Source organism: Streptomyces sp. NPDC059009 (assembly GCF_042740175.1).
Classification (GTDB): Bacteria; Actinomycetota; Actinomycetes; order Streptomycetales; family Streptomycetaceae; genus Streptomyces.
In genome coordinates, this window is record NZ_JBHYJB010000039.1 from 1 (window position 1) to 113,132 (window position 113,132).

70 protein-coding genes are annotated in these 113,132 nt (G+C 70.4%); 45 read left to right on the plus strand and 25 right to left on the minus strand.

Annotated features, from left to right (window positions below; translation table 11 throughout):
- Nucleotides 1–528: 528 nt before the first annotated feature.
- The 4 genes from ACFWYM_RS32635 to ACFWYM_RS32650 form a co-directional block, all read right to left on the minus strand.
- On the minus strand, nt 529–1,437 hold the full coding sequence (locus ACFWYM_RS32635; protein WP_384845583.1) for an NAD(P)H-binding protein: 909 nt from the start codon (nt 1,435–1,437) through the stop codon (nt 529–531).
- Nucleotides 1,434–3,008 (minus strand): FAD-dependent monooxygenase, encoded by a 1,575-nt coding sequence (locus ACFWYM_RS32640; RefSeq protein WP_384845716.1) that lies wholly within the window; start codon nt 3,006–3,008, stop codon nt 1,434–1,436. Before ACFWYM_RS32640 ends, ACFWYM_RS32635 begins: the two co-directional genes overlap by 4 nt.
- Nucleotides 3,009–3,682: 674 nt before the next feature.
- Nucleotides 3,683–4,819, minus strand: coding sequence for a ParB/RepB/Spo0J family partition protein (locus tag ACFWYM_RS32645; protein WP_384845585.1), 1,137 nt, complete (start codon nt 4,817–4,819; stop codon nt 3,683–3,685).
- The gene (locus tag ACFWYM_RS32650) at nt 4,816–6,069 is read right to left on the minus strand and encodes an AAA family ATPase (RefSeq protein ID WP_384845587.1); all 1,254 of its coding nucleotides are present in this window, start codon (nt 6,067–6,069) and stop codon (nt 4,816–4,818) included. The genes ACFWYM_RS32645 and ACFWYM_RS32650 overlap by 4 nt, the downstream gene beginning before the upstream one ends.
- A gap of 942 nt (nt 6,070–7,011) precedes the next feature.
- Between ACFWYM_RS32650 and ACFWYM_RS32655 the strand changes: the two genes are divergently transcribed.
- The 3 genes from ACFWYM_RS32655 to ACFWYM_RS32665 all read left to right on the plus strand — a co-directional run bounded on the left by ACFWYM_RS32655 (nt 7,012) and on the right by ACFWYM_RS32665 (nt 9,752).
- Complete coding sequence (locus tag ACFWYM_RS32655) at nt 7,012–7,899, plus strand: ParA family protein (protein WP_384845589.1); 888 nt, start codon at nt 7,012–7,014, stop codon at nt 7,897–7,899.
- On the plus strand, nt 7,892–8,872 hold the full coding sequence (locus ACFWYM_RS32660; protein ID WP_384845591.1) for a hypothetical protein: 981 nt from the start codon (nt 7,892–7,894) through the stop codon (nt 8,870–8,872). The genes ACFWYM_RS32655 and ACFWYM_RS32660 overlap by 8 nt, the downstream gene beginning before the upstream one ends.
- A 394-nt stretch (nt 8,873–9,266) precedes the next feature.
- On the plus strand, nt 9,267–9,752 hold the full coding sequence (locus ACFWYM_RS32665; protein WP_384845593.1) for a hypothetical protein: 486 nt from the start codon (nt 9,267–9,269) through the stop codon (nt 9,750–9,752).
- 2,984 nt (nt 9,753–12,736) lie between these two features.
- Here the strand turns inward: ACFWYM_RS32665 and ACFWYM_RS32670 are convergent.
- Nucleotides 12,737–13,936: an iron-containing alcohol dehydrogenase gene (locus ACFWYM_RS32670; RefSeq protein ID WP_384845595.1), complete on the minus strand. Its 1,200-nt coding sequence runs from the start codon at nt 13,934–13,936 to the stop codon at nt 12,737–12,739.
- Between the two features lie 449 nt (nt 13,937–14,385).
- On the opposite strand from ACFWYM_RS32670, the gene ACFWYM_RS32675 reads away from it, so the two are divergent.
- The gene (locus tag ACFWYM_RS32675) at nt 14,386–15,225 is read left to right on the plus strand and encodes an AfsA-related hotdog domain-containing protein (protein ID WP_384845597.1); all 840 of its coding nucleotides are present in this window, start codon (nt 14,386–14,388) and stop codon (nt 15,223–15,225) included.
- Between the two features lie 260 nt (nt 15,226–15,485).
- On the opposite strand, the gene ACFWYM_RS32680 is transcribed toward ACFWYM_RS32675, so the two are convergent.
- On the minus strand, nt 15,486–16,478 hold the full coding sequence (locus ACFWYM_RS32680; RefSeq protein WP_384845599.1) for a ScbA/BarX family gamma-butyrolactone biosynthesis protein: 993 nt from the start codon (nt 16,476–16,478) through the stop codon (nt 15,486–15,488).
- Between the two features lie 261 nt (nt 16,479–16,739).
- Between ACFWYM_RS32680 and ACFWYM_RS32685 the strand changes: the two genes are divergently transcribed.
- The 3 genes from ACFWYM_RS32685 (at nt 16,740) to ACFWYM_RS32695 (ending at nt 19,156) form a co-directional block, all read left to right on the plus strand.
- A complete protein-coding gene (locus ACFWYM_RS32685; RefSeq protein WP_384845601.1) occupies nt 16,740–17,312 on the plus strand; it encodes a hypothetical protein in 573 nt (190 codons plus the stop codon).
- 12 nt (nt 17,313–17,324) lie between these two features.
- The gene (locus tag ACFWYM_RS32690; RefSeq protein WP_384845603.1) at nt 17,325–17,987 is read left to right on the plus strand and encodes a ScbR family autoregulator-binding transcription factor; all 663 of its coding nucleotides are present in this window, start codon (nt 17,325–17,327) and stop codon (nt 17,985–17,987) included.
- Between the two features lie 545 nt (nt 17,988–18,532).
- A complete protein-coding gene (locus tag ACFWYM_RS32695; protein WP_384845605.1) occupies nt 18,533–19,156 on the plus strand; it encodes a ScbR family autoregulator-binding transcription factor in 624 nt (207 codons plus the stop codon).
- Between the two features lie 127 nt (nt 19,157–19,283).
- On the opposite strand, the gene ACFWYM_RS32700 is transcribed toward ACFWYM_RS32695, so the two are convergent.
- A complete protein-coding gene (locus tag ACFWYM_RS32700) occupies nt 19,284–19,940 on the minus strand; it encodes a ScbR family autoregulator-binding transcription factor (RefSeq protein WP_384845607.1) in 657 nt (218 codons plus the stop codon).
- An 823-nt stretch (nt 19,941–20,763) separates the two neighbouring features.
- On the opposite strand from ACFWYM_RS32700, the gene ACFWYM_RS32705 reads away from it, so the two are divergent.
- The 14 genes from ACFWYM_RS32705 (at nt 20,764) to ACFWYM_RS32770 (ending at nt 42,387) form a co-directional block, all read left to right on the plus strand.
- A complete protein-coding gene (locus ACFWYM_RS32705) occupies nt 20,764–21,789 on the plus strand; it encodes a ParB/RepB/Spo0J family partition protein (protein WP_384845609.1) in 1,026 nt (341 codons plus the stop codon).
- Nucleotides 21,790–21,912: 123 nt separating this feature from the next.
- Nucleotides 21,913–23,862, plus strand: a complete 1,950-nt coding sequence (locus ACFWYM_RS32710; protein ID WP_384845611.1) for an AMP-binding protein — start codon at nt 21,913–21,915, stop codon at nt 23,860–23,862.
- A 228-nt stretch (nt 23,863–24,090) separates the two neighbouring features.
- Nucleotides 24,091–25,608: a condensation domain-containing protein gene (locus ACFWYM_RS32715; protein ID WP_384845613.1), complete on the plus strand. Its 1,518-nt coding sequence runs from the start codon at nt 24,091–24,093 to the stop codon at nt 25,606–25,608.
- Nucleotides 25,609–26,141: 533 nt separating this feature from the next.
- Complete coding sequence (locus ACFWYM_RS32720; protein WP_384845615.1) at nt 26,142–26,831, plus strand: FMN-binding negative transcriptional regulator; 690 nt, start codon at nt 26,142–26,144, stop codon at nt 26,829–26,831.
- A 54-nt stretch (nt 26,832–26,885) separates the two neighbouring features.
- Nucleotides 26,886–28,202, plus strand: a complete 1,317-nt coding sequence (locus tag ACFWYM_RS32725) for a lysine N(6)-hydroxylase/L-ornithine N(5)-oxygenase family protein (protein ID WP_384845617.1) — start codon at nt 26,886–26,888, stop codon at nt 28,200–28,202.
- Nucleotides 28,203–28,273: 71 nt separating this feature from the next.
- Nucleotides 28,274–28,471, plus strand: a complete 198-nt coding sequence (locus ACFWYM_RS32730; RefSeq protein WP_384845619.1) for a hypothetical protein — start codon at nt 28,274–28,276, stop codon at nt 28,469–28,471.
- A 106-nt stretch (nt 28,472–28,577) separates the two neighbouring features.
- Nucleotides 28,578–29,495: a dimethylargininase gene (gene ddaH, locus ACFWYM_RS32735; RefSeq protein ID WP_384845621.1), complete on the plus strand. Its 918-nt coding sequence runs from the start codon at nt 28,578–28,580 to the stop codon at nt 29,493–29,495.
- A gap of 14 nt (nt 29,496–29,509) precedes the next feature.
- Complete coding sequence (locus ACFWYM_RS32740; RefSeq protein ID WP_384845623.1) at nt 29,510–30,820, plus strand: cytochrome P450; 1,311 nt, start codon at nt 29,510–29,512, stop codon at nt 30,818–30,820.
- A gap of 176 nt (nt 30,821–30,996) precedes the next feature.
- A complete protein-coding gene (locus ACFWYM_RS32745) occupies nt 30,997–31,491 on the plus strand; it encodes an AAA family ATPase (RefSeq protein WP_384845625.1) in 495 nt (164 codons plus the stop codon).
- 354 nt (nt 31,492–31,845) lie between these two features.
- Nucleotides 31,846–32,823, plus strand: coding sequence for an acetylglutamate kinase (gene argB / locus ACFWYM_RS32750; RefSeq protein WP_384845627.1), 978 nt, complete (start codon nt 31,846–31,848; stop codon nt 32,821–32,823).
- Complete coding sequence (locus ACFWYM_RS32755) at nt 32,820–34,025, plus strand: acetylornithine transaminase (protein ID WP_384845629.1); 1,206 nt, start codon at nt 32,820–32,822, stop codon at nt 34,023–34,025. Before argB (ACFWYM_RS32750) ends, ACFWYM_RS32755 begins: the two co-directional genes overlap by 4 nt.
- 784 nt (nt 34,026–34,809) lie before the next feature.
- Complete coding sequence (locus tag ACFWYM_RS32760) at nt 34,810–35,322, plus strand: winged helix-turn-helix domain-containing protein (RefSeq protein ID WP_384845631.1); 513 nt, start codon at nt 34,810–34,812, stop codon at nt 35,320–35,322.
- Between the two features lie 136 nt (nt 35,323–35,458).
- A complete protein-coding gene (gene glyA, locus ACFWYM_RS32765) occupies nt 35,459–36,850 on the plus strand; it encodes a serine hydroxymethyltransferase (protein WP_384845633.1) in 1,392 nt (463 codons plus the stop codon).
- The gene (locus tag ACFWYM_RS32770) at nt 36,847–42,387 is read left to right on the plus strand and encodes an amino acid adenylation domain-containing protein (RefSeq protein WP_384845635.1); all 5,541 of its coding nucleotides are present in this window, start codon (nt 36,847–36,849) and stop codon (nt 42,385–42,387) included. Before glyA ends, ACFWYM_RS32770 begins: the two co-directional genes overlap by 4 nt.
- 110 nt (nt 42,388–42,497) lie before the next feature.
- Here the strand turns inward: ACFWYM_RS32770 and ACFWYM_RS32775 are convergent, their stop codons facing one another.
- Nucleotides 42,498–43,181 carry a ScbR family autoregulator-binding transcription factor gene (locus ACFWYM_RS32775; protein WP_384845637.1) on the minus strand — a complete coding sequence of 228 codons (684 nt, stop codon included), beginning with the start codon at nt 43,179–43,181 and terminating at the stop codon, nt 42,498–42,500.
- A 459-nt stretch (nt 43,182–43,640) separates the two neighbouring features.
- Between ACFWYM_RS32775 and ACFWYM_RS32780 the strand changes: the two genes are divergently transcribed.
- From ACFWYM_RS32780 to ACFWYM_RS32835, 12 genes are all read left to right on the plus strand, one after another.
- On the plus strand, nt 43,641–44,651 hold the full coding sequence (locus ACFWYM_RS32780; RefSeq protein WP_384845639.1) for a streptomycin biosynthesis protein: 1,011 nt from the start codon (nt 43,641–43,643) through the stop codon (nt 44,649–44,651).
- Nucleotides 44,652–44,846: 195 nt separating this feature from the next.
- Nucleotides 44,847–45,629, plus strand: coding sequence for a thioesterase II family protein (locus tag ACFWYM_RS32785; protein ID WP_384845641.1), 783 nt, complete (start codon nt 44,847–44,849; stop codon nt 45,627–45,629).
- On the plus strand, nt 45,629–49,573 hold the full coding sequence (locus ACFWYM_RS32790) for an SDR family NAD(P)-dependent oxidoreductase (protein ID WP_384845643.1): 3,945 nt from the start codon (nt 45,629–45,631) through the stop codon (nt 49,571–49,573). Before ACFWYM_RS32785 ends, ACFWYM_RS32790 begins: the two co-directional genes overlap by 1 nt.
- A gap of 317 nt (nt 49,574–49,890) precedes the next feature.
- On the plus strand, nt 49,891–55,392 hold the full coding sequence (locus ACFWYM_RS32795) for an amino acid adenylation domain-containing protein (protein ID WP_384845645.1): 5,502 nt from the start codon (nt 49,891–49,893) through the stop codon (nt 55,390–55,392).
- Nucleotides 55,393–55,398: 6 nt separating this feature from the next.
- Nucleotides 55,399–71,736 (plus strand): amino acid adenylation domain-containing protein, encoded by a 16,338-nt coding sequence (locus ACFWYM_RS32800; RefSeq protein ID WP_384845646.1) that lies wholly within the window; start codon nt 55,399–55,401, stop codon nt 71,734–71,736.
- A gap of 82 nt (nt 71,737–71,818) precedes the next feature.
- Entirely contained in the window at nt 71,819–72,034 is a 216-nt protein-coding gene (locus tag ACFWYM_RS32805) for an MbtH family protein (protein WP_384845648.1), read from the plus strand.
- A 219-nt stretch (nt 72,035–72,253) separates the two neighbouring features.
- Nucleotides 72,254–72,472, plus strand: coding sequence for a hypothetical protein (locus tag ACFWYM_RS32810; protein WP_384845650.1), 219 nt, complete (start codon nt 72,254–72,256; stop codon nt 72,470–72,472).
- Between the two features lie 29 nt (nt 72,473–72,501).
- Entirely contained in the window at nt 72,502–73,728 is a 1,227-nt protein-coding gene (locus ACFWYM_RS32815; protein ID WP_384845652.1) for a cytochrome P450, read from the plus strand.
- A gap of 151 nt (nt 73,729–73,879) precedes the next feature.
- Nucleotides 73,880–74,908: an N-acetyl-gamma-glutamyl-phosphate reductase gene (gene argC, locus ACFWYM_RS32820; protein ID WP_384845654.1), complete on the plus strand. Its 1,029-nt coding sequence runs from the start codon at nt 73,880–73,882 to the stop codon at nt 74,906–74,908.
- Complete coding sequence (gene argJ, locus ACFWYM_RS32825; protein ID WP_384845656.1) at nt 74,905–76,056, plus strand: bifunctional glutamate N-acetyltransferase/amino-acid acetyltransferase ArgJ; 1,152 nt, start codon at nt 74,905–74,907, stop codon at nt 76,054–76,056. Before argC ends, argJ begins: the two co-directional genes overlap by 4 nt.
- Nucleotides 76,057–76,133: 77 nt before the next feature.
- The gene (gene argB, locus ACFWYM_RS32830; protein WP_384845718.1) at nt 76,134–77,063 is read left to right on the plus strand and encodes an acetylglutamate kinase; all 930 of its coding nucleotides are present in this window, start codon (nt 76,134–76,136) and stop codon (nt 77,061–77,063) included.
- A complete protein-coding gene (locus ACFWYM_RS32835) occupies nt 77,060–78,262 on the plus strand; it encodes an acetylornithine transaminase (protein ID WP_384845658.1) in 1,203 nt (400 codons plus the stop codon). The genes argB (ACFWYM_RS32830) and ACFWYM_RS32835 overlap by 4 nt, the downstream gene beginning before the upstream one ends.
- Nucleotides 78,263–78,526: 264 nt before the next feature.
- Here ACFWYM_RS32835 and ACFWYM_RS32840 read toward each other — a convergent pair whose 3' ends face one another.
- Nucleotides 78,527–80,101 carry an MFS transporter gene (locus ACFWYM_RS32840; protein WP_384845660.1) on the minus strand — a complete coding sequence of 525 codons (1,575 nt, stop codon included), beginning with the start codon at nt 80,099–80,101 and terminating at the stop codon, nt 78,527–78,529.
- A 322-nt stretch (nt 80,102–80,423) separates the two neighbouring features.
- Between ACFWYM_RS32840 and ACFWYM_RS32845 the strand changes: the two genes are divergently transcribed.
- The 4 genes from ACFWYM_RS32845 to ACFWYM_RS32860 all read left to right on the plus strand — a co-directional run bounded on the left by ACFWYM_RS32845 (nt 80,424) and on the right by ACFWYM_RS32860 (nt 85,127).
- Nucleotides 80,424–81,155 (plus strand): TetR/AcrR family transcriptional regulator, encoded by a 732-nt coding sequence (locus ACFWYM_RS32845; protein WP_384845662.1) that lies wholly within the window; start codon nt 80,424–80,426, stop codon nt 81,153–81,155.
- A gap of 47 nt (nt 81,156–81,202) precedes the next feature.
- Nucleotides 81,203–82,870: a helix-turn-helix domain-containing protein gene (locus ACFWYM_RS32850; RefSeq protein WP_384845664.1), complete on the plus strand. Its 1,668-nt coding sequence runs from the start codon at nt 81,203–81,205 to the stop codon at nt 82,868–82,870.
- 23 nt (nt 82,871–82,893) lie between these two features.
- The gene (locus tag ACFWYM_RS32855; protein ID WP_384845665.1) at nt 82,894–83,463 is read left to right on the plus strand and encodes a transcriptional regulator; all 570 of its coding nucleotides are present in this window, start codon (nt 82,894–82,896) and stop codon (nt 83,461–83,463) included.
- Between the two features lie 209 nt (nt 83,464–83,672).
- Nucleotides 83,673–85,127 carry a serine hydrolase domain-containing protein gene (locus tag ACFWYM_RS32860; RefSeq protein ID WP_384845667.1) on the plus strand — a complete coding sequence of 485 codons (1,455 nt, stop codon included), beginning with the start codon at nt 83,673–83,675 and terminating at the stop codon, nt 85,125–85,127.
- A 112-nt stretch (nt 85,128–85,239) separates the two neighbouring features.
- Here the strand turns inward: ACFWYM_RS32860 and ACFWYM_RS32865 are convergent, their stop codons facing one another.
- Both ACFWYM_RS32865 and ACFWYM_RS32870 read right to left on the minus strand, forming a co-directional pair.
- Nucleotides 85,240–85,974 (minus strand): SDR family NAD(P)-dependent oxidoreductase, encoded by a 735-nt coding sequence (locus ACFWYM_RS32865; protein WP_384845669.1) that lies wholly within the window; start codon nt 85,972–85,974, stop codon nt 85,240–85,242.
- Between the two features lie 52 nt (nt 85,975–86,026).
- On the minus strand, nt 86,027–86,653 hold the full coding sequence (locus tag ACFWYM_RS32870) for a ScbR family autoregulator-binding transcription factor (protein WP_384845671.1): 627 nt from the start codon (nt 86,651–86,653) through the stop codon (nt 86,027–86,029).
- 520 nt (nt 86,654–87,173) lie between these two features.
- Between ACFWYM_RS32870 and ACFWYM_RS32875 the strand changes: the two genes are divergently transcribed.
- Nucleotides 87,174–88,169, plus strand: a complete 996-nt coding sequence (locus ACFWYM_RS32875; protein WP_384845673.1) for a ScbA/BarX family gamma-butyrolactone biosynthesis protein — start codon at nt 87,174–87,176, stop codon at nt 88,167–88,169.
- 51 nt (nt 88,170–88,220) lie between these two features.
- Here the strand turns inward: ACFWYM_RS32875 and ACFWYM_RS32880 are convergent, their stop codons facing one another.
- Together ACFWYM_RS32880 and ACFWYM_RS32885 are read right to left on the minus strand one after the other, a co-directional pair.
- Nucleotides 88,221–89,411, minus strand: a complete 1,191-nt coding sequence (locus ACFWYM_RS32880; RefSeq protein ID WP_384845675.1) for an IS701 family transposase — start codon at nt 89,409–89,411, stop codon at nt 88,221–88,223.
- A gap of 246 nt (nt 89,412–89,657) precedes the next feature.
- Nucleotides 89,658–90,563, minus strand: a complete 906-nt coding sequence (locus ACFWYM_RS32885) for a LysR family transcriptional regulator (protein WP_384845677.1) — start codon at nt 90,561–90,563, stop codon at nt 89,658–89,660.
- A gap of 143 nt (nt 90,564–90,706) precedes the next feature.
- Here ACFWYM_RS32885 and ACFWYM_RS32890 point away from each other — a divergent pair, with 143 nt between their 5' ends.
- A complete protein-coding gene (locus ACFWYM_RS32890) occupies nt 90,707–91,039 on the plus strand; it encodes an STAS domain-containing protein (RefSeq protein WP_384845679.1) in 333 nt (110 codons plus the stop codon).
- A 61-nt stretch (nt 91,040–91,100) separates the two neighbouring features.
- Here ACFWYM_RS32890 and ACFWYM_RS32895 read toward each other — a convergent pair whose 3' ends face one another.
- The 6 genes from ACFWYM_RS32895 to ACFWYM_RS32920 all read right to left on the minus strand — a co-directional run bounded on the left by ACFWYM_RS32895 (nt 91,101) and on the right by ACFWYM_RS32920 (nt 98,747).
- A complete protein-coding gene (locus tag ACFWYM_RS32895; RefSeq protein ID WP_384845681.1) occupies nt 91,101–93,182 on the minus strand; it encodes a glycogen debranching protein in 2,082 nt (693 codons plus the stop codon).
- 6 nt (nt 93,183–93,188) lie between these two features.
- Nucleotides 93,189–95,000, minus strand: coding sequence for an AGE family epimerase/isomerase (locus ACFWYM_RS32900; RefSeq protein WP_384845683.1), 1,812 nt, complete (start codon nt 94,998–95,000; stop codon nt 93,189–93,191).
- Between the two features lie 66 nt (nt 95,001–95,066).
- Nucleotides 95,067–95,678: a DJ-1/PfpI family protein gene (locus ACFWYM_RS32905; RefSeq protein ID WP_384845685.1), complete on the minus strand. Its 612-nt coding sequence runs from the start codon at nt 95,676–95,678 to the stop codon at nt 95,067–95,069.
- 90 nt (nt 95,679–95,768) lie between these two features.
- Nucleotides 95,769–96,203, minus strand: a complete 435-nt coding sequence (locus ACFWYM_RS32910) for a hypothetical protein (RefSeq protein ID WP_384845687.1) — start codon at nt 96,201–96,203, stop codon at nt 95,769–95,771.
- 62 nt (nt 96,204–96,265) lie between these two features.
- The gene (locus ACFWYM_RS32915; RefSeq protein ID WP_384845689.1) at nt 96,266–97,861 is read right to left on the minus strand and encodes a thiamine pyrophosphate-binding protein; all 1,596 of its coding nucleotides are present in this window, start codon (nt 97,859–97,861) and stop codon (nt 96,266–96,268) included.
- 58 nt (nt 97,862–97,919) lie between these two features.
- Nucleotides 97,920–98,747 (minus strand): type 1 glutamine amidotransferase domain-containing protein, encoded by an 828-nt coding sequence (locus ACFWYM_RS32920; protein WP_384845691.1) that lies wholly within the window; start codon nt 98,745–98,747, stop codon nt 97,920–97,922.
- 270 nt (nt 98,748–99,017) lie between these two features.
- Here ACFWYM_RS32920 and ACFWYM_RS32925 point away from each other — a divergent pair, with 270 nt between their 5' ends.
- From ACFWYM_RS32925 to ACFWYM_RS32935, 3 genes are read left to right on the plus strand one after another with little or no spacing between them, the layout of a single operon-like run.
- The gene (locus ACFWYM_RS32925; protein WP_384845693.1) at nt 99,018–100,982 is read left to right on the plus strand and encodes an alpha-1,4-glucan--maltose-1-phosphate maltosyltransferase; all 1,965 of its coding nucleotides are present in this window, start codon (nt 99,018–99,020) and stop codon (nt 100,980–100,982) included.
- Nucleotides 100,975–102,687: a maltose alpha-D-glucosyltransferase gene (gene treS, locus ACFWYM_RS32930; RefSeq protein ID WP_384845695.1), complete on the plus strand. Its 1,713-nt coding sequence runs from the start codon at nt 100,975–100,977 to the stop codon at nt 102,685–102,687. Before ACFWYM_RS32925 ends, treS begins: the two co-directional genes overlap by 8 nt.
- Nucleotides 102,684–104,117 carry an aminoglycoside phosphotransferase gene (locus tag ACFWYM_RS32935; RefSeq protein ID WP_384845697.1) on the plus strand — a complete coding sequence of 478 codons (1,434 nt, stop codon included), beginning with the start codon at nt 102,684–102,686 and terminating at the stop codon, nt 104,115–104,117. Before treS ends, ACFWYM_RS32935 begins: the two co-directional genes overlap by 4 nt.
- 31 nt (nt 104,118–104,148) lie before the next feature.
- On the opposite strand, the gene ACFWYM_RS32940 is transcribed toward ACFWYM_RS32935, so the two are convergent.
- Entirely contained in the window at nt 104,149–104,790 is a 642-nt protein-coding gene (locus ACFWYM_RS32940) for a sigma-70 family RNA polymerase sigma factor (RefSeq protein ID WP_384845699.1), read from the minus strand.
- Nucleotides 104,791–105,134: 344 nt separating this feature from the next.
- On the opposite strand from ACFWYM_RS32940, the gene ACFWYM_RS32945 reads away from it, so the two are divergent.
- Nucleotides 105,135–105,827: an EthD family reductase gene (locus tag ACFWYM_RS32945; protein ID WP_384845701.1), complete on the plus strand. Its 693-nt coding sequence runs from the start codon at nt 105,135–105,137 to the stop codon at nt 105,825–105,827.
- A gap of 145 nt (nt 105,828–105,972) precedes the next feature.
- Complete coding sequence (locus ACFWYM_RS32950; RefSeq protein WP_384845703.1) at nt 105,973–108,474, plus strand: sugar phosphate nucleotidyltransferase; 2,502 nt, start codon at nt 105,973–105,975, stop codon at nt 108,472–108,474.
- 61 nt (nt 108,475–108,535) lie between these two features.
- On the opposite strand, the gene ACFWYM_RS32955 is transcribed toward ACFWYM_RS32950, so the two are convergent.
- Both ACFWYM_RS32955 and ACFWYM_RS32960 read right to left on the minus strand, forming a co-directional pair.
- Nucleotides 108,536–109,000 (minus strand): nuclear transport factor 2 family protein, encoded by a 465-nt coding sequence (locus ACFWYM_RS32955; protein WP_384845705.1) that lies wholly within the window; start codon nt 108,998–109,000, stop codon nt 108,536–108,538.
- Nucleotides 109,001–109,117: 117 nt separating this feature from the next.
- A complete protein-coding gene (locus tag ACFWYM_RS32960; protein ID WP_384845707.1) occupies nt 109,118–110,338 on the minus strand; it encodes an IS701 family transposase in 1,221 nt (406 codons plus the stop codon).
- A gap of 410 nt (nt 110,339–110,748) precedes the next feature.
- On the opposite strand from ACFWYM_RS32960, the gene ACFWYM_RS32965 reads away from it, so the two are divergent.
- Nucleotides 110,749–111,351, plus strand: a complete 603-nt coding sequence (locus ACFWYM_RS32965; protein ID WP_384845708.1) for a TetR family transcriptional regulator — start codon at nt 110,749–110,751, stop codon at nt 111,349–111,351.
- Here the strand turns inward: ACFWYM_RS32965 and ACFWYM_RS32970 are convergent.
- From ACFWYM_RS32970 to ACFWYM_RS32980, 3 genes are all read right to left on the minus strand, one after another.
- Nucleotides 111,341–112,138 (minus strand): SDR family oxidoreductase, encoded by a 798-nt coding sequence (locus tag ACFWYM_RS32970; RefSeq protein ID WP_384845710.1) that lies wholly within the window; start codon nt 112,136–112,138, stop codon nt 111,341–111,343. The two genes, ACFWYM_RS32965 and ACFWYM_RS32970, sit on opposite strands and share 11 nt — an antisense overlap.
- 83 nt (nt 112,139–112,221) lie before the next feature.
- Entirely contained in the window at nt 112,222–112,668 is a 447-nt protein-coding gene (locus tag ACFWYM_RS32975) for a nuclear transport factor 2 family protein (protein WP_384845712.1), read from the minus strand.
- 38 nt (nt 112,669–112,706) lie between these two features.
- Nucleotides 112,707–113,015 (minus strand): muconolactone Delta-isomerase family protein, encoded by a 309-nt coding sequence (locus tag ACFWYM_RS32980; RefSeq protein WP_384845714.1) that lies wholly within the window; start codon nt 113,013–113,015, stop codon nt 112,707–112,709.
- Nucleotides 113,016–113,132: the final 117 nt, after the last annotated feature.

Sequence of the window (113,132 nt, forward strand, 5' to 3'; positions counted from 1 at the left end):
CTTCGCTCCGCGAAGACGACGCGCCGCCGCTACGCGGCGGAACACCTGCCGCACTCCGTGCGGCCAATTCCATTGCTCCGCAACGGAATTGATGCTGCGTCACTCCGTGACGCAGGGCTCGAATCGCTCCGCGATTCGGCCAAGCACCAGCAAGGAACCCCCAGGGGGGCCCACGAAATCGCTACAGCGAGGGAATCGGGTGGCAAGAAGCCATCGGTAAGAACCCATCCTGACAAGAGCTGCGGACACGCCGCCCCTTATCACCCAGGGCTCTCAGGCCCTATCGCAGCTTCCCCTGCCCCGAACAGGCCGACATCACGCCCCGTAAAACCCAAACCATTGCCCAACTCCGTTTTCTGAGCGAGCAGTTGAGTGAGGAAGTGAGAAATGCCCCGCATCTCACCGAAAGCAGGGAGCCACGCCTACACGTCCCAATCGACAGCGTCCACGTATGACAGGCACTAGGTAGTGGTCCAACCCAAGCATTAGGTACTCACGTCGATCGCAAGCATCACGGTGCTGCGGAAGCTACCGGCCTCCAGCGCGATCTGCTGTTTGAGCTGGCATACCGCCGCCTAGCCCCCGCCCGTCGAATGCGCCAACATGATCGCGCGCCCAGTCCCGGTAAGTGCGGGCAGGGCGATTGAGGAGTCGGGCCACGGTGTCGTCTGTGTGGGCCTTTTCGCCCCGTCGCCGTCGGTCGGCGCTCTCGATGAGAGCTTCGGCTATCGGCAGCAGATAGCGGGAAACATGGGCGTGGCGAGCCTGTTCGGGGGTGAGTTCCTCGAAGTTCAGCGGCCGGTCGAGGATTTCACTCAGGATGCGGGTCTGTTCGACTGCGCTGACCACTTCGGGGCCGGTGAGCGCGTATGCCTGGCCGATGTGCCTTGGATCGGTCAGGGATTGCACGGCGACATCGGCGATGTCGCGTGGGTCGATGGTGGCGTTGCCTGCGGTTCCGTACAAGTCTCGGACTACTCCTTCCTCTTGGATGGAACGTGCCCAACCGAGGGTGTTGGACATGAATGAGCGCGGCCTCAGTAGTGTCCAGGTCATGCCTGATCCGCGGATGAGCTCTTCATTGACTCGTTGCCACCGAGTGATCAGGTCATTCGCTCTGGGTTCGGTGACCGCGAGCGCCGACAGTTTGACAAGGTGCTGTACGCCTGCGGAGCGGGCCGCTTCCACGAGCCGGATGTCGTGGTCCGGGCAGGTGGGGGCGGCAGTGATGATGAGAGCGGCGTGTACTCCTGTCATGGCAGTGGCCAGACTTGTCGGATCCTCGAAGTTTCCCACCGCGAGTTGAACGGCGGTCGAGGCCGCGAGGGCTGCCACGGCAGCGGGGTCACGGACCAGGATGCGCACGGGGAAGCGGTGCGCAAGCCTCTCAAGTACCAGTCGGCCGACGGTGCCTGTGGCACCGGTGAGCAGGATCATGCGGTGCTGCTGCCTTTGTCCCGGGGGATGGTGTGTCGTAGCGGCTGTGTCTGTGCGTCGACGGAGCGGCGGTTGAGGGCGGCGACGACTCCATCGGGGCGTACCAGGACGGATCGTGACCGGCCTGCTCGCAGGGTCCGCCGTAGTGCTGGCTCCAGGGGAAGGACTACCGAGTGGTCCGGGTGCAGCAGGTCGTGGAGGCTTCCGCCGCCGGGGCGCGGCAGGTTGGGTACGTAACTGCCGAGGGTCAGGCCGGAGCGGTGGCGGGTTGCCGGGTCAGTGGGGTAGACGAGGTCGAGCTGAGCCATGCGTGGTGCCATCAGGCGGTCCAGGAGGCCGTAGCGTTCAGCCACCCGCGCGGTCACGTCGCGGGCTGCTCGTCGCCAGCCGGTGGCTGTCCACAGTCGGGTCTGGCGGTCGGTGTCGGAGACGACCTGGGTGGCTACGTGTCGTCGTTCGCGTGCCCACTGGTCAAGGGTGTCTTGCGGCAGCGTGCCCTTCAGGATGCCGGCGAGGCGCCAGGCTGCCTCGTCGGCGTCCAGGATGCCGGTGTTGATGCCTTGGCCACCGGCAGGGCTGTGCACGTGGGCTGCGTCTCCGGCGAGCAGTACTCGCCCGGTGCGGAATGTGCGGGCGATGCGCCGTTGTATGCCGAAGAAGCCCTGCCCTATGGGCTTTTCGAGGCGTATGGGTACGGGGCAGCGTTCGGCGGCGAGTTCGGCGACCAGGTTGGTGATGTCTTCGTCTGGATTCGGCTGGGCGGGCAGTGTCACGAACGCGCGGAACTGGCTGTTGGGGAGTCCTACTACGACGAGCACGCCGTGTGGGGACATGAAGTAGTGCGCATGGTTCTGTGTCAGTGGGGTGTCCCAGTGGCCGTCGACCAGTCCGAATACTTGGGAGTACGGAGCGCCTTCGAAGGGGGTGCCGATTGCTTCGCGTACGGGGCTGCGGAATCCGTCGCAGCCGAGTGCCCACTGGGCTCGGTGCTGTCCTGTGCTCAGTTCGGCTTCTATGCAGTCCTTTTGCTGGGTGAGGCCGGTGAGTTCGGTGTCGTACTCGACTTCTGCCCCGGCTTCGTGCAGGGCTGTGCGAAGGACGTGTTCCGTATCGCTTTGTGGCAGTGAAATCGGGCCGATGAACCGGCCTTGGTCTGCGGGGAAGTTGATGGTCGCGATCTTGCGCCCATTTGCGTGGTAGGTGAGCGCGACGAGGGGTAGTGCGAGCTCGCGTAGGTGGTCTCCCGCGCCGAGGCGTGTAAGTGCGTCGACGGCGCGTGGCCACAGGGTGATGGCTTTGGCGTGTGGATCGTGCCGGGTGCGTCGCTCGACCAGACGGACGTCTACCCCGCGGCGTGCGAGTGCGGTTGCGGCGACGAGTCCGGTCGGTCCGGCACCGACGACAAGTACCTGGCTTTCGCTGTTCATTGGGCGCACCCCGTCTCGCGTATGAAGGACAGCGGTGTGACGTTCCTGCTGGTGGCTTTTCGGCGGGCAGAGTTGTGTGCGTGGAGTGCTGCGTGCATCGGTGGGCCGGTCATTGGTGTTCCGGCTGCCAACAGGGTGCGGCAGGGCTTGCCGTTGATGCTTTTCGCGGTGTCGGTGTCGAGCTCAAGGCTGGCGTTCATATGAGTCCTTCATCCGTCGTGCGCCGTCTGGGAGGTGGTACGCCGAGCGATGCGGTGGGGACAGGTCAAGTTGAACGGGGGTATCGGCCGGTGTGGTTTCTACGGGTCCTTGAGTGCTGCCGGTTGCCGGATGAGCTGACACGGCCAGGCGGGGCTTGCCACTTGTGAGGGGAGTGGACCGGCTGGGTTGTTAGGTGGTGTCACTGTGGTCGCGGCGAAGCCACTGGAGGATGCCGGTCGCGACAAGGCAGCCTTGTCGACTGCGTTCTCCGCTGTGTCCTTTTGGCTACGCGGGTGAGATGCCCGTCGGGCACGCGTGGTCGTCGTGCGATTCCTCATGCGATGGGGAGAGCACGCCGCCGGAGACGAGCCAGTCATACCAGGAAGTATACCGGTCCAGCTGTTTTTTTGAGGTGTCTGAGATTACTTCGTGTGCGCCGCCAACCTTGGCGTCGGCGCATATTCCAGACGCTGATGCAGTCTGCACTCTGAGCATCAGCTGATTCAGAACTGCCGGAGCAGACAAGGGTGTCCAGCGCCCAAAGGCGCTGGACACCCACGCTACTGCGCGCTGACCACAGAGTCTCCCGTTGCATGCGGCCGTCCGGCAGGCAGAGGTTAGCCAGTGCTGCTGTCCGTGTTCTCTTGTTGCACCAGGGCGTGGTCGAGGAGGTTCTGGAATGCCTGAGCATCCTTGTGTCGGGCTTGGTCGAGGAGGAGCTGCAGCATCGTGAAGTAGGGGCCGTCCTCCATCTTTCGCCCCAGGTGTCTGGCAAGGAAGGAGCCGTCGTCGTAAGGCAGCCGGGGAGGTTGCGGCTGTTCCGGAAGGTCGGCCTCAGGGGTGCGTTGGCGGTTTACCGCGGTAAACCGCTGCTGGTTCGCCTCGGTGGGCTGCGGTGCGATCGACTCGGTTGCCTGTTGTGCGGGCGGGTCGGTGGGCTGCTGCTGGTTTACCGCGGTAAATCGAGCGTCGTCAGGGGGTGCAGCGGTGTCCTTCTTCGGCTTACGAGATCGAGGCATCGCCTGCACTTCGGCGCGACGGGCGAGTTCGGCCTGCCAGGCAGTGGCTTGTTCGGCGTGGGGCAGGCCCGCGATGTCGCGGCCGATGCGGACGGACATTTCTCCGCTGCTGATGAGCTGCTGGAGTTCTAGCGTGAGCTTGAGGAGCTTGCGTTGGTTGCTGACCCAGGGCTTGGACTTGTTGTAATGCTCGGCGACTTTGTCCGCTCCCCCGAGCTCGGCGACCATCGTTTCGATGCCCAGGGCTCGTTCGATGGGGTCGAGGTCTTCGCGGTCGTTGTTCTCGGAGAGGATCGCGTCGAGGAAGTCCGCGCGGGACTTGGCGATGTCGTCGTCGACGACCACTTCGAGGGTGGTGAGTCCTGCGGCGAGGGAGCCTCGGTAGCGGCGTTCGCCGTTGGCGATGACGTACTGGGCGCTGCCGAGGTTGTTCTCCTCGTCTTCCCAGAGTGCGAGGTATGCGGCGCGGGTGACGGCCACGGCCGGTTGGAGTTGCTTCTTCTGGAGTTTGAGGCCGAACTCGCGGAGGTCTTCCTCGGTGCCGAAGTTGCGCCGCGGGTTGAAGCGGGTGGGGACGAGATGTTCGAGAGGCAGGGTGCGTAGGCGTGCGTCGGGGGCGCCGGCCGTGGGGGCGCCGGCGGTGGCGGCTACGGCTTGGCGTCGTGCGCTGACTCCTGTGCGGGTGCGTCCGAAGGAGGCGCCGGTGCCGAGTTGGTCGGCGACGGTGCCGCTCATGAGATCTCCCTTGCGAGGGCACGCATAGTCACTGACTGTTCTCCGCGTGGTGCGAAGGAGAGGAGCGGTTGCTTGAGGCGGACGGCCTTGCGTTGATCGGTGAGGTCACCGATGACCGCGACGACACGGGGGTCCTTGATGGCGACCCATGCCTCCAGGGACGAGGTGGCGATGAACCCTCGGCGGGGGTCGTAGAGGTTGACGACGATGCCGAGGTAGTCGATTTCGATGCCCATGTCGTCGCGCAGGTCTTCGATCTGGGTGACGAGGAGGTCGTAGGCGTCGGCGCTGCTGTCTTCGGCCTGGACGACGATGAGCGGGCCGGAGTTGCCTGGAGGCTCGTCCTCGCGGCGGCGGCCGTAGTAGATCGCAGTGTCCATGCTGAGGCCGAGGCTGGGCGGGCAGTCCACGATGATCTCGTCGTAGAACGGCTCGAGGGGAGCGAGGGCGCGCTCGAGTGCTGCTTCGCGGAAGCGGACTTGGGAGAGAGCGACGTCCAGGAGGAAGCCGTCCTGGCAGCCGGGCAGGAGGTCGAGACGGTCGCCGTATCGCTCGTCGGTGATGGTGACGACGAGGTCGCGGAGGCTGCCCTTGGCCTGGCCGGTCATGTGCTTGCTGAGGCTTTCGGTCTCCCCGTCCATGGGGATCTCGTCCTGCCCGAGCTGTTTGGTGAGGTGGCGCTGGGGGTCGAAGTCGACGAGCAGGACGCGTCGTCCGAGGCCGGGGAGGTCTTCGACTTCGAGGGGGTTGTCGTCGGGTCCGGGTGTGTCGGTGAGCTGCGCGGCGAGGTGCTTGGAGATACGTACGGGGTGCAGGGCGTCGTGGTCTTCGGCGAGGGCTGCGCCGAGGCCGGCGGTGACGGCGGTCTTGCCGACGCCGCCCTTCTGGTTGCAGACGATGCGACGCCTGGGGTGCTTGGTCCGCTGCATGGTGGGGGCGGGATTCTTCTCTAGCCAGAGCTGTACTGACTGGGCTAGCCCTTGGATGAGAGAGGTCTGTCGGTCCGCCGCCGTCTGCCGGAAGGTGTCCCATTGGCCTTCGGGGAGGAAGGTGGAGAAGGACGCGGCGCCGGATGTATCGATGTTTCCGGGGGCGGAGGCGAGGGCGTTCCAGGCGTCGATGCCTTGCTCTACGGCTGTTTGGATCTCGATGCCGTGCTGGGCGGCTCGTACTTTGAGGTCCTGCCGGAGCCAGGTCGGCAGCTTGGAGACAATCTTCTCGCGGTCGTTGGCGGTGTCTTGAGAACTCACGTCGGACACCTTACTAACGAATCTCTGCCCTCTGTGCTTCGACACGTTAGATTCAACTTGCTTCCGTTGGAGCTCGATCGAGCGCTCCGCAGGGGGCCGGAGGTCGGCCTAGGGGCGCTTGAAGGGGTGGCCAGGATTAGGGATCCGACTCTCCGCCCAGCAGGGCACTAGCTCTCTGACCTGCAAATATAACGATGCATAGTGTCATGTCTGCATGGATATATAGCTTCTCCAGTAGCGCTAGTGATGTTGATTCTCAAGTGACTAGACATGAACCGATAGAAGGTTTGACGTCCGTAGCTAGTCATAGTCTGATGGTTACAACGTTTCATGCATGGTTAGTTGCAGTGCTGTTGCTAGCTAGCTGTCTAGCTTGCTAACTAGCGATGCATCTAGTCACCTGACGAGTCCTCCAACGAACGCCCTTACTTACGAGCCATGTTGCTCGCTGACCGCGTTACTGACGTACGGCGTTCCCCACGTACGCGCGAACTGACGAGCGGACCAGCGGACGTACTGACGTACTGCCTTGCACGCTGACTGCCCAGCTGTCTTGCTCGCTGCTCGCCGGACGGACGGACGGACAGACGTGTGTGCGGACGAGCGAGCGACGTGCCGAGGTGTCGAGGCATCCAGCTGTCGGTCTAGAGCTCGGCCCGACGATGAGGCACCATCGAGGCGAGGAAGTGCACGTGAGGCGGGGGTGTCTTGGCGAGTCTCCCTCTGCGGGCCGGGCGTTCCTGTTATCGTCATGCGTGATCGATCCGCCTGTCACTAGATCCACAGCCGGTGCCCTCCATCGCATTTGGGAAGGTCAGGCCGATAAAACCGCCTCCTCTCCTGCTGGTTGGCGTGGAATCTCCGGCGAACGACCTGGTGTCACGCGGCGAAACGTAGTGAACGTAGGCCGCGAGCCAAGCGCGCAGAGAGGCGGAACAAGCGATGAAGGTCATTGCCGTCGCAACCCAGAAGGGAGGGGTCGGCAAGACCAGCACCACCGTCAATCTCGGTGCGGGGCTTGCGCTGTCGGGTGCGCGGGTCCTGGTCGTCGACCTCGACCCACAGGCCCAGGCCGGGACGGCCCTCGGTGTGAACCTGGCGGGGGAGAACCAACTCGCGCGTTCCCTGGGGTGGGTGCTGCAGGCACGTATCCAGGGGATGCGGATGGATCTGCCGTCGGTGTGGTTCGACCGCAGCGAGCTCCTGGCCGAGTGGGAGGACGCCGGGTCGCTGCATCTGCTGGCCTGTGAGGAGTCGACCATGACGGCGGCTCAGGACCTCATCCATAAGAAGGGGTACCAGTCGACGCCGGTGCTCCGCCGGATGCTGCTCGACGCTGCCGATCACTTCGACTTCGCCGTCATCGACACACCGCCGGCGGTCTCTTCGCTGTCGGCGACCGCGCTGGCGGCCGCGGACTTTGTCATCACTGTGTGCGTTCCCGAGTACCCGGCGCTCAAGGGCGCGGCGGCGACCCGGGGCACGGTCCGCTATGTCAAGGACCGCACCGGTGGCGAGTGCGACCCCCAGTATCTGGGTGCTGTGCTCAATCGTTCGAACCCGCCGTCGAAGTGGAAGTCCCAGGAGGTGAACATCCGCAACGGCATGCTCGAGGCGGGCCTGCACCCCTTCAGCACCGACATCCGCATCGACAACCGCATCTCGGACTCCTTCGCCTACGGGGTTCCGGCCGCGGTCCGGTACGCGAGCCACTCTCCCGGCAAGCTGTACGGGCAGTTGATGATGCAGATCCTCGAGCGGATGCAGCAACCGATCGAGAAGTGGGACACCCCCGAGCACATCGAGCTGACGGGTGCGCCCGTTGAGTAACTCCGCGAAGCCGTCGCCGCGCGGCAAGCCCAAGAAGAAGGCCCCCAATCACTTCAAGGCCGGGGGAGCCGCCTTGATCGAAGGGCTGATCGAAGGCGCCGACACGGTGGCCGGTCGATCGTTCCTCGGTGGGGGAGCGGTCCCGACGGAACCCGAAGTGGAAGTCCCGGCGCCCTCTCAGGACTTCGAGGCCAAGGCGGCAGAGGTGCCGTCGGCCGAGTCGGGCGAGGCGGCCGTGCCGCAGCAAGCCCGCGAGGCCAAGGCGCCCGCCGCTCCAGCTCCCGCTTCCGCCACGGCTGCCGAGCCGGAGCCTGCGCTGGCCGAGAAACCCCGGCCAGCCCCTCGTACGCCTCGAACCCGTGAATCACGCGCCGCCCGCAAAACGGCGGCCGCGCCGAGCTCACCGGCCGCCCCGGTCGTCGAGCCCGTGCCCGAAGCGGTCCCAGCGGTGCGTTCCGAGGGCGACTCGACGGGTGAGGAGTCGGAGGAGGCTGTGCGGCGGTGGGCGCATGACGCGCTGCACCAGAGCTTCGCCGAGGCCAAGATCCATTCGGAGCGGTGGCGGAGCCATGGTTTCCGGATCGAGCCGGAGGTGCTCGCGCTGCTCAAGGAGCGCATCAAGGCGGACCGGCGGTCGTCGGGCAACGCGATGCTGGGCCAGGGGCACTATCTCGATGCGGCTCTGCGGCACGTGCCGCACAACGTCAGCGAACAGATCGCCATGGCGCAGGAGTTCCTGGACGAGCGGATGGGCTTCGTCGAGCCGGGCAAGCAGTCCACCTATCGGGTGGGGGAGCGAACGTACGCGCTGGTGTCGACACTCAATCAGGGGCTTCAGGAGGCCGATTACGGGCGTCGCGGGCTGTATGTGGTTTCGGCCGCTTTGGAGCGGTTTCTCCAAGCGCTCGACGCGGAAGGGGAATTGCTCCGACCGGTTCGTCGGGGTCGCACGGGAAGTTCTGCGGTCGAGTAGGAGTACTGCGGGCGCCTCGTGAGAGGGCCCGTGAGGGAGCAGAGGGGCGTGACCAGCCGTCAGGCGCTGGCCACGCCCCTCTTCTGAGCTGCGGGTTGTTGCGATGAGTGCAGTGATGAATGTTGCGCTGGTGCTAGCTGCCTGACTAACGATCTGACTAGCTATGCATGTACCTAGCTGTCGAACTAGCTGCGTGACACTAGACCCAATGGGGAAACGATTCGTCATGAATCGCCCCTCTGGCAAGATGATGGGTGCTCAAATACGGGCGTAGCGGGGGACCGTGACTAGATTGGCGACACGCGCGTTTCTAGTGACACCGCAGTGGGTGTGCGCCGAATGCGCTACGGTGTGCAGCACGATCAACACATTTGCGCCTCGGGAGAGGGAACTGATGTCTGGAGTGAGCAAGCAGCTCAGCACCAGCGCCGTCGCAGTCGCGGCCGGCCTGAGTGAGTCGTGGGCGTGGAAGGCGCGCGACCAAGGCATCCTTTACGAACCTCACTTCGAGGACTCGGTCGTCGCGCTGCGCGTGTACGCCTTCGTCACGCAGATCGCCTGGCCCGGCAAGCGGCGGGCTCGCAGCGCGCGCCAGGACCTGGAGCTGTGGCAGTCCACTGCCGTGGAGGCCGCGCGCCAGGCCGCGTCCGATCCCAACACGACGCCCGACACCGCTCTGTGGGTGCTCGAGGACTCGATCCACCTGGTCACGACCCCGGCCGAGCGCGCCGCCTTCGATCTGGAGCATCTCAACGGCCGCGCCGCCTTCCGTGTCCCGGTCGGGCTGTGGGTCTCCGAGCTGCCCGATGCCATAGCGGGGCTTCCTGATCGCAGCCGGGCGCGTACCAAGCGCACGGCTGCCGCGAAGCCCGCCGCCTGAACGCAACGACCAGCTCCGTGCGTTGACTTGTCCCCCCGCGGAGTCCGGACAACGAAAAAGTGGTCCGGGGTTGGGCCCCCGGACCACTCAAGTCGAGCGACACCGAACGGTGCCGCTAGCGAGGAGGGAAGCTCATCGTCGGCCGTCCGTAGCGCACCGAGCTCATTTCATTGCCTCCCCAGGCCGAGCAGAGGTGCGGTGCGACTGATCGGCACCAACCAACGATGACCAAACACTCCTCATAAGCTGCGGCGCCCGAACCGACCAACTCACTCGCCAGAGAACATCAGTCGCTTCGATGTGCCGCCCCTACTTCCCTACATAGAGCTCCCTTCGCATAGCCGGAGCCCTCTACATAGTTGGAGCACATCATAGCTGCCCTCATGAGGGCTGGTTTCGTGTTGCCTCAAATCGGCATCAACGCGTCACTTCACGCCCACAAAACCAGCCAGAAACGCCACCATTCCGTCTATTTCGCACCACGATCCGCGAGGGGAAGCGATCACTTCCAGCCCGCTCCTCGCACGAAGCGGAACTTCCGCGTCAGCCACGGGGCGCTCTGTTCCTTCTTGCCCCGTGGCGGCTCGGTGACACCCGCGGTGGTTCTCCGGTGAGTACCGCCCAGGCCCTCGCGGCCTCCGCCTCGGGCTTCTCTCCGTCGCCGCGGTTGCGGCCCGTGACGTCCGGTCCGGCCGGGGAAGCCGTAGAGACGCCCAACACGCCTGGAAACCCTCTGCAGTTGGGCCGCAGGACCCGGGAGCGACTACAGGCAGCGATCGAGGCGCTCCTCGGGGATCCCTCGCTGGCCGGTCTCTCGGACGCCGCGCGGCTGTCCGCTGTGGTGCTGTTCGCCAAGGCTCAGGCGGCCAACTGTCGTACGCGTATCCGGGCGGCCGAGCTGGGCCGGTGGATCGGGGTGTCCGAGTCGACGATCGACCATGCGGTGCTGCCCGCACTGCGTGCGTCAACCTGCGTACAGACCAGACGAGTGAAAGACCGGACGGGTTTTGTCGTGGGGCTGGAGTGCGTCGTGATGCCTTTCTGGCGCGCTCGGCGTGACGCGACGACAGGAGGGGCAGAGGCGACAGGGGCAGGAGCGGTGGCGGGGCATCTGCTGGCGCTGTCGCGCAAGGAGCTGGCGACGCTGCTGCGCCTGTGCGAGGCGCTGTTCGGGCCGGGGTGGGCGCCGGTGGGCCGTGTCCCGACGGCGCCGGGGCTGTTGGCGGAGCGCCGGGGGAGGGGTGCCGCGACGGATCGGCTCGCCCTGCTGCTGATGGTGCTGCGCACTCGCGCGGACGGCTCGCTGCGGTTGTGCGGCGGTTCGGTGGACAAGCGGCGTGGCAGGCCCGCGGCGACCGTGGCACGGCTGCTGGGGTGTTCGGCCTCGGCCGGGGCCAAGGTCCTGGACCGGCTGCGGGAGTTCGGTGTGGTCGACGTCGTCCGCAAGGACGTCGCTTCGGGCCTGAATGGGGCGAGCCGGGTGCGGGTGGCCGCGGTGGCGGCGGCCCACAGACGGGATCCGGACGCTCTCGCCGCCGTGCCCGTGCCGCGTCGTGCACCGGGTCCTGAGCGTTCAACTGCCGTGTGCGACCACCCTGTTGCTGACCTTGGGGACCAGGGGCCGGAGAGTGCGCAGAGCAGCCAGGTCAGGGACGGCAGGGAGGCCGGGGGGGCCGGGATTTCAGAACTCTCCGGTACTGCGCTGCTCCACACCAATCACTCCCCGGTGGTTTCTGCATCAGATGAACCCCCCGCTGAGATCTTGGTTTCCGGCGAAGCCGTTGGGGTGGCTGAGGACCACGGCCGGGACGCGCGCGCGTACGCGAGGGATGAGTTCCGCGAAGAGCCTCGGCTGCGGCCCGGTGCGGCCGGACGGGGAGACGCGCTGCGCGCGGAGAGCAGCAGCAGACGGTACCGGGACGATGTCGCGGTGCGACGGGACGTACGCGAGGTGCTCGAGGTGGTGTCGCCGCTGCTCGGTAGGTTGTTGCCCCAGCAGATGATCACGGTCCGGGCAGCGGTCGGTGCCGTGCTCAGGGCCATGTCGGTGCGGGAGTTGAGTGCTCACCTCGAGGCGCGGTTCGCGCCGATGTCGGTGGCCTGGGACCCGGGTCGGCCGGACGATCCAGGGGTGATCGCCCGGCCCATGGCCTGGCTGATGTCGCAGCTTCCGCAGGTGACGCTCTGTCCTCGGTGCGATCGGACGTTCCATGGGTCGCGGAAGGGCAAGCAGCTGTGTCCGGCGTGTGCGGGGACGCCTCGGCGGGGGGAGTGCGCGGGGTGCGGGCGTGAGGAGGCGTTGGGGGACGGGCTGCGGTGTGCGGGGTGCCGGGCCGGGGCGTCGGTGGTGCGTGGTGGGTGCACCGGCTGTCGTACGGGGGAGGGGGTCAGTGCTCGTACGTGGTTCTGTGGTCCCTGCGAGGAGGGGGCGCGGGCCCGGCACGGGGAGGAGCTGGGGCGGCTCAATGCGGATGGGCAGGCGTTGTGGCTGCGGTTGTTGCGGGGCTCGGACCGCGAGCGGGAGCAGCCTCGGGCGAGGGTTTCCGGGAGGGGTGAGGGGTGGTCGCGGCGTCTGAGGGAGCTTGCTGCGCGGCCGCTGCCGGAAGACGAGGCGGTGGGGGAGCAGGGTCTGAACGGAGGAGGGCTGCGGCTCGGCTCCGGACCGGGGGCGTTCACGGTGCCACCACGTACTTGGTCGGCTGACGGAGGCACGGCCGGGCGCACCGGCAGGCCGTCGGCCCGAGTGAGTCGTCGTGCGGCGTCCCGGTGAGGTGCCGCACGACGGTCAACGGACGTGTCCGGGTACAGGGTGTTCCCGGGCCGCTGATGAGCCGCGATCCTGCCGGGGCGGAGCTTCGGGGGTGGTGCGCCCACGTGGTGATGAACGGGCGTCGGCTCCGAAGCGTTCACTGTCACTGCCTGTATCGCAGCCAAGTCTGCTGTCCCACAGGGGAGTTCAGGGTGCTGAGCTCTCGCCGCACCGGTCAGTACGCCTGCTCAAGAATCTCGATCACGTCTGCCGTGCCCTGGACGGGGCGGGGATTGTTGGCGACGACGAAGTCCTGCATGGCGTCGCGGGCGATGAGTGGGAAGTCGTCCGGTGTGACGCCGACTTCGCGGAGAGTCGTCGGGAGCCCGAGCGACCCGATGAACTGCCGGACGATGCCGGACGCGCCGTCCTGGGGCACGGGGACTCCCATCGAGTCTGCCATGACCCGGGCGATGTGAGTCTGCTGCTCCTGGGTGCACTCGTAGTTGTAGGCGAGGACGGTCGGGAGCATCACGCAGGACGTCACGCCATGTGGGATGCCGTGCCGGGCGCCCAGTTGGTGGCCGATGCCGTGGCTCAGTCCGACGAACACCTGGGTGATTCCGAAGGCTGACTGCCAGGCTCCCATCTGGCACTCGCCCGCCGCGTGCGTGTCGGATGCGTCGGATGCCGAGATCGGCAGGTACGTCGCCAGGCGCCGCAGGCCGTCCGTGCACAGCGCATCGGTCACCGGCTGCGCCCGCGTGGAGCACAGGGACTCGATGCAGTGGTCGACCGCCCGCATGCCCGTGGCCGCCCAGAGCTGACGTGGAGTGAACTGCTGCAGCTCGGAGTCGTGGATGACCACTTCCGGCATCAGGGCATTGTCCAGGTAGAGGTTCTTGACCAGGTCCACTGTGTCGGTGACCGCGGTGATGTGGGTGAACTCGGCCGCCGAGAGCGTCGTGCTCACCACTACCTGGGGCAGCCCTTCGCCGGTCATCGACGGGATCTCGAGCTGGTCCGGGTAGGTGAACTTCACTGCGTACTTCAGTAGTGCCTCACGGGTGGTCACCTTCTCCGTGAGGCACAGGTTGACTGCCTTGGCGATGTCGATGGGGCTGCCGCCGCCCACGGCGAGGAAGCCGTCCACCCCTGCCTCGCGGGCCTGCGCAGCAGCGTCGAGGACGACCTGCTCGGGCGCGTGCGGCTCGCTGCCGGTGAAGACGACGGCTATGCGGTCGCCGAGTTGGGCACGGAGGCGGCTCTCGATGTCGCTCGCGCGGCCCAGGCTCGCCGAGAGGACCAGGAAGATCCTGGTCATGCCGAGTCGCTCGCACTCGGCTCCGGCCTGGTCCACGGTGCCGGCTCCGTAGATCATGCTCTCCATCGGCAGCATGTCGAAGCGGCCGGAGAGCGGCTGGTGTTCACTCATCGTTTCTCCTGTCGAGGGTGGGGCGGACGCTGAAGGGCTGGGCGCAGGGGCGGGTCGGGTGCGGATGGCGGGGAACAGCCAATCACGCGGCTTTGTCCAGCCTGCGTAGCGGGGAAGCGGATAACTCGGCGGTGCCTCGGGCGAGTTGGGCGCGGGGGACCGGCAGATCTCATGCGCCTTGGGCCGTCGGAGGGCGTCTTTGCCGGAGGGCGGGCCGTGTCGCTCGTGCGGGACTGCCAGGAGTCCTGAATGAGGATGTGAAAGACATTGAAACGAACCGGGTGTGCGGTATATTTTTGCCTCGGTCGCCGGATTACTGAGCGATCGGGATGGCTGGATCCTCCTTGCCGGGGAGGACCTTCCTGAGGGAAAGGTTCGTCATGTGCGCCACTGCTGACTCGCCGGTCCCGGCCGCGGTGCTTGGTCAGGACGATGTGTCAGAAGCCCTCATGGTGGTGCGCCGTGGGACCCATCACTTCACTGTGTCCGGGCTGTGGCCGCGGGCCGACGAGCTCTGCTCCGCCGATCCGGATGGTCCGCGCGACCTGCTGCTCTTCCTCGAGACGGCGCAGCGGGCGGGGCGGGTCATCGCGCAGCGGCACTACCGTCTGCCGCCGCACCATCTGCTGGCGCTGCGGCACATCCAGATCGAGGACGAGCACCCCGAGCTTCCGCCGCATGTCGCAGGGCCGGTGCCGGTGGGGCTTGATGTCTCCGTTGCCGCACCCGCCGCCGCATCTCAGTCCTGGCGCCAGCTGAGCATGAGTACGGTTCTGCTGGCCGGCGGGGTGCGCCGGGGGCGGGTGCGGCTGCGGTGGGAGGCCATGAGTGCCCAGCGCTACCGGGCACTTCGGCGGCGTGAGCGCACGGCCCGGGACCGGGGTGGCCGCGCCGGGGAGGGGGCGGCGCAGTGCTCCCTGACGCCGCTGCGGCCCGCCGAGGTGGGGCGGCGGCGTTCCCGGGATGTGCTGCTGGCCGCCCCGCACGGTGATGTGAGCAATACCTGGCGACTGCGTCTGGACGCCGCCGGGCGTGACCGTACGGCCGTCGGCGGACGCGATCACATACCCGAGCGGCTGTTGCTCGACGCGCTGCGGCAGGCCGCGCATGCCGCCGAGGACCGGAAGGCGCATGTCGGCGGGCTGGATGTCAGCTTTACGGGGTTCGCCGCACGGGACGTGCCCACCGTCGTCGAGGTCGTTCCCGGGGGCCGCACCTTGCTGGTTCGGCAGCGTGAGCGGACGGTGGCCAGCGCGGTCTTCCGCAGTCGAGCGGGGCGTGGGAACTGATGGACGGTCGTGGGCCGTTGGGGAGTCGGGGCGCATTGTGCCCGACGCCGTTGCGGAACGTGGGGGAGCGATCGGCGATGGGGGATCCGACTTTGTACGGGCTTCGCGGGACGCTGTGCGGAATGCCGAGCCGTCCGACAGCGCACATGACGAAGGACTGCCCGGATCCTTTCCCGTGCCCGGAGAAGTGGCACGGACCGCGATCCTGGCAGTCCTGGGTCGTCGCGCGGCGGCTGCCGCGGCACGGCACTACGGGTCTCTCAGGGTGCGGACAATGTGCCCGATACCTGAGAAGCGAATACCTGCTGGTTGTTCTGATGCCCCGTCACATGGACACTCAGGACACCCGATTGCTGGACCGGCAGCGGAGTCGCCTCGATGGAGCAGGGGCTTTCGAACTCGACGTAACGGAAGAAGTCCGTGGACATCGAGGTCGGGGTCAGCGAGAAGCCGGGTGCGAGCAGGCCGTAGGCAGCCTGGCGAGCGGCCTCGACCAGGACCATGCCGGGGATGTGGTCGCCCCCGTGGTCGAACAGGATGGGGTGACGGGGATCGGGGTTCAGCAGCCACTGATTGGGCGCGTTCGTCGGATCGAGCACCACGTCGCGGTACAGCACGCGGCCGAACGCGGAGGGGTCCACATAAGCGGAGTTCCGGTCATGGTCCGTGCTGAGAGCCCCGGCGGAGGACGAGCCGCGCAGTCGTCGGTACGTCGTATCCGAGACACATGTGGTGCGGGTGCTGCCGGTGGCGGCGAGCTGTCCGTCACGCCAGACCGTGGCCTCAAGGGTGAACTCGGAGACCTTGCTTCCCCGCTTCACCAGGTTTGTGCAGACCACGTCCAGTGTGAGGTCGGTGGGCGCCGATCCGATGATGAGCTGCTCCGTGTGCACCGCGAAAGTCAGCTCCCACAGCACGAAGTGGTAGCCCAGCGGCACTCCGAAGTCCGAGTGGCCGAGGAACAGGGTGACCTGACGCAACGTTTCGCCTATCTGCGTCGGGTCATGTCGGCGGCCGTCGGAACTGTTGAAGAACGTATGGGCACGGGGCAGCTGCGCAGTGAGTGAGAACCGAGTGTCGTCGATCTTCTCGCAGCTGGTCAGGAAGACCTCCGCCAGGGACGCACGGTGCACGTACTCCCTGGGAACCGTGGTCGTCAGCCGAGGGAGATCTCCGAGCGCCGTAGCGCTGCGGGCCCCCTTGGGCGTATCGATCCGGTGGGACTCTTCCTTCTTAACCACTAACAAGGTCATGGACCTCTCCCCCAGGAGGTGGGCTGGAAGCTAGGCTAATAAGATACATACCCACCGGTTTGATTTACAAGGCTCAAGAGGGGCATCAAAAAACCAACTCGCTGGTTTAGCATCGGATCCGTTTGACCCGTACGTCGGCAGGGGTGATGCGACCCCTAGTCCACCGGGAGATCGCCGATGATCCACCAGCGGTGCCTCTACACCCTCGATTCGGTCGGCCGAGCCCCTCGTGCCGACGCGGCGCTCCCTGCACTGGGTCCGGTGGCCGTGACGGACATCGGCCTGGTCCGAGGGCTGTCAGGGCTGCTGATCGAGCACCCGGTCTCCGAGGGCACGTACCGGCACGGGCCGTTGGTGTCGGTGCGCAGCATCCAGAAGTGCAGCCACCTGTGCGAGCCCGGCACCGCGTTCATCGTTCGCCTCGCGGCCGCGAGGCAATCCGTGGTGGTGCGCCTCGCCGGTCAACTGCTCGACCGTCTCGTCGCCTTTGCGCCGGGTTCACCCGGCGATGCGGACAGAGAGTCCGGCCGCCCTGGGCGACTGCGCCCGGTCCGGGACGCGGCCAGGAACGCCACGGCCGCCTCACTCGCCCACCCGGCTCGAGGGCACAGCCTGATGCGGGCGCGCAGGCTTCCGTCCGGAAGATGCAGAGATTGGAATCCACCGTTCCATCCTGTTTTCATTGGCGGATTCCATAACCGCAATAGCCAACAAAAGGGGCAGATAGGTCAAGTCGGTGTTATCGCTGCATGGAAACGTTGGGAAGATACAGCTAAACTACGTCCCATGCGGTTTCTTTTGTCTTCTTGTCCGCGTGAGAGTTCGCCCAACTGAAGGGAGGGTCCGATGGCCCAGCAGGAGCGCGCGATCCGGACTCGCCGGGCTGTACTGAACGCGGCAGCCCTGGCGTTCTCGGAGACGGGGTACGCCAACACGACGGTTGCCCAGATCCTCAAACTCGCCGACGTGACCAAGGGTGCCCTCTATTTTCACTTCGATTCGAAGGAAGCCCTGGCCAAGGGAGTGCTCGACGAGCAGATCGCCAAGGATCTGCCGCCGCAGGAGCTCAAGCTGCAGGAGTGGATCGACATCGGCATGGTGTTGGCCTACCAGCTCGTGCACGACCCGATCCTGCGCGCCGGCGCTCGGCTTGTCTCAGACCCCGAAGGGCGTGCGCGCTACGGCACCACGTGGCCCCAGTGGGTCGACCTCTTCGCCGAGGTGCTCACCGAGGCCCAGGAGCGTGGCGAGGTGCTGCCGCACGTGAACACGCGGGAGACCGCGGAGTTCTGTGTCGGCGCGTACCACGGGAACCAGATGTACTCGCACTTCGCCTCGCACTGGGAGGACATGGAGGAACGCGCCTCCGTGCTCTACAAGCACGTGCTGCCGGGCATCACGGCGCCCGCCATTCTGCCGCGCCTCGACACCTCCGCCGACCGAGGAGCCCGTATCTTCGCCGAGGCCGAGCGCGAGTCCGAGGAAGCCGAACTGGCAGCCGCCGGCTGACCTGGTGCGGCGCGATGTGCCCACACGGCGGCGGCTGAGTCGGCGAGCCGGGAGTCTTCCCCGGCTGTCGCGGCCGTCGCTGCGTTTCGCATGCCCTCTTCCCTGTCGTCGGAGGGGCGTCGCGTCCTCCGCGTCCGGCCGTGTCCTCCCGCTCAGGTGGCGGATGTTGCGGTTGATTCCCGGGGTCCTTTTCGCGTCGTGATGCTTACGGAGTCATGCGTGCCGTCTGCTGGGGCGAGACGGCCGAGGTCCATCATACATAGAAACCAGCTCTGCGGTTTGTTATGCTGTCCGGCGACATGAGGGCAGCCCGGCTCACCCAGCGGTGTCCGACCTCCGGACGAGCGAGAAAGCGGCCGGAGGTCGCCCGTAACGTGGGCGTGGGCGCGCGGTCGGCGGAGGCAACTGCACGGGATGGGTCATCCATCGGCCGGGGGCGCGATGGGGGAACTGTTCGGTCGTGGTCCGACGTGCCCGCTCCGAGCGTCAAGTTGAACGTGACGAGGCCCGACGGTATCCCCATCGCTTAGACGGAGCGCCCCTTGATGGCCAAACAGGAACGCGCGGTACGCACGCGCAATGCCTTGATCGAATCCGCTGCCGAGTTGTTCGATCGGGACGGATTCGAAGTGGCGTCCCTGGCCACGATCAGCGCTCGGGCCGGGGTCAGCAACGGCGCGCTGCACTTCCACTTCTCCAGCAAGGCGGCCCTGGCCGACGCGGTCGCGCAGGCGGCGGCCGAGCGGCTGCGCCAGATCATGGCCCAGGACACCGAGGGCGCGCTGCAGGCTCTGATCGACGCCACGCACGACCTGATCCGGGGCCTGAGCCAGGACGTCGTCCTGCGGGCCGGGTTCGATCTGTCCGACAACATCGAGCAGCCCCGGCCCGGTGAGGACCTGCGCCGCACCTGGCAGAGCTGGGTGGAGGACGTGCTCGCCCGCGCCGACGGCGAAGGCGCCCTGGCGAGCGGGGTCTCCGCGGAGGATGTGGTGACCGCCGTGGTGGCTGCCACCGTCGGATTCGAGACGTTGGGGAGTCAGGATGAGCGGTGGCTCTCGCACGCCACTCTCACGCGGTTCTGGGCGCTGATGCTGCCGAGGCTTGTGGAGGCGTCGTCGCTCGATGTGCTCGTGGCTGCCGGTACCCGGAGCAGCGGAGTTCACTGAGGGATCGTCAAGTCCCTTTTCCCGAGCCGCCGTTCGGCCCGGCCCCCGACACACCACGCCGAGGGGGCCGGCCGAACGGCTCTGTCCGTTTCCGGGGCAGGGGAGGGCAGGGGGGGGAGAGAGAGAGTCAGGGCCGCTGTTCTTGTTCCGGCACCGTTCCGTCGGGACCGGGCTGTGGGAGGCCCGGGTCGAGGGTGCGCAGGGCCTCTGCGGAGGCCAGGCACGGGAGCATCAGGCGCCAGAATGACGTGATTGCCTCGGGGGCCAGCCATTCTTTGTTGCGGCGGCCGAGGACTTCGAAGCCGGTGGTCGCCGCCACGATCGTGGCGACCATGTCGGGGCGGTCGACGCCCTCGGCGAGCAGGTCCTGGCCGGCGGCCTCGTCGAGCAGCCGGTGGACGCAACCCTCCCACTCCTTGCGGAGGTTGAGCCCCGGCCCGTAGGACGCGTCGCCGCTGAGGCGGAAGCCCGCCCGCGCTACGACGTCCCGGCGGAGGCGGTCCGCCAGGGCGTGCGAGGCGTTCGTCAGGCGCTGCAGGGGGTTGATGCCGGGAGGCTGGGCCGTCCAGGCCGAGCGGCGCAGCGACTCGGCCGCGGTCGCTTCGACGGTGGCGGCCACCGCCGCCTTGTTCTCGAAGTGGAAGTGCAGCGCGCCGGGGCTGACGCCCGCGCTGCTGCTGATGTCCGTCAGCCGCGCCTGCGCGTACCCGTACCGCTCGAATGCCTCGGCGGCGGAGTGGACGAGTGAGCGGCGGGTGCGAACGGCACGATCCTGTTTCAACACCGGTGGCTCCTCGGGGAGGGGTGCACCATACAGTTATCAAACCAACTCTGCGGTTTATTTTCTAGAGCGGTACTCGGCCAGCCTGGTGCAGTCTTCGCAAGTGCGGCATTCAGCATCTCTGTTCACTCGTTTTGCTAGCTCTGCGCGCTGTTCGCAGGGTAGTGGGGATTGCTCCCCGGGCTGCTCGGCGAACGGCGCTTCGGTGGGGGGAGTCCGTACGGCGTGCGGCATATCGCACAGCGTACGGCCACCTCTAATGATGCACGCTACATCAAGTGTGGATGAGGGATGTCTGACGCGAAAGTGATCACGGGCGACGTGAATTGAGTATTCCGGATGAGGTGGCGGGCGCGAGGGCGGGGTCCCGCGAGGTTCCTTGGGAGTTCTTGAAAACCAGGAAGGCGGTATGTTCCTATGGTTGAGAAGCCCACGGACGGGGCCGGTGCCTCCCGGATCGGGCGAGTTTTCGGGTCCACCTCCCGGGGCCCGCGGCATCCTTCAGATGCCCTCTGAGCTCGTCTTCCTCCGGTCCCTCTCCGTGTGGTTCCCGGACTCCCGCAGCCGCGCCCCCCGTCCCCCCGGGTGCGGCTGCGGGCCGTTTTGAGCCTCGGTCGGGAGGGGCAGGTCGGCTAGGAATCATCTTCCGGGCCTCGAAAAAAAACCCGCAGGCAGGTATTTTTTAGGTCTCGGGTTGATACGGCCATAGAGGGGAGCCGTACGTGTACAGGCACGTTCCGAACGTCAACACCAACGATGCAGATATGCGTGACCGTGGACCGGCGGCTGGTGGGACCGGCTCCGCGGCGCGAAGGGGGGCCCTCTCATGAGTCTTCAACTGGTCGTCACCGCCGATGGAAAACCGGCCCGGGTCGACACGACGCCGGCCTCTGATGTGGACGACCGCACCCCGGGACAGCGGGCCATGGTGCCCACCGATTCACTGCTCGACTCCGACTCCCCGCGCATCAACGGCGAGAACACCGAGCACATCCAGATGCTCGCCAAGCTGGAGACGCCGCTGCCGCCGATCCTGGTGCACCGCGCGACGATGCGGGTCATCGACGGCATGCACCGGCTGCGGGCCGTGCGGCTGCGCGGGGACGAGTCCATCGAGGTGGAGTTCTTCGACGGGGGCGAGGACGACGTCTTCGCCCTGTCGGTGCGGCTCAACATCGCCCATGGACTGCCGCTCTCGCAGGCGGACCGGACGGCCGCGGCCAAGCGGATCCTGCAGGCCCACCCCTACTGGTCGGACCGGCGGATCGCCTCCAACGCGGGGCTCGCGGCCAGCACCGTCGCCTCGATCCGGCGTCGTTCAACCGGTGGTAATGAACAGTTGAATGCCCGTGTGGGCCGGGATGGGCGGGTGCGTCCGCTGCAGGCGACCGAGGGCCGGCTGCGGGCGAGCCAGGTGATCGCCGCCAACCCCGGCGCCTCGCTGCGGGAGATCGCCGAGCAGGCCGGGATCGCGACGGCCACCGCCAAGGACGTACGGGACCGCATACGGCAGGGACAGGACCCGCTGCCCTCCAGGAGGCAGTCGGCGAAGGCGAGTTCGGCCGTGCCCGAGATGCCCGCCAAGGTGGCCGAGCGGCCCGCGGCGCGTACCTCCGCGGTCGCCCTCGGGATGATCCTGCCGAACATGCGCAAGGACCCCTCGCTGCGCACCGAGGCGGGCCGGATGCTGCTGCAGATGCTGAGCATCCACTCCATCGGCGACGAGGCGAAGTGGCTCCGGCTGGCGCGCAGCGTGCCCGGGCACCGCGCCGACATGCTCGCGCAGGCCGCGCGGCGGTGCGCCGACCACTGGCTGCGGTTCGCCAACGAGCTCGAGACGCGGCGGATGTGATCACCGAACCACTGAGCCGTTGAGTTGCTGATGTTGGTCTTTGAGATTGCTTTGGGTGAGTGAGTAAGCGAGCAAGCACGAGCCGTCCTTGACGGTGTGACGGACTGACTGGAGGTCGAGCCCATGCCCCTCTCCGAGGTGTACGGCGGGCAGCTGCTCGTCCCCGACGGCGAGCCGACGACGCTGCAGGGAGCGCTGGCGCGGGCCGCCGAGCTGGCTCCGGAGAAGGGCATCCGCTATCTGCGGGCAGGGCGCGCGGACGATGTGCAGTCCTACCCGGAGCTGCTTGCCGAGGCCGAAGTCGTTCTTGGCGGGCTGCGTGCCGCCGGGCTTGAGCCGGGTGACGCGGTGCTCTTCCAGTTCGACGGACAGCGGGACTTCACCACGGCGTTCTGGGCCTGTGTGCTCGGCGGATTCGTGCCGACGCCGGTCGCCGTCGCCCCCACGTACACGCAGCACCACCCCGCCCACCGCGCCCTGCACCACGCCTGGCTGCTGCTCGGGCGCCCCGTCGTCCTCACCGACGACGCAACCCGGCCCGGACTGGAGCAGTTGCGCCGGCTGTGGGGCGGGCAGGGGGAGGGCTTGCGGATCCTCGGTGGTGGAGGGGAGTTGGGTGGGCGGCGGCGTGACACCCGGTGGTACGCGGCGGGGGCCGGGGATCCGGTCGTCCATCTGCTGACCCGGGGTACCGGCAGCGGCCGCGCCAAGTGCGCCGTGCACACCAACTCCTCCGTCGCCGCCCGGACCTGGGCGGCCGTGCAGGCCCGCGGCTACCGCGGTGACGACGTCAGCCTCGTCTGGATGCCGCCCGAGCAGCAGTCGATGATCTTCTACGGCGTCCGTGACGTCTTTCTGCGGTGTCAGCAGGTCAGCGCCCGCATCGATGACTTCCTCGACGACCCGCTGCGCTGGCTCGACTGGATGGACCGCTGCGGCGCGACCAACACCTGGGCGCCCGACTTCGCGTACGCCCTGGTCACCACCCACGCCGACGAACTGGCCGGACGGGCCTGGGACCTGTCGCGCGTCCGGGAGTTCGTGAACGCGGGGGAGCCCGTGTGTGCCGCGACCAGTCAGCGTTTCCTCGAGCTGCTCGCCCCCCACGGCCTGGCCGCCGATGCCGTGGCCCCGTGCTGGGGGATGTCCGAGACCTGCTCGGGAGTGACGTACTCGCTGCGGCACCGCGAGGACCGGGCGACCGGCGGTGTCGTCGTCGCGCCCTCCTCCTTCGGCGGGCCGCTGCGGTACGTCGACGCGGCCGGTCCGCGCGGCGGGGCGGCGGACGACGGTGTCGAGCTGGCCATGGCGGGCGGGCCGCTGCCCGGGGTGGGCATCCGTGTCGTGGACGAGGCGGGCGAGGTGCTGCCGCAGGACCGGGTCGGTGAACTGCAGGTCCGCGGTGCGGCGTTGATGAGCGGCTACTGGGGCGAGGCCGCGTCCGATCCCGGTGCCCGGGCCGTGTCCGAAGCCGGTCCCGGCACCGGCACAAGAGGCGCGGCCCGGGCGGGCGAAGGTGCCGCCGACGACGGGTGGCTGCGGACCGGGGACCTCGCCTTCGTGCACGACAGTTCGCTGGTGGTCGCGGGGCGCACCGAAGCCCGCCGCGGTCCGTGCGTCGTCTTCACCGAGGAGTGGAGCGAGGAGCATGTCGCCGTGGACGGCGGTGTGCCCGGCGGGACCGGTGTGGCCGGTGTGCTGGTTCAGGTGTGTCCGGGTGCCGAGTTCGCCGTGGCAGGCGACGGGCGTTTTCGGGTCGTGCCCGGGGAGACCGAGCACATCCGCCGGGTCTTCGCCCTCACCGCTGCCCGCCACGGGCCGGTGGCCTCGGTGGTCTTCCGCTGGCCGGGGGAGTTCGCCGGGATCACCGCGCTGCTGCATGTGCTGGGTGAGCTGCCCTACCCCTGCCGGTTCGACGGAAGTGGCCGGGGACCAGCGGTGTTCGAGGACGTGGAGTCGAACAGCGCGGCGGATTTCCGTACGGCCGAGGGGGCCGGAGCGGACTCGGGCACAGGTTCCGGCGGTGGTCCGCTGCGTACGGTGCCCGCGCAGGTCGCGGCCGCGCGGACCTGATCGGACGAGTCGGCCCGAGGAGGCCCGCAGCACGAGATCCGGGACAACGAGCAAGGGACCGCGCACAGTCAAGGGCGTTTGACCGGGGTTCCTCTTCTCTCGCGCAAATGTAACTCTGCTCTTTCAGGGGGCAGCTTTCACAGCGAGGGATGGGGTGGCGGAATGGCCAGGGGCGCGGGGGAATTGACATCGACGGACCTGCCGCTCGTTTCGGTGAGCCAGCCGGAAATGAAGCAATGGACGGGGCGCTATCCGGGGCTCGTCGACGTATGGCCGCTCACCGCGGCGCAGTCGGAGGTGCTCGCGCACTCCGAGCTGCCCGCGTCCCTGACGGGCCCGGTGGCCGACTCCGCCTATGACACCGGTCAGTTCCAGGTCGTCGCGCACTTGAACGGGCAGATCAACTCCGCCCGGCTGCGCCAGGCCGCCCAGGACCTCGTCGACCGGCACCCGAACCTGCGCACCGCGGTGGTGCCCGCCCTCGGCGGCGGCCGCCGTCAGGTGGTCGTACCCCGCGCCCAACTCCCGTGGCGCGACGTCGACTTCAGCGACCTGAACATCGGGGACCGCGGCACCGCCCTGGACCGGCTGCTCGCCGAGGACGCGGCGCACCGCTTCGACGTGGCCGCGCCGCCGCTGCTGCGGATGACGCTGGTGCGCACGAGCGTGGAGCGGTGCGACCTCGTCGTCACCGCGCACCACGCGCTGCTCGACGGCGAGTCCGTGCGGCCGCTGCTCAGCGACCTGTTGCGGCTGTACGACGCGGGCGACGACGCCGGCTCGCTGCCCGCGCCCCGTTCCGGCCACCGCGACGTGCTGACCTGGCTGGCCGGGCAGGACCGCGACAAGGCCGCGCGGGTCTGGGCCGACGAACTCGAGGGGATCGACGGGCCCACGCTGCTCGCGCCCGTCGCGGGCCGGCGCACTCGGCGCCCCGTCCCCGTCCCGGCCGCCGAGGCCGGAGCCGGTCACCCCGGCTTCGGGCAGAGCGAGGTCCGGCTGAGCGCGCGCGAGCGCAGGCAGCTCTCCCGGTGCGCCGCCGGCCTCGATGTCGGCGTGGACACGCTGGTGCAGGGCGCCTGGGCGATCGTGCTCGCTGGGCTGACGGGTCGTCAGGACCTGTTGTTCGGCGCCACCCACGCGGGCCGGCCCGAGGCCCTCACGGACGGTGACGCGCTGATCGGACCGTTCGGCGGCACGACTCCGCTGCGGCTGCGCTGCGCGCCCGAGGACACCGCTGCCCGGCTCCTCGCCCGGCTGCGGGACAGCCGCGCCGCGCTCGCCGACCACCAGCACGTGGCGACGGGGCTGCTCCAACTCGCCGAGGTGGAGGGCATGTTCGACACGTCGGTCGCCTATGACGCGTACCCGGTCGGCGCCCTGACGCCCGCCGCGCTCGGCATCTCGTCCCGCATCGGTGTGACCGGTGTGCGCTCGCACGCCGGGACCCCGTACGCCCTGACCGTGGTGGCCCACGGCAAGCCCGCGCTGCATCTGTCGCTCTGCTTCCAGCGCCACCTCTTCGACCAGGACGCCGCCGACGCGGTCGCGCTCCGGCTCGCCGGGGTGCTGCGGCGGATCGCCGCCGAACCGTCGGTTCTCGTGGGGGAGTTGAGCTCGCTCGACGGGACCGAGGAGGCCGAGGGCGCCGCTGCCGTCGCCGGCCAGGGCGCGGTCGTCCACTATCCGTTCGAGCGGCGAGGTGTCGCCGCCGTCCCGGTGCCGTCGGGGTCGCGCGCGGCCTGAATCGCGTACGGCTCCTCAATCCTGCCGCGGCCTGGATCTTCTGCGGCCCGCATCCGCCACCGCCCGTATCCGCCACCGCCCGCGTCCGCCACCGCCCGCGTCCGCGCCACGGCCGGGCTCGCCCGAACCGGGCCCGGCCGTCTTCTCTCTTTCCTACTTCTTACCGAAGGCTTCCGTGTATCTTTCTTTGTCGTACGCCGGGCCCCTCCAGAGGGAGCCATCGAGGGTTGTGTGCCGGTGTCGGCGACGGATACGTTGGAAGGTTGACCTGTCGCAAACTTAACGTGAGCAAATTACTCCACTAATTCTCCGATAATTACTCGGCAATTCATGCACCGGCACGGATGAGCGGAATTCCGTGCCGGAATTCGTGCTGCCTTTTTGTGAGTGTGTGACCAGCGGTGATGCTGGTGCGAGCGGCCTTCGGGCCGCTTTTTTTGTGTGTCGCTGAAAGACATTGAACACTGGTGTGCGTGCATCCCGAACGGATACCTTCTATTTAGTCCACGGAGACGAATCACGAAGGAGGATGAATGTTCGTTCCCGAACCTTTTCGTGAGCCAGACAGCTCGTGGATGAGCGACCTGATGCGTCTCAACCCGATGGCCATAATGGTCAGTAATGGGGCTGAGGACGGGGTCCCCTATGCCACGCATCTGCCGGTCATAGCCGACCCGGACATGACCGGGGAACACGGCGACCGCCTGGAGGGATACCGGCTCGTCGGACATATGAACAGGGAGAACCCGCACTGGGAGGCACTGCAAACGGGTTCGCAGGTCCTGCTCACCTTCTCCGGCCCGCACGCCTATGTGTCTCCGACCGTCTACCAGTTCAACCCCGCCGCACCGACCTGGGACTTCACCGCCGTCCATGTGCACGGCGTGTTCCAGAAAATCGAGGCCGCCGGGGTCGGCGAAGACAGCATGGAGATCTGCAAGGCGACGGTCACGGCTTACGAGGACGACTTCGGCTCCGGCTGGGACATGGAATCCTCGATCGACTACTTCGGCACGATCCTGCCCTCAGTGGGAGCGTTCCGTATCGAAGTGACCGAGGCCGAGGGGTATTTCAAGCTCAGCCAGGAGCAAGAGCCCGCAACCCGCGAGCTCGTCTTGAAGGACTTCGCCGGCCGGGATTCGACCCGGTATCAAGAGACGGCCGATCTGATGAGCCGTCTCGACCCGTCGGACATCCGCGGCGGCTGTCCCATTCTGCACTGACACCGACTTCAGAAATCGGCACCACGGTTTCTCACACAACGGGCGGGAGGCCCCATGAGCGCCTATTCGGACGAGTACTCCGTCGTAGGAATAGGATTTGGTCCGTCCAACCTTTCACTGGCCATCGCGCTGGACGAACACAACGGCAAGGGAAAGACCCCGCTCGCCGCCACCTTCGTCGAGCAGCAGGCCGCCTTCGGCTGGCACCGCAACATGCTGCTGCCGACGGCGAAGATGCAGATCTCGTTCCTGAAGGACCTGGCGACGTTCCGGAACCCGGTGTCGCAGTTCAGCTTCATCTCCTACCTGCACGAGGCCGGGCGGCTCGCCCAGTTCGTCAACAACCAGGACTTCATGCCGACGCGGCGCGAGTTCCACGACTACCTGACGTGGGCGGCGTCGAACTTCTCCGACCGCGTCGCGTACAACTCCCGGGTCACCGCGGTCCAGCTGCCCGACGGCGCAGGCCACGGCCCCATGGGCCACCTGAAGGTGAAGGTCGACTCCACCCTCGAGGGCGGCGGCAGCAAGGAGCTCCTCGCCAAGAACGTCGTCATCTCCACCGGCCTGGTGCCGAAGATGCCGCCGGGCATCGACCGCGACGAACGCGTCTGGCACAGCTCGGAGTTCCTGGGCCGCTTCGGCGAGCTCGACAAGACCGGCGTGCGCCGGGTCGCCGTCGTGGGAGCCGGCCAGAGCGCCGCCGAGATCCTCCGGTACTGCTACGAGCAGCTGCCCGGGGCGCAGGTGTCCGCGATCATGCCGTCGTACGGCTACTCGATCGCCGACGACACCCCCTTCGCCAACCAGATCTTCGACGCCGACGCCGTCGACGACTACTTCCACGGCACCGCCCGCGCCCGCGACTCGTTCTGGCGCTACCACCGCAACACCAACTACGGAGTGGCCGACGACGAGATCATCCGCGACCTCTACCAGCGCGCCTACAGCGACGAGGTGGCCGGCACCCCCCGGCTCAACTTCCTCAACCTGTCCCGCGTGGACGCGGTCAAGCAGGTCGGCGACGAGGTCCGGGTCACCCTGCAGTCCGTGCGCACCGACGAGACCCAGGACATGGACTTCGACGTCCTGATCTTCTCGACGGGCTACGAGTCGATGGACCCGACCGAGCTGCTCGGCGACGCCGCCGCGTACTGCCTGCGCGACGAGGAGGGACGCTTCCAGATCAGCCGCGACTACCGCATCCTGACCACCGACGACCTGGACGTCGGCATCTACCTGCAGGGCGGCACCGAGCACACGCACGGCCTCGGTTCCTCGCTGCTGTCGAACATCGCCATCCGCAGCGGCGAGATCGTAGAGTCACTCGCCGCCCGGGGGCAGAGCATGACGCTGCGCCCCGCCGCCTGAGCGGCGGGCCGGCCAACACCCCGCCCAGTACGCCGAGTCGAGCACGAGTCGAGCACGAGAGGAGGCCGCACATGAGCACCGATCTCTCCGTGGACGTCGCCGAAGCCGCCGACGTCGCCGCCGAGACCGCGGACGTGTCCGAGGAGGCCCGCACCGAGATGCGGGTCGGGCCCGGCGAGGGCGTGGGGATGCACCAGGCGCTGCTGTACATCCAGCAGAGCTGGAGCGGAGCCCGTCCCGCGGACCTGGGCCCGGCCTGGGCCGCTTGACCCCGCGCCCCGCGCGGGCCGCTGAGCACGACCCGTGGTGACGGGCCGAAGGGCCCGTCACCGGGCGACCTGGTGAACTCCTACCGACCGGCCCTCCGGAGTGGTGATGTCTTCCGCCGCGGTGCTTGCCCCCGTCCTCGCCCCGCCCTACCTGTTCCCCGTCTCCCTGCCCGTGCGGCGCCGGACCGTCCGGCCCCGGCACTACCTGATGTGCCGTCCGGTGTTCTTCGACATCCGGCACACGGTGAGTCCCTGGGACCCGCCGGAGCGCGTGGACACCCTGCGCGCGGTGCGGCAGTGGCAGCGGCTGTACGAGATGTACCGGTCCCTCGGCCACACCGTGGACCTGATCGAACCCGTGCCGGGCCGCCCCGACATGGTCTTCACCGCACACGCCGCCACCATCATGGACGGCCATGTGCTGCTCGCCCGGCCCCACCCCGCCGGGCAGGCCCCCACGACCCGGCCCCACCCAGCCGCCGGGCAGCAGACCGACACGGCCCGGACAGCCCACAAGGCGTGGTTCCAGGCCGCCGGCTACGCCGAGCCGTACGAGGCCCGGCAGTTCAACGACGGGCAGCGTGACTTCCTGGTCACCGACTACTGGATCCTCGCGGGGCGGGACGAAGGCAGCTCGCCCGACGCGCACCGCGAGGCCCAGGACGTCCTCAAGCGCCCGCTGATCAGCCTGGAGCTGGCCGACCCGCGCTTCCACCACCTCGACACGGCACTCACGGTGCTCGACGGGAACGAGGTGATGTACCACCCGCAAGCCTTCACACCGCGCAGCCGCGAGGTACTCGAAGGACTCTTCCCCGACGCCCTGCTCGTCGGGCCGGAGGACGCCGACGCGCTCGGGCTCAACGCCGTCAGCGACGGACTGCACGTCTTCCTGCCGGACGTGGCCCACACCCTCGCCGAACAGCTCCGCGCACGGGGCTACGTCCCCGTCGGCGTGGACCTCTCCGAACTGATGAAGGCCGACGGCGGCGTGAAGTCCTGCACGCTCGAACTGAAGCCCTGAGGAGACGGCCGGTCATGACGGCGCCCCCCGAGATCGACATTGAGATCGGCACCGAGACCGCCCCCGAGATCGGCACCGAGACCGCCGACGAGGCCGCCCTCAGCCTCACCTCCGACCGCATCAGCGACCCCGCCACCTACGCCCCGCTCCGTGAGCGCGCACCCCTCGTACGGGTGCTGCTGCCCGGCGTGCGGACCCCGGTCTGGCTGATCACCCGCTACGCACTGGCCAAACAGGCCCTGGCCGACCCGCGGTTCATCCGCGACGGCACGGCGCTGCACGACCCCGGCGATCCCGAGGGCCCCAGCATCGCCGACCAGATGATCGAGGCGTACGGGCTGCCCGCCGAGTACCGCGCGTACCTGGACAGCATGGTGCTCAGCGACGGCGCCGAGCACGCCCGCACCCGGACCGTCGTCACGCGAGCCTTCACCGTCCGGCGGATCGCGGCCCTGCGCCACCGGGTCGAGCGGACCGCGGACGACCTGGTCGCGGCCCTGTGCAGGAAGGGCGAGGCCGACCTCGCGAAGGAGCTGTGCCACCCCCTCGCCGGCACCGCGCTGTGCGAGCTGATGGGCGTCGACCCCGACGACCAGGCGCAGTTGAGCGCGTGGATGCGGGACTACTCCTCGGGAGTGCCCGAGGCGTTCGTACCGGCTCTGGAAGGCATCGTCGGCTACGCCAAGGGCCTGATCGTGCGGCGCCGCGAGAGGCCCGGCGAGGATCTGGTCTCCGAGCTGATCCGCACCGAGCACCTGGCGGGGCTGCCGCTCAGCGAGACCGAGATGATCTCGGTGTTCCTGCTGCTCGTCTCCACCGGCATCCTGCACACCACGCACTTCATCTGCGAGTCGGTCCTCGCGCTGCTCGAGCACCCCGACCAGGTCGCGACGCTGCGCGCCCGGCCGCAGCTGCTCGCCTCGCGCGCCCTGTCCGAACTGCTGCGGTTCACCTCGCCGGTGCAGATGGGCGCCTCGCTGTACGCGACCGAGGACCTGGAGCTCGCCGGGGTGACGGTGCGCCGGGGCGAGGCGGTCACCGCCCCGCTGCTCGGCGTGAACCGCGACGCGCGGGAGTTCCCGGAAGGGCCCGACCGCCTCGACCTGACCCGCAGGCCGGGGCGCGGCGTGGGCCACATGGCATTCGGGCACGGCCCGCACTACTGCGTCGGCGCCGCGCTCGCCCGCCTCCAGGCCGAGGTGGTCCTGGACCGGCTGTTCCTGCGGCACTCCGGGCCGAGCCTCGCGGTGGCCCGGGACGAACTCACGTACCTGTCCCTGCCGGGCGACGGGATCCACGCCGTCGCCCTGCCCGTCCGCCTCTGAACCTCGGCTGAACTGCGGGGCGGCCCTGTCCTGCTGGACGGGGCGGGCGGCGATGAAGGATCCTTGACAGCGACTCGTGGGGGGACGGGCGTCGGCCACGCCCACGGGGGCCCTCCCCCTGGTGGCGCACTGGGTCTGCCGATGCCGGCACCCACTCACCATCGAAAGGAGCGGCCGTGCCCGACCCCCTCACCCAGGACCCGTCCCTGATCGTGCTGGTCGGCGCCGCGGGCAGCGGCAAGAGCACCCTGGCCGGTGCCTGGCCCGCGCACCGCGTCCTGGAACTGGCGACGTTCCGCGAGCTGATCTGCGACGACGCGCTGCGTCCGGATGCCACCGACGAGGCCGTGCTGATCCTCGGCATGGTCCTGGAGGCGCGCCTCGCCCGGCAGTTGACCACCGTCGTCGACGCCGCCAACACCGATCCCGTGATGCGCGCCCGGCTCCTCGACATCGCCGAGCGGCACCGGGTGCCGGCGACCGCGCTCGTGCTGACCACGCCGCTCGAGGTGTGCCTGGAGCGCAACGCGCTGCGCCCGCCGGAGCTGCGGGTGCCGGACGACGTCGTACGCCGTCAGTACGCGCAGACCATCGACGCCGTGCCGGTGCTGTCCGCCGAAGGGTTCAGCCATGTCGAGGCGCTCCATGGCGGGCTGCTCGACCAGACATGAGCCGGCATTCTGAGCCGGTGGATCTGACCTGGCAGCCTTGACCCGGCGGCCCCGACCCCGCCGCCGAGCCCCCTCCGACGTGCATGGTCGAGGGGGGCCCGGCGCTTTTGAACATGTCATGCCCATGGTGAAACTGATTGATGAGAGATCCCCTGGCGGGCTAAAAAGACATGCCTGTCGACCGGAAGGTTCATGACAGTGCGAGCAGCGGTGGCCGATGTGAGCGGCCATGCGCACCGCTGCCGGGACCGGAGAGAACGGCCACCGAGACCTCGCCGCCGGCACCGACTCCACCGTCATCGGGACCCATGACCTCACCGCCCCATAAGTCCACGAGAACAGTGAGTACGCCTCATGAGCGCTTCTCCGTCTCCGCATCCGTCCGGCCGCGGCCGCACCCGCAAGCACGCGGCGATGCCCAAGGCCCACACTCTGATCGAGGCGCTGCCCTGGATGGCGCGCCACCATGGCAAGACCGTCGTGATCAAGTTCGGCGGGAACGCGATGGTCAACGATGATCTGAAGGCGGCGTTCGCCGAGGACATCCTGTTTCTGCGGCACGCGGGCCTGAACCCGGTCGTGGTGCATGGCGGGGGTCCGCAGATCAGTGCGCAGTTGGAACGCCTGGGCATGGACAGTGAGTTCAAGGCCGGGCTGCGGGTCACCAATGACGAGACCATGGACGTCGTACGGATGGTCCTGGCGGGTCAGGTGCAGCGGGAGCTGGTCGGTCTGCTGAACGAGCACGGTGGGCACGCGGTCGGCATGACCGGTGAGGACGCCCGCCTGATGACGGCCATCAAGTGCTATGCCGAGGTGGACGGGAAGTCCGTGGACATCGGTCGGGTCGGCGAGGTCGCCGATGTGGATGCCGGGGTGGTGCAGGCGCTCATCGACAACGGCCGTATCCCTGTCATCTCCTCCATCGCGCGTCCGGTGGATGCCAAGGACGCTGCCGGTGGTGGGGTGTTCAACGTGAACGCGGACACCGCTGCTGCGGCCCTCGCTGCCGCGCTCGGTGCGGAGATGCTGATGATCCTCACCGATGTCGAGGGCCTGTACGCGAACTGGCCCCACAGCGAAGAAGTCATCCCCCGGATCACCGCCACCGAACTCGCCGAACTGCTGCCCAGCCTCGCCAGCGGGATGATCCCGAAGATGGAGGGCTGCCTGCACGCCGTGCAGAAGGGAGTGCGCACCGCCCGCGTCATCGACGGCCGGGTCCCGCACTCGATCCTGCTCGAGGCATTCACCGACGAGGGCATCGGCACCATGGTCGTGCCGGACGCCGTCGCGTCAGCGGACACGTCCGACGAGGGAGCTGCGGCATGAACGACGGCGGCAACGCGCCCCTGACCCGACGGTGGCAGGGCGCCATGATGGACAACTTCGGCACCCCGCGCCTGCCCCTGGTCCGCGGCCAGGGCACCAAGGTCTGGGACGCAGAGGGCAAGGAGTACCTCGACTTCCTCGGCGGCATCGCGGTCAACGCGCTCGGCCACGCCCACCCCGCGATCGTGCGGGCGGTCAGCGAGCAGGTCGCCTCCCTCGGGCACGTCTCCAACTTCTTCATCGCCGAGCCCACCGTGGCCCTCGCCGAGCGGCTCGTCGAACTCACCGGCCGCCGCGGCCGGGTGTACTTCTCCAACTCCGGCGCCGAGGCCAACGAGGCCGTCTTCAAGATCGGCCGCCTCACCGGCCGCCGCCACATGGTCGCCGCCACCGGCGGCTTCCACGGCCGCACCATGGGCGCCCTGTCGCTGACCGGACAGCCCGTCAAACAGCGGCCGTTCCAGCCGCTGCCCGGCGACATCAGCCACGTGCCGTACGGGGACATCGAGGCCCTGCGCGCCGTGGTCACCCAGCACACCGCCTTCGTCATCCTGGAGCCGATCCAGGGCGAGAACGGCGTCATCGTGCCGCCGCCCGGCTACCTCACCGCCGCCCGCGAGATCACCGCGGCGACCGGGACCCTGCTGGTCCTCGACGAGGTGCAGACCGGCATCGGGCGCACCGGACGCTGGTTCGCCGCCGAGGCCGAAGGGGTCGAGGCCGACGTCATCACCCTCGCCAAGGGCCTGGGCGGCGGCCTCCCCATCGGCGCCACCCTCGCCTTCGGACCGGCCGCGGACCTGCTCACCCCGGGCGCGCACGGCTCCACCTTCAGCGGCAACCCCGTGGTGTGCGCGAGCGCCCTCGCGGTCCTCGACACCATCGAGAGCGCGGGGCTGCTCGGCCACGCGCGCTGGACGGGGGAGCGGCTGCGCCGGGGCATCGAGGCGATCGGCCACCCGCTGGTGCGCGAGGTGCGCGGGGCGGGGCTGCTCGTGGGCATCGCCCTCACCGAGGAGCTCGCGCCGCTGCTGCAGCAAGCCGCCCAGGACGAGGGCCTGTTGGTGAACGCGGCGCTGCCGGACGTCATCCGGCTCGCCCCGCCGCTGATCGTCTCGGACCTGGACGTGGCCGTGTTCCTCGACCGGTTCCGCCGAGCGCTCGACGCCGTGGTGAGCGAGGTCTACGACGCGGCGGCCTGAGCACCGGCCCCGGGCGCCGACCTGACGGCGCCCGGGGCCGGAACATGGACGGCCGTCGGCCGGCCGCTGTGCGCGAGGGGGCGCGCGGCGGACCGGCCGGCGGCCGTCCTTTTGTGCGTAGGCGCCCCCCTGCTTTTGCGCGTGGGCGACTTCCTTTTGTGCGCGGGCGACCCCCTGCTCTTGCGCGTGGGCGGCCTCCTGGCCAGGGCGCGGGGCCCGGGTTGAGCACACGCGAGGCCGGGCGAGCAGTTGATACGGGCATTCTGGACAGTTGATCCGCAGACAGAAAACCCGAGGACCGGTATTTTCTTGACCTGATCTGGTGCCATGCCGACCCCGGAAATATCTCCGGACGGAGGGCGTAACCAGCGTGTGGGCGGCCTGGTCCGCTCCGTTCTCGGCCGTCCGGCCCCGCCTCCCGGGACCCTTACAACTCCCTTTATTTGCAGGTCAGTTGGTGGTTCTGGAGGGTTTCCCGGACCGTACGGGTCCGGATCGGGGGCGCCGTCAGGAGGGGTCGCGAGCCGCTGGGGGAGGCTCGGAGCAAGGCTAGAAAAGAAACCCGCTGGCTGGTATTTTTCTTTCAGGTTGAGGCGGCCTCAGGGGGAGCCAGGGACTTGAGAACGAGGCATCGGAAACCGGACCAGCACCTTCCGATACGCCGTTCAACTGACCGAAGCGAACACCTCAACGCCCAGCCATCTCGGCCGCTGCCCATTCCGCACGCTGCTAGAGAACCGGAGTGCAGATGATCTCCCACGGGACTCATGTCCGAACCGAATCGGTGAACAAAGAAGTGCAGCTGCTGCGCTGGCCCGTGCAGCAGGAGCTGCGCGAGGAGTGCAGGTCCCGAGGGCTGCCCCGGATCCTTGTCGTCGAGGCGGGGCTTGAGGCCCCGGTCTGTGAGGACATCTACGAGGACTGGGTGCGCGCTCCCGTCGCGTCGCCCGACCTCAAGGCCCGCGCCGACGCCCTCGTGCACCGCTACCGGCAGAACCGCCAGCCGAAGCTCGACGAGGACGGCGTGCTGTGGTTCGCGGGCCAGTCGGTGGCCGTCTCGCCCAAGCAGGCGGAGCTCCTCGAACTCCTCGTCGGGCGCTACGGCAAGGTCGTGCCCCGCGAGGCGCTGCGGTTCCAACTCGGCCATGACCAGGGGCCGATGACCCGCAACGCCCTCGACCTGCACGTGATGCGGATCCGGCACCGGATCAGCGTGCTCGGCCTGACCGTGCGCACCGTGTGGGGGCGCGGCTATGTCCTGACCACTCAGGCGCAGGCCGAGCTGGCCTCCTCATGACGGTGCGGGGCCTTCTTGTGACTTACCGGTCCACAGCCGTCCGCTGTGGCCGGTTCGGCCGCCAGCCGCGGTGCGGCCGCCGGCATCGCAGATCCTTCCAGGCGTGCTGAAGCGCGCGAGAAGAGGTACAGGTGAAATGACCCGTCAGCCAGGTGTGGTGGGCGAGCAAGCGGAACTGCTGCGTGTCGGCATCGAGTCCCTGCAGCGCAGCGACCCCGAACTCGCGGCCCTGCTCGACGCCGAGGTGGGCCAGCAGAAGGCCACGCTCGCGATGATCGCCTCGGCGAGCATCGCGGACCCCTCGGTGCTCGCCGCCGGCGGAGCCGCACTGTCGAACGTCACGGCCGAGGGCTACCCGGGAGCCCGCTACCACCCCGGAGCCCGCCAGTTCGACGAGGTCGAGCGGCTGGCCGTGGCCCGCGCCAAGGAACTGTTCGGCGCGCGCTACGCGAACGTCCAGCCCCACTCGTGCTCCTCGGCCAACCTCGCGGTCCTGGCCGCGCTGATGAAGCCGGGCGAGACCCTGCTCGGCCTCGACCTGGACGCGGGTGGCCACCTCACCCACGGGTCGCGGGCCTCGGTGAGCGGCCGCCACTACACGTCCGTGTCGTACGGCCTGGACGAGGCGGGCCGCATCGACTACGCACGCCTCGCCGAACTCGCCCTGGAGCACCGGCCCCGGGTGATCATCGCGGGTGTGAGCGCCTACCCCCGCACGGTGGACTTCGAGCGCTTCCGCACCATCGCCGACTCCGTCGGCGCGTATCTGCTCGCGGACATCTCGCACATCGCGGGTCTGGTCGCGGCCGGACAGCACCCGAGCCCGGTCGACGTCGCGCACATCACCACGACCAGCACCTACAAGCAATTGGGCGGCCCGCGCGGCGGGTTGATCCTCAGTGGCCAGGACTTCCAGACGCCAGGGCCCGACGGCCGCACCCCGCTGAACCGGCTCATCCAGCGAGCGGTCTTCCCGCAGTCGCAGGGCACCCCGAGCCCGGCGTCCATCGCCGCCAAGGCCCGCGCCTTCGCGGTCGCCGCCGAACCCGCCTTCCAGGAGACGGCCGCGCGGATCGTGGCGAGCGCCTCGGCGCTCAGCGCGGAGCTGCACGCCCTCGGCTACCGGGTCCTGACCGGCGGCACCGACAACCACATGGTGCTCATCGACGCCTCCAACACCGGTCTGAGCGGCGTGGTCGCCGAGCGCGCCCTGGAGGAGTGCGGGATCCTCGCCAACCGCAACCGCATCCCCGGCGACACCAAGCCGCCCCTGGTCACCAGCGGGCTGCGCCTGGGCACCAACATCCTCGCCCAGCGCGGCATGGGCCCCGACCAGATGCACGAGTGCGCCGAGCTGATGCACACGGTCCTGCAGCACACCCACGCGCTGACCGACACCGAGTACCAGATCGACCCTCTGCTGGTCGCCAACGTCCATGAAGAGGTGCGGTGGCTGTGCACGCGGTATCCGCTGCCCGCCGAGCAGTTCGAGGACGCCCAGGCGTCCCTGATCGGAGCCCGCCGATGACATCCGCCAGCCACCAGGACTCCGCATCACAGGAGTGGCCGCCCGCTCTCGTGCCGAGCGACCGGCCGCGCCGCCCCGCCGCCGCGCCCCGCTGCACCGCCGTCGAACACGCCGTGCTCGACGCGGCGTCCGCGGCCGCGCCGGCCGAGCTCCAGGCGGCCGCCTTCGCCGCGCTCCTGTACCGCTACACCGGCCAGGAGCGCATCGCCCTGGCCCGCCCGGACGGCGAGCTCCGCTTCACCGTCGCCGCAGACGCACCGCTCAACGCCCTGACGGCCGGTCACGGCCCCGCCACGGGGTCCGCCACGGTCGCCTTCACCTCCGGCCCGGACACGGCCGGGGACGGCGCTCCGTACGAGCTCCAACTCATGGCAAACGGCGCCGAGTTGGCGCTCCACTACGACGCCGGTCTCTTCGACCGCACCACCGCGCTGCGCCTGCTCGGCCACTACCGCACCCTCCTCGCCGACGCCCTCGGCGACGCGGAGCGGGCCGTGGCCCGGCTGCGGCTGCTCACCGACGACGAGCTGCACCGCGTCCTCGTCGAGTGGAACGCCACGCAGACCGAGCTGCCCAACCAGGGCACGCTGCACGAGGCGTTCGAGGCGCGCGCCGACAGCGCCCCGGACGCGATCGCCGTCGTCCACGGCCCGGAGCGGCTCACGTATGCCCAGGTCAACGCGCGCGCCAACCAGTTGGCGCACCACCTGCGCGGCCTCGGCGTCGGTCCGGACGTGCGGGTCGGCCTCTGCCTGGACCGCTCCGCGCAGCTCCTGGTCGCCGAGCTCGCCGTGCTCAAGGCGGGCGGCGCCTATGTGCCGCTCGACCCGGACTATCCCGCCGACCGCATCGCCACCATGGTCGGCGGCACCTCCTGCGCCGTGATGGTCAGCCGCAGCGACCTGACCGCGAACCTGCCCGCGGACCAGGACGGCGGGCGCCCGCTCGTGCTCGTCGACCGCGACGCCGCGACGCTGGCCGCCGGACCCGAACACAACGTGGGGACCACCTCCGGCCCCGAACACCTCTGCTACATCATCCATACCTCCGGATCCACGGGGAAGCCCAAGCCGATCGCGCTGCGCCACCGCGGCGTCCTCAACAACCTCGCCGACCTCAACACCCGCTATGGCGTGGGCCCCGGCGACGCCGTGCTCACCCTGTCGTCGCCCAGCTTCGACATGTCGGTGTACGAGTTCCTCGGCCTGACCATCGCGGGCGGCACCGCCGTCGTGCCCGAGGCGGCCCGCACCAAGGACCCCTCGCACTGGGTCGAGCTGATCCGCGCCGAGTCCGTCAGCGTGTGGAACTCCGCCCCCGCCCTCCTCGGCCTGCTCACCGACCAGGTGGAGCAGACCGGCGCCGGGCCGCTCGCCTCGCTGCGGCTCGCGCTGCTCGGCGGCGACTGGGTGCCGGTGCCGCTCGCCGACCGGGTCCGCGCCTTCGCGCCGGAGCTGCGGTTCATCGTCATGGGCGGCGCCACCGAGGCGTCGATCCACTCCACGATCTACGAGGTCGAGCGGGCCGACCCGCAGTGGGCGAGCATCCCGTACGGCCGTCCCATGGCCAACCAGCGCGCCTACCTCCTCGACGAGGAGCTGCAGCCGGTGCCGCCCGGCGTCGACGGCGAGCTGTTCCTCGCCGGGACCGGCCTCGCGCGCGGCTACCTCGACCAGCCGGAGAAGACCGCCGAGCGGTTCTTCGAGTGGTCGCACGGGCCGGTGCAGGGCGAGCGCCTCTACCGCACCGGTGACCTCGCCCGGTTCACGCCGGACGGGCTGCTCCTGCTGCAGGGCCGCGCGGACTTCCAGGTGAAGCTGAACGGCCTGCGCGTGGAGCTCGGCGAGATCGAGGCGGTGCTGCGCGCACACGATGCCGTGCGGCAGAGCGTCGTCGTCGCCAAGGACGGCAGCCGCCTCATCGGCTACGTGGTCCCCGAGGACCCCCAAGTCGCCGTCGACACCGATGAGTTGACGCGTCTGGCCGCGGCGAAGCTGCCCGACTACATGGTGCCCTCGGCGATCGTCGTCCTGGACAGGCTGCCGCTCACCCCGAACGGCAAGCTCGACCGGCTCGGCCTGCCCGAGCCGCAGCGCACCGGCGCCCCCTACCGGGCCCCGGCAACGGAGCGCGAGGAGATCCTCGCCGCCGTCTTCGCCGAGGTCCTCGGCGTCGAACGCGTCGGCGTCGACGACGACTTCCTGGCCGTCGGCGGCGACTCCATCCGCGCCATCCAGGTCGTCACCCGGGCCCGCGCCCGCGGCCTGGAGGTCAGCCCCCGGCAGATCCTGCAGTCCCGTACGGTCGCCGTGCTCGCCCCCGAGGTCACCGGCACGGACACCACCGCGGCCGCCGCCTCCACCGAGCCGCTGCTCACGCCCGACCCGGCGGACCTGGCGGCCTGGCAGGAGCGCTACCCCGGCCTCGCCGACGTCTGGCCGCTGACCGCGCTGCAGTCCGGCATCCTCTTCGAGTCGACGCTGAGCGACAGCGGCTACGACGCGTACCAGATGCAGACCGTCTTCCACCTGTCCGGGCCGGTCGACGCCGGGCGGATGCGGGCGGCCGGGCAGGCCCTGCTCGACCGCTACCCGAGCCTGCGCGTCGCCTTCGTGCCGGACTCCGAGGACAACGTGGTGCAGCTCGTCGTCGACGGCGTCGAACTGCCGTGGCAGGAGGTCGACTTGAGCGGCCTCGCCGACGGCGAGCGCGAGGCGGCCTTCGAGCGGTTCCTCGCCGAGGACTACGCCGCGCACTTCGACCGCGCGGTGCCGCCCCTGGTCCGCCTCACCCTCGTCCGCGTGGGCGAGGGCCGCAGCGAACTCGTCCTGACCACCCACCACGTCCTCATCGACGGCTGGTCCGAGCCGATCCTGCTGCAGGACCTGATCCGCCTGTACGCGGGCGACGGCGATGCCGCGGCGCTGCCCGAGGTGCGCGGCTACCGGGAGTTCCTGGCCTGGCTGGCCCGGCAGGACAAGCAGGTCACCGCGGGCGCCTGGGCCGAGGAGCTCGCCGGGGTCGACGAGCCGACGCTGCTCGCCCCGGCCACGGCGCCGCGCGCGCGGAGCACCGACGGGGCGGGCGAGGTGTCGCTCGGCCTGTCCGAGGAGTTCTCGCGCCGGCTGACGGCGCGCGCCTCCGAGCTCGGCGTCACCGTCAACACCCTGGTGCAGGGCGCCTGGGCGGTGCTGCTCGGCGAGCTCACCGGCCGCCGCGACGTGGTGTTCGGCGCGACCGTCTCCGGGCGGCCCGCGACGCTGCCGGGCGTGGAGTCCATGGTCGGGCTCTTCATCAACACCCTTCCGGTACGGGTGCGTTGCACCCCCGGCGACAGCCTCGCCGACCTGGTGACGGACCTTCAGGGACGGCAGACCGCCCTCCTCGACCACCATCACCACAGCCTCACCGAGATCCACCAGGCCACCGGCCTGGAGACGCTGTTCGACACCCTGGTGGCGTTCCAGTCCTACCCGGTGGACCACGCCGGGATCGCCGAGGCGTCCGCGGCGGCCGGGTTCGAGGTCGCCGGGATCCAGGCGGAGGGCGCGGCCAACTTCCCGCTCGCCCTGATCGTCGAGACCGACCCGCACGTACAGCTGACCCTGCAATACCACCAGGGCCGCTTCGGCGAGGGCGTCGTCGAGTCGATCGCTGCCCGTCTGGACGGGGTGCTCGGCCAGTTCGTGTCCGACCCCGCCCGCACGGTGGCCTCGGTCGACGTGCTCCTGGACGCCGAACGCGCCCGGCTCGGCGCACCTGCCGCGGCCGAGGGCGCGGGAGACACGCTGCCCGCGCTCTTCGAGCGGCAGGCCGCCGACGCCCCCGACGCGGTCGCGCTGGTCCTCGCGGAGGGCTCGCTCTCCTACGGGGGGCTGAACGCCCGCGCCAACCGCGTCGCCCGGGCGCTGACCCGGCGCGGCGCGGGCCCGGAGACCGTGGTGGGCATCGCCCTGCCGCGCTCCGCGGAGCTCGCGGTGGCGGTGCTCGGCACCCTCAAGTCCGGTGCCGGGTATGTGCTGCTCGACCCGGCGGCCGAGCAGGAGCGCGACCAGCTGCTCGCCGAGCCGGCCACGGCGGACGTGCTCACCGCGGTGGACGTCGCGGACATCCTGGGCCCCGGCGACGGCGTCGACCCCGGCAACCCGGGCGACGCCGACCGCACCGCGCCGCTGTGCCCCGGCCACCTGGCGGCCCTGCGCCGGCCGGGCACGGCCGACGGCGCGCCGGGCAAGGCGGCGCTCAGCCACCGGGCCCTGGCCGCCGAGGCGGTGCGGTTCGCGGGCAGCGTGGGCCTCACGGCCGGGACGCGGCTGCTCGCGGCCTCCCCGGGCGCCGACGCGCTCGCCTTCGAGCTGCTCGCCGCACTGAGCGCGGGCAGCAGCGCCGAGGTGCTCCAGGACGCCAAGTCCCTTTCGGACAGCGGCGGTTGGAGCGGCGATGTGATCAGCACCGTCGCCCCGTACCTGGCGGACCTGCTGAACAAGTCCACCGCACCGCTGCGGGCGGGCACGGTGGCGGTCACCGGTGACGTGCTGCTCGGCTCGCTGGCCGGGCGCGTCCGGCAGGCCGTGCCGGGAGCGCGCGTGGTCCATGTGTACGGCCCGGCCGGTACGGTGCGCGGCGCGGCGTACGACGCGACGGACGCCAGCGGCGACGGCCGCCTGCCGCTCGCCTCCTCGGCCGCCGACTCCGGTGCCTACGTGCTCAATCCGGCGCTGCGGCCGGTGCCCGACGGCGTCACCGGCACGCTGTATGTCGCCGGGGACGTGGCACGCGGCTACCAGGACAGGCCGGGCGCGAGCGCCGAGCGGTTCGTCGCCGACCCGTACGGGCCCGCCGGGGCCCGGATGTACCGCACCGGCGACCTGGCCCGCATCGGCGCCGACGGCTCCCTGGAGTACGTCGGCCCGGGCGGCGACCTGCCGCGCATCCGCGGCCACCGGGTCCGCGCCGGCGACGTCGAGGCGGTCCTCGCGGCCCACCCGGACGTCGCACAGGCCGCGGTCCTCGCCCAGGAGGGCGACGGCGGCGGCGTGCAACTCGTCGGCTACGTCGTGCCGTTGCCCGCCGCCGGGGAGCTGGACACCGACGCCGTACGGGCCTTCGCGGCCGGGCGGCTGCCCGAGTACCTGGTGCCCGCCTCGGTCGTGGCGCTCGCGGAGCTGCCGCTCACGGCGGACGGCACCGTCGATGCGGCGGCCGTCACGGAGTCGGGCGGCGACGACGCGGGCGGCTACCGCAAGGGCCGCACCCCGCAGGAAGAGGCGCTGTGCGAGCTGTTCGCGGAGGTGCTCGGCGTGGAACGCGTCGGCATCGACGACAACATCTTCGCGCTGGGCTGCAACTCGCTGAAGGCCACCCGCATCATCGGCCGGATGCGCCGCACCCTGCAGCTGGAGGCGTCGATCCGCCTGCTCTTCCAGCACGCGACGATCGCCGAGCTCTCCGGCCACCTCAAGGCCGCCAAGAGCCGCCCGAGCCTCGGCCGGGCGCGGGACGGCGCGGGGCCGGTGCGCGCCGCGGCCAGGGAGTAGGGAGCACGGCGTAAGAAGTAGGGAGTAGGGAGTTAGGGAGCAAGGAACAGGGACGGCACGGGACGGGCCGGTGCGCGTGAGTGGTCGACGCGCCCCGGCCCGTCCTGCCGTCAGCCGCTGAACAGGTGCTCGGGCAGCGGGCGCACGACGGGGCTGCCCGGCCCGGGGAAGGGCGTCCTGAACTCGGCGTGGTCCGGGACCAGGGAGCGCAGCGCCTCGGGCGTGACCAGGCAGGGCAGCACGAGGTCCCAGAACCCGTCGATCCGGTGGGCGGAGAGCCAGTCGGTGTTCCTGCGGCCGAGCCGCTCGAAGCCGGTGGCCACCGCCATCACGACGGTCACCACGTCCCGTTGGGAGACGTGCGCGGCGAGCTGGCCCTCGGTGGCGGCCCGGTTCACGAGGCGCCGGACGCAGCTCTGCCACTCCCCGCGCAGATTCACCGCGGAGTCGTGTGCGTCGTCACCGCTCAGCTGGAGCCCGGCGCGGGGCACGACGTCCTCGCGCAGCAGCCGGCCCAGGGCGTGCGTGGTGCGGACCAGCCGCTGCAGGGCGGTCCCGCCCGGCAGTTGGGCCGCCCGGGCCGTGCGGCGCAGGGCCACGGCCGCCGTCTCCTCGACCGCGGCGGCCACCGCCGCCTTGTGCTCGAAGTGGAAGTGCAGCGCCCCGGCGCTGACTCCTGCGCCCGCGCTGATGTCCGCGAGGCGTGCCTGGATGAATCCGTGGCGCTCGAACTCCTCGGCCGCGGTGCGGACGAGGGAGCGGCGGGTGCGCACGGCGCGTTCCTGCTTCAACACCGGAGGCTCCTCGGGTGGCGGTTCCCGTGCCCGGGCCGCGCCTCGGTCTGCCGGGACGGTTCGGACGGCCGGCCGCACCCGGGGGATGGTGCTGGCCGACCGTTCTTGCGAACACTGTACGGCCATACGTACGTCGTGCGCAAGAGCGCACGTCGTACGGTCTGGCAAACCAGGAAACCGGTATGTTTTGATCATCTCGCTACCGACACAGGGCGCCCCGTCTTCGCATGGCCGTCCCCTGTTCCGTGTGGTCACACCAGCTCCCGCAGCCGTGTTCCCCGTCCCCCGGGCGCGGCTGCGGGCGTTTTCCCCTGGTCCAAGGGCCGGGCGTGCGCGGCGCGCGAGCCGCGCGAAACAGGCCACAAAGGGCTCGAAAAAAAACCCGCGCACTGGTATTTTTCGTGGACGGGTTGCTACGGCCCTGGCCGACTGGCCTTGAACCACGGGGGAGGGTGAGTGATGAGTCTCGATCTGGTTCCAGCCACGTCCGCGACCGTGACCGCCGAGTGCGGCGCCCCGGCCGCCGGGGGGCGCGCCGCGGTGGCGCTGGACGCACTGCTGCCCGCCGACTCGCCGCGGGTCGACGGCGAGAACCTCGAACACGTCCGTGCGCTCGCGCAGTTGGAGCGCGCGCTGCCGCCGATCCTGGTGCACCGCGCGACCATGCGCGTCGTCGACGGCATGCACCGGCTGCGCGCCGCACGGCTACGCGGGGACGAGTCCATCGAGGCCGAGTTCTTCGAGGGCGGCGAGGAGGATGTCTTCGCCCTCGCGGTGCGGCTGAACGTCGACAGCGGGCTGCCGCTGTCGCAGGCCGACCGCACGGCCGCCACCACCCGCATCCTGCGGGCCCATCTCACCTGGTCGGACCGGCGCATCGCCGCCATCACCGGCCTGGCCGCCAGCACCGTCGCCGCGATCCGGCGCCGTTCGACCGGCGGAAGCGAGCAGTCGAACGCACGAGTGGGGCGTGACGGCAGGGTGCGGCCGCTGCGGGCGGCCGACGGGCGCCGCCGCGCCGGCCAGATCATCGCCGCCAACCCCGGTGCGTCGCTGCGCGAGATCGCCGGGCGGGCCGGCATCGCGCCCGCGACCGCCAAGGACGTACGGGACCGCATCCGGCAGGGACTCGACCCCGTGCCCACCCGCTGTCACACCCCCAAGGAGCGGCTGCCCGTCACGGCTGCCCGCCGGCCGGTGGAGCGGGACATCTCCCGTGTCCCCGCCCGCGTCGCCGCCGCGCTCGGTCCGCTCCTGCCGAACATGCGCAAGGACCCCTCGCTGCGCACCGACTCCGGGCGGCTGCTGCTGCAGCTGCTCAGCCTCCACTCCATCGGCGACGAGGCGAAGTGGCGCCGGCTCGCGCAGAGCGTGCCCGGCCACCGCACCGCCGCGCTCGTCCAGGCCGCGCGGCGCTGCGCCGACCACTGGCTGCGGTTCGCCGACGAGCTGGAGACGCGACGTATGTGACCTCCTTTCCGACGGCCGGTGGGCTGCCGCGAGAAGGCGGCGGAACCTTTTTGCGCACGTGCCACCCGAGTTGATCGTCACCCCCGTGAAATCCGGTTCATGAATTCACCGGACGGGCGTTTTTTCCGCAGGCGAACTTCCGTGAGGCAATTCGCTTTTCGCATTCGTAAGAACCTGATTATGAGGTGTGAGCGCATGACCGTGGACAGCGCGGACCTGGTCGCCGAGACCCCCTGGATATGGCGGGCCAGGCGCCCCGAAGCCCGCCATCGCCTGATCTGCTTCCCGCACGCGGGCGCCGGTGCGGGCGCCTATGCCGAGTGGGCCGAACTGGTCCCGTCCGACATCGAGTTGGTGGCCGTGCAGCTGCCCGGCCGACAGAACCGGATCGCCGAGGACCCGGCCACCAAGGTCGCCCCGCTGGTGAAGGTGCTCGCCCAGGCGCTGCGTCCCGTGTTCGACGGGCCGTTCTCGTTCTTCGGGCACTCCGGCGGCGCGATCCTCGCCTACGAGGTCGCCAAGGCCCTGCACGCCAAGGGCGGCCCGCAGCCGGCGCACCTGTTCCTGTCCGCCCAGCCCGCGCCCGGCACCCTGCACCGCGTCCGGCGGCTGCACGACCTCACCGACGAGGAGCTGACCGCCGAGGTCGTCTCGCTCGGCGGCATCGAGCAGGAGATCGCCGACGACGAGGACGTCATGGAGTCGCTCCTGGAGACCCTGCGGGCCGACTTCACGCTGTGGGAGAACCACACGGTCGCCGCGGGCGCCCCGCTCGACAGCCCCATCACCGTGATCAGCGGCGACGACGACCCGCGCGCCCCCCTCGACACCCTGCAGGGCTGGGGCGAGCTCACCAACGCCTCCTTCGACCTGCGCCTGTTCGACGGCGGGCACTTCTACTTCCTCGGCCAGGCCGCCGAGCTGGTCGACTTCATCAGCCGGACGCTGCCGGCGCCGCAGACGGCAGGGAGCAAGTGATGGCGATGTCCGAAGCGTACGAATCGCTCGACCAGGCCCGGGTGCAGGGGCTCGCCGCGCGGGCCCGCACCGTGCCGGGGGTCCGCGAGGCCGTGGCCGTCGTGCGCCAGGGCGCCCGCGCCGCGGCCCCCGCCGCCGCCTCCGAGGAGGCGCAGCCCGCCGCTCCCGCTGAGCAGGCCGCCCCGGCCAAGGACCCGGCGCCGGTCGCGCGCATCCGTACCGACGCGCCGTCCTCCAAGATCGACGGCGGTGAGCTGCGCATCCCCGAGGGCGCGCCCGTCACCCTGCAGGCCGCGCTGAAGGAAGCCGCCGAACTCGCCCCGGAGAAGGGCACCATCTATCTGCGCGCGGGCAGCGAGCCCGACATGCAGACCTATCCCGAGCTGCTCGCCGAGGCCCAGCGGGTCCTCGGCGGACTGCGGAGCGCGGGCCTGGAGCCCGGGGACGCGGCGCTGTTCCAGTTCGACGACCACCGCGCCTACATGACCGCCTTCTGGGCGTGCATCCTCGGCGGGTTCGTGCCGACCCCGGTCGCCGTCGCCACCACCTACGCCGCGCCCAACGAGTCCAACCGCAAGCTGCGCGGCGCCTGGGACCTGCTCGACCACCCCGTCGTGCTCACCGACGAGGCGACCGCGCCCGCGCTCACCGAGGTCCGCGAGCTGTGGGGCGAGTCGACGGTGCGCATCCTCACCGTCGAGCAGCTCCTGGAGCACGCGCCCGACACCGCCTGGTACGCGACCACGGGGGACTCCCCGGTCATCAACCTGCTCACCTCGGGCAGCACCGGCATGCCCAAGTGCGTCCAGCACGCCAACCACTCGGTGGCGCACCGCGCGTGGGCCGTCGCCCAGGGCCGGGGCTACACGTCCGACGACGTCAGCCTCATCTGGATGCCGCTCGACCACGTCACGATGGTCTACTTCAACGTCCGCGACATGTTCCTGCGCTGCCTGCACGTCAACGGCCGCATCAACGACGTGCTCGGCGACCCGCTGCGCTGGCTCGACTGGCTCGACCAGTACGGGGCCACCAACACCTGGGCGCCCAACTTCGCGTTCAACCTCGTCAACGAGTACGCGGAGGAGATCGGCAAGCGCTCCTGGGACCTCTCCCACGTCAAGGAGCTCGACAACGCGGGCGAGCCCGTCATCGCCGCCACCAGCCACCGCTTCGCCGAACTCCTCGCCCCGCACGGCCTGCCCGCCGACGCCGTCATGCCGGTGTGGGGCATGTCGGAGACCTGCTCGGGCGTCACCTACGCCACCCAGAACCGCGACGACCACACCGCGGGCACCGTCGTCGTCGCCCCGTCCTCCTTCGAGGGCGAGCTGCGCATCCTCGACCAGTCGAGCCTGGGCGGCCCGGACGCGGTGTCCTTCTCCACCGTCGGCAGGCCGCTGCCCGGCGTGACCATCCGCGTCGTCGACGACAAGGGCAACCTGCTGCCCCAGGGCCGCATCGGCGAGCTGCAGATCCGCGGCGTCACGATCATGACCGGCTACTACGGCAACGCCGAGGCCAACCGCGAGTCGTTCACGGCCGACGGCTGGTTCCGCACCGGTGACCTCGCCTTCGTCCACGACGGCGAACTGGTGATCGCGGGCCGCAAGAAGGACCAGATCATCGTGCGCGGCGCCAACTTCGTCGCCCACGAGCTGGAGAGCCTGGTCGAGCAGGTCGACGGGGTCCGCGTCACCTTCTCCGCGGCCGCCGGGGTCAGCGAGCCCGGCGAGGGCTCCGACCGGCTGGTCATCTTCTTCGTGCCGGCCCGCTGGGACCAGGCGTCGCTCGACCAGACCTTCCAGGACGTGCGCGCCACCCTCGTACGGGAAGCGGGCATCGCCCCCGACCTGCTCGTGCCGGTCGCCGAGGCCGACTTCCCCAAGACCGCGAGCGGCAAGATCCAGCGGGCCGCCCTGGTGAAGGCCCTCAAGGCCGGGGAGTTCGACGACCAGATCCAGAAGGACGCGGAGCCGGAGGCCGAAACCGCCCCGCCCACCTGGTACTTCGAGCGCCAGTGGGCCCAGCTGCCCGACGCCGTCGCGCGCACCGCCGATGGCCAGACCCGGCTCCACTTCGACACCGACTGCGGCCCCCGCGTCGTCTTCGCCGAGGCGGAGCACCTGCCGCTGCTCGGCCTGGCCGACGAGCAGGTCGTGGTGGTCGGCCGGGGCGAGGCGTTCGCCGAGCAGGAGCCCGACCACTACCGGGTCGTGCCGGGCGACGCCGACCATGTGCGCCGGGTCCTCGCCGAGGTCACCGCGGTCTACGGGCGGCTGCACTCCGTCGTGTTCGCCTGGAGCCTGCCCGGCTCCGACGGCACCACCGCGCCCGCCGACCGGCTCGAGGCCACCAGCAAGGAGGTCACCGCCGTCATCCAGGCCCTCGCCGACGGCACCTACGGCCACCCGCTGCTGCTCGTCCTCACCCAGGGAGCCGTCCACGTCCAGGACGGCGACACCCTGGACCTGGGCACCTGCGCCCTGCCCGGCCTGATCCGCACCGCCGTCGCCGAGCTGCCCAAGGAGACCATCCGCCAGCTCGACCTGCCCGCCGCCACCGACCAGTGGTCCGCCGCCCTCCGCGCCGAACTGGCCGACCCCACCCACTCCGGAGTGGTCGCCGCCCGTGCCGGCAAGCGCTGGCAGCCGCGCCTTCGCCCGGTCGACGAGGCCGACGCGAACGGCGCCCCGCCCGTGAAGACCGGCGGCCTGTACCTGGTCACCGGCGGACTCGGCGGCATCGCCAGCGACCTGGCCGGCTACCTCCTGGCCGGCTACGGACTGAGCATGCTCCTGGTGGGCCGCTCCGAGCCGCAGGGCGAGAAGGCCGAACGGCTGCAGGACCTCTCCGACTTCGGGTCCGTGCTCTACCGGCAGCTGGATGTCGCCGACGCCGAGGCCCTGGAGGCCGCGGTCACCGAGGCCGAGGAGCACTTCGGCCGGAGCCTGGACGGCGTGCTGCACCTGGCGGCCGCCGACCCCACCTCGCAGTGGAAGAACCTCGAGGACCACGCCCTGGTCCGCGAGACGCACGACACCTTCGTCGACCTGTACCACGCGCGGGTGCGCGGCACCCTCGCCGTCGGCCGGGTCCTGGAGGACAGGCCGGACGCCTCCCTCGTGCTGTTCGGTTCGGTCAACGGCGAGTTCGGCGGCCACTCCTTCGGCGCCTACTCGGCGGCCAGCGCCTTCCTGGTGGGCTTCGCCGACCACTGGCGCCACGACCGCGGCCGCGATGTGCAATGCCTCGCCTGGTCCATGTGGACCGGCGTCGGCGTCAACAAGAGCCAGTCCGCCGAACCGGCACGCCTGCGCGGCTACCGGGCCATCGACCCCGAGACCGGCCTGCGGCTCTTCCTCACCGCGGCGGGTCTGGAGCAGCACTACCTGATGGTCGGGCTCGACCCCGAGAACCCGCAGATCCAGGCCGAGTTGGCGCCCGGCGAGCTGAGCGCCCGCGAGGTCGTGCTCGCCTACACCGCCGACGGCATCGACCCCAAGACGGTGCAGACCGCCCTGGGCGACGCGCTGACCGGCATCCCCGTACCGGTGCGCCTGGTGGAGGTGACCCGCATCCCCACCGATGCGAACGGCGCCGTCGACACCACGCAGCTCCTCATCGACGCCAGCCCCAAGCGGGCCGGTGCCCGCAAGGAGCACGTGGCGCCCGAGGGAGCGGTGGAGCAGGCCATTGCCGGGATCTGGACCGACGTCCTCAACCAGCCGGCCATCGGCCGCGACGACTCCTTCTTCGACGTGGGCGGCAACTCGCTGCGCGCCACCCGCCTGCTGGCGCGCATCACCGACACCTTCGGGGTGCGGCTGACCACCAACGAGCTGTACGAGACGCCGACGGTGGCCGGGATCGCCGAGGCGCTCGCCGCGGCCGGTGCCGCCGCGGCGGGAGTGCCGGAGACCGAGGTGATCGCCGCCGGCTGACCCTGGCTCGGCCCGGACCGCGGCGGGGCCGCGGGCCGGGCCGGATCGGGAGCCCTGGGACCCGTATCCACCGGACAGGGAAACCGGAAAGAGAAATTCCCCGGCGATATTCCGACTCGGTTATCCGGGCAACTTTCCAGCCATTCCGGGCGGTCGCCCCGATCAACCGCCCGGCCCGCCATCCGATATCCATCGAGCAAACAACTGTCCATTTTTCGTTGCCACTTGAACGCATTGTGAGGCGATCGAAGCGCTGCTTATCGTCCAGACGTTCCTTGTTTTTCAAGCACCCGAAACCCCCCGATAGGAGCAGGACGTTGACGCGTGACGCCTTCACATCGGACCTGGACGCCCGGCAGTGGCCCTCCGTGCTGCTGCCCACGGACCGCCCGCGCACCGCGGACAGACCGGCGGGGCCGACGGCCGTGGAGCGCGCCCCGCTGGAACTGCCGCTGCCCGCCGCCGGGATCGGCCGTGAGGAGCTGCTGCTCGCCGGGTTCGCCGCGCTGCTGCACCGCTACACCGCCCAGGACCTGATCGCGTTCGTCCGCACCGGCGGCACGGGCCGCGCCGGGCAGGTGCGCCACGAGGTGACCGGCACCGCCACACTGCGGGAGCTCGCCGAGGCGGCGACCGTCGCGCCCGCCGCCGCACCGGGACCCGTGTCGCTGCACTTCGCCGCGGCCGGCGAGGACACCGCCGTGCCCGCCGACCGTGAGATCCACCTCGTCGTGCGGGCCGGCACCGACGGGCCCGGCGCGCTGGAACTCCACTACGACGCCGAACTGTTCGGGCAGCACACGGCCGCACGGCTGCTCGCCCACTACACGACGCTCCTCGAGGACGCCGTGCGCGACCCCGGCCGCGACGTCGCCCACCTGAAGCTCCTCACCGGCGCCGAGCTGCACCGCCAGCTGGTCGAGTGGAACGACACCCACGCCGACGTCGACCACGGCGTGCTCCTGCACGAGGCGTTCCAGGCGCGGGTCGCCGAGGCGCCCGACGCGATCGCCTACGTCCACGACGGCGTCCGCACCACCTACCGCGAGCTCAACGAGCGCGCCAACCGGCTCGCCCACCGGCTGCGCTCCCTCGGGGTCGGCCCCGACACCCGCGTCGGGCTGCTCCTGGAGCGCTCCCCGGAACTCGTCATCGGCATCTGGGCCACCCTCAAGGCGGGCGGCGCCTATGTGCCGCTCGACCCCGAGTACCCGGCCGAGCGGATCGCGTCGATGGTCGAGGGCACCCGGTGCGCGGTCACCATCAGCCGCCGCGACCTGGTGGACGGCGCCGACGACAGCGGCATGCTGTTCCTGGAGCGCGAGCAGGACGTGTGCGCCGACTGGCCCGCGCACGACCCGGAGATCAACGCCGAGCCGCACCACCTCTGCTACATCATCCACACCTCCGGCTCGACGGGGCGTCCCAAGCCGATCGCCCTGCACCACCGGGGCGTGATGAACAACCTCATCGACGTCAACGGCCAGTTCGGCACCGGCCGCGGCGACGCCGTCCTGACCCTGTCGTCGCCCAGCTTCGACCTGTCCTGCCTGGACTACCTGGGGCTGTTCGTCGCCGGTGCCACCCTGCTGATCCCGTCGGCCGCGCGCGTCAAGGACCCCTCGCACTGGGTCGAACTGGTGCGCGCTGAGAACGCCACGCTGTGGAACTCGGCGCCCGCCCTCCTGGAGCTGTTCGTCGACAACCTCGAACAGACCGGCTCCGGACCCGTCACCTCCATCCGCAACATCATCAGCGGCGGCGACTGGATGCCGGTGCCGCTGCCGGACCGGGTCCGCTCCCATCTGCCCAACCTGGACAGGTTCCTGGTGTGCGGCGGCGCCGCCGAGGCGTCCATCTACACCACGCTGTACGACATCCACGAGGTCGACCCGGCCTGGTCGAGCATCCCGTACGGCGTCGCGATGATGAACCAGCACCTGTACGTCCTCGACGACAACCTGCAGCCCGTGCCGCCCGGCGTCACCGGCGAGCTGTGCCTCGGCGGCATCGGCGTCGCCCGCGAGTACCTCGACCGGCCCGACCTGACCGGGCCCCGGTTCGTCCAGTGGAGCCACAGCTGGGAGGGCGGCGAGGTCCACGACCGGATCTACCGCACCGGCGACATGGCCCGCTGGTTCAACGACGGCCGCGACGGCCTCGTGGAGTTCCTGGGCCGCCGCGACTTCCAGGTCAAGATCAACGGACACCGGGTGGAGCTCGGCGAGATCGAGACCGTGCTGCGCTCGCACCCCACCGTGCAGGCCACGGCCGTCACCGCGCACGCCGGCAAGCTGGTCGGCTACGTCGTCGCCGAGGACGGCCAGGCGGCCGACCCCGCCGAACTGACCGCGCTTGCCGCGCAGAAGCTGCCCGCGTTCATGGTCCCCTCGACCGTCCTCGTCCTCGACCAGCTGCCGCTCACCCCCAACGGCAAGGTCGACCGCAAGAACCTGCCCGAGCCGCAGGCCGCACAGACCGGCGCCTACCGGGCCCCCGGCACCGCCGAGGAGACCACCCTGTGCGCCGTCTTCGCCGATGTCCTCGACGTCGAACGGGTCGGCCTCGACGACGACTTCCTCGCGCTCGGCGGCGACAGCATCCGCGCCGTGCGCGTCGTCACCCGCGCCCGGGTCCAGGGCCTTGAGGTCACCGCCCGGGAGGTCCTCCAGTCCCGCACCGTCGCCGAGCTCGCCCCCCTCGCCCGGCACGCCGACACGAGCGCGCCCACCGGCGCCGACGCCGCCACCGGGCCGCTGCTCACCCCCGGCGACGACCTCGCCGCCCGCTACCCGGGCCTCGCCGACGTCTGGCCGCTGACCCCGATGCAGTCCGGGATGCTCTTCGAGTCGCAGCTGAGCGAATCGAACTTCGACGCCTATCACGTCCAGACCGTCTTCCGGTTCGACGGACCCGTCGACCCGGCCCGGATGCGCGCCGCCGGGCAGGCCCTGCTCGACCGGCACACCGCCCTGCGCACCGCGTTCGTCACCGGCGACGACGACCGGCTCGTCCAACTCGTCCTCGACGGCGTCCAGTTGCCCTGGCACGACCTCGATGTCAGCGGCCTCGACGAGCAGGAGCGCGAGCGGACGGTTGCCGCGTACCTCGCCGACGACCACAACCGCCACTTCGACCAGACCACGCCGCCGCTGCTGCGCCTGACCCTCGTCAAGCGGGCGGCCGACTGCTTCGACCTGGTCCTGACCATCCACCACGCCCTGTTCGACGGCTGGTCCGAGCCGCTGCTCCTGCTCGACCTGCTGCGCCTGTACGCCGCCGACGGCGACGGGGCCGCGCTGCCCGCACCGCGCGGCTTCCGCGACTACCTCGCCTGGCTGACCGGCCAGGACCGCGAGGAGTCCGCCCGCGCCTGGGCCGCGGAGCTCGCCGGGGTCGACGAGGCCACCCGCATCGCCCCGCACGCCAAGCCCGCCGCCGACACCAGCGCCTACGGCGAGGTCACCGTCGCGCTGCCCGCCGACGAGGCCCGCCTGCTGCAGCGGCGCGGCGCCGAACTCGGCGTCACCGTCAACACGTTGGCGCAGGGCGCCTGGGCGCTGCTGCTCGGCGAGCTCACCGGCCGCGACGACGTCGTCTTCGGCGCCACCGTCGCCGGGCGGCCCGCCGGTCTGATCGGCGTCGAGTCGATGGTCGGCCTGTTCATCAACACCGTGCCCGTACGGGTGCGGTACGCGGCCGACGACACCGTCGCCGACGTGCTCACCGGACTGCAGGCCCGGCAGACCGCGCTGCTCGACCACCACCACCACAGCCTCAGCGACCTCCACGAGGCGCTCGGCGTGGACGCCCTGTTCGACACGATGGTGGTCTTCCAGTCGTATCCGATCGACCGGAGCGAACTGGACCGGGCGGGCGAGGCGGCCGGCATCACCCTCGCCGGACGCACCGAGACCAGCGGCAGCAACTACCCGCTGACCCTCATCGTCACCTCCGACCCCGACCTCGGCTTCACCCTCCAGTACCAGCCGCACCTGTTCGCCGAGCGGGCCGCGGCCGACATCGCCGAGCGGTATCTGGCGGTGCTGCGCGCCCTGTTCGCCGACACCGGCAAGGACGTCGCCTCCGCCGGCGTCCTGCCGCGGCCCGCGCCCCAGCAGACACCGGCGCTGCCCGCGACCACCGTCCCGGCGCTGTTCGCGCAGCACGTGGCGGCCCTGCCGGACACCGAGGTCGTCGTCGGCGGCACGACATGGACGTACGCGGAACTCGACGCGCGCGCCAACCGCGTCGCCCACCGCCTCATCGCCGACGGGATCGGCGCCGGAGCGCTCGTCGGGATCGACCTCGGCGCGGACCACTCGGACCTGCTGCCCGCCGTGCTCGGCGTCCTCAAGTCCGGTGCCGCGTACACCCTGAGCGACCCGGCCGGGCACGGACCGCAGGGCCCGGCACCCGCCCTGGTCCTGACCAGCGCCGACACCGCCGACGCCACCCCCGACACCGACCCCGCCGGCCGGCCCGGCCGGGCCGGGGCCGCGGCGCAGGTGACGTACACGGACGGCGAGCGCGTCGAGGTCACGCACGGCGGTCTCGTCACCGCCGCCCTCGACACGGCCCGCACCGCGGGCGTCGGACCCGGCTCCCGCACCCTCGTCCTGCTCGCCGGCGACGCCGACGCCACGGTGCGCGCGGCCCTGGTCGCGCTGTGCACGGGCGCGAACGTGGAGATCGGCTCGAAGGAGGTGGGGGAGTGGCACGGCGACGTCGTCACCACCACCCCGGCGCTCCTGGCCGATCTGCTGATCCACGAGGTCGGGGCGCCGACGGCCGGCACGGTCGTGCTGACCGGTGCCGTGCCCACCGGCTCCCTGGTGCGCCGCGCCCGCGGCGCGCTGCCCGGCACCCGCATCGTCACCGTGTACGGCACGGCCGACGCGCCCGCCGCGCTCAGCCACGTCGTCCCGGCGGACCAGGACTGGACCGGCGTCGGGGCGGTGCCCCTCGGCCGGCCGCAGTCGGCGGTCTGGCGGGCCCATGTGCTCGCGCCGGGGCTGCGGCCCGTACCGGACGGTGTCGCGGGTGCGCTGTACCTCGCGGGGCCGCTCGCCGCGGACACCCCGAACACGGTCGAGGACCCGTTCACGCCGGGGTCGCGGATGGTGCGCACCGCTGTGGTCGCGCGCCTGGACTCAGCGGGCCGGGTCGTCGCCCTCGGGACCGCCGGGCCGCGGCTCATGGTGCGCGGCCGCCCCGTCTACGCCGCCGAGATCGAGGACACCCTCGCCGCCCACCCGGACGTGGCGCAGGCGGCGGTCGTCGTCGACCCGGCCGCGCAGCCGGGCGCCCGCCTCCTCGCGTACGTCGTCCCGGACGGGACCGGCGACGCCGGGCAGGACCAACTGGCCGACGTGCTCAGGGAGTTCGTGGCCCGTCTCCTTCCGGCGGCGTCCGTCCCCGAGGCGTTCGTCACCGTGCCACGGCTGCCGCTGACCTCGGCCGGACTCATAGACCCCACCGCACTGCCCGCCTCGGGCACGGACCCCACGGGCGCCAAGGCCCCGGCGGGACGTGCGCCGCGCACCGATCGCGAACGGGACCTGTGCGCCCTCTTCGCGGACGTGCTCGGCATCGACGCGATCAGCATCGACGACGACTTCTTCGCGCTCGGCGTGAACTCGCTGAAGGCGACCCGCATCAAGGGCCGCATCCGGCGCACGCTCGGGCTCGACGTCACGATGCGCACCCTTTTCCAGCATTCCACCATCGCCGACCTGTCGGACCGACTGGACAGCGCGGGGGGGACCGGCCGGCCGAGCGCCGCCAGGCCACGACTGCGCAAGATGAACAAGGAGTAGTCCCAAGTGATCCCGTTGTCATTCGCTCAGCGCCGACTGTGGTTCATCGACAAGTTCGAAGGTCCATCGGCGACGTACAACGTGCCTCTCGCGCTGTGGTTGACCGGTGACCTGAACACTCAGGCCCTGGCGGCGGCGATCCAGGATCTGGTGGACCGCCACGAGAGCCTGCGGACGCTGCTGGTCGAGGAGCAGGGCGTGCCGTACCAGGACATCCTGGAGCCTGCCGCCGCCCGGATCGACGTGCCCGTCGTGGACGTCGACCCGGACGACGTGCAGGCGGCGATACGCGAGACCGTGTCCTACGCGTTCGCCCTGGACGCCGAGATACCGATCCGCGCCCGCATCCTGCGGCATGCGCCGGACGAGCACGTCCTCGTGCTCCTCTTCCACCACATCGCCGCCGACGGCGAGTCGGGCCTGCCGCTGCTGCGCGACCTGACGCTCGCCTACACGGCGCGTGCCGCCGGGCAGGAGCCGGACTTCCCCGAACTGCCGGTCCAGTACTCGGACTACACGCTGTGGCAACGGGATCTGCTGGGTGACGAATCCGACCCGGAGAGCGTCATCTCCACCCAGCTCGACTACTGGCGCGACGAGCTCGGCGGCATGTCGCAGCCGCTGGCGCTGCCCACCGACCGGATCCGTCCGGCGGTGGCCAGCCACCGCGGTGACACCGTCGAGTTCCACATCGCGCCCGAACTGCTCGCCAGGGCCGAGGAGATGGCCGGCGAGCGCGGCCTGACGATGTCGATGATGCTGCAGTCCGTGCTCGCGGTGCTGCTCAGCCGCCTCGGCGCGGGCGACGACATCCCGATCGGCGCCCCGATCGCGGGCCGCACCGACGAGGACCTCGCCGAGCTCGTCGGCTTCTTCGTCAACACCTGGGTCCTGCGCGTGCAGATGGCCGACAACCCGACCTTCGAGGAAGTCCTCGAGCAGGTCGGGGACAAGGCCCTGGCCGCCTACGACAACCAGGACGCGCCCTTCGAGCGGCTGGTGGAGATCCTCAACCCGGACCGCTCCACCGCGTACAACCCGCTGTTCCAGGTCCTGTTCGCCTGGCAGAACATCGGGCGGCCCGAGGTGGAGCTGCCGGGCCTGGAGGCGCGCCTGGAGTTCGACCAGCTCGACACCAAGACCGCCAAGTTCGACCTCGAGTTCAACATCGCCCCGGCGCATGACGGGCCGGGCGCGCGCGGCACCGTCGAGTACGCCCTGGACCTGTTCGACCGTGACACGGCCGCCGCGATCGGCGCCCGCTACGTGCGCGTCCTGGAGCAGGTCACCGCCGACCCGTCCATCGCGATCGGCTCGATCGACGTCCTGGACGACGCCGAGCGCGAGCGCCTCGTGCACGGCCTGAACGCCACCGCCGAGCCCACCCCCGACCTCGCCCTCGCCCAGCTCTTCGAGCGGCAGGTCGCCGCGACGCCGGACGCCGTCGCCCTCGAGTCCGGCGACGTCTGCCTGACGTACGCGGAGCTGAACGCGCGCGCCAACCGGCTCGCCCGTGAACTGGTCGGACGCGGGGTCGGCCCGGACCGGCTCGTGGCCCTGTCGCTGCCGCGCTCCGCCGAGCTGGTCACCGGCATGCTCGCGGTGCTGAAGGCGGGCGGCGCCTATCTGCCGATCGACCCCAAGTACCCGAGCCACCGCCTCGCGTACATCCTCGAGCACTCCGCGCCGCAGCTGATCCTCACCGACTCCGAGACGGTGTCGGTGCTGCCCGAGACCGAGCTGCCCGCCGTCTTCGTCGACCAGCTGGACCTGGACTCCGGCGACGCCACCGACCTTGCCGACACCGATCGGACCGGGGCGCTGCGGCCGGACGACCTTGCCTATGTGATGTACACGTCCGGCTCGACGGGCACGCCCAAGGGCGTCTCGATCACCAACCACAACGTGGTCAACGGCGTGCTCCGGCTCGCCGAGCGGGTGGGCATCCACGCGGGTTCGCGGACCCTGGCCGGCACGTCCATCAACTTCGACGTGTCCGTGTTCGAGATCTTCACGACGCTGACGCACGGCGGCACGGTCGAGGTCGTCCGCGACGTCCTCGTCCTCGGCGAGCGCGGCGGCTGGAGCGGCAGCGTCATCTCGACGGTGCCCTCCGTCTTCGCCGAACTCATCGACCAGATCGCCGAGTCCACGCAGGTGGAGACCCTGGTCTTCGCGGGCGAGGCGCTGTCGGCGACCTTCGCCGAGCGGGTGCGCGCCGCCTTCCCCGGCGTGCGGATCGTCAACGCGTACGGCCAGACCGAGTCCTTCTACGCCACCGCGTTCGCCGTGGACGGCGACGAGGACTGGCCGGCCGGCGGCGTCGCCCCGATCGGCACCCCGCTCGGCAACATGCGCACCTATGTCCTCGGCGAGGGCCTCACCCCCGTCCCCGCGGGTGTCGCCGGTGAGCTGTACGTCGCCGGAAACGTGGCCCGCGGCTACTACGGCCGCACCGACCTGACCACCGAGCGCTTCCTGCCCGACCCGTTCGTGCCGGGCGAGCGCATGTACCGCACCGGCGACCTGGCCCGCTGGAACAACGCCGGGCAGCTCGAATACGTCGGACGCGGCGACACCCAGGTCAAGGTGCGCGGCTTCCGCATCGAGCCCGGCGAGGTCGAGGCCGCCCTTGCCGCGCACCCCGGCGTCGCCCAGTCCGCCGTCGTCGTGCGCGAGGGCAAGGGCGGGGGCGGCAAGCAGCTGGTCGGCTATGTGGTGCCCGCCTTCACCAACACCTCCGACGCCGAAGTCGACATGCGGGCCGGCATCGAGTCCAAGGACCTGCGGCAGTTCATGTCGACGAAGCTGCCGGACTTCATGGTCCCGTCCGCCTTCGTCGTCCTGGAGAAGCTGCCGCTCACCCCGAACGGCAAGCTGGACCGCAAGGCGCTGCCCGAGCCGGAGTTCTCCGGCGGCGAGTACCGGGCGCCGCGCAGCGACGCCGAGAAGGTCCTGGCCGCCGTGTACGCGGAGGTCCTGGGCCTGGACCGGGTCGGCATCGACGACGACTTCTTCGCCGTCGGCGGCGACTCCATCCGCTCCATCCAGGTCGTCTCCCGCGCCCGCGCCCAGGGCTGGGAGGTCACCCCCCGGCAGATCTTCGAGCAGCGCACCGTCGCCGACCTCGCTACCGTCGCGGTGGCCGGGGGCGACGGCACCGGGCCTGTCCTGGAGGAGTTCGAGGGCGGCGGCACCGGCCTGTTCCCGCACCTGCCCATCGGCGAGTACATGCTCGGCCTCGGCGGCGGGCACAACCGGTTCTCCATGTCGCTCCTCGCCGAACTGCCCGTCGGCATCGACGCGTCGGGCCTGGCCGCCACCATCGGTGCGGTCCTCGACCACCACGACATCCTGCGCTCGCGCCTGGTCACCGAGGGCGAGGGCGGCCTCGTCGTCGCCCCGGCCGGGTCCGTGGACGCCGCCGGGCTCATCCGCCGGGTCGACGTCGACGGCCAGTGGGACACCCCTGCCTTCACGGAGCTCGCCGAGGCCGAACTCGACGCCGCCACCGGTCGGTTGGACACCGTCGCGGGCGTCATGGCGCAGTTCGTGTGGTTCGCGCCGCCCACCGGCGCGGGCCGCCTCCTGATCGCGCTGCACCACTTCGTCGTGGACGGAGTGTCCTGGCGCATCCTGCTGCCCGACCTCGCCGCCGCCTGGAAGGCCGTACGCGAGGGCAAGGCGGCGGAGCTCGACGCCGTCGGCACCTCGGTGCGCCGCTGGACGCACGCCCTGATCGAGGAGGCCAAGAGCCCCGAGCGGGTCGCCGAACTCCCCGTGTGGCAGGGCGTGTTGGACGGCCCGGACCCGCTGCTCGGCTCGCGTCCGCTGGACCCGGCCGTCGACACCCGCACCGCCCTGGACCACCTCCAGGTGCAGCTCGACCCGCAGGTCACCGAGGCGCTCCTCACCAAGATCCCCGGCGCCTTCCACGGCGGCGTCAACGACGGGCTGCTCGCCGCGCTCGCCGTGGCCGTCGCCAAGTGGCGCCGCACCAAGGGCATCGACGAGCCGTCCACGCTGATCAAGCTGGAGGGCCACGGCCGTGAGCAGGGCGTCGTCCCCGGCGCCGACCTGTCGCGCACCGTGGGCTGGTTCACCAGCCTCTTCCCGCTCCGCCTGGACCTGGCCGGCATCGACGTCGAGGACGCCTTCGCGGGCGGCCCCGCCGCGGGCAAGGCCGTCAAGGCCGTCAAGGAGCAGCTCCTCGCCATCCCCGACAAGGGCCTCGGCTTCGGACTGCTCCGCTATCTCAACTCCGAGACGGCCGCCTCCCTCGGGCAGCACTCCACCGGGCAGATCGGCTTCAACTACCTGGGCCGCTTCTCCGCCGCGGACATGCCCGAGAACCTGCGCGGACTCGGCTTCACCCAGATCGCCGAGATGGCCGCCCCGCTCGACGAGGACATGCCCGCCATGTCGACGCTCGAGATCAACTCGGCGGTCATCGACACCGAGCTCGGTGCGCAGCTGGACGCCGACCTGGGCTTCGCGCCCGGCGCGCTGGCCCGCGAGGACGTCGAGGAGCTCGCCGCGCTCTGGTTCGAGGCGCTCGCCGCCCTCGCCCGGCACGTCGAGACCCCCGGCGCCGGCGGTCTCACCCCGTCCGACCTGCCGCTGGTCAAGGTCAGCCAGCGCGACATCGAGCTGTGGGAGACGGTCTACCCCGGCATCGTCGACGTGTGGCCGCTGACCGCCCTGCAGTCCGGTCTGCTCTTCCACACGATGCTCAACGACGACTCCTGGGACGCCTACCAGATGCAGCTGGCGTTCCACGTCGAGGGCAGCGTGGACCCGGCCCGCATGCGCGCCTCCGGCCAGGCCGTCCTGGACCGCTACCCCAACCTGCGCTCGGCCTTCACCACCGACGCCGAGGGCAACCAGGTCCAGGTCATCTCCGACGGCGTCGAACTGCCGTGGGCCGAACTCGACCTGCGCGGCCTCGACGAGGCCGAACGCACCGAGAAGTTCGAGGAGTTCCTCCTCACCGACCACGCGCAGAGCTTCGACCCGGTCAACCCGCCCATGCTCCGCATGACCCTGGTGCGGATGACGCCGGACAGTGCCGAACTGGTCCTGACCGCCAACCACGTCCTGTTCGACGGCTGGTCCTTCCCGCTGCTGATGATGGACCTGCTGCACCTGTACGCGGCGAACGGCGACGCGTCCTCGCTGCCCCGCGTGCGCGGCTACAAGGACTTCCTGACCTGGCTGAACCAGCAGGACCACGACGCCACCGCCGCCGCCTGGGCGGCCGAGCTCGAGGGCGTCGACGAGCCGACCATGCTGCTGCCCGGCGCCCACGCGGAGTCCGGCAGCCAGGGCATCGACTCGGTCGACGTCGGCCTGCCGATGGACACGGTGCGCGAGCTCAACCGGCGCGCCTCCGAGCTCGGCGTCACCGTCAACACGCTGGTGCAGGGCGCCTGGGCGATCCTCGTCGGCCAGCTCACCGGGCGGCAGGACGTCGTGTTCGGCGCCACCGTCTCCGGCCGCCCGCCGGCGGTCACCGACGTCGACTCGATGGTCGGCCTGTTCATCAACACGCTGCCCGTACGCGTCGAGTTCGGGCCCGGCGACACCCTCGCCGAGCTGCTGCGCAACCTGCAGCACCGGCAGGCGGGGCTGCTCGACCACCACCACTACGGCCTGTCCGAGATCCAGCAGTCCACCGGGCTCAAGTCCCTCTTCGACACCCTGGTCGTCTTCGAGTCCTACCCGGTCGACCGATCCGGCATCGACGAGGCGCACGGGGCCGCCGGCATCGCCTTCACCGGCATCCGGCCCTCCACGGGCACGCACTACCCGCTGACCGTGATGGCGGACATGGATCCGCACCTGCGGCTCGCGCTCCACTTCCAGCAGCACGTCCTGGACCGGCCCGCCGTCGAGGTCATCGCGGCCCGCCTGGCCCGCATCATCGACCAGATCGCCGCCGACCCGACGCGCCGCGTCGGCCTGGTCGACGTGCTCGACGAGAGCGAGCGGGAGCAGCTGCGCCGGCTCAACAACACCGCCGCGGACACCCCCGAGGCGACGATCGTCGAGCTGTTCGAGCGCCAGGTCGCCGAGCGCCCCGAGGACACCGCCGTCGAGTCGGACGCGGTCTCGCTGACGTACGCGCAGCTCAACGCGCGCGCCAACCGCCTCGCGCGGGCCCTGGTGTGGCGCGGGGTGGGCCCCGAGTCCGTGGTCGCGGTGTCCCTGCCGCGCTCGACGGACCTCGCGGTCGCACTGCTCGCCGTACTGAAGGCAGGCGGCGCCTATCTGCCGATCGACCCCAAGTACCCGAGCCACCGGCTCTCGTACATCCTCGAGCACTCCGCGCCGCACCTGGTCCTCACCGACTCCGAGACCGTGTCGGTGCTGCCCGCGACCGAGTCGGCCCCGCTGTTCCTCGACGACCTCGTCGACCTGGAGCACGTCGAGCTCGGCGACGAGCTCGCCGGCGACCTGAGCGACGCCGAGCGCACGGCCGTGCTGCGCCCCGAGCACCTGGCGTACGTGATGTACACCTCGGGTTCGTCCGGCACCCCCAAGGGCGTCTCGATCACCCACCACAACGTCGTCAACGGCGTGCTGCGGCTCGCCGCGCGCGTCGGCATCGCGCCGGGCCGCAAGACCCTCGCCGGTACGTCGATCAACTTCGACGTGTCCGTGTTCGAGATCTTCACGACCCTGCTCTCGGGCGGCAGCGTCGAGATCGTCCGCGACGTCCTGGTGCTCGGCGAGCGCGACGAGTGGAACGGCAGCGTCATCTCCACCGTGCCGTCCGCCTTCGCCGAACTCGTCGACCAGATCGCCGACAAGGCGAGCGTCGACACCGTCGTCTTCGCGGGCGAGGCCCTGCCCGGCAACCTCGTCGAGCGGGTCCGCGGCGCCTTCCCCGGCGTCCAGGTCGTCAACGCCTACGGCCAGACCGAGTCGTTCTACGCCACCGCCTTCGGGGTCTCCGACACCGAGGAGTGGGAGGGCCCCGGCAGCGCCCCGATCGGTGTGCCGCTCGGCAACATGCGCACCTACATCCTCGGCCCGGGCCTGGCCCCGGTGCCGCCGGGCGCCGTCGGCGAGCTGTACATCGGCGGCACCCTCTCGCGCGGCTACCGCGGCCGCCCGGACCTGACCGCCGACCGGTTCGTCGCCGACCCGTTCGCCGAGACGCCCGGTGCCCGCATGTACCGCACCGGCGACATGGCCCGCCTCAACTCCGACGGCAAGCTGGAGTACGTGGGCCGCAGCGACACCCAGGTCAAGGTGCGCGGCTTCCGCATCGAGCCCGGCGAGGTCGAGGCGGCCATCGCCGCCCACGACCGCATCGACCGGGTCGCCGTCATCGCACGGCAGGGCGCGGGCACCAACTCCGGGAAGCTGCTTGTCGCTTACGTCGTCCCGGCCGAGGGCGGCCAGGAGGAGGCGCTCACCCTCGACGAGGTGCGGGCCTTCGCCGAGGACCGGCTGCCCGACTTCATGGTCCCGGCCGCGTTCGTGCTCATCGAGCGCCTCCCGCTGATGCCCAACGGCAAGCTGGACCGGGCGGCCCTGCCCGAGCCGGAGTTCTCCACCGTCGCCTACCGGGCCCCGCGCACCACCCGCGAGGAGACCCTCTGCACCCTGTTCGGCGAGGTCCTCGGGGCGGCCCGGGTCGGCATCGACGACGACTTCTTCGCGCTCGGCGGGCACTCGCTGCTCGCCACCCGCCTGATCAGCCGCATCCGCACCGAGCTCGGCGCGGAGGTCCCGATCAAGGTGGTGTTCGGCTCGCCGACGCCCGCGGAGCTCGCCTCGCACCTGTCCGCCGACACCCAGGTGCGGCCGCCGCTGGTCGCCCTGGAGCAGCGGCCCGAGCGGATGCCGCTGTCGTTCGCGCAGCGCCGCCTGTGGTTCATCGACAAGTTCGAGGGCCCCTCGGCGACGTACAACATCCCGCTGAACCTGCGGCTGCGCGGCTGGCTGGACGCGCCCGCGCTGACCGCGGCGCTGCAGGACGTGGTGGACCGCCACGAGAGCCTGCGCACCGTCTACCTGGTGGACCACGAGGGCGTGCCCTACCAGCAGGTGCTGCCCGTCGAGCGGGCCCGCCTGGACGTGCCGGTGGTGGACATCGCCGCCGGTGACCTGGCCGAGGCGATGCGGGAGTCGGCGGAGCACACCTTCGCCCTGAACTCCGAGATCCCCTTCCGGGCGCGCATCCTGCGCCTGGGCGCCGACGAGCACATGCTGTCCCTGGTGATCCACCACATCGCCAGCGACGGTGAGTCGATGGCCCCGCTGATCCGCGAGGTCTCCGCCGCCTACGCGGAGCGCCGCGAGGGCCGCGAGCCCGCGTTCGCGCCGCTGCCGGTGCAGTACGCGGACTACTCGGTCTGGCAGCGCGACCTGCTCGGCAACGACGACGACCCCAACAGCCTGCTCACCGCCCAGTCCACGTACTGGCGGGACATGCTCACCGGGTCGCCGCAGCCGCTGCAGCTGCCCACCGACCGGCCGCGCCCGCCGAAGGCGAGCCACCGCGGCGAGATGGTCGACTTCGTCGTCCCGGCCGAACTCCTGGCCAAGGTCGAGGAGTTGGCGCACGAGCACGACGTGACCATCTCGATGGTCATGCAGTCCGTCCTCGCGGTCCTGCTCCAGCAGCTCGGCGGCGGCGACGACATCCCGATCGGCTCGCCGATCGCGGGCCGCACCGACGAGGCGCTCGACGGCCTCATCGGGTTCTTCGTGAACACCTGGGTGCTGCGCGCGGACCTCGCGGGCAGCCCGACCTTCCTCGAACTCATCGAGCAGGTGCGGGAGAAGGCGCTCGGCGCCTACGACAACCAGGACGTGCCGTTCGAGCGCCTGGTGGAGATCCTCAACCCGGACCGCTCCACCTCGTACAACGCGCTGTTCCAGGTGATGTTCGCCTGGCAGAACTTCACCCAGGCCGACCTCGCGCTGCCGGGCCTGACCGTGGAGTTCGAGCCGGTGTGGACCGGCACCGCCAAGTTCGACCTGTTCTTCAACCTCACCGAGGCGGGCGACGAGGCGCACGGACTGATCGAGTACGCCACCGACCTGTTCGACCGCGACACCGTCGAGGACATCGCGTGCCGCTTCCTGCGCGTCGTCGAGCAGCTCACGTCCGACCCGGGCCAGCCCGTCGGCTCCGTCGACATCCTGGAGCCCGCCGAGCGCGAACTGGTCCTGCACGGCTTCAACGCCACCGCGGAGCCGACCCCGGACACGACGATCACCGGTCTGTTCGAGCGGCAGGCGGCGGCCACGCCGGACGCGGTCGCCGTCGAGGACGGCACCACGTCCCTGACGTACGCCGAACTCGACGCGCGCGCAGGCCGGCTGGCCCGCACCCTCGTCGAGCGCGGGGTGGGCAACGAGGACCTGGTGGCCCTCTCCCTGCCGCGCACCGTCGACCTGGCCGTCGGGATCCTCGCGGTCCTGAAGGCCGGAGGCGCGTATCTGCCGATCGACCCGAAGTACCCGAGCCACCGCCTGGAGTACATCCTGGGCCAGGCCGAGCCGCGCCTGGTCCTCACCGACTCCGAGACGGTGTCGGTGCTGCCCGCCACCGAGCTGCCCGCCCTGTTCGTCGACGGACTCGACCTGACACAGGGGGAGTCCACGCTCCCCGAGGGCACCGGACCGCAGCCCGGACAGCTGGCGTACGTGATGTACACCTCCGGCTCGACCGGCACCCCCAAGGGCGTCTCGCTCAGCCACCACAACGTGGTCAACGGCGTGCTCAGGCTCGCCGGGCGCATCGGCGTCGGCGAGGGCTTCCGCGCCCTGGCCGGCACGTCGATCAACTTCGACGTGTCCGTCTTCGAGCTGGTCACGACCCTCACCCACGGCGGCACGGTCGAACTCGTCCGCGACGTCCTGGTGCTCGGCGAGCGTGACGGCTGGACCGGCAACATGATCTCCACCGTGCCGTCCGCCTTCACCGAGCTGCTCGACCAGCTCGCCGGGCGCCTCCACGTCGACACCGTGGTCTTCGCCGGTGAGGCGCTGCCCGCGGGCCTGGTGGAGCGGATGCGGGAGGTCATCCCCGGCGTCCGCGTCGTCAACGCCTACGGCCAGACCGAGTCGTTCTACGCGACGACCTACGCCGTCGACCCCGACCAGCCCTGGGAGAACAACGGGGCGGCGCCGATCGGTTCGCCGCTCGGCAACATGCGCGCCTACGTGCTCGGCCCGGGTCTCACCCCGGCGCCCATCGGCACGGTCGGCGAGCTGTACATCGCCGGGAACATCTCGCGCGGCTACCGCGGCCGCCCGGACCTGACGGCGGAGCGCTTCGTCGCGGACCCGTTCGTCGGCACGCCGGGTGCCCGCATGTACCGCACCGGCGACCTGGCCCGCTGGAACCGGCACGGCCAGCTCGAGTACGCGGGCCGCGGCGACTCCCAGATCAAGGTCCGCGGCTTCCGTATCGAGCCCGGCGAGGTCGAGGCCGCCATCACGGCGCACCAGGGCGTCGCCCAGGCCGCCGTCGTGGCCCGCGAGATCGGCAGCGCCGGGGTCAAGCAGCTCGTCGGGTACGTGGTGCCCGTCGCCACCTCCGAGGGCACCGGTGAGAGCCTCGGCGACACCGACTTCGACATGACCGCCGGGCTCACCGCGAAGGACCTGCGCACCTTCGTCAACAGCAAGCTGCCCGAGTTCATGGTCCCGTCGGCGTTCGTGCTCCTGGAGCGGCTGCCGCTCACCCCGAACGGCAAGCTCGACCAGAAGGCGCTGCCCGAGCCGGAGTTCACCGGCGAGACCTACCGCGCCCCGCGCACCGACGAGGAGAAGATCCTCGCCGCCGTGTACGCGGACGTCCTCGGCCTCGACCGGGTCGGTCTCGACGACGACTTCTTCGCGATCGGCGGCGACTCCATCCGCTCCATCCAGGTCGTCTCCCGGGCCCGCGCGCAGGGCGTCGACGTCACCCCGCGCCAGATCTTCGAGCAGCGCACCGTCGGTGAGCTGGCGGAGGTCGCCACCAACCAGGCCGAGGCGATCGTCCTGGAGGAGTTCGAGGGCGGTGGCACCGGTCTCGTGCCGCTCCTGCCGATCACCCAGTACATGCTCGAACTGGGCGGCTCCTACGACCGGTTCTCCATGTCCCTGGCCCTGGACCTGCCCGCCGGCATCGACGAGCGGGGCCTGGTCGACACCCTCAACGCGGTCCTCGACCGGCACGACATCCTGCGCTCGCGCCTGGAGGTGAGCGGCGAGGGCGTCATGCACATCGACCCGCCGGGCACCCTGGACGCCGGGAAGCTGATCCACCGCGTGCCCTGCGACGGCGTGTGGGACGAGAGCTGGAAGCGGCTCGCCAAGGACGAACTCAACGCCGCCACCGGCCGGCTTGACCCGGTCGCGGGCGTCATGACGCAGTTCGTGTGGTTCGACGCGTCCGCGTCCGGCGCCGCCGGACGGCTGATCATCGCCCTGCACCACCAGGTCGTCGACGGCGTCTCGATGCGCATCATCGTCCCGGACCTCGCCGCCGCCTGGGAGAAGGTCCGCGAGGGCCAGAAGCCGGAGCTCGGCGCGGTCGGCACGTCCGTACGGCGCTGGACGCACGCCCTGATCGACGAGGCGAAGAGTGAGACGCGGCTCGCCGAGATGGACCTGTGGCGCTCCGTCCTTGAGGGCGGCGACCCGGTCCTCGGCTCGCGTTCCCTGGACCCGGCCGTCGACACCCGCTCCACGCTCGACCAGTTCGAGGTCAAGCTGTCCACGGCGGCCACCGATGCCCTGCTCACCAAGGTCCCGGCCGCCTTCCACGGCGGAGTCAACGACGGGCTGCTCGCCGCCCTCGCCCTCGCGGTCGCCAAGTGGCGCCGCACCAAGGGCGTCGACGAGCCGTCCACGCTGATCAAGCTGGAGGGCCACGGCCGCGAGCAGGACGTCATCCCGGGCGCCGACCTGTCCCAGACCATGGGCTGGTTCACGAGCATGTTCCCGGTGCGGCTCGACACCACGGGCTTCGACATCGACGAGGCGTTCGCCGGCGGCCCCGCCGCGGGCGGAGTGGTCAAGGCCGTCAAGGAACAGCTCCTCGCCATCCCCGACAAGGGCCTCGGCTTCGGCATCCTGCGCTACCTCAACGAGGAGACGGGTGCCGAGCTGAAGCAGCACTCCACCGGGCAGATCGGCTTCAACTACCTGGGCCGCTTCTCCTCGGCGGACATGCCCGAGCACCTGCGGGGCCTGGGCTGGACGCAGATCGCCGACGCGGACGGCCTCGACGCCGACCTGGACGCGACGATGCCCGCCATGTCCACCATCGAGATCAACTCGGCGGTCATCGACACCGAACTCGGCGCCCAGCTCGACGCCGTGGTGGGCTTCCCGAAGGGCGTCCTGAACCGCGCCGAGGTCGAGGAACTCATCGCCCTGTGGTTCGAGGCCCTGGAGGCCCTGACCCGGCACGTGGCCGACCCGAAGGCCGGCGGGCTCACCCCCTCCGACCTGCCGCTGGTCTCCGCGAGCCAGACGGACATCGAGACGTGGGAGGCCGCCTACCCGAACCTGGCCGACGTCTGGCCGCTGACCGCGCTCCAGTCCGGGCTGCTCTTCCAGTCCCTGCTGGACGCCGAGGACGACCACGACGCGTACCAGATGCAGATCGCCTTCCACGTCGCGGGCGTCGTCGAGCCCGCCCGGATGAAGGCGTCCGCGCAGGCGGTCCTCGACCGGTACAGCAACCTGCGCGCCGCCTTCACCACCGACAGCGAGGGCAACCAGGTCCAGGTCATCCCGGCCCGGGTCGACGTGCCCTGGCGCGAGGTCGACTTCAGCCACCTGTCCGCCGAGAACCGCAAGACCGCCTTCGAGGAGTTCCTCGCCGCCGACCACACCGAGAACTTCGACCCGGCCACCGCGCCGCTGGTGAGGTTCGCGCTGGTCAAGATGGGTGAGGACCGCTTCGAGCTGGTCCTGACGGCGCACCACGTGCTGTTCGACGGCTGGTCGTTCCCGGTGATCATGCAGGACCTGCTGCTTCTTTACGGGTCCTACGGAGACACCTCGGCGCTGCCGCGGGTGCGGGGCTTCCGCGACTTCCTGGTCTGGCTGGACAAGCAGGACCACGAGGCCACCGCGGCCGCCTGGGCCAAGGACCTCGCCGGGGTCGAGCAGCCCACCAAGCTCGCCCCCGGTGCGCCGGACAGCGACGAGGACGCAGGGATCGGCTCGGTCGACATCAGCCTGCCGATCGCCGAGGCCGCCGCCCTCAACCGGCGCGCCTCCGAACTCGGCGTCACCGTCAACACGTTGGTGCAGGGCGCCTGGGGCCTGCTGCTCGGTTCGCTGACGGGGGAGCGGGACGTCGTGTTCGGCGCCACCGTCTCCGGCCGCCCGCCCGCGGTCACCGACGTCGACTCGATGGTCGGCCTGTTCATCAACACCCTTCCCGTACGCGTCGAGTACGGGCCCGCGGAGACCCTCGCGGACCTGCTGAAGAACCTGCAGAAGCGGCAGGCCGCGCTGCTGGACCACCACCACTACGGGCTCGCCGAGATCCACCAGGTCCTCGGCGTGAAGGAACTCTTCGACACGCTCGTCGTCTTCGAGTCCTTCCCCGTCGACAAGGAGGCCCTGAACGAGGCCAACAACACCGGCGGGATCGCCTTCACCGGCATCCGCCCGCACTCGGGCACCCACTACCCGCTGACCGTGATGGCCGCGGCCGACCCGCACCTGCAGCTGATGCTGCAGTACAAGCAGGACGTCTACGACCGCCCCGAGGTGCAGACCCTCGCCGACCGTCTGGTGCGCGTCCTGCACCAGATCGCCGCCGACCCGGAGCTGCCGATCGCCCTGGTCGAGATCCTGGAGCCGGCCGAACACCACCGCGTCATCGAGGAGTTCAACGCCACCTTCGAGCCGACCCCGGACACGACCGTCACCGGTCTGTTCGAGCGGCAGGTGGCGGCCACGCCGGACGCGGTCGCCGTCGAGGACGGCACCACGTCCCTGACGTACGCCGAGCTCGACGCGCGCGCCAACCGCCTGGCCCGCGAGCTCCTCGCCCGCGAGGTGGGCCCGGAGCAGCTGGTGGCCCTGTCGCTGCCGCGCACCGTCGACCTGGTCGTCGGGATGCTGGCGGTGCTCAAGTCGGGGGCGGCGTATCTGCCGATCGACCCGAAGTACCCGAGCCACCGCCTGGAGTACATCCTCGGCCAGGCCGCGCCGCGCCTGATCCTCACGGACAGCGCGACGATCGGGGTGCTGCCGAAGACCTCCGTGGAGGCCCTGTTCGTCGACGAACTCGACCTGGAGAGCGGCGACGGGAGCGCGGTCGACGCCATCGAGGTGCACCCGGACCTGCTGGCGTACGTGATGTACACCTCGGGCTCCACGGGCACCCCGAAGGGCGTCTCGATCACCCACCACAACGTGGTCAACGGCGTGCTGCGGCTCGCCGAGCGGGTGGGCATCCGGCACGGCTCGCGCACCCTGTCGTCCACGTCGATCAACTTCGACGTGTCGGTGTTCGAGATCATCACGACGCTCACCCACGGCGGCACGATCGAACTCGTCCGTGACGTCCTGGTGTTGGGCGAGCGCGACGGCTGGGAGGGCAACGTCATCTCGACGGTGCCGTCCGCCTTCGCCGAGCTGCTCGACCAGCTCGAGGGCAAGCTGCGGGTCGACACGGTGGTGTTCGCCGGTGAGGCCCTGCCGCCCGCCCTGGTGCGGCGGATGCGGCAGACGATCCCGGGCGTCAAGGTCGTCAACGCCTACGGCCAGACCGAGTCGTTCTACGCGACCACGCACACTGACCAGGACGCCGACACCGGCAGTGCGCCCATCGGCTCCCCGCTGGGCAACATGCGCGCCTACATCCTCGGCCCGGGCCTGACCCCGGTGCCGCCGGGCGCGGTCGGCGAGCTGTACATCGGCGGCACCATCGGGCGCGGCTACCGCGGCCGCCCCGACCTGACCGCCGACCGGTTCGTCGCCGACCCCTTCGGCTCGACCCCGGGCTCGCGGATGTACCGCACCGGCGACCTGGCCCGCCTCAACGCCGACGGGCACCTGGAGTACGTCGGCCGCGGCGACAGCCAGATCAAGGTGCGCGGCTTCCGCATCGAGCCCGGCGAGATCGAGGCGGCCCTGACCACGCACCCGGACGTCCACCAGGCGGCCGTGGTCGCCCGTGAATCGGCGGCCGGCGTCAAGCAGTTGGCGGCGTACGTGGTGCCGGTGGCCGGAGCCGAGGGTCCTGCTGTGGAGGAGCTGCGGGCGTACGCGGACGAGAAGCTGCCGGACTTCATGGTCCCCGCGGCGTTCGTCGTCCTGGAGCGGCTCCCGCTCGCCCCGAACGGCAAGCTGGACCGCGCGGCACTCCCGGAGCCGGAGTTCACCGGCGAGGAGTACCGGGCCCCGCGCACGGACCGGGAGGCGGCGCTCGCCGCCGTGTTCGCCGAGGTCCTCGGCCTGGAGCGGGTCGGCATCGACGACGGCTTCTTCGCCCTGGGCGGCCAGTCGCTGCTCGCGGCCCGGCTCAACCGGCGCATCCGGGCCGAGCTGGAGGTGGAGCTGCCGATGCGGGCGATCTTCGAGATGCCCACGGTCGCCTCGCTCGCCGCGTACCTGGAGTCGGACGCGCCGGCCAAGGAGAACGCGGACCCGTTCGCCCGCGTGATGCCCATCAAGACCGGCGGGGACAAGGAGCCGCTGTGGTTCTGCCACATCACCAGTGGTCTGGTGTGGCCGTACCTCTCCTTCAGCACCGCGCTGCCCGCGGACCGGCCCGCCTACGGGCTCCAGTCGCCCGGCTTCCACAAGACGGCGCCCGCCGAGTCCATGCGGGAGCTGGTGGTGAGCCACGTCGAGCAGATCTTCGCGATGCAGCCGGAAGGCCCGTACTTCCTGGTCGGCTGGTCCTTCGGCGGCATCCTCGCCCAGGCGGTGGCGGCCGAGATACAGCGGCGCGGCGGTGAGGTGGCGCTGCTCGCGCTCCTCGACTCCGCACCGGCCAGCCACTTCGCGAACGACCCGGACCGCGAGCTGGAGCATGTGCGGGCCTCGCTCGGACAGTTCGCGGGCAACCTCATCGACGGCGACGAGACCAGCCTCCTCGATGTGACGTCGGAGTTCGTCGTCAGGTCCCTGAACATGCTGAAGCGGTACGAGCAGCCGGTGTTCGAGGGAGATGTCCTGTTCTTCAACGCGACCCGGAACCCGGAGGCCCCGTACATGGCCCAGTGGGCGCCGTACATCACCGGCGAGTTGGAGGTGCACGACCTCGAGTGCACCCACAACGAGATGTGCCGGCCGGAGCAGGCCGCGACGATGGGCGCCCACATCGCCCGCCGGCTCGGCCGGTCCGCCGACCAGTAGAAGCCACCCAAGAGAACCCAAGAGAACCCAAGAGAACTCAAGCGAACCCAAGAGAACCCAAGAGAATCGGAGTACACCCACCATGAGCACCAACCCGTTCGACGACGCCGACGGCCAGTTCCACGTCCTGGTCAACGACGAGGAGCAGTACTCGCTGTGGCCGACCTTCACGGATGTCCCCGCCGGCTGGCGCGTGGCCTTCAACGAGGGCAGCCGCACCCAGTGCCTGGAGTACATCGAGGAGAACTGGACGGACATGCGTCCCAAGAGCCTGCGTGAGGCGATGAACGCGGCCTGACGGCCGACGTCTGACCTCCGAAGTTCCAGACCGCACGGTACGGAAATCGGAGCGAAGTCTCCCTCATAGGCAGTCACTGAAGCAGCCGCGCCCCGGCCCACGGGGTGCGGCTGCTCCGTTTTGTCCAGGTGGGCCAAGGCCAAGACGGGGGTAAAAGTTCGGCCAGGAGGACTAGAAAAAAACCTTCGGTCTGGTATTTTTTTAGTCGGGCCCCAGAGGGTGCGTCTCAGGACGACGACCGAAACGGCCGACGTGTGCTCCGTCGCCCGCCCGGCCGCCGAGGCCGCGCCCGAGCATGAGGGGGTGCTCGGACGCGGCCCCGGCGCCGCCGGGGCCCGCAGCGTCACCACGCCCCCGGACGGCGGCGCCCGCCTCCCCGCAGCCGCCGTCCGCACCGCCCCGCGCTCCGGCCGGCCCCGGTCCGTGGCGACCCCATGACTGATGAGAGAACCCGAAGGAGAACGATCGTGTCGGAGCAAGTCGTCAGCCTGACCTCGGAGATCGTGAGTGACCCGGCCCAGTACACGGAACTGCGCGAGCAGGGCCTGACCCGTGCCACGCTGCCCGACCTGGAGACCCCGGTCTGGCTCATCACCCGCTACGAAGAGGCGAAGGCGGCCCTGTCCGACCCCCGCTTCGTGCGCGACAGCAGCAAGCTGCCGGGCCAGGACGGGCCGAGCATCGCCGACCAGATGATCGAGGCGTACGGGCTGCCCGCCGACTACAGCCCGTACCTCGGGATCCTCGTCCTCGCCGACGGCGAGGAGCACGCCCGGCTGCGGAACCTGATCACGCGCTCCTTCACGGCCCGCCGCATAGCGGGCCTCCGCCCGCAGATCGAGCAGATCGTCGACGACCTCTACGCGAAGCTCTCCGCCAAGGGCGAGGGCGACCTCCTGGAGGAGCTCGGCTACCCCCTCGCGGCGACCGTTATCTGCGAGCTCATCGGCATCGACCAGCAGCACCACGCGCAGATGACCAAGTGGATCCGCGAGTACGCCTCCGGCGACCCGGAGCTGTTCATCCCGGCCCTCAAGGGCATGGTCGAGCACTGCAAGGACCTGATCGTGCGGCGCCGCGAGGAGCCCGCCGAGGACCTCATCTCCGAGCTCGTGCGCGCCGCCGACGAGGAGGAGGACGCGCTCACCGAGACCGAGATCGTCGCGGTGTTCCTGCTGCTCATCAACACGGGCATCACCCCGCCGGCCACGTTCATCTGCGACTCGATCCTGACGCTGTTCGACCACTCCGAGCAGCTCGACAAGCTGCGCCAGGAGCCGGAGCTGCTCGCCACCCGCGCCATTCCCGAGCTGCTCCGCTTCACCAGCCCGGTCCCGATGGGGGCGCCGCTGTACGCCACCGAGGACATGGAGTTCGGCGGCTGCCCGATCAAGCAGGGCGACGTCGTCACGGGCTCCCTGATGGGCGTGAACCACGACCCGGCCGAGTTCGACGCGCCGGACAAGCTGGACATCTCCCGCAAACTCGGCCGCGGTGTGGGCCACTTGGCGCTCGGTCACGGCGCGCACTACTGCATCGGCGCGGCCCTCGCCCGCCTGGAGACCGAGGTCGTCCTGGACCGGCTGCTGATCAAGCACGACGGTCTGGAGCTCGCGGTTCCGCGCGACGAGCTGGTGTACAAGCCGCTGCCCGGTGAGGGCATTCACCTCGCCGCGCTGCCCGTGCGCTTCTGAAGCGCGCCGGGTATTCCGGCAGGTCACAAGGGTCGGCCCGGCATCCGGGCCGACCTTTTTGCTGTTCGTTGTTTTGACATGGGCATGGCGAGACCTCTTTCGGGGGCTCTTCTCCGCCAGGTACAAAACTGATCTGCGACCGGGAGGATTCATGACAGTGCGAGCAGCCGTTGCCGGAGCCAGCGGGTACGCGGGAGGTGAGCTCCTGCGCCTGCTTCTCGCCCACCCCGAGGTGGAGATCGGCGCCCTGACCGGAAACTCCAACGCGGGCCAGCGCCTGGGGAGCCTCCAGCCGCACCTCGGCCCGCTGGCCGACCGCGAACTGGAGAAGACGGAGCTCTCCGTCCTGGCGGGGCACGACGTGGTGTTCCTCGCCCTGCCCCACGGACAGAGCGCAGCCGTCGCCGAGCAACTCGGCCCGGACGTCCTCGTCGTGGACTGCGGCGCGGACTTCCGCCTGAACGACGCCGCCGAATGGGAGCGCTTCTACGGCACCCCGCACGCCGGCACCTGGCCCTACGGCCTGCCCGAACTGCCCGGTGGACGCGAGGCGCTGCGCGGGGGCAAGCGCATCGCGGTGCCGGGCTGCTACCCCACCGCCGTCACGCTCGCCCTGTTCCCGGCCTACGCCGCGGACCTGGCCGAGCCCGAGGCGGTCGTCGTGGCCGCCTCCGGCACCTCCGGCGCCGGCAAGGCACCCAAGCCGAACCTCCTCGGCGCCGAGACGATGGGCAACATGACTCCGTACGGCGTCGGCGGCACGCACCGGCACACGCCGGAGATGATCCAGAACCTCAGCGCCGCGGCCGGGACCCGCGTCGGCGTCTCCTTCACGCCGACGCTCGCCCCGATGCCGCGCGGCATCATCGCCACCTGCTCCGCCAAGGCCAGGCCGGGAGTCACGGCCGAGGACGTCCGCGCCGCGTACGAGAAGGCCCTCGCCGACGAGCCGTTCGCCCGGCTCCTGCCCGAGGGCACCTGGCCCACCACCGCCGCCGTGGTCGGCTCCAACGCCGCGCACATCCAGGCCGTACTCGACGAGTCCAACGGCCGGATCATCGCGATCAGCGTCATCGACAACCTCACCAAGGGCACCGCGGGCGGCGCGGTGCAGAGCATGAACATCGCCCTCGGCTTCCCCGAGGACCAGGGGCTCTCGACGATCGGAGTCGCACCGTGAGCGTCACCGCAGCCAAGGGATTCACGGCCGCCGGGACCACCGCCGGGATCAAGCAGAAGGGCACGCCGGACCTCGCCCTCGTCGTCAACACCGGCCCGAGCCGCGCCGCCGCCGGAGTCTTCACCTCCAACCGGGTCAACGCCGCCCCCGTGAAGTGGTCCCGCCAGGTCCTCGCGGGCGGCCAGGTCAGCGCCGTCGTCCTCAACTCCGGTGGCGCCAACGCCTGTACCGGCCCCGAGGGGTTCTCCGATACGCACGCCACCGCCGAGCAGGTGGCCACGGTCCTCGGCCACGACGCCGGCCAGATCGCGGTCTGCTCGACCGGGCTGATCGGCATCCGGCTGCCGATGGACAAGCTGCTGCCCGGCATCGAGAAGGCGGCCGGTGAACTGTCCGACGAGGGCGGCGAGTCGGCGGCCGTCGCCATCAAGACCACGGACTCCGTGCACAAGCAGGCCGCGGTCACCCGCGGCGGCTGGACCGTCGGCGGCATGGCCAAGGGCGCGGGCATGCTCGCCCCCGGCCTCGCCACGATGCTGGTGGTCCTCACCACCGACGCCGACGTCGACGCCGGTGTCCTGGACCGGGCGCTGCGCGGCGCGACCCGCACCACCTTCGACCGGGTCGACTCCGACGGCTGCATGTCCACCAACGACACCGTGCTGCTGCTCGCCTCCGGTGCTGCCCAAGTCACCCCGGACGAGGCCGAGTTCGCCGAGGCCGTGCACACGGTCTGCGCCGACCTGGCCCGGCAGCTCATCGGCGACGCCGAGGGCTCCAGCAAGGACATCCGTATCGAAGTGACGGGTGCCGCGACCGAGGACGACGCCGTCGAGGTGGGGCGCACCATCGCCCGCAACAACCTCCTCAAGTGCGCCATCCACGGCGAGGACCCCAACTGGGGCCGCGTCCTGTCCGCCATCGGCACCACCTCCGCGACCTTCGACCCCGACGAACTGAACGTCGCCATCAACGACGTATGGGTCTGCAAGAAGGGGTCCGTCGGAGAAGACCGCACCCTCGTGACGATGCGCGGCCGCGAGGTCCGCATCACCGCCGACCTGGCAGCGGGCAGCGAGTCCGCCGTCATCTGGGCCAATGACCTCACCGCCGAGTACGTCCACGAGAACAGCGAGTACGCCTCATGAGCGCTCTTACGTCTCTCCTCGACACCGTGCCGGACACCACCACCGTCACCGCCGCCAACGACCGCAAGCGCGCGGCGATGCCCAAGGCCCACACTCTGATCGAGGCGCTGCCCTGGATGGCGCGCCACCATGGCAAGACCGTCGTGATCAAGTTCGGCGGGAACGCGATGGTCAACGATGATCTGAAGGCGGCGTTCGCCGAGGACATCCTGTTTCTGCGGCACGCGGGCCTGAACCCGGTCGTGGTGCATGGCGGGGGTCCGCAGATCAGTGCGCAGTTGGAACGCCTGGGCATGGACAGTGAGTTCAAGGCCGGGCTGCGGGTCACCAATGACGAGACCATGGACGTCGTACGGATGGTCCTGGCGGGTCAGGTGCAGCGCGAGCTGGTGGGTCTGCTGAACGAGCACGGTGGGCACGCGGTCGGCATGACCGGTGAGGACGCCCGCCTGATGACGGCCATCAAGTGCTATGCCGAGGTGGACGGGAAGTCCGTGGACATCGGTCGGGTCGGCGAGGTCGCCGATGTGGATGCCGGGGTGGTGCAGGCGCTCATCGACAACGGCCGTATCCCTGTCATCTCCTCCATCGCGCGTCCGGTGGATGCCAAGGACGCTGCCGGTGGTGGGGTGTTCAACGTGAACGCGGACACCGCCGCCGCGGCCCTCGCGGCCGCACTTGGCGCGGAAATGCTGATGATCCTCACCGATGTCGAGGGCCTGTACGCGAACTGGCCCCACAGCGAAGAAGTCATCTCCAAGCTGAGCGCCAGCGAGCTGGAGACGGTCCTGCCCGAACTGGCCAGCGGGATGATCCCGAAGATGGAGGGCTGCCTGCACGCCGTGCAGGGCGGCGTGGGCACCGCCCGCGTCATCGACGGCCGGGTGAAGCACTCGCTCCTGCTGGAGATCTTCACCGACGAGGGCATCGGCACCATGGTCGTGCCCGACGAGAAGCGTGCCGAACGCGCGGCGCCCGTCCACTACTTCGAGGAGAAGGCGGCATGAACGGCGGCCCCTCCGGCCCGCACGGCGGCACCGACAACCGCGCTCTGGCCGATCGCTGGCAGAGCTCGATGATGGACAACTTCGGCACCCCGCGCCTGCCCCTGGTCCGCGGCCAGGGCGTCAAGGTCTGGGACGCCGAGGGCACGCGGTACCTCGACTTCCTCGGCGGCATCGCGGTCAACTCGCTCGGCCACGCCCACCCGGCGTTCGTCGAGGCGGTGTCGCGTCAGCTGACGTCGCTCGGCCACGTCTCGAACTTCTTCATCGCCGAGCCCACCGTCGCCCTCGCCGAGCGCCTCCTGGAGCTGACCGGCCGCCCCGGCCGCGTCTACTTCTCCAACTCCGGCGCCGAGGCCAACGAGGCCGCCTTCAAGATGGGCCGCCTCACGGGCCGCAGGCACATGGTCGCCGCCGACGGCGGCTTCCACGGCCGCACCATGGGCGCCCTGTCGCTGACCGGACAGCCCGTCAAGCGCACCCCCTTCGAGCCGCTGCCGGGAGCCGTCTCGTACGTCCCCTACGGCGACACCGAGGCTCTGCGCGCCGCCGTCACCGAGGAGACCGCCTTCGTCATCCTGGAGCCGATCCAGGGCGAGAACGGGGTGATCCCGCCCCCGCCCGGCTATCTGAGCGCCGCCCGCGAGATCGCCTCGGCCAAGGGCGCCCTGCTCATCCTGGACGAGGTGCAGACCGGCATCGGCCGCACCGGGCACTGGTACGCGGCCCAGGCCGAGGGCGTCGAGGCCGACGTCGTGACCCTCGCCAAGGGCCTGGGCGGCGGCCTCCCCATCGGCGCCACCCTCGCCTTCGGACCGGCCGCGGAGCTGCTCACCCCGGGCGCGCACGGCTCCACCTTCAGCGGCAACCCGCCGGTGTGCGCAGGGGCGTTGGCGGTCATCGACACCATCGAGCGCGACGGTCTCCTCGCCAACGCCAAGACGCAGGGCGAGCGGCTGCGTGCCGGGGTCGCGGCCCTGGGCCACCCCCTGGTCGAGGAGGTGCGCGGCGAGGGCCTGCTCATCGGCATCGCGCTGCGCGAGCCGCGCGCGGCCGAGATCCAGCAAGCCGCCCAGGACCGGGGCCTGTTGGTGAACGCGGCCAAGCCGGACGTCATCCGGCTTGCCCCGCCGCTGATCCTCGACGACGACGAAGTCGGCACGTTCCTCGCGGAGTTCCCGTCGGCGCTGCCGGCCAACTGACCTGGGCCCCGGGGCCAACGACGTCCCCGGGGCCCGACCTCGCACAGGCGCTCACCCACAGCGCCGCACCTCCAGGCGCCCATCCTCAGCGCCACCCTCGCGCGCCCATCCTCAGCGCCGCTTCCGAGCGCCCTACCCGGCACTCACGACAATGCGGGGCGACCCACCCGGACCATCCTCATCCGGGGGTCGCCCCGCTGTTGTGCGCCGGACCGGAGTCCGGCACACAACGGGCAGCGAATCGTGGCCGCCTGCCTGCCGGGCTCAGCGGTCGGCTTCGGCCCCGTTCGCCGCGACCTCCTTCTGCAGTACGGGCTCCGCGACAACACCGTCCTGGCCGTCGTCGGCCGCCCCGGCACTCTGCCCCTCGGCGTCCCCTTCCGCGAGCGCCCCGTCCTTCGGGGTGCGCATCAGGAAGACGGCCAGGATCGCGGCGGCCACGACACCGGCGGCGCCGGCGAGGAAGCTCGCCTGCATGCCGTCGGAGAAGGCGTCGCGCGCCGTCTCGATGAGCGACTTGTCGCCGGTGGCGAGCGCTCCCTGGATGGACTCCTTGGCGGTGTCGGACGCGCCGTCCGGCATGCCTCCCTTGTAGGTGCTGGTCAGGACCGAGCCGAGGACGGCGACACCGAGGGCGGCACCGGCCTGCTGGATCGTGTCGTTGAGCGCGGAGCCGACACCGGCGTGCTCGCCGGGCACCGCACCCATCAGGGCCGCGATGACCGCGGGCATCGCCAGACCGGAACCGGCACCCATCAGCAGCATGGCGATGATGAGCGGCGTCCAGCCGTCACCGACGGACAGCGTCGACAGGACCGCGAACCCGCCGGCGATGACCAGCAGACCCGCCACCGCGACCGGCCGGTTGCCGGTCTTCGGGATCAGCGCCGAGCCGACGCCGTTGAAGATCAGCGTGGCCACGGCCAGCGGCGTGAAGGCCAGACCGGTCTCGGTGGGCGTGTACTTGAGGACGTACTGCAGGTACTGGGTGAGCACCAGCATCAGACCGCCGTTGGCGAACGTCAGCAGCACCAGCGAGAAGCTGGATCCTGTGAACACCCGGTTCTTGAACAGGCTCAGCGGCACCATCGGCGACTCGACGCGGGCTTCCCAGATGCCGAAGCCGACCAGCGAGACGACGGCGACGGCGAGCGCGATCTGCACGTTCGTGTGACCGAGGCCGTCCTTGGGCAGCTCGTTGATGGTCCACACGAGCGCGGCCATGCCGATGACCGACAGGACCATGCCGAACGGGTCGGCCTTGCGCCAGGGCCCCTTGGACTCGGGCATCAGGATCAGCGCGGAGATGATCGCCAGGATCGCGATCGGGATGTTGATCAGGAAGACCGAGCCCCACCAGAAGTGGGCGATCAGCGCACCACCGAGGACCGGACCGCCGACCAGGCCCACCATGGCCACCGCGCTCCAGGCGGAGATCGCCTTGGGGCGCTCCTCCTCGTCGAAGACGGTGATGAGGATGGACAGTGTGCTCGGCATGACCAGCGCCCCGCCGATACCCATGAAGACACGGGCGGCGATGAGTTGCTCCGGGCTGTTGGCCCAGGTCGCCATGACGGATGCGGCGCCGAACACCACAAGGCCGATGATCATGACCTTACGGCGTCCGTACTTGTCGGACAGGCTTCCCGCGGTGAGCAGGAGACCGGCGAAGACGAGCATGTAGGACTCGAGGATCCACTGAACGTCCTGTGCCGTAGCCCCGATGTCCTCGGCGATCGGCGGCACGGCAACGGTCAGCACCATGTTGTCGATCACCAGCACGAGCGTGCTGAGGCACAGCACGATCAGGATGAGCCAGCGACGTGGATGACGTTCCATCTGAAAACCTTTCGAAACGGTGTGAGCCCGGCAAAGCGACCGAAGCCAGCGCCCAGTGCCAGTGGGGGTAGCTGCACCGGAAGTCAATTAAACCAACGTCCCGGTTTCTTTTCTAGTCGTCATCCAGCCATGAACCTCAGTCCCCCGGTAGTCGTGTGCTGAGTGGTCCACATCTCCTGTCCGTACGACCTGTCATGTGGGCCGTTGCGATGCGTACAGTGTTCGCAATACAGAGCACTGTACGCCACGTGGCACGGTGTGCGCTACCCCGCACGATGTGCGAATGTGGGGCTATCCTGAGGCGACGAAAAGAGGAGGCCACATGCCAGCCAAGGAGCCTGCGATCCAGTCGGTGTGGACCCGGCCGCGCCGCAGCCGCCGGGAGCAGCCGGCGCTGAGCCGCGAGCAGATCGTCACCGAGGCCGTCAGCCTCCTCGACGCGGAAGGCATCGAGGCGCTGAGCATGCGCCGGCTCGGCACCCGCCTGAACGTGGGCGCGACGTCGCTGTACTCGCACGTGGCCAACAAGGACGAGCTGGTCGAACTGGTCGTGGACGAGATCTACGGCGAGATGGACATCCGCCTCGACGACCCCGACGGCTGGCGTTCGGCCGCCGCGGGCGCGGCGGAGAGCCTGCGCGGCACGATCCGGCGCCACCCCTGGATGGCGTCGGTGCTCGGCGGCGCGGGCCTGTCCTACCTCGGCCCCAACATGATGCGGAACACCGACCGCCTGCTGGCCGTGCTCGAGGCGGGCGGCTTCAGCCTGACCGAGGCGGACCGCGCGATGAAGACGCTGATCGCCTACGTCCTCGGCTTCGGCACCAGCGAGGCGGCCTGGCTCACCGCGCTCGCCCGCAGCGGCAAGAGCCAGCAGGAGTGGGCGGAGAGCGTGTGGCCCACCGTCAAGGAGGCGGTCAGACCCTATCCGCGGCTGAGCGAGTGGTACGCCCAGCAGAACGCGTCCGACGACGGGGACGGATTCTCGTACGGTCTCGACCGGGTCCTGGACGGGCTCGAGGCACGACTTCGGAGCACGGCCGACGCCGTCTGACCGGACCTGCCCGGACCCCTAGATAGGCTGGGGCCCGTGGAGGACCGGTGACTGATTTCGACGCGATCGACGCGCTGCTCGCCCAGGCGCGCGAGGAGGCCGAACTCCCGTCCCCGCAGCGGCGGCGCGAGCTTCGCGAGAGCCTCGGCCTGTCCCGTGCGCAGGTCGCGGGCGCCCTCGGGGTGAGCCCGTCGACCGTCGGGGGATGGGAGACGGGACGCGATCCCGCGGGTGGCATCCGCGACAAGTACGCGTACTTCCTCGAGGGCGCGGAGGCCAAGCTGCGCGATCGGGCCGCTGCCGCTGCCGCTGCCGCTGCGGCGGCCGAGGGGCCGGGGCACGGCGCCGACGGGATCGACGCGACCGACGGGATCGGCGGGAGCGAAGAGGCCGGGCTCAAGGAAGCGGACGCGGCCGGGGAGTTCGACGGGGCCGACGACGCCGACGAGGCGCGGGAGCTCGCGGCCGCACAGCCCTGTGTCCTGTGCGGGCATCCGGCCACGCACCAGATGGCGGGCTTCCCCCAGCACCTGGACCCGGCCGAGTGCGAGGCGGCCGCGCGCCCCCGGCCCGAGGCTCCGGCGGCCGAGGTCCCGGCTCCCGAGGCTCCCACTGCCGACTCCCCGGTGACTGGCCGAGAATCGCCCCCGCGGGCCCCGGAACACCAGGGGCGCACCACGCGCACCACCAAGGTGGTCCCCGTGGGACGGCGCGCCCAGGCGGCATCCGACGTTCCGGATCTCATCGGCCATGCGGTGCACGCCGCCCTGACCAAGCATCAGGGCGACAGCGACGCGGCCGGCGCGGAGCTGCTCAAGAACGCGATCCGGGACGCGATGGCCCTGCTCGACGAGTGCCGCAAGGGCGGGCGCTACGACATCGTGGCCCACCCGCCGCTGCCGGACGTGCTGCGCAAGAAGAGCAAGACCGGGCCGGACGAGATCTGGGAGGCCCGCCCCAAGTGGACCCGCCCCGAACTGCCCGCCGGGCGCCACGAGGTGACCGCGCTCGACATCAACGGCGCCTATCTCTCGGCCCTGAAGACCCATCTGCCGATCGGCGCCCTGGAGTACGGCGAGGGCGACCACCACGACCGGCGGCGCGCGGGCGTCCACCTCATCACCCCGCCCGAGTGGGACCACGACGCGCTGCTGCCCAACCCGATCGGCAACCGCGACGAACCGGGCCCGCTCTGGGTCACCGAGCCGACCCTGCGGCTGCTGCTGCGCTGCTCCCGGGCTTCGTACGGGCTGTGCGACCGGCCGGTGATCCACGAGTCGTGGACGTCCGGCGCCACCGAGGGGCTGCTGGAGAAGTTCCGGGTGGCCCTCAAGGACGCGCGCGACGCCGCGATCGCCGAGGGTGACGAGGTGACGCTCGAATACGTGAAGGCCATGTACTCGAAGTTCGTCTCGACGATGGGCGAGTCGAACTACAACCGGGAGCTGTACCGCCCCGACTGGATGCACCTCATCCGCTCCCAGGCGTTCGCCAACCTCTGGCTGAAGGCATACAAGGCGTACGACGAGGGGCTGACCGTCGTGCGCGCCATGGGCACCGACGAGCTGCACGTCATCGGTGACTGGCAGCATGTCTTCACCGAGGGCCGCGGGGTCACCGAGGTGAAGGTGAAGGACGTCTACGCCATCGGGACGGGCCCGCAGCAGGACCTCGCATCCGAGCCCGTATCCGAGCCCGCTCCGGACCAGGACTGAGCGGAAAGCGCCGATAGGACGTCATGCCAGAGTTCACCCACGAATTCGGAAAGTTCGGCGCCCGCGGGCTCGAGGGCGGCGAGGCCGTCGGCCGGCAGCTCGACCGCCTCGTCGAGACCATCGCCTCGCCGGTCACCACCCGCCGCGGCCTGCTGGCCCGCCTCCACTATCTGACCCGCACCCCGCACGCCCGGGCCGCCGCCCGCGCGGCCGGGCTGACCGTCACCGACCGCACCCTGAACGCCTGGCTGGCCGAAAAGCGCAGTCCCTCGAAGGCCAACCTGCAGCGCGTCGACGAGGCGTACCGGACGGTGCGCCGCCAGAACGTGGCGCGCCATCTGCTGCGCCGACTGAACGCGCGCGGGGGCACGCGCATCGAGATCCATCCCCTCAACCAGTCCCAGGTGGACCGCCGATTCCAGCGCGTCATGGAGTTCCGCACCCTCAATATCCGCAGGTGGGACCGTATGGTCCGGGCCTGGGCGGACGGGGACGGGACCGGGCTGCAGAGCGAGTGGGTGGACCAGATCGTCGAACTCGGCTCGCAGTGGGGCCAGTACGAGTACGTGACGCACGTGGGCTTCGCCGCGTAGCGAACGGCTACCTCACTCTTCCCTGGCCGAAGGCCAACTGGAAACAAAACCGGAAGGTTGGTTTCATAGGGGGAGGGTCACGGCACGAAGCGAACGCCGTTCCGGGTTGCGTACAGCGTTCGCTGCTTGTACGGTGTTCGGTATGGCGCACACCGTACGGGTCGTGCGGTGAAACCCCCCACGAGTCCGAACCAGCAAAGGAAGAGATCATGTCGAAGAACGTGACCTGGGACGAGGAAGGCAACTGGGAGGCCAAGGGGAGCTGGGGCACCAAGGACTCCGCGGGCCACGGCATCTATCTCGACCGCTGGCAGGCGCGCCTGGACAAGCTCCGCAAGGCCCACCACGTGCCCGGCGCGGCCCTCGCCATCGTGAAGGGCGGCGAGATCTACGAACTCGCCAGCGGCGTCCTGAACGTGGAGACCGAGGTCGAGGTCACCACCGACTCCGTCTTCCAGATCGGCTCCATCGCCAAGATCTACACCGCCACGATGGTGCTGCGCCTGGTCGACGCCGGCCAACTCGACCTGGACGCACGGGTGGTGGACGTGCTGCCCGAGTTCGCGACGCCCGACCCCGAGGCCACCGCCGTCATCACCGTGCGCCAGCTCCTCAGCCACACCGGCGGCGTCACCAACGACTTCACGTACGACTCCGGCCGCGGCGACGACTGCCTGGAGAAGTACGTCGAGGCCGCGCGCGAGGTCGCCCTGGACTGCCCGCCCGGCTCCGCCGTCTCCTACGGCGGCCTCGGCTACATCGTGCTCGGCCGGATCATCGAGGTGATCACCGGCAAGACCTGGGACGAGGCGCTGCAGGAGCTGCTCGCCGAGCCGCTCGGCCTCACCCACACCGTCACGCTGCCCGAGCAGGCGCTGCGCTTCCGGGCCGCGATGAGCCACCTCGGCGACCCCGGCAAGACCCCCGACCCCGCCCCGGCCTGGGACCTCATGCCCCGCTCCGCCGGACCCTACGGGCGGGTCATCGCCTCGGCCGCCGACGTCGCCCGGCTCGCACTGATGCACCTCAACAACGGCACCGCGTCCGGCGGCGGCTCCGTCCTTTCGCCGCAGAGCGTCGCCGCCATGCAGCACCGCGAGGTCGACGTGCCCGACAAGTGGACGGTCAGCTCGGACGGCTGGGGCCTCGGCTGGACCCTGTACAACTGGCACGGCGTTCCCGGCTTCGGCCACGACGGCGCCTCCATCGGCCAGTACGGCTACCTGCGCGTGGTGCCCGAGGCGGGTGTGGCGCTGGTCCTGCTCACCAACGGCGGCAGCGCCCGGCCCCTGTACGCCGAGCTGTTCCGTGAGCTCCTCTCCGAACTCGCCGGTGTCACGATGCCGGAGCCCTTCGGCCCGTCCGACAAGCCCGTCGCCGTCGACATGAGCCGCTACGTGGGCACGTACAAGCGCGAAGGCGTCGTCATCACGGTCTCCGAGCAGGACGGGAAGGCGCGCCTGCTCTACGAGTTCGTCGACGGCATGAAGGACATGTCGCCGCCGCTGGACATGGAGATGCTGCCGGTGGAGGAGAACGTCTTCGCCGCGTCCGGCGCGGGCCCGTCCTTCGCCGAGGACTACATGCCGGTCGTCTTCTCCACCATGGTCGACGGCACCAAGTGCTGCTACATCGGCATGCGGTGCGCCCCGAAGGTCGGCTGACCCCCGTCCCGCCCCTCGACCACTGAGGCCGGTCATCCCCCGTGTCGGCCGCGCGGCTGGTCCCCCTGTCCTTCATCGGGCAGGGGGACCAGACGTGTTGGAGGGCGGCCGGTCAGACGGCGCTGCAGCCGCCGTCGACCGGGACCGCGGCGCCGGTGACGAAGGACGATTCGGCGCTGCACAGCCAGGCCGCGGCCCGGGCCACCTCAAGGGGGTCGGCGAAGCGCCGCTGGATGGCGCGGGCCGCCGCGGCCTTCCGGAGATGCGGCACGTCCCGCAGCGCCTCGTCGGTCAGATCGGTGCGGGTGTTGCCCACCATCAAGGCGTTGACCCGGATGCCGTGCTCGCCGTACTCGGCGGCCGCGGCCCGCGTCAGGCCGAGCACGGCGTGCTTCGCGGCCACGTACGGCGCCACCGCCCCGGTGGCGAACGAGCCCGCGGTGGACGAGGTGTTGACGATCGCGCCGCCGGAACCCTGGTCCAGCATCACCGGGATCTGCTGCTTCAGGCAGTTCCACACGCCCCGTACATTGACGTCCATGACGCTGTCGAAGACGGCGTCGTCCAGCTTGTGCAGGGGCGTGCCCATCGCACCCCAACCGGCGTTGTTGAAGGCGGCGTTGAGCGTTCCGAAGGTGTCCACCGTCATGGACACCGCCCGTTCGACGTCGGCGCCGGAGGTCACGTCGCCGACGGCCACGAGGGCCCGCCCCCCGGCGGCTTCGATCTTCTGCGCGAGGGCGCGTAACCGGTCGCCCCTGCGGGCCATGAGCGCCACGGCGGCCCCTTCCGCGGCGAACAGCTCGGCGGCCGCGGCACCGATGCCGCTGGACGCTCCCGTGATCATGACCGTTCGTCCGGCCAACCGTCCCTGAGTGCCTTCCATCCCCACCTCATCGCTATCGCTGGTTCCGCATCCGCTCCGCGCTGTAGTCGATGGTCTTCTGGACACTGGGCACGGCGAGCCCCGGGAGCAAGCATTGCCACATCTCCTCGAACCACTTGGGCAGGTCGGCGCGGCCGGTCTCCATCTGGGCGTACATCTGCAGACCTGTGCAGGCGCTGACCAGCAGACGCGCGTACAACTCCACATCCGTCCCGGCCCGCAGCTCACGCTTGTGCTTCGCGATCTGCAGCTGGTCGGCGAACAACTTGGCGAACTGCCGGTGCGAGTTCGACTCCGGGGGCATGAAGTACTCCTGGTCCATGACCAGTCGGGCGCCCGCGAGTGCGATCGGGTTCTCCAGCACTTGCTGGGCCCATGCCAGCGAGATGTCGACGGCTCCTTGCAGCCCCTGCCCTGAGACGTCCGGCCGGATGAGGGTCGGCTGGTTGTTGATGATCTCGCGGGCCAGCTCCTCCTTGGAGGAGAAGTGGAAGTACACCGCCCCCAGTGTCACGCCGGCCCGCTTGGTGATCTCCCTCATGCTGGCGCCCTTGTAGCCGAGCTCGTCGAAGGCCACGGCCGCCGCTCGGAGGATCTCCCCCCGGGTCTTCAGGGCGCGTTCTTGCTTTGGTTCGGCCATGGGGCGCCCCTGTCTCTTCGTACATTAAAGCGAACGGCCGTTATTTTACCTCCTCTTGGGGTGTGTGCGCCAGGGCCCCGCGCGGTCCGGTGGCGCGATCTCGCTCTTTGTCCGTGAGGTGCCGGGCAGTCAAGTCCGTTGCCGCCGACGAGAGTTGGCCGTTGTTGCGGCGGCACCCCCGGTGTGGCGGCGGAATGGCTGAGTCCGGTCCGGGGTGAGTGGCGGTCTTGCCTGGTGGATCCGGGCCCCCTGCCCCCGTGCGGTCGGCGCCCGAACGGCCCGCGCCGCACGCTGCGACGGCGTCGGTGGCGGAGGCGTGGCCCCGCACGGGATGTCCGGTGCGGGGCTCGCCAACGGCCGAATGTGCTCCTGGGGCAGTGCTCAGAACAAGCCAAGCCTCGACAACAAAAAGAACACTCGTTATGTTGTTCGAGGTGTGATCACGCCGGTGAACGGCGTGGCCGCGCCATATGAGATCGGCGAAACACTCATCCGCACTGACTCATGACGGGGGGCCTCTGTGCCTGTTTCAAGTCAGCTCGCACCTGTTGGCACGAGTTCGATAGCGGCGTGTCACGTAGGCAAGAAGCATGCTGTTGAAGTGCTGCCCATCAGCTGGGGCGCAGCAAGATCCGGCGCGTTCACCGTGACCGTCCAGTGGCCGGAGAACCACTCGTTCTACGTCGAGGGCGGAAGCTACCGGCCGCTACTCGTCACGGAGAGCCTGCGGCAGGCCGTGATCCTGCTCAGCCACGTGGTGTATGACGTGCCGCTCGGGCATCGAGTCAGCATGGCGCGTCTGTGGTTCAGGGTCAGCCCCGCAGCGCTGCGCGTGGAGGGCGGCCCTGCCGAAGTGGAACTCGTGGTCACGCCCGTCTCGGTCGAGCGCCGCAGGGGTGGCTCGGTCATGTTCGTCTCGAGCGTGACGGCCGTAAGGGACGGGCAGTTCGTGGGGGAGGGCGAGATCCACTACGGCACGCACCCGCCGGCCATCTACGATCGCCTGCGGGGCTCCTACGCGAACGTGAGCGAGACATTCGAGCGGGCCCCCGCACCCGCCGCACCGGTTGTGCCGTCTCTGGTGGGCCGCACCAGCGCGAAGAACGTGGTCCTGTCGCCGACGAACGCGGCGCATCAGTGGCTGCTCAGGGTCGACACGACGCACGGCGTCCTCTTCGATCACCCCCACGACCACGTCCCGGGCATGGTCCTGCTCGAGGCGGTCGACCAGGCCGCGCGGGCCACGCTGGGCTGTGCCGGGCCGTTCGCGTTCGACACCACGTTCCACCAGTACGTCGAATTCGACCGGCCGTGCCTGCTGCGGGTGGAGCGGGCGGCGCCGGACGACGAGGGCCAACCCCGGCTGCTCGTCCGTGCGTTCCAGGCGGATCGGCTTGCCCTTTCCGGCCTGGTGACCACCGCGGCGCAGCCCGTGCTGGCCGCCGTGCCGAGTCAGGTCACGAGGGCGTCCGGGCCCGCACGAAGGATGAGTGAGGCCGCGGGCGCCATGGCGTGACCCGTCGCCGCCTGCGCGTGGTGGATCAGCCTCGCCGCTCCGCCCCGTTCCTCAAGGGGCGGAGCTCTCGGGCTCCCACCCGAACCGGTCGAAGGCCGACGCCGCCGACACCATCGTCATGTGGTGGTGCCAGCCCCGGAAGGAGCGGCCCTCGAAGTCCCGCAGCCCGAGCGACTCCAGGGCCTGCAGCTCGTCCTGGGTCCGCTTGACGAGGCGGGCCCGGGTCATGACCGACTCGACCCCCTGGTCGGCGAGGCTCGTCACCCAGAAGCGGGTGGGTACCCCGGTCGGCGAGAGCTCACTGAGCAGCCGCACCTCGCGGAAGGGGCGGGCCTCCGCCCCGGTGGTGCCGTCGGCCCAGGCGTCATGGGCCGGGAGCCGGACCGCGGACGAGATGATCTTCGGGTGCCGGGGGGCGCCGTCGGCTCCGGCGCGGCGGCGGTGCAGACGCAGGAACACGTACTCCAGGGCCGACATGGCACGCCCCAGCGGGCCGCCGAAGTGGGGCCTGGACGGCGAGTTGGCGCTGATCGGCGCGCCGCCGGACACCTGGAGCGAGCCGTCGACCTCGAGGGCGAAGCCGAGGCCCCGCTCGCCGAGCCCGCAGATCAGCCGGTCGGCGTCCGGCAGCGAGCGCAGGTCCGCCACCACGGGCGCCGTGGGGCCCTGCCAGGGGCCCGCCAGCTCGTCGAGCATCTCCAGGAAGTCGGTCGACTGCGGATTGGCGTTCACCCCCTCGGGGATGTACGCGGCCTCCCTGCGCTCCGCGTCGGCGAGCCACTGACGCGACAGCAGCAGCCGCCAGTTGACCGGGACGCCCGCGTGCCGTGTCGCCTGCACCACCGCCAGGCCGATCTGGGAGTTGACCAGCCGTCCCTCCTCCGGCAGGAAGTGGCGGCCCACGCCCACGGAGCGGTCCCCGCGCTTGGGTATGGCCGTGCGGGCGAGCACCCACGCCTGCACCTCGTCCCTGCGGTTGAGGTAGCTCACCAGCTCGCGGCGGACCGGACCCCAGCCCCACGGGCTCTGGTTGATGAACTGCTGCAGCGACTGGTGGGCGGGCAGTGACAGCACGTCCTCGGCGATGCGACGAACCGTCTTCTTTCCTTCGACGGCGAGCAGACCCCGCAGATAGACCTCGGCCCAGCGGCGCTGGTCCACTCGCGGCATCGGCCGGAAGACCTCGCCGGCGTAGGAGGAGAGCACATCGCGCACCAAGACGGCACCGGATTGCACGGACATCGTGTTACCCCCGTTTTCATCCGTGAGCATTCTGCCCCGCGGAGGTTTTCCCGGAAAAAAGTTGAACCCTCGTAATTATCAGAGGGGTTCAGGGGGGCGGCAATGCAGACTGCACGAAGTATCGCGGGATCGGGGACTCGTGTTCGACGCCGGGGGTACGCTTTCTCTTTTGTGCTCCCGGTGTCGCGCAAACATTTCCGGAGCGTTTTCGTCAACTGTCGGCGGGTGTTCTTGCGCACAGTCCGTTCACGCGTCGCGGGACTCGTCGCGCACCTGGAAGCAGCAGCGCACGAAGTCCCGCACCGCGGGGTTGTCGCCGCCGGACTTCGGCCAGGCGACACCGACCTGACTGGGGCTCACGCCCGAGACGGGGCGGTAGACGACGTCCGGGCGCTGGTAGAAGCGGGCCGTCGCCTCGGGGGTCAGGCTGATGCCGTACCCGTTGGCGATCGCGGTCAGCCACTCGTCCGGGTTGTGGGCCACCGTTCCGATCCTGACGGGGTGTCCTTCGCGCTCGTCCGAGGCCAGCCAGTACTCGCGCCACCACCCGGACTCCTCCGGGGTGGCGACGAACGGCTCGTCGAACAGGTCCCGGAACTCGACCACCGGCTCGCCGGCGAGACGATGGCTCGCGGGCAGCGCGATCCAGCGGTCCTCGGTGATCAGCGTCTCGATCTGCAGGGCCTCCTGGCCGGGGAAGGGCAGGCGCAGCAGCCCCACGTCGGCGTCGCCCGAGGCGAGTCCGGCCGTCGGGTCGGTCCACTCGGTCTGCCGCATGTGCACCCGCCAGCCCGGCCGGCGCCGGGCGAACTCGGCGACGATGCGCTGGGTCGACTCGTTGGCGGCGCTGGCCACGAAGCCCACCCGGAGCAGCCGGGCCTCGCTGCTGGCCGCGGACCGGGCCGCGTTCAGCAGGGCGTCCCACGACGCGAGCAGAGCGGGCACCTCCTGGTGCAGTTCCCGTCCGGCCCGGGTGAGTTCCATCCCGGTGCGGCTGCGCTCGAACAATTCCATGCCGAGCTGGTTCTCCAGCTGTTTGATCTGTTTGCTCAGTGACGGCTGCGCGATGAACAGCCGCTCGGCGGCCCGGGTGAGATGACCCTCCTCGGCGACCACGGCGAAGTATCGGAGGAGGCGGGTGTCGATATCCATGAGGTCAGGCTCCGTCGGCCATGAAGTCAGGCTATGGAAGCGGGTATTGGACCGGGCCGGGTGCGTGGCGCGAATCTTGAAGTGCAAGGAAAACAAGCACTCCCCGACGGGGCCCAGGCCCTCTGAGAACTAGGACGGTTGTCATGTCTTTCCACGCTTCTTTCGGCATCCAGGGTGCGGCCACGGTCCTGAGCGTCGCCGGCGAGGTGACCGACGCCGACATCCGCGAGCTGCGGGCGGTCGTGGACGCGGCGGTGGCGCAGCGCTCGCGCCGCCTGGTGATCGACCTGTACGAGGCGACGCAGCTGGCCCCGGCGGCGGTGCGCTGCCTGGCCTTCGCCCAGCAGCAGCTCCCGGCCGGTGCGCAGATCGTGGTCGAGGGCGCCGCCCCGCACCTGCGGCACCGGCTGACCCTCGCCGGGCTCGACCGCTCCATGACCATCGTCGCCGCCCCGGCGCTCGCCACCGCCGCCTGAGCCCCGTCCCCATGGGAGCCGCGGCCCTCATCCCGCACCACCGAGGAGGGCCGCGGCGGTCTCAGCCGCCCGGCGGAACGGGCCGGGCCACCAGCGCGGCCATCGCGTGCGCGGCGAGCAGCAGACGGCGACCGGACTCCGGCTCGGTGCCGGGGCGATACGCGTCGCGCCCCTCGGCGGCGCCGGTGTCGGCGAACAGATGCCAGCGCGTGCCCGGGGGAGCCTCGGGCAGCTCCAGCTCCCGAGGAACGGAACCGGTGTTGGCCGCGAGGTGCACACAGTCGACGTCACCGTCCTGGCCGCGGTCGTAGAGCAGCACGGAAAGCAGTGTCGAACCGGGAGACCAGTCCGGCTCCCAGGGGCGTTCACCGTGCCAACTCACTTGTGGATACGCCCAGTTGTGGCGGGCCCGGTCATCGGGGTGCGCGGTGCGCCGCAGCACCCGGTGTGCCCTGCGGAAGGCGAGGCAGCGCTCGGTGAACCGCAGCCGGCCCCCATGGCTGTCCGCGAACGACCAGTCCACCCAGCCCACCGGGGTGTCCTGGCCATAGGTGTTGTTGTTGCCGTCCTGGGTGCGTGCGAACTCGTCGCCCGCGAGGAGCATCGGGATCCCCTGGCTCGCGAAGAGCAGCAACAGGGCGCCGCGGGCCTGGCGTTCGCGCAGTTCCCGGATGTCCTGGCGGTCGGTGGGGCCTTCGTGCCCGCAGTTCCAGCTCTCCTCGTCGGGGATCCCGTCGAGGCCGCCCTCCCCGTTGGCCTCGTTGTGGCGTCGGTCGTAGGAGGTCCAGTCGGCGAGAGTGAGGCCGTCATGGCAGGTGATGTAGTTGACCGAGGGGACCGCGCCGCGGCCCGCGTACAGGTCGGGGGAGCCGACCAGGCGCGTCGCGAACTCGGCGGTGGAGCCCGGCCGGGCGAGCAGGAACCTGCGGATCGCGTCGCGGTAGCGCATGTTCCACTCGCCCCAGCGGTGGTACGAGGGGAACGTGCCGACCTGGTAGCTGCCCGCCGCGTCGGTCGCCTCCGCGATCAGCCTGCGGTGGGCGAGCACCGGGTCGTGGGCGATCGCCTCGAGGAGCGGCGGGTTGGCGAGCAGCTCGCCGTCGGTGCCGCGGGCGAGCACCGACGCCATGTCGAAGCGGAACCCGTCGACGTGGTACTCGGTCACCCAGTACCGCAGGCAGTCCAGGATGAACGCCCGGGTCAGCGGGTGGTTGCCGTTGACCGTGTTGCCGGTGCCGGTGATGTTCACCGGGGCGCCGTCCGGGCCGAGCAGGTAGAAGGCGGCCTCGTCCAGGGCGCGGAACGACAGGGTGGGGCCGCGGTGGTCGCCCTCCGCGGTGTGGTTGAACACCACGTCGAGGACGACCTCGATGCCCGCCCGGTGCAGTTCCCGCACGAGTTCCTTCAGCTCGCGCTGCGGACCGCCCGGCCTCTGGTCGACGGCGTAGCCCGCCTTCGGGGTGAAGAAGCCGACGGTGTTGTACCCCCAGAAGTTGTGCAGGGGCTGCCCCGTGGCGGGGGACGTATAGGTGTTGTCGGTCTCGTCGAACTCGAAGACCGGCAGCAACTCCACGCAGTTCACGCCCAGTCGGCGCAGATAGGGGATCTTCTCGCGCAGCCCCGCGTAGGTGCCGGGACGGTGCACCCCCGCCGACTCGTGCCGGGTGTAGCCGCGCAGATGCGTCTCGTACAGGACGAGCTCGTCGTCCGGGACGCGCGGCGGGCGGTCGCCCGCCCAGTCGAAGGGAGCCTCGTCCGGGATCACGCAGCGGTAGCGCGGCCGCTCGCCCCATTCCCCCGCGCCCGCGAGGGACTTGGCGTACGGGTCGAGGATCACCGGGGAGGTGGCGCCGTCCCCGTACTCGACGCGGAAGCCGTAGTGGAAGCGGCCGGGCGCGAGGCCCTGCACGGTCATGGTGAAGACCGTGCCGACCCGGAAGGCGGGCGGGAACGGCAGCTCGGCGACGACGCCGCCGTCCGCCGGGTCCAGCAGGACCAGGCGCATGCCGTGCGCCGTCGACGAGTTGACCGCGAAGTGCACGCCGCCCGGCACGACGGTGGCCCCCGGCGGCTGCGTGCTGCTGCCGGGGGCCGGTCGCAGGCCGAGGGCATCGGCGGGGGAGCGGACTGTGGTGACGGACATGCGGCACTACCCCTTCACGGGCCGGACGCGGGCCTTGACGCGCAGCGGCTCCGCCGACGCGGGCAGCTTGATCGCCATCGTCTCGGCGTCGAAGTCGTGGTACGGGGCGCCGTCGATCGTCACCCGGTCCAGGACGACGTGCCCGGCGGGGAACACGTCCGGCGCGACCCGCAGCAGATTCCCCGGGTACGAGGCGCCGGGACCGGGCCGGAAGTACAGGTCCAACGGCTCGTGGTGCACCAGGAGTTGGGTGTATACCTCGGCGAGGAAGCAGAGCTCCGCCTTGTGGTACATGGCCATGGCGTGGCTGCCCTTGAGCCGCTCGTTGCCCACCAGGTACGGCAGCCCCTGCGCGAGGACCGTGAAGAAGACGCCGCCCTCGTCGTGGTCGAGGAAGAAGGAGTTGTAGAAGGCCGAGGACTCCCGGGCGTGCCGCAGGAAGTCCTCGCGCTCCAGGCTGCCCGCCAGGATCAGATAGGCGAGGATGGCCTGCTCCTGCTGCCACCACGTCTTGCGGTCGTGCCACACGAAGTCGTGCCGGCCGCCCGCGGAGATGCGCTGCACCATGTCGTACCAGCCGCCGCGCTGGGCGTCCCGGCCCACCTCGGGCATGGCGGTGCCGAGCTGGTCGGCGAGGGCGAGGTACTCGCGCTTGGGCAGCGTGCCCTGCATGCGCATCAGGTTCCACGCGATCTTGAGGTTGTGCCCCACGACGGCGCGGTCCTGCTGCCAGCCCCACTCCCGGTCGGGCGACCAGTCGGCGTGGAAGCGCTCCTGGACGAACGGGCTGGACTCCTCCGGCATGTGCGTGACGATCATGTCGAAGGTGTGCTCCAGCATCTTCCGGTACCGCTCCTCGCCGGTGGCCAGGAAGAGGTTGAACAGGTAGGCGGGAGCGTGGTCGCCCACGGAGTTCCAGTTCTTGCGGGCGCGGTTGGGGCCGAGGGACTCGTGGTACGGGCTGAGCGTCACCGGGTCGATGTGCGAGTAGTAGCCGCCCAGGCGCCGGTCACGGAAGAACTTGTCGAACAGCGCCACCGTGGACTCGATGTCCCCGAGCAGCTCCGGGGAACCGGTCAGCCGGTACGTCTGGGTCAGCCCGACCAGCGCGTAGATCTGCTCGTACGCGGGGATGGCGCGGTAGTCGTCGCCGAACTCCGAGGCGAACAGCTGGTGTTCACGTCCGTCCGACACCTCGATGCCGTGGTACCAGTACACGACGCCCTCGTCGGGATCGACGTAACGCATGTGGTCGTGCAGATAGCGCGAGCCCGCCTCCGCGACCTCCAGCGCGTCCTCGTCGCCGGTCAGCATGTAGGCGCTGGCCATCCCGTAGACCATGCGCGAGATGGTGTCGGTCTCCTGGACGAGGTGCGCCGTCTTGCCGCCGCTGCCGCTGATCACCGTGCGGTAGTCGCCGAAGTCGACGGGCCCTGCACCGAACTGGGAGCGCCGGTAGAACGTGGCGATCTCCCGCAGCTGCTCGGTCCACCACCCCGGGCGCTCGAAGGGCCACTCGCCCGACTCGTCGTTGACGAGCACCAGTTGGGACACCTGGAAGCGCAGACCGTCCGGGTCCGGGTACACCGGCCCGTAGCTGAACACGAAGCGGCCCGGGGTCAGCTGCGCGTACAGATCACCGCTCACGTCGTCGTAGGACTGGCCCAGGTTGCGCAGCCGCTGTGCATGGGTGGTCTCCGCCAGGTGCAGCGTGACGGTGGAGCCGTCGAGGGTGCGCAGCGTGACGCGGTTGCCGCGCCGGTCGATGACGTAGCCCGCCGTACTGTCGGAGAACGAGAAGCCGATCTCAGTGGCCACCGGTGGCCTCCTCCTTCTTCGTCTCTTTGCCCGAGCCCATGGCAGGGGCGAGGTGGTGACGGATCGTCATGCGGCGGCCTGATGCACCGGATCGAGCAGGTCGATGATGCTGCGGGCCAGCAGGTGGCACTCGGCGACCGTGCGGCTGGTCACGAGGTCCTCGTCCACCACGACGTCCTCGTTGGTGTACAGGGCGCCCATGTTGCGGACGTCCCCCACGAGGTTGTTGTGGCAGGTCACCTCGCGGTCGCGCACCAACTCGGGGCTGGATGTGATCAGTTGCAGCGCATGGCAGGAGAACGCCTTCACCAGCTGTGGCAGCCGGAAGGCCCGCCGCATCAGGTCGACGGCCGGGGCCGGCTCGTCCACGTCCTCGGTGTAGCGCAGCCGGTCGGCGACCTGCCCCGAGGGCACGATCAGCGCCGAGAAGCGGGACAGCTCCGCGTAGTCCAGGGACTCGAGGTCGCTGCTGACGGTCAGCGGCGCGCGCTGCTCGTGGCCGGTGAAGGTGAGCGAGGGCTGGCCCCACAACCGGGTCAGCAGGACGGTCTCGGCGCCCTCCTCGGCGAACCGGCGCCGGTAGTAGGCGATCTCTTCCTCGACGTAGTCGCTCTCCGTCAGGATGCCTATGCGGCGGCCGGTCAGCCGGGCGGGCGACAGGGGCAGGCTCGTGGTCATCGGTTCATTCCTCGGGGGTGGTGACGGACAGGAGACAGGCGGGTCCCGGCGCACGCCACGCAGTCGTGCGGGGACCCGCCTGCCGGGTCATCACAGGTGCGCGAACTCCGGCTCCGGAGCTGCCTGCGGGGTGGCGGGTGCGTCGGCCGTCACGGTGACGGTGCGCACCCGCAGCGAGCCGCCCGTGCGGACCAGCCACCACTCCAGGCGGACCGCGGGGAGGTGGTCCGTGCCCGGCAGGTCGACGCAGACCTGCGCGTGCACGGGCGACTTGACGGTGATGTCGAAGGCGGCGTCCGCGAGCCGGGTGTCGTCGAGCGGGGCGTGCGCCCCGGCCGCGTACCACCGGCGGAACTCGCCCTGCCCGCGCAGGATCCGGTCGGGCAGTTCGACGCGCAGCCCGTTGGCGAGCTGGGGCAGCAGCTGCTCCACGGGCGCGGCCGTGGCGAGCTGCTGGTGCCAGGAGCGTACGAACATCTCGATCGCGGACCCGGTCAGGCCCGGTCTGGTGATGCTGGTGGTCATGCCAGTGGTCCTTTCGCGCCAGGTGGCCAGGGGTGTCACCGCACGGCCCGACGGCCGGGGGGTCACTCCACGGCCAGGTCGATCAGGTACGGGCCGCGGTGGGCCCACAGGGCGTCGATCGCGTCCGCCACCTGCTCCGGCTTCTCCACCCGGCGCCCCGGCACCCCGAGGGACGCGCTCAGCTCGACGAAGCCGATGTCCGGGCGGGACAGGTCGAAGGCGGTGGGGGCGGCGTGCGCGGCGATGCCCTGCTCGCGCCAGTACTGCTCGATGTTGAGGTCGAGCAGCCGGTAGCGGCGGTTGTTGCAGATCACGAACTTCGCGTCGATGCCCTCGCGGGCGGCCGTCCACAGCGCCTGGATGGTGTACATGCTGCCGCCGTCGCCGGTGAAGCCGATCACCGGCAGCTCGGGCCGGGCCAGCTTCATGCCGAGGGCGCCGGGGATGCCGACACCGAGCGAGCCGCCGCGCGTCTGGAGGAAGCTGCCGGGTGTGCGGGGCGGCAGATGGCGGGCCAGCGGCCCCGACGCGGTCAGCGCCTCGTCGAAGACCGCGAGCTGCTGCGGCGAACGCTCGGCGAGCGTCCGCGCGAACAGGTCCATCAGCGACCCGTCACCGACCGCACCCTGGCCCGGCTCCGGCCGCGGACCGGCTCGCCAGCCCGGGCCCAGCTCCCGCGCGAGATCCGCCAGGGCCGCCTTCGGGTCGGCGACCAGGCCGATGTCGACGGGGAAGTTCTTGGCGATCTCGTAGGAGTCCAGGTCGATGTGGACGACACGGGCACCGGGCGCGAAGGGGCTCGACAGATCGGGGAACACCTCGGGGAAGACATACGTGCCGACGATGAGCACGGCGTCCGCGTCGGCGACCACGCGGGCGCTGTCCTTGCCGAACATGTGGCCTGTCTGCCCGCCGTACAGCGGATGTGTGGTGTCGAAGTTGACCTCCGAACAGTTCACCCCGAAGACCCGCGCCCCCAACCGCTCGGCGACCGTGGTGAGTTCGGCCTGCGCCCCGCTGGCCGCCACCCCGTCACCCATGAGGATCAGCGGGCGCTCGGCGTCCTTCAGGAAGGCGGCCGCCTGCGCGAGGGGCTCGGCGGCGGGCCGCGAGCGGGTGTCGGGCAGGGACGTGGGCAGAGCCGGCTCGTCGGTCAGCTCGTCCATCACATCGGCGGGCAGGACCACGACGACCGGGCCGCGCGGCGGCGTCATGGCGATCTTCACGGCACGGCGCAGCACCCGCAGCGTGGACGAGGGGTGCAGCACGCGCGTGGCGTACTTCGTCACGGGCTCCGCCATGCCGACGAGGTCGGCCGCCATCTGGCCGTCCATCGCGTCGTAGCGCACCCCGGCCTCGCCGACCAGGACCACGAGCGGGGAGCCGCCGCGCTTGGCCTGGTACAGCATGCCGATCCCGTTGCCCAGCCCCACCCCGCTGTGCAGCTGCACCAGGCCCGGGCGCTGCGCCGCGCGGGCGTAGCCGTCCGCCATGCCGACGGCGGCGCCCTCGTGCAGCGCGAGGACGTACCTCATGTCGTGCTGGGCGAGCTCGTCGAGGAACCCCTGCTCGACCGTTCCGGGGTTGCCGAACATGTACTTGATGCCGTCCGCCTCGAGCTGCTCGAAGAGGGCGGACTTCCCGGGCCTGGCGGGCATACGGGCGTTCCTTTCCGGGTGAACGGGGAGGCTGACGCGGGGAGTTGAGCGGAGCCGGCTACCAGCCGAAGCGGCGCAGTCCCGCCTCGAGAACCTCGACGAGCTTCTGGCCGCCGGGGATCGAGTCCGGCGTGGAGCGGGCCGTCACGAACGGGAAGTCGACGATGACAGAGGTCTCCTTGCCGACGTTGCCGTGGAAGGCGCCGTCGGGGCCGGTGGCGTCACGCAGGATGTACTCCAGCGGGTACGGCGGCGGACCCATGTTGAAGTCGACGCCGATGAACCCGGTGCCGTCCTTGTAGTCGTACTCCTTGGGGTGCCCGGTGACGTGCTTGCCCCACAGCAGGCTCGCCCGGCTCTCCAGGTCACGGGCGAAGGCGAGCACCGCGACCCCGTAACACTCGGCGAGGATCGGCTTGTTGGCCGTGACGAAGGCGATCGCGACCTCGTGCAGACGCTCGTTGTTGGCGAGGTCCACGATGGGGCCGCTGCCGCCCACGATGACCAGCGCGTCGAAGCCGGAGACCAGGTCGGTCAGCGCCGAGTCGAGGCGACGGTGGTAGTCCTCCAGCTCCCGCAGGTGGTTGAGGGCGCTGTAGTACGGGCGCTCGGGCACCAGGTCCGCCAGGCTGAGCGGGTTGTCGAGCCGGTCGGAGCCGTCCAGCTCCGAGGCGCGACGGGCCATGTCCCGGGTGGTCACCGAGCGGCCGAGCGGCGGGTCGATGTACTCCGGGTCCAGGCTCGGCGGCAGCGCCGTGGCCCGCTTGCCCGTGGGCGTCATGAAGGTGACCTGGTAGCCCCGCTTGTCGAACTCCTCGACGGGACCGACGAGTTCCTCTCCCCAATATCCGTATTCGGACAGCACAACAAGTATCCGCTTGGACACGAATTCCTCCATCAGATGTGCGCTGGAGCGATTTCCAGGCGCCGCCGGGATCCGGAAATTCTTTCCCCAGCAGGACAATCCGAGTAGAGCGTGCGGCCCGATCGAGCGGCAAGCGGCCCGCCCCGAGCGGCGACAACTTGTGGAAGTTAACCCAGTGGTGCCCGGCGACTTGTACGAGTTGACGCAGTGAGCTCAATTCTCGGCACCGGACTGCGACCAACTGGCCTGTCTTTCGCACTATTTCGGGGACCCCTCAAGAAGGGAGTAAGCATGAAGGGCAGACTTGCCATATCCGAAGTCGCTCCCGTGGTCAGCGACGGCTCGTACCCCGCCAAGGCGGTGGTGGGCGAGCACGTCCCGGTCTCGGCGACGGTGTGGCGGGAGGGACACGAGGCGGTCGGCGCGGACGTCGTATGGCGGCACAGCGACGGCAGGGACCCGGCCGTCACCGTCCCCATGACGCTCGTCGACGCCGGCCTCGACCGGTGGGAGTCCGTGGTCGTCCCCGACCGGGAGGGCATGTGGTCCTTCCACGTCGAGGCATGGGGCGACCCGTGGGCGACCTGGTCGCGGGGCATCCGCGCCAAGGAGGCCGACGGCCAGCAGGCCCGGCAGCTCGCCGCCGATCTGGAGGCCGGGGCCCGGCTGTTGGAACGGCTCGCCCGCGAGAGCCACCACCCGCAGGTTCCCCTGCACGCGGCGGCCCGGCTGCGGCGCGCCGACCTGCCCCTGGCCGAGCGCCTCGAACCCGCCCTCGGCCCCGCCGTCGCGGACCTGGTGCGCGCCCACCCGCTGCGCGACCTGCTGACCCGGGGGCCCGAACACCGCGTCTGGGCCGACCGGACACGGGCGCTGTACGGCGCCTGGTACGAGCTGTTCCCGCGCTCGACCGGCGGGCACGACGCCGACGGCACCCCCGTGCACGGCACCTTCACCACGGCCGCCGCCGACCTCGAACGCATCGCCGCCATGGGCTTCGACGTGGTCTACCTGCCGCCCGTCCACCCCATCGGCCACACCCACCGCAAGGGCCCCAACAACACGCTCAACGCCGGGCCGGACGACGTGGGTTCGCCCTGGGCCATCGGCTCACCGGACGGCGGGCACGACGCGATCCACCCCCAGCTGGGCGGCATCGAGGACTTCGACGCCTTCGTCGCCACCGCCGACCGGCTCGGCCTGGAGGTCGCCCTCGACCTGGCCTTCCAGTGCTCCCCCGACCACCCCTGGGTGCGCGAGCACCCCGAGTGGTTCACCCACCGCCCCGACGGGTCCATCGCCTACGCCGAGAACCCGCCCAAGGCGTACCAGGACATCTTCCCGCTGAACTTCGACAACGACCCGGAGGGCCTGTACGCGGAGCTCCTGCGCACCGTCCTGTTCTGGGTCCACCACGGCGTGCGGATCTTCCGCGTCGACAACCCGCACACCAAGCCCCTCGCCTTCTGGGACTACCTGATCTGGCAGGTCAAGGAGGCCCACCCCGATGTGCTGTTCCTCGCCGAGGCGTTCACCCGCCCCGCCGTCCTGCAGGGCCTGGCGAAGGCCGGGTTCACGCAGTCGTACACCTACTTCACCTGGCGCACCAGTAAGGCGGACCTGACCGAGTACGGCACCGAACTCGCCGAGGGCGCCCACTTCCTGCGGCCCAACCTGTTCGTGAACACCCCCGACATCCTGCACGCCACCCTGCAGCACGGCGGCCCCGCCATGTTCGCCCTGCGGGCCGCGCTCGCCGCGACCCTCTCCCCGACCTGGGGCATGTACTCGGGCTACGAGCTCTACGAGCACCGCCCCGCCCGGCACGGCAGCGAGGAGTACCTGGACTCCGAGAAGTACCAGCTGCGCTCCAGGGACTTCGCCACGGCCACCGCCCAAGGGCGCAGCCTGGCCCCCTGGATCACCCGGCTCAACCAGGTGCGCCGCGCCCACCCCGCACTGCAGCAGCTGCGCCGCCTCACCTTCCTCGACGTCGACAACGACGCGGTGCTGGCGTACGCGAAGACCGATCCGGCAACCGGCGAGACGGTGCTGTGCATCGTCAGCCTCAACCCTCACGACGTGGAGGAGTCCATCGTGCACGACGTCCCGGCGGCGTTCGGACGACCGCAGCAGCACCTCGTCCTGCGCGACGAGATCACCGGCGAACTCACCGAGTGGGACGACCAGAAGAAGGTCACGCTCACCCCCGGCGCCGCTGTCGCCCAGATCCTGGTCGCGGTGGACCATGACTGAGCTCCCCGACGCGAACGACTTCGAGGTGGCACGCCCGCTGCCGGTCGAGGAGGACTGGTTCAAGCGCGCCGTCTTCTACGAGGTGCTCGTCCGCTTCTTCTACGACAGCAACGGCGACGGCACCGGCGACCTCAAGGGCCTGACCGAGAAGCTCGACTATCTGGAGTGGCTCGGCGTCGACTGCCTGTGGCTGCCCCCGTTCTACGCCTCGCCGCTGCGCGACGGCGGCTATGACATCAGTGACTACCGCAGTGTCCTGCCCGACTTCGGCACCATCGACGACTTCGTCGCCGTCCTGGACGCCGCCCACGCCCGCGGCATCCGCGTCATCACCGACCTGGTCATGAACCACACCAGCGACCAGCACCCGTGGTTCCAGGCATCCCGCCGCGACCCCGAAGGACCCTACGGCGACTTCTACGTCTGGGCCGACGACGACTCCGGCTACCCCGACGCCCGCATCATCTTCGTCGACACCGAGACCTCCAACTGGACGTACGACCCCGAGCGCGGCCAGTACTTCTGGCACCGCTTCTTCTCCCACCAGCCCGACCTCAACTACGACAACCCCCGCGTGCAGGACGCGATGCTCGACTCCCTGCGGTTCTGGCTCGACCTCGGCGTCGACGGATTCCGCATGGACGCCGTGCCGTATCTGTTCGCCCGCGAGGGCACCAACTGCGAGAACCTGCCCGAGACACACGCCTTCCTCAAGCTGGTGCGCAAGGTCGTCGACGACGAGTACCCGGGCCGGGTGCTGCTCGCCGAGGCCAACCAGTGGCCCTCCGACGCCGTCGAGTACTTCGGCGACCCGGAGGTGGGCGGCGACGAAGCCCACATGGCCTTCCACTTCCCGCTCATGCCGCGCATCTTCATGGCCGTGCGCTGCGGCAGCCGCAAGCCCGTCGCCGAGGTGCTCGCCACCACCCCGCCCATCCCCTCGGGCAGCCAGTGGGGCATCTTCCTGCGCAACCACGACGAGCTGACCCTGGAGATGGTCACCGAGGAGGAGCGCGCCTGCATGTACGCGGAGTACGCCGCGGACCCGCGGATGCGCGCCAACATCGGCATCCGCCGCCGGCTGGCCCCGCTCCTCGGCAACGACAGCGCCCAACTGGAGCTGTTCAACGCCCTGTTGCTGTCCCTGCCCGGCTCGCCGGTCCTCTACTACGGCGACGAGATCGGCATGGGCGACAACATCTGGCTCGGCGACCGCGACGCGGTGCGCACCCCCATGCAGTGGACCCCGGACCGCAACGCGGGCTTCTCCACCGCTGACCCCGGCCGCCTCCAGCTGCCGGTCAACATGGACTCCGTCTACGGCTACCAGGCCGTCAACGTCGAGGCCCAGTCGAAGAACGGCGCCTCCCTGCTGCACTGGATGCGCCGCATGCTCCAGGTCCGCCGCCGCCACCCCGCCTTCGGCCTCGGCGCCTACCAGGAGATCGAGACCGACAACGACAGTGTCCTCGCCTACCTGCGCGAGTACGTCGGCCCGGACGGCACCGTCGACCGGGTGGTGTGCGTCAACAACCTCTCCGCCACCCCCCAGCCCGTCACCTTCACCATGCCCCCGGGAGGCCGGCCCGTGGAACTCACCGGACGGGTCCCCTTCCCCCCGGTCACCGACAAGCCGTACTGCCTGTCCCTGGCGGGATACGGCTTCTACTGGTTCTCACTCGGCGGCGAGGAGGCCGCGTCATGACCCCCACCGCCACCATCACCGCGACCGCTGCCGCCACCGATGTCTTCACCGCACCCGCCCTGGAACAGGCCCTGGTCCCCTGGCTGCCCGGACAGCGGTGGTTCGACGGCACCGGGCGCACCCTGTCCCGCGTCCACGTCACCGGCTGCCACCTCTTCGCCGCTCCCGACGGGCCGGACCACGTGAGCGGCGCCCACCTTGTCGTCCGCGCCGAGGACACGGTCGGCGCCGACGCGGGCAGCTACCACCTGGTGCTCGGAGCCCGCCCCACGACCGGGACACCGCCCGGCCCGGCCCTCGCCGTCGTCGGGGACACCGCCGTCTACGACGCCCTGACGGACCCCGGCCTGGTCCGCGCGCTGCTGCTCCACATGGCGAGCGGCACCACCGCCGACGGGGTGCGCTTCGGGAGCGAACCCCCCGGATTCGAGCTCTCCGGCACCTCGCTGACGGTGCGGCCGCTGCAGGCGGAACAGAGCAACAGCTCGGTCATCATCAACGACCAGTACATCCTGAAGATCTTCCGCCGGTACGTCCCCGGGGCCAGCCCCGACCTGGTGCTGCACCGGATGCTGCGCGACCAGGGCTCCCTGCACGTCCCGCCGCTGCTCGGCGCCGCCGAACGGCACGCCTGCACCGCGACCCTCGCCACCCTCCAGCGCTACCTGCCCAAGGCCGAGGACGGCTGGGCCGCAGCCCTGGCCAGCGTCCGCTCCGAGCTCGTCGGCCAACCCGCCGACGACGCCGGGGACTTCACCCACGACTCGCACGCCCTCGGGCACGCCCTGGCCCTCGTCCACCGGGACCTGGCGCGCGCGGCCGGCGAGGAGCCGCTGCGCGCCGCGGAGTACCACCACCTCTCGGAACTGTTCCTGCGGCGCCTGACCCACGCCCTGGACCAGGCCCCCCGACTGGCGCCCTACGCCGGGCAGTTGCACGAGGTGTTCTCCGCGGTACGGCACATCGAACCCGCCGCCCACCGCAGCGCCCACCTCGTCCACGGCGACCTGCACCTGGGGCAGACCCTGCGCACCTCTGAGGGGTGGCTGCTGCTCGACTTCGAGGGGGAGCCGCTCGCGGCCCGCGCCGAACGCACCGCCAGGCACTCGCCGTTGCGCGACGTCGCCGCGATGCTGCGGTCCTACGACTACGCGGCCCACCATGAGCTGACGGACACGAGCCGCGCCGGAGGCGAACACATCCGGGCGCTCGGCTGGGTGCGGCGCAACCAGGGAGCGTTCCTGTCCGGCTACCACGAGACGGTCGGCGCCCCGGGCCACGCCGACGACGCGGCGCTGCTCACCGCGTACGAACTCGACAAGGCCGTCTACGAGGTCCTCTACGACACCCGGCACCGCCCGGACTGGGCATGGATCCCCCTGCGGGCGCTGGAGCGGGCGCTCGCGCCGCGGGGACTGCCCGCGGGCTGACGGAACTCCGCCTGCTGCCCGGCTGCTGCGCTCAGGAAACCGGTTCGGGCGTCTCGGGCAGCAGGCGGAGCCGGGCGGCATGGCCGTGCAACAGCTCGCGCAGCCGCTGCCGGCCCCGGTAGAGCCGCGAGTTCACCGTCCCCTGCGGCACCCCCAGATACTCCGCGATCTCCTGGTAGGTCAGGCCCTCGACATCGGCGAGGTAGACGACGATCCGGTAGACGTCGGGAAGTTCGCGCAGCGCCTCGGTGACCGCGGGATCGGGCACGGCGTCCAGGGCCTGTGCCTCGGCCGAGCGCGGCGGCGGGGCGCCCGGGTGGGCGCCCCGTGCCAGCTGTGCCTCGGGCAGTTCGGCCATGGGCAGTTGGCGGCCGTGCACCTGCTGTTTGCGGTACTGGCTGAGATAGGCGTTGGTGAGGATGCGGTGCAGCCACGCCCGCAGATTGGTCCCGGCCGCGAAGCGGTGGAAGGACCGGAAGGCGTTGGTGAACGCCTCCTGCACGAGGTCCTCCGCGTCCGCCCGGTTGCGGGTCAGCCGCAGCGCGGCCCGGTGGAGTTCGTCGCGGTAGCCGACGGCGTCCCGGGCGAACCGGGCGGAGCGCTGCTCGGGGGTTTCCGCGGGCCACACACCCATGGAGTCGGTGGCCGCGTCGGGGGCGAGAACGTCAGTCATCCCGGGCTCCTGGCAGTCAAGGGTGGCGCCACCGCCCGTACGAGAGGGGGAGCTGGCACGGACGGCGGCGCCGTGAGGGGGCGTCACAAGAAGGAGGACGTCGCCCCTCGTCCGGCGCCAGTCAACTGCTCCCGTATTGCCGGGCTCAATGTCCTCGCCGAATTACGTACGTACTTTGCGGAGTTTCCGAATGTGCCGGGTGCCGGGCTCCGGGTGTCAGGAGTGCTTACTCCGTCAACTTGCCCAGACCGCCGCAGTTCCTCGGACAACTCTGTCGCCCGGCGCAGGGTGCTGGGTTAACTCGGGAATTGCGCGCCTGACTCGGATTCCAGAAGGGAACGAACGTGATTCACCAGCTGATTTTCGCGGCGCCCAAGCCGGGCATGACCGACCAGGAGTTCCACCGCTACTGGGTCGAGGAGCACGCGGTCCGGTACGCCAGCAAGATCCCGCAGATCAAGAAGTACGCCGTGGACACCACGGTGAACCCGCTGGGATCGGACGAGCCGCTGTGGAAGGGGATCGCCGAGATCTGGCTGGAGAACGAGGAGGAGCAGCTGGCCTCCCTGCAGACGCCCGAGTTCCTCGAGGGCGCGCGGCTCGACGAGCCGCGCTGGGCGGCCTTCTGGCAGTCGGTCGTCCTCGACACCGACACGGAGGTGGTCGTCCCGGGCGTCCCCCAGGACATGGTGCAGCCCGGTGTGAAGCTCGTGATCCTCACCAAGCGCAAGGAGGGCCTCAGCCGCGAGGAGTTCCGGCGCCACAGCCGTGAGGTGCACGCCCCGCTCGTCAAGGCCGTGCCCGGGGTGACGCGCTACTACCAGTCGTTCACCCGCGACTCCTGGTACGGCATCAGCGAGCCGCCCTTCGATGCCGCGTACCACATCTGGTTCGACAGCCTCGCGGGCCTGGAGGCCGCGCAGCGCGGCGCCGAACAGGCCGCCGTCGAGGCCGACTACAAGAACTTCGTGAACCAGCAGTACACGCACACCGTGCCCGTCCGCGAGAACTGGGTCCTCGGCCCGCAGGCCCGCTGACACCCCCTCACCTCTGCTTCGCGGCGCCGTCCGCGGGGCAGAGGTGCGGTCCGTTTGCGGTCCGTTTCCGGGCCTTCGCGGCCTGACCAGCCTCAGCCCTCTCTTGCCTCCCTCTGCCTTCTGTGATCCGTAAGGAGCTAGTGCTGTGAAAGCTGTCGTGATGGCCGGGGGCGAAGGAACGCGACTTCGTCCCATGACGTCCAACCTGCCCAAGCCGCTGCTGCCGGTGGCCGACCAGCCGGTCATGGAGCACGTGCTGCGACTGCTGCGGCGGCACGGCATCAGCGATGTCGTGGTGACGGTCCAGTTCCTCGCCTCCCTCATCAAGAACCATTTCGGGGACGGCAGCGACCTCGGCATGAGCCTCAGCTACGCCCACGAGGAGCAGCCCCTCGGCACCGCCGGCAGCGTCAAGAACGCCGAGGCCGCCCTCGCCGACGACACGTTCCTCGTCATCTCCGGTGACGCCCTGACCGACATCGACCTCACCGACGCCATCCGCTACCACCGGGAGAAGGGCGCCCTGGTGACGGTGTGCCTGACCCGTGTCCCCGACCCGCTGGAGTTCGGCATCACCGTCCTGGACGAGGCCGGACGCGTCGAGCGGTTCCTCGAAAAGCCCACGTGGGGCCAGGTGTTCACGGACACCGTCAACACCGGCATCTACATCATGGAGCCCGAGGTCCTCGACTACGTCGCCACGGACGCCTCCGTCGACTGGTCCGGCGACGTCTTCCCCCGCCTCATGGCGGAGGGCAGGCCGGTGTTCGGCTACGTCGCCGACGGCTACTGGGAGGACATCGGCAGCCACGACAGCTACGCCACGGCCCAGGCCGACGTGCTCGACGGGAAGGTCCTGGCCGAGGTGCAGGGCTTCGAGATGGCCGCGGGCGTCTGGGTCGGCGAGGGCGCGGAGATCCACCCCGAGGCGCAGCTGATCGCCCCCGCGTACATCGGGCCGAACGCCCGAGTGGAGGCCAAGGCGGAGATCCGCGCCCACAGCGTCGTGGGGCGCGGCTGCGTGGTCACGTCCCGGGCGGTCGTCGACGGCGCGGTGCTGCACGAGAACGTCTTCGTGGGGTCCGGCGCCACGCTGCACTCCTGCGTGGTGGGCCGGGGCAGCGACGTCATGCGCGGCGCCCGCCTCGAACCGGGCGTCGTGGTGGGCGACGACTGCACCATCGGCGAAGAGGCCATCATCGCCTCCGGCGTGCGGATCTACCCGTCCAAGACGGTGGAGGACGCCGCCTGCGTCAACACCTCGGTGGTCTGGGAAACCCGGGGCCAGGCCCAGCTGTTCGGCCGCCGCGGAGTCGGCGGCATCCTCAACGTCGACATCACGCCCGAACTCGTGGTCCGCCTCACCGCCGCCTACGCCACCACCCTCAAGAAGGGCGACACGGTGGCCCTGGCGGGCGACCACTCCCGGGGCGCCCGGGCGCTGGTCCACTGCATCGCCTCCGCCCTGCAGACCGGCGCCCTGAACGTGCGCGACCTCGGCACCGTGCCGCTGCCCGTCGTACGCCAGCAGACCCGGCTCGCCGCGGTCGGCGGGATCTATGTGCGCACCGCACCGGGCGACCCCGACTCCGTCGAGATCAACTTCTTCGACGTGGACGGGGCGGACCTCAGCGAGGCCGCCAAGCGCAAGCTCGACCGGGTCTACGCCCGCCAGGAGTACCGCAGGGCCTTCCCCGGCGAGATCGGGGCGATCACCCACCCCGCCGGCGTCCTGGACACCTACGCGGAGTCCCTCAGCGACTACATCGACCGGCAGCGCGTGACCGGTTCGGGCATCAAGGCCGTCATCGACGCGGCGCACGGCGCCGTCGGCCACGTCCTGCCGGGACTCGTCGGCCGCCTCGGCATCGACGCGCTGGTGCTCAACAGCGGTGTCGAGGACGCCAGTCCCACGGAGAGCTCCGTGGAGCGGGCCGAGGGCCTGGCCCGGCTCGGGGAGATGGTGCGCGCCGCGGGCGCCTCGCTCGGCGTCCGCTTCGATCCCGTCGGCGAGCGCCTCAGCGTCGTCGACGACGAGGGCCACCTCCTCGACGACAACCGCGCGCTGTTCGTCCTCGCGCTCTGCGCCGCCCGCCACCACGGGGCCGGCCGCGTCGTCGTACCGGTCACGGTCTCGCGCACCATCGAGGACCTGCTGACCCCCCACGGCGTGCGCGTCCACTGGGCCGGCACCTCACCGGCGGCCCTCGCCCAGGCGGCGGCCACCCCCGGCACGATCCTCGCGGGGGACGGGCTCGGCGGCTACATCGTGCCGGGCGCGGGTGCCCCCTTCGACGGGGTGGCGGCGTTCGCCAACCTGGTCTGCGACCTCGCCGACTCCCCGTACCGGCTCAGCGAGATCGATGCGCGCATCCCCGAGGACCGGCTGATCCAGCGGGAGATTGCCACCCCCTGGTCGGTGAAGGGAACGGTGATGCGCACCATCGCCGAGGCCAGCGGCGACCACGTCGTCGACACGACGTCGGACGGCGTGCGCATCGTCGAACCGGACGGCAGCTGGGCACTCGTGCTCCCCGACGCCGCCCAGGCCGTCACCCGCGTCTGGGCCGAGGGCCGCACCCTGGACAACTCCCGCAAGGTGCTGGACAAGTGGGCCTCCCGGGTGCAGGAAGCGGTAGCCCTGTGACCAGCGCCGTCAGGGCCATGCGCACCCTCGTCCCGACCGTCTCGGTGAACGGAAGCTGAGGTCAGGCGGCGGCCAGGAGCGCGCGGAAGAAGGAGTCCGCCGCCTCCTGGTCGGTCGCCGTGTACCGGACCTCGGAGATCCGGCCGTCCGTGATGCGAAAGGTCAGCACCCAGCTGGTGTCGAGGGCCGGACCGTCCGCCCCTTCGCTGCGCATCCGGTGGACCTCCACGGCCCAGTCCGCGTTCGCCTCGAAGAACAGCGGCTCCACATGGAGGTCGGCGGCGGCCAGGGCGCGGTAGAAGTCCACGATCGCCTCGGCGCCGCGATGGTCGCCGGCCAGTGGATGCCGCCCGGCCACACGCCAGACGGCGTCCGCGGCCAGCACGTCGTCGCGTAACGCGGTCACGTTGTCGGTGGCGTAGTACTCGAAGAACCGCCGTACCAGAGCCAGATTGGCCTCGGCCCGCGCGCCCTTCGCGCCCTTAGCGTCCTTCACGCCCTGTGCGTCTTGTGCGTCCTTGCTCATGGTGAACTCCTCGGGGTCGTCCGCGTGATCCGTGTTTCATGATTCGACCGCGGGGAGCCGGGCGTCCAATACTCGTGTCCATGCCGACGCGGCATGGCGGCGCCGCGCGCCGCCCTCTCAGACCCTCAGGTCGAACCACGCGTCGTCGGCCGCCGCATCGGGGCTCAGTCTGCTGTACGCGTATGCGGCGGAGGCCAGCGTCACATGGTGGTGCCACCCGGGGAAGGAGCGGCCCTCGAAGTCGAGGAGCCCGAAGTCGCGCTCCAGGGAGTCGACCGCCGTCGCCGTCCGGGAGAGCAGCCGGGCGAGGCCGGCCAGCCGGTCGATGGAGTGCCCCGTGAGGTTGGTGATCCACACCTGGGAGGGCGAGTCCCCCGTGTGCCGCCACAGGCTGAACAGCCGGTAGGTGTGCCCGAGCCCCGGCAGCCGTACCGGCTGGGACAGGAACGGCACCTGCCGCCGCTGCCCGTCGGCCCCGGCCAGGCGCTGCGGCAGGAGGCCGTTCCTGCCGACGAAGTCGCGGGCGGGGCGGGCCTGTTGCCCGCTGTCCGTGCCGCGCATCCGGCCGGGCGCGGGGGCGCCGAGTACCCGCAGTGCGGCAGGCACCCGGATCACGAACTCCTGGCCGCGTGTGCTCAGCCCGTGCAGCAGCGGACCGACGTCGGCCGGGTCGCTCAGCTCCGCCACGACGGGCAGCCGGGGGCCGGACGTGCGGGAGGCCATGGTGTCGACCAGGTGCAGGATCTGCGCCCACATCGGGCGGAAGTCCAGGGAGTCGGGGATGCGGGCGCGCGAACGCATCCGCGCGTCCTGTGTCCACTGCTCCGGCAGGAGCAGACTCCAGTCGACGGGGATGGCGTCGGCCTGTGACGCCACGAACGCGCCGATCCCGACCTGACAGTTGATGGTCCGGCCCGCGGTGGGCACGAAGCGGCGGTGGACCCCGCAGGAGTGGTCACCGCGCTTCGGCAGGATGACCGTGCCGACCGTCCACGCGATGGCTGTGCTGTGCCTTTCGGTCAAGCGCAGCAGTTCCCGGCGGGCCGGCCCCCACTCCCAGGGGCTCGCGTTGACGAACTGGTGCAGGGACATGGCCGCCGTACGGGACCCGGAGACCGTGGCGGCCAGGCGACGCATCGATTTGCGCCCCGGTGTCATGAGCAGCCCCTGCAGATATGCCTGGGCCCAGCGTCGCTGGTCGGCCCGCGCCATGTGCCCGAAGACCTCCTGCGTGAAGGCCGAGACCGAGGTGCTGGGGTCCGACACCGTCGTACCGGGCTCCGAAATCGTCGTAACGGGCTCCGCGCCGAGCATCGGAACCCCGAGGTGATCTGCCATGTCCGCCTTCCCTCCCTGACGGAGTGCTGCGCCGTCCCGGCGCGCTGACCCTCAATAGAATAACGAACGATCGCTATGTTTTGCAGAGGGCCCGCGACTTCACCAAGTGGGCGAACCGGCGGAGCGGGTTGCGAGCGAATTCGCTAACCGTTCAATTCAAGCCATGATCATGAAAAGCCGGGTGCACTCTCGGAAGTCGGTCTTGCTTCAACGGGGTGCTGCCTTGAAAACTCTTCAGTCCAGCGACGATGCAGGCGGGGGCGTAGGTCGCGGACTCGTGCGGCAGAAGGCGGCGCCGACCGGATGTTTCGCCGCGAACATGGCGAAAATACCGAGCGATCATTGGCCAGAACATGGCGCAGCGGACCGGCTCGCCACCGTGCGAGTGCGGACGAAACCGGAGACAGGACATGGTGAAACAGCAGAGAGCGGCGCGCACCCGGGAGGCCCTCGTCCAGGCGGCGGCCGTGGCCTTCGACCGCGTCGGCTACGAGGCCGCCTCCCTCTCCCAGGTCAGCAAGGCCGCGGAGATCTCGATGGGGGCGCTGACCTTCCACTTCCCCATGAAGGAGCAGCTCGCGCACGCCGTCCAGGTGCGCGGCGCGACCGCCACCGAAGCCGTGACACGAGCCATCGCCGAGGATTCGCGGCGCCCCCTGGACCGCATGCTCGCCCTCACCCTGGAGATCGCACAGCTCCTCGACGAGGACGTCGCCGTGCGAGCGGCCGCCCGGCTCACCCGCGAGTGCCCGCACCTGGAGACCCCCTGGCCCGCCACCTGGCTGCCCGTGGTGGAGAAGCTGATCGCCGAGGCGGAGGGCGACCTGCGCCCGGGCGTCGCCCCCCGCACGGTCCTCGCCCTGACCTCCTACCTCATGGTCGGCACAGAGGCATACGTCCGCCGCGGCGCCGCCGTACCGGGCGCCTGCGCGGCGGACGCACAGGAGAGCGCGCGGGACCAGCTGTCCCGCATCTGGCGCGTGGTGTTTCCCTGCATCTCGGTCACTGAGTGACCGGGGCGACCACGAGTTGCGGCATGCCGACATGCGGCGGCCTGCTGACCACGTACGCGATCACATCCGCCAACTCGTCCGGTTCCAGGGCCTGATGCCGCTCGAAGAGCCCGGCGATGGACTCCCTCGACTCCGTACGCGTCGTCTGCTCGCCGAGCCCGGTGCTGACCAGGCCCGGCTGGATGTCGGTCACCCGGATCCCCTGTGGCCCCAACTCGCCGCGCAGGGAGCGGGAGACCGCGCTGACCGCCGCCTTCGACGCGTTGTAGACCGCGTACTCGGGCGAGAAGTCGCGCGTCCCGGCGATGGACGACACATTCACCACGTCGACCTGACGGCCGGCCCGCGCGCTCGCCAGCAAGGGCCGCAGAAAGGCCCCCGTGGTCTGCAGCAACCCCAGTACGTTCACGTCGAGCATGCGCCGCCACTCGTCGAGACGCATCTCGTGCAGCGGCCCCGGATACATGACGCCCGCGTTGTTCACCAACAGGTCGGGCGCACCGGCCTGTTCGGTGATGACGTCGACGGCCCGGGCCAGCCCGTCCGCGGACGTGACATCGGCGGTGACGGCGAGAGCGGACCGCCCCGCGCCGCGCAAGGCGCGCGCGGACTCCTCGATGACCTCCCCGCGGCGCGCGACCAGGACCACCGTCGCGCCCTCCGCGGCAAGCCGACAGGCCGTGGCAGCTCCGATACCACCGGAAGCGCCGGTGATCACTGCGACCCTTCCGCCGAGATCTCCCGTACCGGCGCCGGTACGGGAACGAAGGCCAGGCTGCGTCTGCATACATCTCCTTCGGCGAGTCACCGCGCTGCGCCGTCCCGCGGCGATCGGAGGCGGGACGGCGCAGCCTTGCGTAGGGGAGGGGGCTAGGCGAGCCTGCGGGTCACCGGCGCCAGCGGATAGGCGCGGTAGAAGAAGGTGTCCGCTGACGCCTGGTCCTCCGCGTAGTCCCGCGCCTCGACGACCCGCCCGTTCTCGATCCGCCAGACCAGGACCCAGGACTGGTCGAGATCGTTGCCGTCACCGCGATCGCTCCACCCGCGGTGCACGTCGACGACATACGTCTCGTCGGCACCCAGGTAGATGGTCTCGGCCTTGAAGTTGGACTCGCCGAGCTTGTCGAAGAAGGCGATCACGTCGTCGACGCCCTCATGTGTGCCGGCGAGGGGGTGACGGCCCGGAATGTGCCAGCGGATGCCGGGCGCCAGGATCTCTTCCCGTATCACCTTCAGGTCGTACACCGCATAGGCGTCGTAGAAACGGTTGACCAGATCGATGTTTGCCTTCGCTGCGGCGGAATCGGTGGCAGTCATGGTTCCTTCTCGATGAGGTGAGATGCGGATGAGGGCCGTTAAACGCGGTAGCGCGCCTTGACGTCGTCGGCGAATCCCAGATAGTCGCGCAGCGGCCAGACCACCTCGAACTCCAGATACTCCCTCATGGGAAGACGCCCGAGAGCCGTACGGTCCAACTCCTCGGCGTCGGGAGAATCGATGATGGCGATGACACGCTTCTGCGCGGCAACCTTCCAAATGCCCACACAGAAACCGGAATCCACCGTCTCCTGGGCGTGTTCGGCCTCTTCCTGCTCGATGTTCCACAACTCATCGAGACTGATGCGGCCCTCGTGGTTCCACTTCATCTGGACATAGAAGAGCACGGCCGTTTCTCCTAAGCGAGCTGCTGGGTGAGGGGGTGGTGGGTGCCGAAGGTGGTGGCGGCGATGTCGTGGGGGGTTTTGCCGTCGTGGCCGACGAGGTCGGTACGGGCGCCGTGG

Bases quoted from the DNA above. Each gene is read 5' to 3' on its own strand.
- ACFWYM_RS32740 (WP_384845623.1), top strand. From the start codon at position 29,510: ATGACGGCGCCCCCCGAGATCGACATTGAGATCGGCACCGAGACCGCC.
- ACFWYM_RS32725 (WP_384845617.1), top strand. From the start codon at position 26,886: ATGAGCGCCTATTCGGACGAGTACTCCGTCGTAGGAATAGGATTTGGT.
- ACFWYM_RS32910 (WP_384845687.1), bottom strand. From the start codon at position 96,203: ATGACCACCAGCATCACCAGACCGGGCCTGACCGGGTCCGCGATCGAG.
- ACFWYM_RS32890 (WP_384845679.1), top strand. From the start codon at position 90,707: ATGTCTTTCCACGCTTCTTTCGGCATCCAGGGTGCGGCCACGGTCCTG.
- argB (WP_384845718.1), top strand. From the start codon at position 76,134: ATGCCCAAGGCCCACACTCTGATCGAGGCGCTGCCCTGGATGGCGCGC.
- ddaH (WP_384845621.1), top strand. From the start codon at position 28,578: ATGTCTTCCGCCGCGGTGCTTGCCCCCGTCCTCGCCCCGCCCTACCTG.
- ACFWYM_RS32905 (WP_384845685.1), bottom strand. From the start codon at position 95,678: ATGACCACGAGCCTGCCCCTGTCGCCCGCCCGGCTGACCGGCCGCCGC.
- glyA (WP_384845633.1), top strand. From the start codon at position 35,459: ATGACCCGTCAGCCAGGTGTGGTGGGCGAGCAAGCGGAACTGCTGCGT.
- ACFWYM_RS32835 (WP_384845658.1), top strand. From the start codon at position 77,060: ATGAACGGCGGCCCCTCCGGCCCGCACGGCGGCACCGACAACCGCGCT.
- ACFWYM_RS32845 (WP_384845662.1), top strand. From the start codon at position 80,424: ATGCCAGCCAAGGAGCCTGCGATCCAGTCGGTGTGGACCCGGCCGCGC.
- ACFWYM_RS32935 (WP_384845697.1), top strand. From the start codon at position 102,684: ATGACCCCCACCGCCACCATCACCGCGACCGCTGCCGCCACCGATGTC.
- ACFWYM_RS32895 (WP_384845681.1), bottom strand. From the start codon at position 93,182: ATGTCCGTCACCACAGTCCGCTCCCCCGCCGATGCCCTCGGCCTGCGA.
- ACFWYM_RS32705 (WP_384845609.1), top strand. From the start codon at position 20,764: ATGAGTCTTCAACTGGTCGTCACCGCCGATGGAAAACCGGCCCGGGTC.
- ACFWYM_RS32680 (WP_384845599.1), bottom strand. From the start codon at position 16,478: ATGACCTTGTTAGTGGTTAAGAAGGAAGAGTCCCACCGGATCGATACG.
- ACFWYM_RS32860 (WP_384845667.1), top strand. From the start codon at position 83,673: ATGTCGAAGAACGTGACCTGGGACGAGGAAGGCAACTGGGAGGCCAAG.
- ACFWYM_RS32885 (WP_384845677.1), bottom strand. From the start codon at position 90,563: ATGGATATCGACACCCGCCTCCTCCGATACTTCGCCGTGGTCGCCGAG.
- ACFWYM_RS32770 (WP_384845635.1), top strand. From the start codon at position 36,847: ATGACATCCGCCAGCCACCAGGACTCCGCATCACAGGAGTGGCCGCCC.
- ACFWYM_RS32665 (WP_384845593.1), top strand. From the start codon at position 9,267: ATGTCTGGAGTGAGCAAGCAGCTCAGCACCAGCGCCGTCGCAGTCGCG.
- ACFWYM_RS32840 (WP_384845660.1), bottom strand. From the start codon at position 80,101: ATGGAACGTCATCCACGTCGCTGGCTCATCCTGATCGTGCTGTGCCTC.
- ACFWYM_RS32710 (WP_384845611.1), top strand. From the start codon at position 21,913: ATGCCCCTCTCCGAGGTGTACGGCGGGCAGCTGCTCGTCCCCGACGGC.
- ACFWYM_RS32730 (WP_384845619.1), top strand. From the start codon at position 28,274: ATGAGCACCGATCTCTCCGTGGACGTCGCCGAAGCCGCCGACGTCGCC.
- ACFWYM_RS32720 (WP_384845615.1), top strand. From the start codon at position 26,142: ATGTTCGTTCCCGAACCTTTTCGTGAGCCAGACAGCTCGTGGATGAGC.
- ACFWYM_RS32695 (WP_384845605.1), top strand. From the start codon at position 18,533: ATGGCCAAACAGGAACGCGCGGTACGCACGCGCAATGCCTTGATCGAA.
- ACFWYM_RS32785 (WP_384845641.1), top strand. From the start codon at position 44,847: ATGACCGTGGACAGCGCGGACCTGGTCGCCGAGACCCCCTGGATATGG.
- ACFWYM_RS32755 (WP_384845629.1), top strand. From the start codon at position 32,820: ATGAACGACGGCGGCAACGCGCCCCTGACCCGACGGTGGCAGGGCGCC.
- ACFWYM_RS32965 (WP_384845708.1), top strand. From the start codon at position 110,749: ATGGTGAAACAGCAGAGAGCGGCGCGCACCCGGGAGGCCCTCGTCCAG.
- ACFWYM_RS32855 (WP_384845665.1), top strand. From the start codon at position 82,894: ATGCCAGAGTTCACCCACGAATTCGGAAAGTTCGGCGCCCGCGGGCTC.
- argB (WP_384845627.1), top strand. From the start codon at position 31,846: ATGAGCGCTTCTCCGTCTCCGCATCCGTCCGGCCGCGGCCGCACCCGC.
- ACFWYM_RS32675 (WP_384845597.1), top strand. From the start codon at position 14,386: ATGGTGGTGCGCCGTGGGACCCATCACTTCACTGTGTCCGGGCTGTGG.
- ACFWYM_RS32635 (WP_384845583.1), bottom strand. From the start codon at position 1,437: ATGATCCTGCTCACCGGTGCCACAGGCACCGTCGGCCGACTGGTACTT.
- ACFWYM_RS32940 (WP_384845699.1), bottom strand. From the start codon at position 104,790: ATGACTGACGTTCTCGCCCCCGACGCGGCCACCGACTCCATGGGTGTG.
- ACFWYM_RS32975 (WP_384845712.1), bottom strand. From the start codon at position 112,668: ATGACTGCCACCGATTCCGCCGCAGCGAAGGCAAACATCGATCTGGTC.
- ACFWYM_RS32670 (WP_384845595.1), bottom strand. From the start codon at position 13,936: ATGAGTGAACACCAGCCGCTCTCCGGCCGCTTCGACATGCTGCCGATG.
- argC (WP_384845654.1), top strand. From the start codon at position 73,880: ATGACAGTGCGAGCAGCCGTTGCCGGAGCCAGCGGGTACGCGGGAGGT.
- ACFWYM_RS32645 (WP_384845585.1), bottom strand. From the start codon at position 4,819: ATGAGCGGCACCGTCGCCGACCAACTCGGCACCGGCGCCTCCTTCGGA.
- ACFWYM_RS32805 (WP_384845648.1), top strand. From the start codon at position 71,819: ATGAGCACCAACCCGTTCGACGACGCCGACGGCCAGTTCCACGTCCTG.
- ACFWYM_RS32715 (WP_384845613.1), top strand. From the start codon at position 24,091: ATGAAGCAATGGACGGGGCGCTATCCGGGGCTCGTCGACGTATGGCCG.
- ACFWYM_RS32955 (WP_384845705.1), bottom strand. From the start codon at position 109,000: ATGAGCAAGGACGCACAAGACGCACAGGGCGTGAAGGACGCTAAGGGC.
- ACFWYM_RS32690 (WP_384845603.1), top strand. From the start codon at position 17,325: ATGGCCCAGCAGGAGCGCGCGATCCGGACTCGCCGGGCTGTACTGAAC.
- ACFWYM_RS32970 (WP_384845710.1), bottom strand. From the start codon at position 112,138: ATGCAGACGCAGCCTGGCCTTCGTTCCCGTACCGGCGCCGGTACGGGA.
- ACFWYM_RS32780 (WP_384845639.1), top strand. From the start codon at position 43,641: ATGAGTCTCGATCTGGTTCCAGCCACGTCCGCGACCGTGACCGCCGAG.
- ACFWYM_RS32655 (WP_384845589.1), top strand. From the start codon at position 7,012: ATGAAGGTCATTGCCGTCGCAACCCAGAAGGGAGGGGTCGGCAAGACC.
- ACFWYM_RS32880 (WP_384845675.1), bottom strand. From the start codon at position 89,411: ATGTCCGTGCAATCCGGTGCCGTCTTGGTGCGCGATGTGCTCTCCTCC.
- ACFWYM_RS32865 (WP_384845669.1), bottom strand. From the start codon at position 85,974: ATGATCACGGGAGCGTCCAGCGGCATCGGTGCCGCGGCCGCCGAGCTG.
- ACFWYM_RS32870 (WP_384845671.1), bottom strand. From the start codon at position 86,653: ATGGCCGAACCAAAGCAAGAACGCGCCCTGAAGACCCGGGGGGAGATC.
- treS (WP_384845695.1), top strand. From the start codon at position 100,975: ATGACTGAGCTCCCCGACGCGAACGACTTCGAGGTGGCACGCCCGCTG.
- ACFWYM_RS32925 (WP_384845693.1), top strand. From the start codon at position 99,018: ATGAAGGGCAGACTTGCCATATCCGAAGTCGCTCCCGTGGTCAGCGAC.
- ACFWYM_RS32915 (WP_384845689.1), bottom strand. From the start codon at position 97,861: ATGCCCGCCAGGCCCGGGAAGTCCGCCCTCTTCGAGCAGCTCGAGGCG.
- ACFWYM_RS32960 (WP_384845707.1), bottom strand. From the start codon at position 110,338: ATGGCAGATCACCTCGGGGTTCCGATGCTCGGCGCGGAGCCCGTTACG.
- ACFWYM_RS32790 (WP_384845643.1), top strand. From the start codon at position 45,629: ATGGCGATGTCCGAAGCGTACGAATCGCTCGACCAGGCCCGGGTGCAG.